The sequence below is a fragment of the Mycolicibacterium holsaticum DSM 44478 = JCM 12374 genome (assembly GCF_019645835.1).
GTDB classification, from domain to species: domain Bacteria; phylum Actinomycetota; class Actinomycetes; order Mycobacteriales; family Mycobacteriaceae; genus Mycobacterium; species Mycobacterium holsaticum.
In genome coordinates this window covers 3,647,328-3,761,545 of sequence record NZ_CP080998.1, presented here as the reverse complement: position 1 = coordinate 3,761,545, position 114,218 = coordinate 3,647,328, and the positions used below count along the sequence as shown (strand labels likewise).

The 114,218-nt window shown below is 66.5% G+C and carries 106 protein-coding genes and 1 tRNA gene (2 of these 107 cut by a window edge); 55 read left to right on the top strand and 52 right to left on the bottom strand.

Annotated elements, in window-relative coordinates:
* Nucleotides 1-1,013, top strand: the 3' portion of a protein-coding gene (locus K3U96_RS18265) for a metallophosphoesterase (protein ID WP_220690652.1). The gene continues 157 nt to the left of window position 1, outside the view; only the last 1,013 of its 1,170 coding nucleotides appear in the window; the start codon falls outside the window, past its left edge; the stop codon is at nt 1,011-1,013.
* 6 nt (nt 1,014-1,019) lie between these two features.
* On the opposite strand, the gene K3U96_RS18260 is transcribed toward K3U96_RS18265, so the two are convergent.
* The gene (locus K3U96_RS18260; RefSeq protein WP_220693577.1) at nt 1,020-2,213 is read right to left on the bottom strand and encodes a thiolase family protein; all 1,194 of its coding nucleotides are present in this window, start codon (nt 2,211-2,213) and stop codon (nt 1,020-1,022) included.
* A gap of 65 nt (nt 2,214-2,278) precedes the next feature.
* Between K3U96_RS18260 and K3U96_RS18255 the strand changes: the two genes are divergently transcribed.
* Nucleotides 2,279-2,737, top strand: a complete 459-nt coding sequence (locus K3U96_RS18255; RefSeq protein WP_220690651.1) for a Zn-ribbon domain-containing OB-fold protein — start codon at nt 2,279-2,281, stop codon at nt 2,735-2,737.
* Here K3U96_RS18255 and K3U96_RS18250 read toward each other — a convergent pair.
* Genes K3U96_RS18250 through K3U96_RS18240 form a run of 3 tightly spaced genes read right to left on the bottom strand, consistent with a single transcriptional unit; the run spans nt 2,706 to nt 5,497 of the window.
* Nucleotides 2,706-3,503 carry an SDR family NAD(P)-dependent oxidoreductase gene (locus tag K3U96_RS18250; RefSeq protein WP_069404878.1) on the bottom strand — a complete coding sequence of 266 codons (798 nt, stop codon included), beginning with the start codon at nt 3,501-3,503 and terminating at the stop codon, nt 2,706-2,708. The genes K3U96_RS18255 and K3U96_RS18250 overlap by 32 nt on opposite strands.
* On the bottom strand, nt 3,504-4,085 hold the full coding sequence (locus K3U96_RS18245; protein ID WP_268928486.1) for a TetR/AcrR family transcriptional regulator: 582 nt from the start codon (nt 4,083-4,085) through the stop codon (nt 3,504-3,506).
* 56 nt (nt 4,086-4,141) lie between these two features.
* On the bottom strand, nt 4,142-5,497 hold the full coding sequence (locus tag K3U96_RS18240) for an aromatic ring-hydroxylating oxygenase subunit alpha (protein WP_220690650.1): 1,356 nt from the start codon (nt 5,495-5,497) through the stop codon (nt 4,142-4,144).
* A 94-nt stretch (nt 5,498-5,591) separates the two neighbouring features.
* On the opposite strand from K3U96_RS18240, the gene K3U96_RS18235 reads away from it, so the two are divergent.
* From K3U96_RS18235 to K3U96_RS18220, 4 genes are all read left to right on the top strand, one after another.
* A complete protein-coding gene (locus K3U96_RS18235; protein ID WP_220690649.1) occupies nt 5,592-7,352 on the top strand; it encodes an N-acyl-D-amino-acid deacylase family protein in 1,761 nt (586 codons plus the stop codon).
* A 172-nt stretch (nt 7,353-7,524) separates the two neighbouring features.
* Nucleotides 7,525-9,099: a PucR family transcriptional regulator gene (locus tag K3U96_RS18230; RefSeq protein ID WP_220690648.1), complete on the top strand. Its 1,575-nt coding sequence runs from the start codon at nt 7,525-7,527 to the stop codon at nt 9,097-9,099.
* A 152-nt stretch (nt 9,100-9,251) separates the two neighbouring features.
* Nucleotides 9,252-10,514, top strand: coding sequence for an NAD(P)/FAD-dependent oxidoreductase (locus K3U96_RS18225; RefSeq protein WP_220690647.1), 1,263 nt, complete (start codon nt 9,252-9,254; stop codon nt 10,512-10,514).
* Nucleotides 10,515-10,637: 123 nt separating this feature from the next.
* Entirely contained in the window at nt 10,638-11,120 is a 483-nt protein-coding gene (locus tag K3U96_RS18220; RefSeq protein WP_220690646.1) for a GreA/GreB family elongation factor, read from the top strand.
* Between the two features lie 9 nt (nt 11,121-11,129).
* Here K3U96_RS18220 and ctaD read toward each other — a convergent pair whose 3' ends face one another.
* Complete coding sequence (ctaD, locus tag K3U96_RS18215; protein ID WP_220690645.1) at nt 11,130-12,881, bottom strand: aa3-type cytochrome oxidase subunit I; 1,752 nt, start codon at nt 12,879-12,881, stop codon at nt 11,130-11,132.
* Nucleotides 12,882-13,016: 135 nt separating this feature from the next.
* On the opposite strand from ctaD, the gene K3U96_RS18210 reads away from it, so the two are divergent.
* Complete coding sequence (locus K3U96_RS18210) at nt 13,017-13,595, top strand: TetR/AcrR family transcriptional regulator (RefSeq protein ID WP_372514940.1); 579 nt, start codon at nt 13,017-13,019, stop codon at nt 13,593-13,595.
* Here K3U96_RS18210 and K3U96_RS18205 read toward each other — a convergent pair.
* A complete protein-coding gene (locus K3U96_RS18205) occupies nt 13,521-14,528 on the bottom strand; it encodes an NAD-dependent epimerase/dehydratase family protein (protein ID WP_220690644.1) in 1,008 nt (335 codons plus the stop codon). The two genes, K3U96_RS18210 and K3U96_RS18205, sit on opposite strands and share 75 nt — an antisense overlap.
* A gap of 55 nt (nt 14,529-14,583) precedes the next feature.
* Nucleotides 14,584-15,501, bottom strand: a complete 918-nt coding sequence (locus K3U96_RS18200; protein ID WP_220690643.1) for a LysR family transcriptional regulator — start codon at nt 15,499-15,501, stop codon at nt 14,584-14,586.
* 87 nt (nt 15,502-15,588) lie between these two features.
* Here K3U96_RS18200 and K3U96_RS18195 point away from each other — a divergent pair, with 87 nt between their 5' ends.
* The 4 genes from K3U96_RS18195 to K3U96_RS18180 are packed head-to-tail and all read left to right on the top strand — an operon-like array spanning nt 15,589 to nt 18,668.
* The gene (locus K3U96_RS18195) at nt 15,589-16,887 is read left to right on the top strand and encodes an aromatic ring-hydroxylating oxygenase subunit alpha (protein ID WP_220690642.1); all 1,299 of its coding nucleotides are present in this window, start codon (nt 15,589-15,591) and stop codon (nt 16,885-16,887) included.
* The gene (locus tag K3U96_RS18190; protein WP_220690641.1) at nt 16,884-17,207 is read left to right on the top strand and encodes a hypothetical protein; all 324 of its coding nucleotides are present in this window, start codon (nt 16,884-16,886) and stop codon (nt 17,205-17,207) included. The genes K3U96_RS18195 and K3U96_RS18190 overlap by 4 nt, the downstream gene beginning before the upstream one ends.
* A gap of 5 nt (nt 17,208-17,212) precedes the next feature.
* Nucleotides 17,213-18,043, top strand: coding sequence for a TauD/TfdA dioxygenase family protein (locus K3U96_RS18185; protein WP_220690640.1), 831 nt, complete (start codon nt 17,213-17,215; stop codon nt 18,041-18,043).
* A 28-nt stretch (nt 18,044-18,071) separates the two neighbouring features.
* Complete coding sequence (locus K3U96_RS18180) at nt 18,072-18,668, top strand: carboxymuconolactone decarboxylase family protein (protein ID WP_220690639.1); 597 nt, start codon at nt 18,072-18,074, stop codon at nt 18,666-18,668.
* On the opposite strand, the gene K3U96_RS18175 is transcribed toward K3U96_RS18180, so the two are convergent.
* The 3 genes from K3U96_RS18175 to K3U96_RS18165 form a co-directional block, all read right to left on the bottom strand.
* Entirely contained in the window at nt 18,665-19,603 is a 939-nt protein-coding gene (locus tag K3U96_RS18175) for a R2-like ligand-binding oxidase (RefSeq protein ID WP_069408049.1), read from the bottom strand. The two genes, K3U96_RS18180 and K3U96_RS18175, sit on opposite strands and share 4 nt — an antisense overlap.
* A 74-nt stretch (nt 19,604-19,677) precedes the next feature.
* Nucleotides 19,678-20,403, bottom strand: a complete 726-nt coding sequence (locus K3U96_RS18170; protein WP_220690638.1) for a TVP38/TMEM64 family protein — start codon at nt 20,401-20,403, stop codon at nt 19,678-19,680.
* A gap of 45 nt (nt 20,404-20,448) precedes the next feature.
* Entirely contained in the window at nt 20,449-22,716 is a 2,268-nt protein-coding gene (locus K3U96_RS18165) for a DUF1214 domain-containing protein (protein ID WP_220690637.1), read from the bottom strand.
* A gap of 143 nt (nt 22,717-22,859) precedes the next feature.
* On the opposite strand from K3U96_RS18165, the gene K3U96_RS18160 reads away from it, so the two are divergent.
* Nucleotides 22,860-23,306 (top strand): SRPBCC family protein, encoded by a 447-nt coding sequence (locus K3U96_RS18160; RefSeq protein ID WP_069406689.1) that lies wholly within the window; start codon nt 22,860-22,862, stop codon nt 23,304-23,306.
* Nucleotides 23,290-23,841: a TetR family transcriptional regulator gene (locus K3U96_RS18155; RefSeq protein WP_220690636.1), complete on the top strand. Its 552-nt coding sequence runs from the start codon at nt 23,290-23,292 to the stop codon at nt 23,839-23,841. The genes K3U96_RS18160 and K3U96_RS18155 overlap by 17 nt, the downstream gene beginning before the upstream one ends.
* Here the strand turns inward: K3U96_RS18155 and K3U96_RS18150 are convergent.
* Both K3U96_RS18150 and K3U96_RS18145 read right to left on the bottom strand, forming a co-directional pair.
* Complete coding sequence (locus tag K3U96_RS18150; protein ID WP_220690635.1) at nt 23,828-24,349, bottom strand: YbaK/EbsC family protein; 522 nt, start codon at nt 24,347-24,349, stop codon at nt 23,828-23,830. The genes K3U96_RS18155 and K3U96_RS18150 overlap by 14 nt on opposite strands.
* 3 nt (nt 24,350-24,352) lie before the next feature.
* Nucleotides 24,353-24,547: a hypothetical protein gene (locus K3U96_RS18145; protein WP_069406677.1), complete on the bottom strand. Its 195-nt coding sequence runs from the start codon at nt 24,545-24,547 to the stop codon at nt 24,353-24,355.
* A gap of 18 nt (nt 24,548-24,565) precedes the next feature.
* Here K3U96_RS18145 and K3U96_RS18140 point away from each other — a divergent pair, with 18 nt between their 5' ends.
* Nucleotides 24,566-24,925 carry a DUF488 domain-containing protein gene (locus K3U96_RS18140; RefSeq protein ID WP_069406676.1) on the top strand — a complete coding sequence of 120 codons (360 nt, stop codon included), beginning with the start codon at nt 24,566-24,568 and terminating at the stop codon, nt 24,923-24,925.
* A gap of 132 nt (nt 24,926-25,057) precedes the next feature.
* A complete protein-coding gene (locus tag K3U96_RS18135) occupies nt 25,058-25,678 on the top strand; it encodes a GNAT family N-acetyltransferase (protein ID WP_220690634.1) in 621 nt (206 codons plus the stop codon).
* A 46-nt stretch (nt 25,679-25,724) separates the two neighbouring features.
* On the opposite strand, the gene K3U96_RS18130 is transcribed toward K3U96_RS18135, so the two are convergent.
* The 4 genes from K3U96_RS18130 to crcB (K3U96_RS18115) are packed head-to-tail and all read right to left on the bottom strand — an operon-like array spanning nt 25,725 to nt 27,899.
* Entirely contained in the window at nt 25,725-25,994 is a 270-nt protein-coding gene (locus K3U96_RS18130) for an acyl carrier protein (protein ID WP_220690633.1), read from the bottom strand.
* Nucleotides 25,995-26,047: 53 nt separating this feature from the next.
* Complete coding sequence (locus tag K3U96_RS18125) at nt 26,048-27,109, bottom strand: putative PII-like signaling protein (protein WP_220690632.1); 1,062 nt, start codon at nt 27,107-27,109, stop codon at nt 26,048-26,050.
* Nucleotides 27,106-27,474 (bottom strand): fluoride efflux transporter CrcB, encoded by a 369-nt coding sequence (gene crcB, locus K3U96_RS18120; RefSeq protein ID WP_220690631.1) that lies wholly within the window; start codon nt 27,472-27,474, stop codon nt 27,106-27,108. The genes K3U96_RS18125 and crcB (K3U96_RS18120) overlap by 4 nt, the downstream gene beginning before the upstream one ends.
* Complete coding sequence (gene crcB, locus K3U96_RS18115) at nt 27,471-27,899, bottom strand: fluoride efflux transporter CrcB (protein ID WP_069406687.1); 429 nt, start codon at nt 27,897-27,899, stop codon at nt 27,471-27,473. Before crcB (K3U96_RS18115) ends, crcB (K3U96_RS18120) begins: the two co-directional genes overlap by 4 nt.
* Nucleotides 27,900-27,929: 30 nt before the next feature.
* Between crcB (K3U96_RS18115) and pgm the strand changes: the two genes are divergently transcribed.
* The 3 genes from pgm to K3U96_RS18100 all read left to right on the top strand — a co-directional run bounded on the left by pgm (nt 27,930) and on the right by K3U96_RS18100 (nt 30,955).
* Complete coding sequence (pgm, locus tag K3U96_RS18110; RefSeq protein WP_220690630.1) at nt 27,930-29,564, top strand: phosphoglucomutase (alpha-D-glucose-1,6-bisphosphate-dependent); 1,635 nt, start codon at nt 27,930-27,932, stop codon at nt 29,562-29,564.
* Nucleotides 29,565-29,574: 10 nt separating this feature from the next.
* Nucleotides 29,575-30,828, top strand: a complete 1,254-nt coding sequence (locus tag K3U96_RS18105; protein ID WP_220690629.1) for an MFS transporter — start codon at nt 29,575-29,577, stop codon at nt 30,826-30,828.
* 54 nt (nt 30,829-30,882) lie between these two features.
* A tRNA-Ala gene (locus tag K3U96_RS18100) sits at nt 30,883-30,955 on the top strand.
* Between the two features lie 130 nt (nt 30,956-31,085).
* Here K3U96_RS18100 and K3U96_RS18095 read toward each other — a convergent pair.
* From K3U96_RS18095 to rnhA, 3 genes are all read right to left on the bottom strand, one after another.
* Nucleotides 31,086-32,636: an HNH endonuclease signature motif containing protein gene (locus tag K3U96_RS18095; RefSeq protein WP_220690628.1), complete on the bottom strand. Its 1,551-nt coding sequence runs from the start codon at nt 32,634-32,636 to the stop codon at nt 31,086-31,088.
* A gap of 247 nt (nt 32,637-32,883) precedes the next feature.
* The gene (locus tag K3U96_RS18090) at nt 32,884-33,885 is read right to left on the bottom strand and encodes a glycoside hydrolase family 6 protein (RefSeq protein ID WP_230982184.1); all 1,002 of its coding nucleotides are present in this window, start codon (nt 33,883-33,885) and stop codon (nt 32,884-32,886) included.
* 37 nt (nt 33,886-33,922) lie between these two features.
* On the bottom strand, nt 33,923-34,384 hold the full coding sequence (rnhA, locus tag K3U96_RS18085) for a ribonuclease HI (protein WP_220690626.1): 462 nt from the start codon (nt 34,382-34,384) through the stop codon (nt 33,923-33,925).
* Between the two features lie 129 nt (nt 34,385-34,513).
* Here rnhA and K3U96_RS18080 point away from each other — a divergent pair, with 129 nt between their 5' ends.
* A complete protein-coding gene (locus K3U96_RS18080) occupies nt 34,514-34,783 on the top strand; it encodes a YdeI/OmpD-associated family protein (RefSeq protein WP_069406931.1) in 270 nt (89 codons plus the stop codon).
* Here the strand turns inward: K3U96_RS18080 and K3U96_RS18075 are convergent.
* Nucleotides 34,780-35,997 (bottom strand): NAD(P)/FAD-dependent oxidoreductase, encoded by a 1,218-nt coding sequence (locus tag K3U96_RS18075; RefSeq protein ID WP_220690625.1) that lies wholly within the window; start codon nt 35,995-35,997, stop codon nt 34,780-34,782. The genes K3U96_RS18080 and K3U96_RS18075 overlap by 4 nt on opposite strands.
* 276 nt (nt 35,998-36,273) lie before the next feature.
* On the opposite strand from K3U96_RS18075, the gene K3U96_RS18070 reads away from it, so the two are divergent.
* On the top strand, nt 36,274-37,626 hold the full coding sequence (locus K3U96_RS18070) for a hypothetical protein (protein WP_220690624.1): 1,353 nt from the start codon (nt 36,274-36,276) through the stop codon (nt 37,624-37,626).
* Between the two features lie 13 nt (nt 37,627-37,639).
* Here K3U96_RS18070 and K3U96_RS18065 read toward each other — a convergent pair whose 3' ends face one another.
* Nucleotides 37,640-38,560 carry an NAD(P)H-dependent flavin oxidoreductase gene (locus tag K3U96_RS18065; RefSeq protein WP_220690623.1) on the bottom strand — a complete coding sequence of 307 codons (921 nt, stop codon included), beginning with the start codon at nt 38,558-38,560 and terminating at the stop codon, nt 37,640-37,642.
* A 107-nt stretch (nt 38,561-38,667) separates the two neighbouring features.
* Here K3U96_RS18065 and K3U96_RS18060 point away from each other — a divergent pair, with 107 nt between their 5' ends.
* The 3 genes from K3U96_RS18060 to K3U96_RS18050 are packed head-to-tail and all read left to right on the top strand — an operon-like array spanning nt 38,668 to nt 41,439.
* Nucleotides 38,668-39,684 (top strand): Rieske 2Fe-2S domain-containing protein, encoded by a 1,017-nt coding sequence (locus K3U96_RS18060; RefSeq protein WP_220690622.1) that lies wholly within the window; start codon nt 38,668-38,670, stop codon nt 39,682-39,684.
* Between the two features lie 16 nt (nt 39,685-39,700).
* Nucleotides 39,701-40,783, top strand: a complete 1,083-nt coding sequence (locus K3U96_RS18055; protein WP_220690621.1) for an NAD(P)H-dependent amine dehydrogenase family protein — start codon at nt 39,701-39,703, stop codon at nt 40,781-40,783.
* A gap of 29 nt (nt 40,784-40,812) precedes the next feature.
* Entirely contained in the window at nt 40,813-41,439 is a 627-nt protein-coding gene (locus K3U96_RS18050; RefSeq protein ID WP_220690620.1) for a TetR/AcrR family transcriptional regulator, read from the top strand.
* A gap of 82 nt (nt 41,440-41,521) precedes the next feature.
* On the opposite strand, the gene K3U96_RS18045 is transcribed toward K3U96_RS18050, so the two are convergent.
* Nucleotides 41,522-42,646 (bottom strand): acyl-CoA dehydrogenase family protein, encoded by a 1,125-nt coding sequence (locus K3U96_RS18045; RefSeq protein WP_220690619.1) that lies wholly within the window; start codon nt 42,644-42,646, stop codon nt 41,522-41,524.
* Between the two features lie 13 nt (nt 42,647-42,659).
* Entirely contained in the window at nt 42,660-43,898 is a 1,239-nt protein-coding gene (locus K3U96_RS18040) for an acyl-CoA dehydrogenase family protein (protein ID WP_220690618.1), read from the bottom strand.
* Between the two features lie 164 nt (nt 43,899-44,062).
* Here K3U96_RS18040 and K3U96_RS18035 point away from each other — a divergent pair, with 164 nt between their 5' ends.
* Complete coding sequence (locus K3U96_RS18035) at nt 44,063-44,425, top strand: PAS domain S-box protein (protein WP_205871093.1); 363 nt, start codon at nt 44,063-44,065, stop codon at nt 44,423-44,425.
* Between the two features lie 3 nt (nt 44,426-44,428).
* Here K3U96_RS18035 and K3U96_RS18030 read toward each other — a convergent pair whose 3' ends face one another.
* Entirely contained in the window at nt 44,429-45,079 is a 651-nt protein-coding gene (locus tag K3U96_RS18030; RefSeq protein ID WP_220690617.1) for a ScbR family autoregulator-binding transcription factor, read from the bottom strand.
* 63 nt (nt 45,080-45,142) lie between these two features.
* A complete protein-coding gene (locus K3U96_RS18025; protein ID WP_220690616.1) occupies nt 45,143-45,811 on the bottom strand; it encodes a TetR family transcriptional regulator in 669 nt (222 codons plus the stop codon).
* 521 nt (nt 45,812-46,332) lie between these two features.
* Between K3U96_RS18025 and K3U96_RS18020 the strand changes: the two genes are divergently transcribed.
* Nucleotides 46,333-47,253, top strand: a complete 921-nt coding sequence (locus K3U96_RS18020) for an FAD-binding protein (RefSeq protein ID WP_220690615.1) — start codon at nt 46,333-46,335, stop codon at nt 47,251-47,253.
* Here the strand turns inward: K3U96_RS18020 and K3U96_RS18015 are convergent.
* From K3U96_RS18015 to K3U96_RS18005, 3 genes are read right to left on the bottom strand one after another with little or no spacing between them, the layout of a single operon-like run.
* Nucleotides 47,200-48,999, bottom strand: coding sequence for a putative bifunctional diguanylate cyclase/phosphodiesterase (locus K3U96_RS18015; RefSeq protein ID WP_069407867.1), 1,800 nt, complete (start codon nt 48,997-48,999; stop codon nt 47,200-47,202). The genes K3U96_RS18020 and K3U96_RS18015 overlap by 54 nt on opposite strands.
* A 47-nt stretch (nt 49,000-49,046) precedes the next feature.
* Entirely contained in the window at nt 49,047-51,173 is a 2,127-nt protein-coding gene (locus K3U96_RS18010; RefSeq protein ID WP_220690614.1) for an Rv1355c family protein, read from the bottom strand.
* Nucleotides 51,170-51,919: a hypothetical protein gene (locus tag K3U96_RS18005; protein ID WP_069407869.1), complete on the bottom strand. Its 750-nt coding sequence runs from the start codon at nt 51,917-51,919 to the stop codon at nt 51,170-51,172. The genes K3U96_RS18010 and K3U96_RS18005 overlap by 4 nt, the downstream gene beginning before the upstream one ends.
* A gap of 536 nt (nt 51,920-52,455) precedes the next feature.
* Here K3U96_RS18005 and K3U96_RS18000 point away from each other — a divergent pair.
* Nucleotides 52,456-52,908 carry a MaoC family dehydratase gene (locus K3U96_RS18000; RefSeq protein ID WP_069407870.1) on the top strand — a complete coding sequence of 151 codons (453 nt, stop codon included), beginning with the start codon at nt 52,456-52,458 and terminating at the stop codon, nt 52,906-52,908.
* Nucleotides 52,909-52,916: 8 nt separating this feature from the next.
* Here K3U96_RS18000 and K3U96_RS17995 read toward each other — a convergent pair whose 3' ends face one another.
* Complete coding sequence (locus tag K3U96_RS17995; RefSeq protein WP_220690613.1) at nt 52,917-53,738, bottom strand: mycofactocin-coupled SDR family oxidoreductase; 822 nt, start codon at nt 53,736-53,738, stop codon at nt 52,917-52,919.
* Nucleotides 53,735-54,907, bottom strand: a complete 1,173-nt coding sequence (locus K3U96_RS17990) for an acyl-CoA dehydrogenase family protein (RefSeq protein ID WP_220690612.1) — start codon at nt 54,905-54,907, stop codon at nt 53,735-53,737. Before K3U96_RS17990 ends, K3U96_RS17995 begins: the two co-directional genes overlap by 4 nt.
* Before the next feature lie 244 nt (nt 54,908-55,151).
* On the opposite strand from K3U96_RS17990, the gene fabG reads away from it, so the two are divergent.
* The 4 genes from fabG to K3U96_RS17970 all read left to right on the top strand — a co-directional run bounded on the left by fabG (nt 55,152) and on the right by K3U96_RS17970 (nt 59,046).
* Complete coding sequence (gene fabG, locus K3U96_RS17985; protein WP_220690611.1) at nt 55,152-55,892, top strand: 3-oxoacyl-ACP reductase FabG; 741 nt, start codon at nt 55,152-55,154, stop codon at nt 55,890-55,892.
* A gap of 78 nt (nt 55,893-55,970) precedes the next feature.
* Nucleotides 55,971-57,185: an acetyl-CoA C-acetyltransferase gene (locus K3U96_RS17980; RefSeq protein WP_220690610.1), complete on the top strand. Its 1,215-nt coding sequence runs from the start codon at nt 55,971-55,973 to the stop codon at nt 57,183-57,185.
* Entirely contained in the window at nt 57,182-58,375 is a 1,194-nt protein-coding gene (locus K3U96_RS17975) for an acyl-CoA dehydrogenase family protein (RefSeq protein WP_220690609.1), read from the top strand. The genes K3U96_RS17980 and K3U96_RS17975 overlap by 4 nt, the downstream gene beginning before the upstream one ends.
* Before the next feature lie 2 nt (nt 58,376-58,377).
* On the top strand, nt 58,378-59,046 hold the full coding sequence (locus K3U96_RS17970; protein ID WP_220690608.1) for a GntR family transcriptional regulator: 669 nt from the start codon (nt 58,378-58,380) through the stop codon (nt 59,044-59,046).
* Nucleotides 59,047-59,128: 82 nt separating this feature from the next.
* Here the strand turns inward: K3U96_RS17970 and K3U96_RS17965 are convergent, their stop codons facing one another.
* Genes K3U96_RS17965 through K3U96_RS17940 form a run of 6 tightly spaced genes read right to left on the bottom strand, consistent with a single transcriptional unit; the run spans nt 59,129 to nt 65,998 of the window.
* Entirely contained in the window at nt 59,129-60,616 is a 1,488-nt protein-coding gene (locus K3U96_RS17965; RefSeq protein ID WP_220690607.1) for a class I adenylate-forming enzyme family protein, read from the bottom strand.
* A complete protein-coding gene (locus K3U96_RS17960) occupies nt 60,609-62,126 on the bottom strand; it encodes a class I adenylate-forming enzyme family protein (RefSeq protein ID WP_220690606.1) in 1,518 nt (505 codons plus the stop codon). Before K3U96_RS17960 ends, K3U96_RS17965 begins: the two co-directional genes overlap by 8 nt.
* Nucleotides 62,119-63,585 (bottom strand): AMP-binding protein, encoded by a 1,467-nt coding sequence (locus K3U96_RS17955; protein ID WP_220690605.1) that lies wholly within the window; start codon nt 63,583-63,585, stop codon nt 62,119-62,121. Before K3U96_RS17955 ends, K3U96_RS17960 begins: the two co-directional genes overlap by 8 nt.
* The gene (locus K3U96_RS17950) at nt 63,582-64,376 is read right to left on the bottom strand and encodes an enoyl-CoA hydratase/isomerase family protein (protein WP_220690604.1); all 795 of its coding nucleotides are present in this window, start codon (nt 64,374-64,376) and stop codon (nt 63,582-63,584) included. Before K3U96_RS17950 ends, K3U96_RS17955 begins: the two co-directional genes overlap by 4 nt.
* A complete protein-coding gene (locus tag K3U96_RS17945; RefSeq protein ID WP_220690603.1) occupies nt 64,367-65,176 on the bottom strand; it encodes an enoyl-CoA hydratase/isomerase family protein in 810 nt (269 codons plus the stop codon). Before K3U96_RS17945 ends, K3U96_RS17950 begins: the two co-directional genes overlap by 10 nt.
* 18 nt (nt 65,177-65,194) lie before the next feature.
* A complete protein-coding gene (locus K3U96_RS17940) occupies nt 65,195-65,998 on the bottom strand; it encodes an enoyl-CoA hydratase/isomerase family protein (RefSeq protein WP_220690602.1) in 804 nt (267 codons plus the stop codon).
* A gap of 96 nt (nt 65,999-66,094) precedes the next feature.
* Between K3U96_RS17940 and K3U96_RS17935 the strand changes: the two genes are divergently transcribed.
* From K3U96_RS17935 to K3U96_RS17920, 4 genes are all read left to right on the top strand, one after another.
* Nucleotides 66,095-66,751 carry a hotdog family protein gene (locus K3U96_RS17935; RefSeq protein WP_220690601.1) on the top strand — a complete coding sequence of 219 codons (657 nt, stop codon included), beginning with the start codon at nt 66,095-66,097 and terminating at the stop codon, nt 66,749-66,751.
* Nucleotides 66,748-67,527, top strand: coding sequence for a FadR/GntR family transcriptional regulator (locus K3U96_RS17930; protein WP_069407917.1), 780 nt, complete (start codon nt 66,748-66,750; stop codon nt 67,525-67,527). The genes K3U96_RS17935 and K3U96_RS17930 overlap by 4 nt, the downstream gene beginning before the upstream one ends.
* Nucleotides 67,528-67,537: 10 nt before the next feature.
* Complete coding sequence (locus tag K3U96_RS17925; protein WP_220690600.1) at nt 67,538-68,431, top strand: enoyl-CoA hydratase/isomerase family protein; 894 nt, start codon at nt 67,538-67,540, stop codon at nt 68,429-68,431.
* A 78-nt stretch (nt 68,432-68,509) separates the two neighbouring features.
* Nucleotides 68,510-69,685, top strand: a complete 1,176-nt coding sequence (locus tag K3U96_RS17920; protein ID WP_220690599.1) for a thiolase family protein — start codon at nt 68,510-68,512, stop codon at nt 69,683-69,685.
* A gap of 65 nt (nt 69,686-69,750) precedes the next feature.
* On the opposite strand, the gene K3U96_RS17915 is transcribed toward K3U96_RS17920, so the two are convergent.
* Nucleotides 69,751-70,479 (bottom strand): TetR/AcrR family transcriptional regulator, encoded by a 729-nt coding sequence (locus tag K3U96_RS17915; protein WP_220690598.1) that lies wholly within the window; start codon nt 70,477-70,479, stop codon nt 69,751-69,753.
* A gap of 237 nt (nt 70,480-70,716) precedes the next feature.
* Here K3U96_RS17915 and K3U96_RS17910 point away from each other — a divergent pair, with 237 nt between their 5' ends.
* The 11 genes from K3U96_RS17910 to K3U96_RS17860 all read left to right on the top strand — a co-directional run bounded on the left by K3U96_RS17910 (nt 70,717) and on the right by K3U96_RS17860 (nt 81,703).
* Nucleotides 70,717-71,478, top strand: a complete 762-nt coding sequence (locus K3U96_RS17910; RefSeq protein WP_069407671.1) for a crotonase/enoyl-CoA hydratase family protein — start codon at nt 70,717-70,719, stop codon at nt 71,476-71,478.
* A 7-nt stretch (nt 71,479-71,485) separates the two neighbouring features.
* Nucleotides 71,486-72,283 (top strand): SDR family NAD(P)-dependent oxidoreductase, encoded by a 798-nt coding sequence (locus K3U96_RS17905; RefSeq protein WP_220690597.1) that lies wholly within the window; start codon nt 71,486-71,488, stop codon nt 72,281-72,283.
* 10 nt (nt 72,284-72,293) lie between these two features.
* Complete coding sequence (locus K3U96_RS17900) at nt 72,294-73,301, top strand: dihydrodipicolinate synthase family protein (protein WP_069407669.1); 1,008 nt, start codon at nt 72,294-72,296, stop codon at nt 73,299-73,301.
* A gap of 85 nt (nt 73,302-73,386) precedes the next feature.
* A complete protein-coding gene (locus tag K3U96_RS17895; protein ID WP_220690596.1) occupies nt 73,387-74,235 on the top strand; it encodes an enoyl-CoA hydratase in 849 nt (282 codons plus the stop codon).
* Nucleotides 74,232-75,440, top strand: coding sequence for an amidohydrolase family protein (locus tag K3U96_RS17890; RefSeq protein ID WP_220690595.1), 1,209 nt, complete (start codon nt 74,232-74,234; stop codon nt 75,438-75,440). The genes K3U96_RS17895 and K3U96_RS17890 overlap by 4 nt, the downstream gene beginning before the upstream one ends.
* 3 nt (nt 75,441-75,443) lie before the next feature.
* Nucleotides 75,444-77,048, top strand: a complete 1,605-nt coding sequence (locus K3U96_RS17885; protein ID WP_220690594.1) for an acyl-CoA synthetase — start codon at nt 75,444-75,446, stop codon at nt 77,046-77,048.
* A complete protein-coding gene (locus K3U96_RS17880; RefSeq protein ID WP_069407665.1) occupies nt 77,045-77,875 on the top strand; it encodes an amidohydrolase family protein in 831 nt (276 codons plus the stop codon). Before K3U96_RS17885 ends, K3U96_RS17880 begins: the two co-directional genes overlap by 4 nt.
* Before the next feature lie 2 nt (nt 77,876-77,877).
* Complete coding sequence (locus K3U96_RS17875) at nt 77,878-78,924, top strand: acyl-CoA dehydrogenase family protein (protein ID WP_220690593.1); 1,047 nt, start codon at nt 77,878-77,880, stop codon at nt 78,922-78,924.
* Nucleotides 78,924-80,105 (top strand): acyl-CoA dehydrogenase family protein, encoded by a 1,182-nt coding sequence (locus K3U96_RS17870; RefSeq protein WP_220690592.1) that lies wholly within the window; start codon nt 78,924-78,926, stop codon nt 80,103-80,105. The genes K3U96_RS17875 and K3U96_RS17870 overlap by 1 nt, the downstream gene beginning before the upstream one ends.
* 96 nt (nt 80,106-80,201) lie before the next feature.
* A complete protein-coding gene (locus K3U96_RS17865) occupies nt 80,202-81,218 on the top strand; it encodes an NAD-dependent epimerase/dehydratase family protein (protein ID WP_069408206.1) in 1,017 nt (338 codons plus the stop codon).
* On the top strand, nt 81,215-81,703 hold the full coding sequence (locus tag K3U96_RS17860; protein ID WP_220690591.1) for a nuclear transport factor 2 family protein: 489 nt from the start codon (nt 81,215-81,217) through the stop codon (nt 81,701-81,703). The genes K3U96_RS17865 and K3U96_RS17860 overlap by 4 nt, the downstream gene beginning before the upstream one ends.
* 11 nt (nt 81,704-81,714) lie before the next feature.
* Here K3U96_RS17860 and K3U96_RS17855 read toward each other — a convergent pair whose 3' ends face one another.
* The 4 genes from K3U96_RS17855 to K3U96_RS17840 form a co-directional block, all read right to left on the bottom strand.
* Nucleotides 81,715-82,539: an alpha/beta fold hydrolase gene (locus K3U96_RS17855; RefSeq protein ID WP_220690590.1), complete on the bottom strand. Its 825-nt coding sequence runs from the start codon at nt 82,537-82,539 to the stop codon at nt 81,715-81,717.
* A 97-nt stretch (nt 82,540-82,636) separates the two neighbouring features.
* Nucleotides 82,637-83,785: a thiolase family protein gene (locus K3U96_RS17850; RefSeq protein WP_220690589.1), complete on the bottom strand. Its 1,149-nt coding sequence runs from the start codon at nt 83,783-83,785 to the stop codon at nt 82,637-82,639.
* Between the two features lie 76 nt (nt 83,786-83,861).
* Nucleotides 83,862-85,118 carry a formamidase gene (gene fmdA / locus K3U96_RS17845; protein ID WP_069406695.1) on the bottom strand — a complete coding sequence of 419 codons (1,257 nt, stop codon included), beginning with the start codon at nt 85,116-85,118 and terminating at the stop codon, nt 83,862-83,864.
* 10 nt (nt 85,119-85,128) lie between these two features.
* Nucleotides 85,129-85,353 carry a zinc ribbon domain-containing protein gene (locus K3U96_RS17840; protein ID WP_350355534.1) on the bottom strand — a complete coding sequence of 75 codons (225 nt, stop codon included), beginning with the start codon at nt 85,351-85,353 and terminating at the stop codon, nt 85,129-85,131.
* 218 nt (nt 85,354-85,571) lie between these two features.
* Here K3U96_RS17840 and K3U96_RS17835 point away from each other — a divergent pair, with 218 nt between their 5' ends.
* Nucleotides 85,572-87,755 carry a molybdopterin-containing oxidoreductase family protein gene (locus K3U96_RS17835; RefSeq protein ID WP_220690587.1) on the top strand — a complete coding sequence of 728 codons (2,184 nt, stop codon included), beginning with the start codon at nt 85,572-85,574 and terminating at the stop codon, nt 87,753-87,755.
* Here the strand turns inward: K3U96_RS17835 and K3U96_RS17830 are convergent.
* The 3 genes from K3U96_RS17830 to K3U96_RS17820 form a co-directional block, all read right to left on the bottom strand.
* The gene (locus K3U96_RS17830; RefSeq protein WP_069406693.1) at nt 87,752-88,987 is read right to left on the bottom strand and encodes a glycosyltransferase; all 1,236 of its coding nucleotides are present in this window, start codon (nt 88,985-88,987) and stop codon (nt 87,752-87,754) included. The genes K3U96_RS17835 and K3U96_RS17830 overlap by 4 nt on opposite strands.
* A 2-nt stretch (nt 88,988-88,989) precedes the next feature.
* Entirely contained in the window at nt 88,990-92,184 is a 3,195-nt protein-coding gene (locus K3U96_RS17825) for an adenylate/guanylate cyclase domain-containing protein (RefSeq protein ID WP_220693574.1), read from the bottom strand.
* A gap of 126 nt (nt 92,185-92,310) precedes the next feature.
* Nucleotides 92,311-93,525: a CaiB/BaiF CoA transferase family protein gene (locus tag K3U96_RS17820; protein ID WP_220690586.1), complete on the bottom strand. Its 1,215-nt coding sequence runs from the start codon at nt 93,523-93,525 to the stop codon at nt 92,311-92,313.
* 182 nt (nt 93,526-93,707) lie between these two features.
* On the opposite strand from K3U96_RS17820, the gene K3U96_RS17815 reads away from it, so the two are divergent.
* A complete protein-coding gene (locus tag K3U96_RS17815) occupies nt 93,708-95,171 on the top strand; it encodes an aldehyde dehydrogenase family protein (RefSeq protein ID WP_220693573.1) in 1,464 nt (487 codons plus the stop codon).
* Nucleotides 95,172-95,223: 52 nt separating this feature from the next.
* On the opposite strand, the gene K3U96_RS17810 is transcribed toward K3U96_RS17815, so the two are convergent.
* The 5 genes from K3U96_RS17810 to K3U96_RS17790 form a co-directional block, all read right to left on the bottom strand.
* The gene (locus K3U96_RS17810) at nt 95,224-95,865 is read right to left on the bottom strand and encodes a TetR/AcrR family transcriptional regulator (RefSeq protein WP_220690585.1); all 642 of its coding nucleotides are present in this window, start codon (nt 95,863-95,865) and stop codon (nt 95,224-95,226) included.
* Nucleotides 95,866-95,869: 4 nt separating this feature from the next.
* Nucleotides 95,870-97,078: a cytochrome P450 gene (locus tag K3U96_RS17805; RefSeq protein ID WP_220690584.1), complete on the bottom strand. Its 1,209-nt coding sequence runs from the start codon at nt 97,076-97,078 to the stop codon at nt 95,870-95,872.
* Between the two features lie 125 nt (nt 97,079-97,203).
* Nucleotides 97,204-98,886: a medium-chain acyl-CoA ligase Mig gene (locus tag K3U96_RS17800; RefSeq protein ID WP_220690583.1), complete on the bottom strand. Its 1,683-nt coding sequence runs from the start codon at nt 98,884-98,886 to the stop codon at nt 97,204-97,206.
* An 8-nt stretch (nt 98,887-98,894) separates the two neighbouring features.
* Entirely contained in the window at nt 98,895-99,344 is a 450-nt protein-coding gene (locus tag K3U96_RS17795; protein ID WP_372515058.1) for a PaaI family thioesterase, read from the bottom strand.
* Nucleotides 99,341-100,339, bottom strand: coding sequence for an aromatic ring-hydroxylating oxygenase subunit alpha (locus tag K3U96_RS17790; protein ID WP_220690582.1), 999 nt, complete (start codon nt 100,337-100,339; stop codon nt 99,341-99,343). The genes K3U96_RS17795 and K3U96_RS17790 overlap by 4 nt, the downstream gene beginning before the upstream one ends.
* A gap of 171 nt (nt 100,340-100,510) precedes the next feature.
* Between K3U96_RS17790 and K3U96_RS17785 the strand changes: the two genes are divergently transcribed.
* The 5 genes from K3U96_RS17785 to K3U96_RS17765 are packed head-to-tail and all read left to right on the top strand — an operon-like array spanning nt 100,511 to nt 105,699.
* Complete coding sequence (locus K3U96_RS17785; protein WP_220690581.1) at nt 100,511-102,136, top strand: flavin-containing monooxygenase; 1,626 nt, start codon at nt 100,511-100,513, stop codon at nt 102,134-102,136.
* Nucleotides 102,133-103,239 (top strand): alpha/beta hydrolase, encoded by a 1,107-nt coding sequence (locus K3U96_RS17780; RefSeq protein ID WP_220690580.1) that lies wholly within the window; start codon nt 102,133-102,135, stop codon nt 103,237-103,239. Before K3U96_RS17785 ends, K3U96_RS17780 begins: the two co-directional genes overlap by 4 nt.
* Nucleotides 103,236-104,285 (top strand): phosphotransferase, encoded by a 1,050-nt coding sequence (locus tag K3U96_RS17775; protein ID WP_220690579.1) that lies wholly within the window; start codon nt 103,236-103,238, stop codon nt 104,283-104,285. The genes K3U96_RS17780 and K3U96_RS17775 overlap by 4 nt, the downstream gene beginning before the upstream one ends.
* Complete coding sequence (locus K3U96_RS17770) at nt 104,282-104,656, top strand: nuclear transport factor 2 family protein (protein ID WP_220690578.1); 375 nt, start codon at nt 104,282-104,284, stop codon at nt 104,654-104,656. Before K3U96_RS17775 ends, K3U96_RS17770 begins: the two co-directional genes overlap by 4 nt.
* Nucleotides 104,653-105,699, top strand: coding sequence for a TIGR03857 family LLM class F420-dependent oxidoreductase (locus K3U96_RS17765; RefSeq protein WP_069406112.1), 1,047 nt, complete (start codon nt 104,653-104,655; stop codon nt 105,697-105,699). The genes K3U96_RS17770 and K3U96_RS17765 overlap by 4 nt, the downstream gene beginning before the upstream one ends.
* Before the next feature lie 56 nt (nt 105,700-105,755).
* Here K3U96_RS17765 and K3U96_RS17760 read toward each other — a convergent pair whose 3' ends face one another.
* Complete coding sequence (locus tag K3U96_RS17760) at nt 105,756-107,252, bottom strand: acyl-CoA carboxylase subunit beta (RefSeq protein ID WP_220690577.1); 1,497 nt, start codon at nt 107,250-107,252, stop codon at nt 105,756-105,758.
* 86 nt (nt 107,253-107,338) lie between these two features.
* On the opposite strand from K3U96_RS17760, the gene K3U96_RS17755 reads away from it, so the two are divergent.
* From K3U96_RS17755 to K3U96_RS17745, 3 genes are all read left to right on the top strand, one after another.
* On the top strand, nt 107,339-108,376 hold the full coding sequence (locus K3U96_RS17755) for an LLM class F420-dependent oxidoreductase (RefSeq protein WP_220690576.1): 1,038 nt from the start codon (nt 107,339-107,341) through the stop codon (nt 108,374-108,376).
* A 10-nt stretch (nt 108,377-108,386) separates the two neighbouring features.
* Nucleotides 108,387-109,622 (top strand): cytochrome P450, encoded by a 1,236-nt coding sequence (locus tag K3U96_RS17750; RefSeq protein WP_220690575.1) that lies wholly within the window; start codon nt 108,387-108,389, stop codon nt 109,620-109,622.
* 97 nt (nt 109,623-109,719) lie between these two features.
* Nucleotides 109,720-111,105 carry an MFS transporter gene (locus tag K3U96_RS17745; RefSeq protein WP_220690574.1) on the top strand — a complete coding sequence of 462 codons (1,386 nt, stop codon included), beginning with the start codon at nt 109,720-109,722 and terminating at the stop codon, nt 111,103-111,105.
* A 14-nt stretch (nt 111,106-111,119) separates the two neighbouring features.
* Here the strand turns inward: K3U96_RS17745 and K3U96_RS17740 are convergent, their stop codons facing one another.
* Together K3U96_RS17740 and K3U96_RS17735 are read right to left on the bottom strand one after the other, a co-directional pair.
* Entirely contained in the window at nt 111,120-112,691 is a 1,572-nt protein-coding gene (locus K3U96_RS17740; RefSeq protein WP_220690573.1) for an ATP-dependent DNA ligase, read from the bottom strand.
* Between the two features lie 130 nt (nt 112,692-112,821).
* A protein-coding gene (locus K3U96_RS17735; RefSeq protein WP_220690572.1) for a molybdopterin-dependent oxidoreductase crosses the window boundary here: on the bottom strand, nt 112,822-114,218 show its 3' portion. 139 nt of this gene lie beyond the right edge of the window; only the last 1,397 of its 1,536 coding nucleotides appear in the window; its start codon lies off the right edge, out of view; the stop codon is at nt 112,822-112,824.

Below are 114,218 nucleotides of genomic sequence, written 5' to 3'. Positions count from 1 at the left end.
CGCGCGCCGTCGGCGTTTCCGGTTCCGGATGGTATGCCTGGCCCGGGTACATCTGGTTCGGCCTGGCGACCTATCTCTTCCTGACGCTGTTGGTGACCGAGCCCGTCCGGGTCTTGCTGCGTGGCTGGGCCAAACGCGGTACGCCCGAGCCACCGACCGGCCAAGAGCCCGCGATGAACCGGCGGGTGTTTCTGGCCCGGTCCAGCGCCGTAGCCGCCGGCGCGGTATCGGTCGGCGTGGTCGGCTTCGGCGTGTCCCGCGCGCTCGGACCACCGGAATTGTTGCAGCTGCCGATGCGGCTGCGCCGGCTCGACCCGGCCTTCAACGGATTCCGGATCGCGGTCGTCTCCGACATCCACCTCGGCCCCCTGGCCGGACGCGCACACACCGAGCGGATAGTCGAGATGATCAACGGGGCCCAGCCCGATCTCGTCGCGATCGTCGGCGACCTGGTGGACGGCACCGTAGCCGAGCTCGGTCCAGCAGCAGAACCGTTGCGAGACTTGAACTCCGGTGCGGGTACGTTCTTCGTCACCGGCAACCACGAGTATTACGTCGCCGACCCCGAGTCGTGGCTGCGTGAACTCGACCGGCTCGACGTGCACGTGCTGCGCAACGAGAACACCGTGATCCGTCGGGGCAGTGCGACGTTCGGGCTGGCCGGCGTCAACGACGTCGCGGGCGGCCAACGGTCCGATCCGCCGGACCTGGAGCGGGCGTTGGCCGGGCTCGACGAGTCCGGCCCGACGATTTTGCTTGCCCACCAACCGGTCCTGGTGACCGAGGCGGCCGCCAGCGGAGTGGACCTGCAGTTATCCGGGCACACCCACGGCGGCCAGATGTGGCCCTTTCACTACCTCGTGCGCGCCGACCAACCCTCCCTCGCCGGGCTGTCCACCGTTGCCGACACCCAGTTGTACGTCACCCGAGGCGCCGGGTTCTGGGGCCCGCCGGTGCGCGTCGGCGCACCGCCGGACATCACGGTGCTCTCGCTTGAAGCCGGCGAGAAGTGAGCATCATCAACAGGTCAGCAGCATGCAGCCCGCGATCGGTCCGCCTCCTGCGGCAGCGACGGCCACCTCGGGTCGGCGAGGCAGCTGGCGTGCACCGGCCTGACCACGCAACTGCAGACAGGCCTCGTGCAGCAGCCAGTAGCCGTGCATGCGTCCCGCCGACAGCTGGCCGCCGTAGGTATTCAGCGGCAGCGTCCCGTCGAGGGCGATGCGGGTCGCCCCAGCCACGAACGGGCCGCCTTCGCCGTCGGCGCAGAACCCCAGCGCCTCGAGCCACGCGATGGTGAGAAACGTGAAACCGTCGTAGAGTTCGGCAACGTCGACATCCGACGCGGTCAGATCTGTGCGCGACCACATCTGAGCGGCCGCCTCGACCGAGGCCATCTTCGGGAAGTCGTCGCGATGAAACCACCCGCCCGAACCGTACGAGCCGCCGACGGCCTCCACGCCGACGGCAGGGTTGGGACAATCGGCCGCATAGTCGGCATGCGACACGACCACGGCGATCGACCCGTCGACCGGTACGTCGCAGTCGAACAGCCCGAACGGCGTCGACACCGGACGCGCCGCCAGGTAGTCGTCCATCGTCATCGGCTCGCGGTAGGCCGCTTGCGGGTTGAGCGCGGCGTTGCGCCTGCTGTTGACCGCCAACCAACCCAGCTGTTCCTTGGTCGTTCCGTAGAGCTCCATGTGCCGCCGGCAGTGCATCGCCAACCAGTTGGCCGCCGAGTAGGCATGGGCGGCCAGCAGCTCGTCGATGTCCTCGAACGGCTTGAGTTTCCTTCGCGTTCCGGGCGTGTGCGTCTCGCCCGGCGGGTTGGCCAGCGGGTTGGGACCCGACGACGACGGTGATTGGGTCATCGTGCCGCCGAGCATCAGGACCGTGCGGTACACGAGCACATGCCGGGCGCACTTCTCGGCGACCGCGCGGCACGCCGACATCACCGGGGTGAGCAGACCGCCGGTGTCGAACCCGGATGTGTGGTCGGGCACGTCGACGCCAAGTGCGGTGGTGACGTCGGCCAGCGGGGTATCGCCCAGCGAGGCGATGCCGTCGATGTCGCTCGCCGTCAGGCCCGCATCGGCGATGGCCGCACGGGCGGCATCAAGCGTCAGCTCCAGCCCGGGGATGCCGGTGCGCCGACCGACCCGCGAGATGCCCAGACCGCTGATGATCGCGTCCTTTTCGAAGTGGCCCATCCGGTCCGTCCGTTTCATCCGGCTATTTTTGTGATGACAGCTGCCCGGAATGTACTTTGCTTGTCATGCCCGACGACGCCCCACCCGCCGTTCCGGCGCGGATCCTGCCCGTACTGACCGAGCACAATCGGGCGTTCTGGACCGGCGGCGCCGACGGTCGGCTGCTCATCGGTCGGTGCACTGGATGTGCGCGGTGGGTGCATCCTCCGGCTGCCGACTGCCCCGAGTGCGACGGTGCGCTTGCCGTGCAAGCGGTGTCGGGTAAGGCCACGGTGTTCAGCTACACCGTGAACCACCAACCGTTCAACCCCGCGGTGCCGGTTCCGTACGTGGTCGCGATCGTCGAGCTCGTCGAGCAGGCAGACCTGCGCATCGCGACAAACATCGTCGACTGCGACCCGGATTCGGTGCGCGTCGGTTTGCCTGTCGAGGTGCGCTTCGAACGCCACGACGTCGGCGAGGACGCCGTCTACGTCCCGCTGTTCGCCCCCGTTAGTTCTCGCCAAGGCCCATCAGCTCGGTGACGTGGTGATCGCGTCCAGCGGTGTAGCCGCCGTCCACGGCGATCGTCTGTCCGCTGACGAAACTGGCGTCCGGGGACAACAGGAAGGCCGCAACGGCGGCGACTTCCTCGGCGCGGCCGAACCGGCGTAACTTGTGCTCGTGGCGCAGCGCCTCGCGCGGCGTCTCCATGCCGGGCATCCCGACGACCGCGTCGAACATCGGGGTCTCGATGAAGCCCGGACAGATGGCGTTGACCCGAATTCCGCTGGGCCCGTAGTCGATTGCGGCGTTTTTGGTGAGAAGGTTGACGCCGCCCTTTGAGGCGTTGTACGCACTGCCGCCTGCGGTGCCCTCCAGACCTTCGATGCTCGCCAGGTTGACGACCGCGCCCCGCTCGCCGCCGACCCGGCTCTGCTGCACCATCTGGCTCAGCGCGGCCCGCAGAACGACGAACGTCCCCTTGAGGTTGACGTTCACCACGCGATCCCACTCTTCGTCGGGCAGCAGGTGTATCGGGCCGCCGCCGGCGACACCCGCGCAGTGCACCACTCCGTCGAGTCGGCCGGCGGCGGTGACCACGGCCGCCACCGCGGCCGCGACCGCGTCGGCGTCGAGTACGTCGGTGCACCGGTAACTGAACCTGTCCGCGTCGACATCTGCAGCATCGGGCGCCGCATCGATACCCACCACAACGGCCTGCTCGGTCAGCAGTCGCTCAACGGTCGCCTTTCCGATGCCCGAGGCCGCACCGGTGACGAGCACGCCTTTGCCCTCAAACCTGGTCATTCATCTCCTTTTTCGCAGCGGCGCCAGTAGCGCGTCGAGCCCGTATTCGAAGACCGCGTCATAGTCGGTGGGGGATCGCAGTGCCTCCACCAGTTCGCGATCGGGCCAATCGTCGCCCCACAGCGTGGGATCTTCTTCCTCGTGCTTGGCTCCTCGCACAGCGGTGAATTGCATTACCGCCGAGGAGATGACGTGCACCTGAACCGCGCGAAGGAAGAGCGCCGCGTCGGTGCCTGTCACCCCGAGCTCGGCCAGCTGGACGGCGAGGGTCTGCTGAATCGGCAGGAACAGCAGCGGGGTGCGGTCGCGGTCGTGGGCAACGGCAAGCAGATGCTGCCGCTCGATCAGGGCGCGCCGCTGCGCCCGGGCCAGCGAGGCGATGCGCTCGACGGGTGTGGCGCCGTCGGCGGGCAGCTGGGCCATCTGGCTCAGCAACCGGTCAACCAGGCTGTCCAGCAGCTTGTCTCGTCCGCCGACATGCCAGTAGATCGAGGTGACCGCCACCCCGATCTGCTCGGCGAGGCGGCGCATCGTCAAGGCCTCCACGCCGTCGAGTTCGATGAGGTGTGCCGCCGTCTCCAGAATCGCTTCGGCGCTGACGTGGTCCTGGCCGCGTCCGCCGTCGGCCTTGCCGCCGGTCAGGGTGTCTCACCTCCGGTGATCCGTTCCGATTCTGGAAGGTCGAGGTAGCGTTCGAGGTTGCGGTGCATGTTGATCACCCGCCGTTCCTCGTTGGACAGCGTCAGGTGGGTGAAACCCGGCTGATGCAGGCCACGTTGAATGCCCGCCAGCACTGTGATGTCCTGGGTCAGCACCACCCCGGGATCGGCTTGCCCGGCGGGCATCCGGACATCGGCCGGCGTCATTCGCGGCGAACCGGGTGGCATTCGCGCCCACAACATCATCACCAGTTCACCGTGGTCGGGATCGGGGCCGGGCAGCGACGTCATCACCGTCAGATGGTCGGCGTTGGTCAGCAGCGTCATGTTCGGAAAGACGTTGTACTGGTGCAGCCGCAGCAGCTGATCGGTGCTCGCCCAACTCAATTCGACGCTGCGCGCCACCGCGAACGCACGGATTTGCTCGGCGATCACCTCTGCCACCGTCTCACCCGGTGCGGGCCGGCCCTCGGGCAGCGGGGTGCCTTCCCCGGCGCCCATCAACGCACCCTGGGTATAGACGTAGGCGTCCCAGACCTCGCGGCTCGACACGGGTTCTTTGAGCTGCGGGCTGGGCACGCCGTAGAGCTGTTCGGACTTGCCCGTGTGGCCCCAGATCGCCTGCGGCGCATGGACGTCGTCCGTGCAGCGGCGAAGCTCCGGGTGCAACGTCTGAATGTGGTATGTCTCGCTGTAGCCGTCGGCGATGGTTTTCCAGTTCGCATCAACTTCGATCGTCATCGTGGCGTAGCAGCGGAAGTCGCCCAGCGTGTTCCACGCGATGTCTGATGGAACCTCTTCCAGAAACTCCGAAAGCGGCATCGCATCGACGTCGAGGTTGACGAATACCAGCCGCTCCCAGGTGTCCACCCTGGCCGCGTGCAGGGGCAGTTCCGACATGTGCAGTGCACCGAAGCCTTTGCGGTTGGGCACGCGTTTGAGCGTCCCGGACAGATCCCATGTCCAGCCGTGGTAGCCGCATTTCAGCTCGCGCAGCCCAGAACCCGTTCCCGCGCAGAGCGTGTTGCCGCGATGGCGGCATACGTTCTGGAACGCGCGAAGGGCGCCGTCCTCACCGCGGACAATGAGCACCGAGTACGGCCCGCACCGGTATTCGAAGTAGTCGCCGGGTTCGGCGACGTGGTCGACCGAGCAGGCCACCTGCCACACCTTGGGCCACAGCCGCTGGGTTTCCAGCGCGGCGAACGCCGGCGAGTAGTAGCGCTCGGCCGGTACCAGGGTGGGGCGCTGCGGCGGTGCGCCGATCGCGTCAGCATCGGCGGTGCGGGGCGCTTGGCCGGCGTTATCTTGTGCGCGTGTGGTCTGGGTCGTCATCGAAGCGTCCTGCCTGTCTGAAGTCGACGACATCGGCCTGTAACGGTGTTACATTGCCACTGTAGCGGCCGGTAGGGGACTCGAGGAGTGAATCGTGTTCGATCTCAAAATCACTGGCGGAACGGTCGTTGACGGAACGGGCGCCGACCGGTTCCAGGCCGACGTCGCCGTCAAGGACGGCAAGATCGTCGAAGTGCGCCGCCGCGGGCCGCACGATCCTGCGCTGGAGGGCGAAGCGCGGGAAACGTTGGATGCCACCGGAAACATCGTGGCGCCCGGGTTCGTCGACATCCACACCCACTACGACGGCCAGGTCAGCTGGGACGACCTGCTCGAGCCGTCCAGTAACCACGGCGTGACCACCGTCGTCATGGGCAACTGCGGCGTCGGTTTCGCACCGGTGCGGCCCGGCCGCGAGGAATGGCTCATCGAGTTGATGGAGGGCGTCGAAGACATTCCGGGTGCCGCGCTGTCCGAAGGCATCAGCTGGGGCTGGGAGAGTTACGCGGAGTACCTCGATGTGATCGGCAAACGTGAGCTGGCGGTGGACGTCGGCAGCCAGATCGCGCACGGAACCGTCCGCGCGTATGCGATGGGGGAGCGCGGCGCGCGTAACGAACCTGCGACGCCGGAGGACATCGCGATGATGAGCCGGCTCGTGCAGGAGGCGGCGGAGGCGGGCGCGCTGGGCTTCTCGTCCTCGCGCACCCTTGCGCACCGGGCCATGGACGGCGAACCGGTGCCGGGTACGTTCGCTGCCGAAGACGAACTGTTCGCGCTCGGGCGTGCGATGGCCGCAGGCGGTGCCGCGGTGTTCGAGCTCGCGCCGCAAGGTGCGGCGGGCGAGGACATCGTCGCGCCCAAGAAGGAGCTGGAGTGGATGCGCCGGCTGGGTGCCGAAATCGACTGCGCCTTGAGCTTCGCGCTGATTCAGGTCGACGCAGACCCCAACCTGTGGCGTGAACAGCTCGAGATCAGCGCGGCCGCCCACGACGCGGGCAGCCGGCTGTACCCGCAGATCGCGGCGCGCCCGTTCGGCATGCTGTTGGGCTTTCCGGGCCACCACGCGTTCACCCACCGGCCCACCTATCGGCGGCTGAAGGCCGAATGCACCCGCGAAGAGCTCGCCGCGCGTCTCGCCGAACCTGCCGTCAAGGCGGCGATCCTCGCCGAGGACGACCTGCCCATCGACCCGAACCTGCTGTTCGACGGGATGTTCGCGTTCGCGCAGCATTCGGTGGACCGGCTCTACGCGCTCGGGGAGCCGCCCGACTACGAACCCACGCCCGATCGCACGGTCGCGGCGATCGCCCGCGACCGCGGCGAAGACCCGCTGAAAACGATGTATGACCTGATGCTCGAATCCGACGCGGGCGCAATGCTGTTGCTGCCGCTGTACAACTACGCCGACGGCAACCACGACGCGATCCGGGAGATGCTCACCCACCCCGCAGGAGTTCTGGGACTGTCCGACGGGGGTGCGCACTGCAGCATGATCTGTGACGCCTCATATCCCACGTTCCTGCTGACCCATTGGGCGCGCGACCGGCACCGTGGCAAGCAACTGCCCCTGGAATACGTCATCCGCAAGCAAGCCCGCGACACCGCTGAGCTGTTCGGGCTCTCCGACCGGGGCACGATCACCGTCGGCAAGAAGGCCGACATCAACGTGATCGACATGAACACCTTGACCCTGCACGCGCCACGGATGGCATACGACCTGCCCGCCGGAGGTAACCGGCTGGTGCAGGGTGCGTCCGGCTATCGCGCCACGATCGTCAACGGAATGGTGACCCGCCGTGACGGCGCCGACACCGGTGCGCGGCCCGGCCGGTTGGTGCGCGGAGCGCGCTGAGCGCATCGGTTTCGGTGGTCTGCGCCCGCGCAACCGGTGACTAATCGGATGCGCGGGCCAGCGCACGTGGCCCTTCGCATGCCTACCGGATAGTAGGGTTGACGTTGGAACCGCAGGAGGGTCTCTGCCGTCAATAGTTTCTCTTTAGACCGGCTGGGCGTAAGGAGAACGGGTGGTCACGCTAGACCGGCTGGTGAATGTGCTGGGCAGCTACGGAGTTCGCTTGCGCTTCTGTCCGGTGCCGCGGTCCACGGAGTTGGGCAGCGTGGTGATGCACGAGATCGCCGGCGGCCGCACCGTCGTGGGGGATGTGCTGCTGGCCATCGGTGCGCGCTCGGTGAAAGAAGCTGTGCGGTGGGCGGTTTCGGCAAGGGCAGTGGTGGTGCTGCTGCGCAGTGGCGACGACGATGCCACGTTCTCGGGAATGGCCGAGGGTGTCGGGGTCATGGTGGTCGACCCGACGGTGTCCTGGAGCGAGTTGGCGGCGGTGGTCTATGGACTGGTGTTGGAGGGCCGGGAAACCGAATCAGGGCGCGGGCCAACGGATCTGTTCGCACTGGCCGACAGCCTCGCGGAGACCACCGGCGGCGCGGTGGTCATCGAGGATCAGCTGTCGCGGGTACTGGCCTACTCCAGAAAGCAGCAGAACGCCGACCCCGCGCGGACCGCGACCATCATGGACCGGCAAGCGCCGGACGGGCTGAGTGAATTCTTCAGGGCCCACGGCGTTTACACCCATCTGGCGGCCTCCGACGAACCGTTGTACATCGGGGCGCACCCAGAGCATGGTTTGACCGGCCGCATGGTGGTGGCGGTGCGGTCGGGGCGAGAACTTCTCGGTTCGGTCTGGGTCGCCTGTCCGGCACCGCTGAAAGGTCAGGCACGCGCGGCTCTGGTCGACGGTGCCCGCACGGTGGCCTTGCATCTGCTGCGGTCGCGAGCCAGCGCCGACCTCGAACGGCAGGTCGAGTCCGAACTGGTGATCCGGCTGCTCGAGGGCGGCGCCGACACCACGTCGTCGGTCAGCAGGCTGGGACTCTCACCGGGCCCGCTGCGGGTGATCGCGATCCAGGCGACGATCGGCGCCGATCGAGACGCCGCGCTGCTGCTGGCGTTCGACCGCGCCACCACCGGGTTCGGCTGGTCCCGCCCGGGCCGCAGCGCACTGGCGGGCAACACCGTCTACACCATCCTGCCCGGCGAGGATCTCGAAACCGCCCGGCGCTGGATCGCCGGTCTGCGTGCGGCGTTGCCCGAACGGGTCACGCTGTCGGCGGGCATCAGCAAGCCCGCGCAACTGGCCGAGTTGCCCGCGGCGCGCCAAGAGGCCGACGAGTGTCTGGCCCTGCACCAGACCTGCGCGGCCGACTCGGCGCCGCCGGCCTACGACGAATCGTGGGACGAGATCCTGCTGCAGCGGCTACGCACGGCGGCCAGCGCGGGACGTTCCCCCGACCGCGGCCCCGTCGCCGAACTGCGCAGGCACGACGAGGCGCACGCCACCGGATATGTGGCGACGTTGCGGGCCTGGTTGGAGGGCCTTGGTGATCCCGTCGAAGCCGGTCGTCGACTGGGGGTGCACGAGAACACCGTGCGATACCGGCTGCGCAAGATGGGCGAGATCACCGATCTGCAACTCGACGACGCAGGCAAGCGGCTGGCGATGATGATCGAACTCGCCGCCACCGACGTGCACCAGCGAAACCTGCCGCTCAGCGCGGACCCCGACCGGCTCGGCGACGAGTAAGGACGCGATCTGCCCTGGTGAGGCGAACAGGCAGTCGTTGTCGGATCACCACAACCTGTCAGCGCCGCGTTGTTCGTTCCGGGCAACGGCCTGCTCACCGCCGACGGGACCATGGAAACTGCGAGCGAGTTTTCTCGGCAGTGGAGGTAATGATGGGCGGCGTCGACCGGTTTGACGGCGGGCCCCGGTCGGCGATCGTCGTCGGTGCGGGCATCGTCGGGCTGTCGACTGCGTGGTTCCTCCAGGAGCGTGGTGTCGAGGTCACCGTCGTGGACCGCAGCGGTGTCGCCGCGGGTGCCTCCTGGGGCAACGCCGGATGGGTCGCTCCCGCGTTGACGCTGCCGCTGAACTCGCCGTCGGTGCTGCGCTATGGACTGCGGTCGCTGCTGGACAAGGCGGCCCCGCTGCACATCCCGCTGAAGGCCGACCGTGAACTCGCGGCATTCTTGTTACAGTTCGCCGCAAGCTGTCGCAGATCGACCTGGCGGCGCGCGGTGCGCGCGAACGTCCCCCTCAACGAGGAGGCCATCGAGGCGTTCGACGTGCTGGTGGCCAACGGGGTCGACGCCCCGGTGACCGATGCGCCGATCACCGCGGTGTTCCGCAGCACTGACGCCGCAGAACACATGCTCGCGGAAATGCGCGAGCTTGAAAAGGCCGGGCAGGAACTAAACGTCACCGGCCTGTCGGGGGAGGCGCTGCGCGAGCAGGTGCCGCTGGTATCCCCGGTGATCACTGCCGGGCTGAGCATCAACCATCAGCGTTTCGTCGACCCGGGCAGGTTTGTCCACGCACTCGGTCGCGCCGTCGTGGAGCGGGGCGCCGCGATACACACGAATGATGTTGTCGACGTTGACAGTTCGGCGGGCGGCGTCAAGGTGGCCACAGCCGGCGGCGACGTGCTCACTGCCGATGCGGCGGTGAGCGCCACGGGCGCCTGGATGTCGCGGCTCGTGAGGCGGTTGCGCGTGCCCGTCCAGGCCGGCCGTGGCTACTCGTTCACCGTGCCTGTCGACCGGCCGCTGGTCGGGCCGATCTACCTGCCGGATGCGCGGGTGGCATGCACGCCCTACCAGGGCGCGCTGCGCGTCTCGGGCACGATGGAGTTCCGTGATCCACAGGACGCGGTGGTCGACGAGCGAGTCGATGCGATCGTCGCCTCGGCGAGCCCTTTGCTGGAGGGTGTGCGCTGGGCCGAACGCAGCGACGTCTGGGTCGGGCCGCGTCCGGTGACTCCCGACGGCAGACCGCTGATCGGTGAGGTGTCGCGCGGCGTGTACGTTGCGGGTGGCCACGGGATGTGGGGTCTGGCGCACGGCCCGGTAACCGGCCGACTGCTCGCCGAACACATCACGACCGGCAAGCAACCCGAAGCCCTACGCGAGTTCGATCCGCTGCGTCGAACCGGCAGGTAGCCGGGCGCAATCCGACGACCTTCGTCCATCACGGACGGTCATGTCGTCACGGAACCGGCGGACAGCGCCGACTCCGACCTTGACGACAACCCATCAATCTCTACCACTGTTGAAAGGACGAAAATGACATCTTCCCAAACGGTTTGGATCACCCCTAAGGCACACGAACGGCTTCAGGAGGAGTTGGCGACCCTGCAGGAGCTGTGCGACGAAGTCGCCGACGAGGAGGGTAGCGACGAGAACACCGCCGCGGTCCAGCGCGCGCGCCGCGCGCGGATCCAGCAGATCCATGACTTGCTGGTCAACGCCGTGGTCGGTGAGGATCCGCCCAACGACGGGATCGCAGAACCCGGGATGGTCGTGACGGTGCGTTTCGACGATGACGAGGACACCGAGACCTTCCTGCTCGGTGTGCGCGGCGCCGAGCACGCCGAAATCGAGGTCTACTCGGTGCAATCGCCGCTGGGTTCGGCCATCATCGGTGCACGCCCGGGTGAGCAGCGGACCTACACCCTGCCCAGCGGAGCCACCGCCACCGTCACGTTGCTCAAGGCGGTGCCGTACGGCATGCACGCCGCGACGGAACTGACGGCCGACGCGACGTAGCCGAGACGGTCAGCTGCTGCGGTCGGCTTCAGCGTGCGCGCTGGAGCCGCCCGCCGAATCGTCGGCGGTGGCATGTCTGCCGACGTGCGATTCGGCGCGCATCCGGGCGACCATGTGCGGGTAGTGCAGCTCGAACGCCGGGCGTTCCGAACGGATCCGGGGCAGCTCGGTGAAGTTGTGCCGCGGGGGCGGGCAGGAGGTGGCCCACTCCAGCGAGTTGCCGTAGCCCCACGGATCGTCCACGAGCACCGGTTCGCCGTAGCGCCAGCTCTTGAACACGTTCCAGGTGAACGGAATTACCGACACACCCAGGATGAACGCGCCGATCGACGACACCACGTTGAGCGTGGTGAACCCGTCGGTGGGCAGGTAGTCGGCGTAGCGGCGCGGCATGCCCTCGTCGCCGAGCCAGTGCTGCACCAGGAACGTGGTGTGGAAGCCGATGAACGTCAACCAGAAGTGCAGCTTGCCAAGTCGTTCGTCGAGCATTCGTCCGGTCATCTTGGGGAACCAGAAGTAGATGCCGGCGTAGGTGGCGAACACGATGGTGCCGAACAGCACGTAGTGGAAGTGCGCCACCACGAAATACGAGTCGTGAACATGGAAGTCCATCGGCGGGCTGGCCAGGATCACGCCCGTGACACCGCCGAGCACGAAGGTCAGCAGGAAGCCGATCGAGAACAGCATCGGCGTCTCAAACGTCAACTGGCCGCGCCACATCGTGCCGATCCAGTTGACGAACTTGATGCCGGTCGGGACCGCGATGAGATACGTGGTGAACGCAAAGAAAGGTAGAAGTACGGCACCCGTCGCGAACATGTGGTGCGCCCACACCACCATCGACAGTGCGGCGATACCGATCGTCGCGTACACGAAGGTGGTGTACGCGAACACCGGTTTGCGGCTGAAGACCGGCACGATCTCGGTGACGATGCCGAAGAACGGCAACGCCACGATGTACACCTCGGGGTGGCCGAAATACCAGAACAGGTGCTGCCAGAGCAGCACACCCCCGTTGGCGGGGTCATAGATGTGCGCGCCGAGTTGGCGATCGGCGGCCAGGCCGAACAGCGCAGCGGTCAGAATCGGGAACACCAGCAGCACCAGGATCGACGTGACCATGATGTTCCAGGTAAAGATCGGCATCCGGAACATGGTCATGCCCGGGGCGCGCATGCACACCACCGTGGTGATCATGTTGACCCCGCCCAGGATGGTGCCCAGACCGGCCACCGCGAGGCCCAGGATCCACAGGTCACCGCCGGCGCCCGGCGAGTGGATGGCGTCGCTCAAGGGCGCATAGCCGGTCCAGCCGAAGTCGGCGGCACCGCCGGGGGTGATGAACCCCGAAAGCGTGATCATCCCGCCGAACAGGAACAGCCAGAACGAGAAGGCGTTGAGCCGCGGGAACGCCACGTCGGGCGCGCCGATCTGCAGCGGCAGCACCAGGTTGGCGAAGCCGAACACGACCGGGGTCGCATAGAACAGCAGCATCACCGTGCCGTGCATGGTGAACAACTGGTTGTACTGCTCGTTGGACAGGAACTGCAGACCAGTGGCCGTGAGCTCAGCGCGCATCAGCAGCGCCATCAGCCCGCCGATGAAGAAGAAGGCGAAGCAGGTGACGACATACATGATGCCGATCAGCTTGTGGTCGGTGGTCGTGATCAGCTTGTAGATCAGGTTGCCTCTGGGCCCCATCCGCGCCGGAAACGGGCGTCGGGCCTCGAGTTGTCCAACTGCGGGCGCTTCGGCGGTCAAAAGGACCTCCTTAGACAAGGGTGCGAGGAGTCGCGATTGCCATGCTAGTGAGTCCAGGACCCGGCCAAAAGCCTATTTGCGAATGTCGGACGGCGCGTCGGCGGCGGTTTGTGCTGGTGGGGTTCAATTGCTGACGTGACGAGGCCAGCAGGACGTCCGCGCGACGCGTCGATCGAGCAGCGGGTCTTCGCCGTCACCCGCGACCTGCTGGTGGAAAGCGGATGGGACGACCTGAGCCTGCGCCAGATCGCCGCACGCACCGGGGTCAGCCGATCCAGCCTGGACCGCCGCTGGTCGTCGAAGGCTGAACTGGTGTTGCACGCGATCCTGGGGGCGACGCCGGACTTGGCGCCCTTCGCAGGAACCGACCGGCTGGGCTGGGTCGACTGGGTGGTACGCGGCAGCCGTGAGCTGTTCGCCCGGCCCGAGGTGAGGGCCGCGGCGCCCGGCCTGTTGCTCGCGATGTCGCAGAACGAGGACTTGCGCAGGCAGTTGTGGGAGAACTTCAGCGGACCGGCCGTCGCCCTGTTCACCGACGGCGACCGTCAGGACGAACGCGACGCTCGTGCGGTGATGGCGATGGCCGCCGGCGCGGCCCTTTTCCTCACCACCGTCGCCGTCGAGGACGACACCGACGAACTACACGCCCGTATTGCGGGCATCCTCACCGACGCGGTGTCGGCCGAACGACGCGATCATCGCCTCGACGGGTGAACGCCACGTCAGACCGAAATCGCGGATCGTGGCCGAGTCGTCGGTCGGCGTCGCGGCGGTGAGCAGCAGCGCGGCTTCGTAGCTCAAGCCGTCACCCATCGGAACGATCCCCGACATCGCCTCGGCGATCCGGCTTCCTGCGCGAAACATCCCGCCGCTCAACGGTATACGGGTGATCCGCCGACCGGCGCCCTGCTCGAGCGCAGTGATCATGTCGTTGAACGGGACGAGGATCCCGCCGCAGACATAGCGCCGAGGTCCGCGGCCGGGCGCCATGATCGCCGCGTGCACGTCGGCGACGTCGCGAACATCGATCATCTGCATGCCCCCGCGCAACTTGGGCGCGACGCCGAACCGGGTGATCGGTGCCCACCCGCGCTCGGTGACACCCGGTGCGGTGTGAAACGCCGGGCCGACCACGCTCGAGGGGTAGGTGACCACGACAGGTGCGCCCTGGTCCTGCAGTCGTCGTGCTACACGGTCGGCGTAGCCCTTGGTGCGGGCGTAGTCGCTGCGCCCGGGCGTGGTCGGGGTATCCGGACCGATGATGCCGTCGGGCGGGGGGAACAGCGCGCTGTAGCTGCTGATCGACACCACCGGATCGAGGCCGGCGTCGACCGCGCGGGTCAGCACCGCTTCGGTGGCGTAGGCGTTGACCTCCCACATCAACGCGCTACGACGGCTGTCCGTGCCCACCACACCGGCGCCGTGCAGCACCGCATCGCAGCCGTCGAGCAAGGCGTCGATCGTGCGCGGATCCCGGACGTCGCCGGTGAGCAGTTCGAGCTCACGCAGTTCGGCGAACCGCGCAAGCACCGGTGCGCCTTCGTCGTGAGGGGCGACCAGCAGGCGCACCCGGTGGCCGTCGGCGAGCAGGGTGCGTACGCAGTGGGCGCCCACGTATCCGGTTCCGCCGGTGACGCTGATAAACATCGTGCAATATTACGGTGCCGCTGGCATCGGAATGCGGCGGGCCCCGGCGGGATGGCTACGCGCGCGCAATGTTCTCGGTGATGATCTCGCAGGCGGCCTCGTAGAACGCACTGATCAGCGCGGAGAACGACAGCTCGAACGGGTAGATCATGTGCACGTCCAGCGGTTGCGGTGTCCACTGCGGCAGGACGGGCACGAGGGCGCCCTCGCGCAGTTCGTCGGTACAGATGATCTGCGTGGGCATGGCGCCGATCCCCAGTCCCTCCAGGATGTACTGCTTGCACACCTGAAAGTTGTTGGCGCGCGCCCGCACCGGCGGGGTCAGTTCGTGCCGACGCTTGTTTCTGGCCACCGTCAGTTTGCGCTGACCGGCAAAGCCGAAGTCGATGAACGGCAAGTCGTTCAGCTGGACGGGCTCGGTGACCGGCTCGGCAAGCCGGCGTAGGAAATCCGGTGATGCGCACAGAAACAGCTCGAGGCTGAACACCTTTCGCGCGATGAGCGTCGAATCCTGCAGCGGGCCGGTGCCGAAAACCACGTCGAAGCCGTCGCGGACGGGGTCGACCATGTTGTCCACCAACCGGATGTCCAACCGCGAGTGAGGATGGCGGCGCAGAAACGTCGCCCCCACCCGCGAGGCGTAGTCGATGCCGACGAAGACCGGTATCGCGACCTTCAACTCGCCCTGCGGTTGCTGCTTGCTGCCCTCCACCAATGCGCGAACGTGGTTGGCTTCGCTGAGGATGTTCACCGCGTGGGCGTAGATCTGTTCGCCGAGGTCGGTGACGGTGAGTTGGCGGGTGTTCTTACGCAGCAGCTTGATGCCGAGGTCGGATTCGAGCTTGGCGAGCTTGCGGCTGACGGTGGACTTGGGCATGCCGAGCAGCGCGGCGGCCTTCGAAAGGCTTTTACTCTCGACCACCTTGCCGAACACCAGCAAGGCATCGAGGTCGAAGGGCAGGTTCTGTTCCATCTGTTCCAAATATGCAACAAGCTGTTGCGTTTCTGCATCTATTTGGGCGGATTCACCGGCTGTTAGCGTCGGCGTTGAGGAGGCCTGATGAGTTCCGACAGCCTGGTGACCAGACCCGCAACCGGACATTGGACCGACGCATACCCCGACCTCGGCCGCGGACCGGTGTCGCTCGAGGACTGCGTCTCCGAAGATTTTTACGACAAGGAACGCGAGCACATCTTTCGAAAGACCTGGCTCTATGTCGGCCGGGTCGAGCGAGTCCCGAAGTCGGGCAGCTACTTCACCCGCGAGCTGAGGTTCCTGAACACCTCGATCATCGTCGTACGGGGCAAGGACTCCGACGATCAACCTGTGATCCGCGCCTTTCACAACATCTGCCCGCACCGCGGCAACAAGATGCTGTGGGAGGACGACCCATTTAAGGAAGTCGAAGGCCGAGCGCCGTTGCTGTACTGTCGATTTCACGGCTGGCGCTACAAGCTGGACGGTTCACTGCACGCGGCGACGCGCAAGGACCTGCTCCTGGACTTCGACGCTGACAGTTGCCGGGTGCCCTCGGTGCAGTGCGAGGTATGGGAAGGCTTCATCTTCGTCAACCTCAACCCGCACAACACCGAGCCGCTGCGTGACTTCCTCGGTGAGTTGGCGCACGGTATCGAGGGCTATCCGTTCGAAGGTCCGCACCAGGTGTACAAGTTCACCGCCGAATTGCAGTGCAACTGGAAGATTTTCCTGGACGGCTTCGCGGAGAGCTACCACGGACCGTATCTGCACGCGTCGTCGTTCGGCACGTTAACCGCCGAGGCCAAAGAGGCACTGGACAAGCCGAATCCGTTCACCGATGCCTTGGCCTACCAACTCAGCGGACCGCACCGGATGTTCTCGTTCTCCGGTGAGCCCTCCCAGAAAACGCCCTACTCCAAACCCACCGAGTGTGTCTTCGAAGCCAGTGCGGCGGGTCCGTGGAACAAACGGAGCGACCGCGGTCCGATGCCGCCGGGAATGAACCCCACCCGTTCGGAGAAGTACGGCTTCGACTCGTTCCAGTTCTTCCCCAACTTCGTGTTGATCTTCGGGGCGTCGGGCTTTACGGTGCACACGCACTGGCCGACCGGGCCGCACTCGCACCTCTTCGAAACCGAGATGTATTACCAGCCACCGAGGACTCACAAAGAGCGACTCGGGCAGGAGTTGACGGTGACGTTCCTCAACGACATCATCCTGGAAGACGCCAGCCCGTCGGAGGGCCTGCAGGCGATGCTCAACAGCGGTGTGCTCACGCATTTCACGATGAACGACGAAGAGATCCTGCTCCGCCACTTCCACAACGTCGTCCAAGACTACGTGCGGGCGGGCGAAGCTCAGAAGGCCGGCAGCCGATGAGCGCCCTGCTACCGCCGGAGTTTTCGCAATTGGAACATCTGGTGGCCGAGTGGGCCATCGAGGACGGCCACGAGCGCTATGTGAAGCGCGTGAACAGCTCCATGGAGGAGATCCAGGCGTTCTACGACGAGGTGTTTCCGTGCGCCGAGGAAGCGGTCGCCTACATCGACAAGTTCGATTACGCCGAGCCGCTGCCCGAGGACGTCGCCAACCTGCGCAACCTGCTGTACTCGCTGATCACGGTGTCGCTGGCCGTCGAGCTTTGGAAGCAGCCACGTGTAAAACATTCGGCGAACACGATTCTCACGCGGGTGAGTTGATCGAAATGGACGTTACCTCGACACAACTTGACGTCGTCGACCTCACCCCGAGAATCGGCAGTGAGATCACAACCGATGTCGACATGCTGCTGGGCGGCCGGGAAGCCGCCACCATCCGCGCCGTTTTGGAACAGCGCGGTGTGGTGTTCTTCCGTGGCCTGGACATCAGCGACCAACAACAGGTCGCCATCGCCAAAACCCTGGGTAGCGTCGTGGCCAACGAGGGCGACGACGGCATCTACAAGATCTCGCTGGACAAGAACGTCAATCAGCGCGCCCAGTATCTGAAGGGCTCGCTGTTCTGGCACTTCGACGGTTCCCTGCAGCCCTATCCGAACCTCGCGACGCTGCTGCGGGCGGTGAAACTTTCCGACACCGGCGGCGACACCGAATTCTGCAATACCTATGCGGCGTACGACGATCTGCCGCAGTCGGACAAGGAGGCCATCGCCGACATTCAGGTGGTGCACAGCGCCGAGCGGTCGCAGTACTACGTCACCCCGGAGATGAGCTACGAAGAGGTCACGTTCTGGCAGAAGTCGCCGACCAAAGTATGTCCGTTGGTGTGGACCCACCAGTCCGGTCGCAAATCGCTACTACTCGGCGCCACTGCGGATTACGTCGTCGGCATGCCGGTCGAGGAAAGCCGCGCATTGCTTGCGCGCCTGCGCGATTGGGCCACCCAACCGCAATACGTGTACCGGCACCGGTGGCAGCTCGGTGATCTGCTCATCTGGGACAACACCGGCACCATGCACCGGGCGCTACCGTACGCGGAGGACAGCGGCCGGCTGATGCACCGCACCATCCTGGCCGGAGAAGAGCCCCTGCTTTGACGCGGCTCGATGGCACCGAAGGGCGACCATGACCGAGGACACCGATGCACCCCTGCTGAGCCCGTTGACGGCCGACCAGTGGGGGGACGACGAGTACGACGCGCTCGGCGCACTGATGGGCATCCCCGGCGACCAGGTGCCGCGGGCAGGTTCGGGCCACCCGAGGGATCCGCTGAACTTCGACATCATCGGCGTGCTGGCACAGCACCCCAAGATGGCGCGGGTGTTCTTGAGCTACAACGCCTTCCTGCTGCAACGCGGTGAACTTCCGGTGCGGCTGCGCGAGCTCGCGGTGCTGAGACTGGCGCATGCTCGCCGCTCGGCCTTCTTCTGGGGTGAACATGTCCGCGTCGCCACCGCAGGTGGTCTACCGGAGGAAGACATCGCCCGCGTGGCCCGAGGCAACGACGGCTTCGACGGTCTGGACCGGTTGGTGCTGGAGGCCACCGACCAGATGCTCGCCGACGGGCAGGTCGATGCACCGACGTGGCACCGTCTGGTCGACGAGATCGGCACCCATCAGGCGATGGAGCTCATCTTCGTCGTCGGCACGTACGCGATGTTGGCGACGGCATGTGCCACCTGGCGGCTCGCCCCGCCGCCGGGCAGCGCTGAACTACCCTAGGCAGACGTCGCCAGCGCCGCCCGGTCTTCCTCGGCGAAGGCGTCCTCGAGTTGAACCGGCGAATAGTCGACGTCGATGTCGGCCAGCGGCCGGCCCCGCGCGCTGCCGATCGTGCCGAGCCGGCGCATGCCCTTGTCGGCGGCATACGCCTGGAACTCGTCCATCGTCAGGCCGAACGGAACCTCGTCGTAGAGGGCGAACGCGTCTTCGGTGTTGCTGAGCGCCAAGGGGATCAGTTCGTTCATCCGCGTCTCGAACACCGCCCAGTTGCCGTCGTCGGCCGCGACGTGGCGGCGGCAGGTGAACGTCCCCCAAGCCATGTGGCGACGCTCGTCATCACCGATGCGCCGAACCAGCTCCTGCATGCCGGGCAGGATGCCGCGATCCACGCAAATCCGGTGCCACGCATAGTATCCCGTCAACGCCATCATGCCCTCGATGACGTGGTTGTATGTCGCTGATGCCCGGACTTGAGCGGCCGGCGACGGATCTGCGGCCAGGGTATCGAGCGATTGCGGTAGCTCCTCGTAGAACATCTGGCGGTAGGACGGAAGGTCATCGAGGTAGTGCTGCAGGTCGCCGGTCATCCCGACGGCGTCCAGCCACATCCTGAACACCTGCGTGTGTTTGGCCTCCTCGAACGCGAACTGCGTCAGGTACATTTCGTCGCCGAGTCGGCCTTCGGCGCGCATGGCCGCCATGAACGGCTGGATGTCCTGGGTGACCGCTTCCTCGCCTGCGATGAACTGTGCGCACAACCGGGTGGCCCAATCGCGTTCCAGTTCCGACAACGCCTCCCAGTCCGCCCGGTCGCGGGAGAAGTCGATGTCGGCGGGATCCCAGAACTTGGCGTTGCCTCCCGCGAACAGCTTCAACGGCAGACTGTCCCAGTTCAGGCCGCCGGAGGCGAGTGAGTGTGAAAATTTTCGTGTCATGGGCTGACCTCCCGCGGCCCATCCTAATGTGAGTCAGCTCACAATCAAGGGCAGCCCATATCGCCGAACGTTCCTTACCGCTCCAGATCTGGCGCAGAACTCGGGTGGTGAGGAACGTTCGCCCGCGTGCGCCAGGTCCGGTAGCCCCGATGGGTGGCGAACGCGCCGGCGACGGCGGTGATGCACCAGACGGCGACCGCCGCGTAGGCCAGCGGCGACGACAAATCGGAGATCGACGCGCCCAGCGCCGTGTATACGAACGCGCGCGGCGCCGACCCGATGAACGCGCCGACGGCCATCTGCCACAACGGAACTCCGAACGCGCCGAATGCGTAGGACGCCAATGCATCCGAGACACCGGGGATGAACCGCTGACCCACGACCGCCCACAGCCCGCCGCGCTCGATGAGCCGGTCAAGCGTGTCGGCGCGTTGGGCGCCCAGCACGGCCCGGGCGCTGTTCCTGCCTGCTCGACGCCCGATCAGGCTGGCGATGGTCGCCGTCCCGACCGTCGCCCCGAGTGTCACGAACACCCCGAGCACCGGTCCGAACAGCAACCCGCTGCCCGCGGCCAGGATCGGGCCGGGCACGAACAGCGCGCCGAGTACCGCGGAGACCACCACGTAGGCCAGCGGTGCCGCAGGTCCGGTGGCCGCGACGGCGTTTCGCACAGCTTCCACGTCGATGACCCGGGCCACCGCGACCAGATAGAACAGTCCCAACAGGAACGCCGCGACCGCGACGAGACGCAGCACGTGGCGACGACGCGACCTGGGCGCCGGGTCTTCGATTTCGGTCATCTCAGATGCAATTGTTCCGCACCCGATGAAACCCCCGCACCGCGGTCAGGGCTGAGGGTAGGGCGCCCACCGCCTGTCATAGCCGGCCTTGCGCAAGGCGAGTTGTTCAGCGCGCTGCTGCTCGGTGATGAAGTCCTCCGGCGGCAGATAGTCGCGTAGCTCCTCGTGTGTCATGACGCGCTGATCGACGATGAGCGGCGGGTTCTCGTCGGGATTCGGGCCGAGGCCCTGGAACCGGATCGAGATCGCTCCCTGGTGCAAACCGCCGGTCGAGACCCAGTTCGCCGCACCGGGATCGGTCGGGGAGATGACGACGGTGTAGGTGCCGTCCTCGTTGGCGATGGCCTGCTCGTTGTTGAGGCTGGTTTGTTGGTTCCAGTAGTCGTCGGTGATGGTCCAGATGTTGTACGTCGGGACGATGAAGTACTCCGCGCTGCCGGGATCGATGGTGAGCACCAGCACTTGGTCGTCGGCGAGTTGATAGTGGCCGGTGCTCTGTAGCTGGTTGGCAAGGAACTCGGCGTTGCTGGACGGCTGGGCAAGCACGTTGGCCTCGCGTGGCTGCCCCGTTTCGGGATCGGTGCTCGCCAGCGCCATGTACTTGGCTTGTTCGTTGACGCCGCGCACCAGCAGGATCACCCCGGTGAACACCCCGCGGATGATCGGCGGCATGTACGGCAGCGGCGGCACCAGCGACACCAACGTCGTCAGAAACCGGTTGGTGCTGACCTGCGGGCCGAGGAAGACGAAACCGCCGATCTGAGCGAACAGGCTGTTGGGCGGGCCGGAGACCCGTTCGATGGACAGGCTCATCGGGGTCTCTTCGTTCCAGTTGCCCAGCGTGTCGCGCGCCGCGATGATCGTGGAGCCAGGCGTGAGCTGCAGATGGTTCTTGCGCCCGTTGGCAGGTTCGGTGCTGACCGTGATGACGAACGTGCCGTCTTCGTTGATCTCGAGGTCGTCGGCGGTCAGGATCGTCGAGGTGGTGCCCGCCAGCCCTTCCAGCACGCTGAACGTGGTGTCGGCCGGCAGACCGTTCTCGCTGAGGTCGTGGAAGCGGCCGGTGATCACGTACTTCGACGATGCGCTGACCGCCATGAACCGGTAGATGGTGTCGGGGTTGTCGTAGAGGATTCGCGACCCGGCGGCATTCTGCCCGTACCAGATGTGCGGCGGGGCGACCTGAGTGACCACCGTCGGGGTCAGCGGGTTGAGCAGTTGCTGCTGATACGCGGCGGCCATGGCGTATTCGTTGACGGCCTGGTTCAGCGACGCCAGGCTGCCCTGGTCGATTCCGCCGGGGTACTGGCGGTGCGCGGCGAACAGAAAGCCCAGCCGCAGTACGACTTTCATCATCGCGACGGGCAGCGAGTTGGCGGTCTGTCGGGCAATCCGTTCGGCGGCCAGCTGTTGCGGGGTGCCCAGCGGGCTGACGGTGGTGGCCGCGAGGGTCTGCGACGTCGTCACGGTTTGGGCGGCTGGGTTGACCGACGGCGTGCTGGTGATGCCGATCTCCCGTCGCGCCCACGCCAGCATCGCCCACATGGCGACGGGTTGCTGGGGAACCGTCGTGCCGTTGGCGGCCTGTGGGCCAAAACCCAAAGCGGACAAGACCGATGAGACGACCGTGGCGACGCCGGTGGGGGTCGGCGCGCTGAGGGGAGCCGGCTCGGTGGTGGCGGTGCCGGTGTCGGTGACCGCGGTCGCGACGGTGTCCGTCGGCTCCGGGTCCGTGTTGGTGGTTGCGTCGGACACGGTGGCCGTCGACGGTTCCTGCTCGTCGAACTGCTCAACGGTGCGCGCCGACATCTCGACGACCGGCGTCTCGACCTGCAGGGCATCGAGATCGGTGTCGTCGTCGGCCAGGCGATCGCTGCCGGAATTTGACTGGTAATCGTCGATCTCACCATCACCATCGCCGTCGCCGTCCCCAGCCGCAGGCTCCTGCGGCGTCGCGGTCGGTGGCGTCTGCTCGGTTTCGTCGACGGGATCGTCCTCGTCAACGGTTGCGTCCTCGTCAACGGTTGTGTCCTCGTCGTCGACGGATGCGTTGTCCTCCTCGACGGTTGCGTTCTCCTCGCCGTCGACGGATGCGTTGTCCTCAACAGATGCGTCGTCCTCGGACGGCGTCGTGTCGAAACCGCCGGGAGAGTCGGACACCGACGCGCTGGTGGTGTCGGCGTTGTCGGCTGTGCCGTCCTCGGCGACGGCGATGCCGGGACTGTTGGTGATGGCCACCCCGATTCCCAGCGCGACGGCCAAGGCGCCGACCCGGCCGATGAATCGTCCGTAGGTGTTCGCAGTCGTGGTCAACGAAGGCGTCCTTTCGTCAATCCTGCAGCGAGGGCCAATGGACTGACGGTATGGGCGGTCGACCGGTTCTGCACGCACTTTCGCCGGTTCTGTTTGCTGCGGGGATCTTCCACCGCCGCAGCCATGGATGTACCATTTGGTACATGATTACCCAGTGTGCCATCGAGATCGACGCGCCGGCCGGCGTGGTCTGGGATGTGTTCAGCGACGTCGAACGCTGGCCGGAATGGACGGCCTCCGTCACCCGGCTCGTCGCGCTGGACGGGCCGGAGCTGGCCCTCGGCAGGCGGTTCGAGCTCAACCAACCACGCATGCCCAAGTTGGTGTGGGAGGTGACCGAGATATCGCCCGGCAGGAGTTGGAGCTGGCAGCAACGCTCGCCCGGCGGGCTGACGGTGGCCCGCCACGACGTCACACCCATATCCGACGGTCGCACCCAGGTGCGTCAGCAGATCGACCAGCGCGGTCCGGCCGGAATTGCGGTCGGGCTGCTCATGCGCCGGATGACCAAGCGCTACCTGGATCTGGAGGCCGCCGGGTTGAAGGCGCGCAGCGAGCAGCTCTACCGCCTCGATGGCCCGGCCTCCTGACGTCGAGCGGCGCCGCGAGCTGCTCGACGCACTGGTCGGTGAGTTTGCGAGGGCCGGCATCGGTGACCGTTCGCTTCGTGAGATCGCCGATGCCGTGGGTACCAGCCACCGCATGCTGCTGCACCACTTCGGCTCCCGCGAAGACCTGCTGCTGGCGATCGTCGAGGAAGTCGAGCGGCGCCAGATGTCGCTGCTGGATGACCTACCGGCGGAGCCGGATCAAGCGATCGCTGCGATGTGGTCGAACCTACGGCGCCCGGAACTCCGGCCGTTCGAGCGGCTCTTCTTCGAGTGCTACGCCCGCGGCACCCACGGTGAGCAGCCGTTCGCCAGGATGCTGCCCGGCGCGGTCGACGCGTGGCTGACCCGCGCCGCGAGCCGGGGAACCGCGCTGGATCCCGCGCTGATCCGCCTCGGGCTGGCGGTGGTGCGGGGGCTGCTGCTTGATCTGGTGGCCACCGACGACACCGATGGTGTGGATGCGGCGGCCGACGCCTTCGCCGGCCTCGTGCGCGCCCGGACTACTCGGTCTTGACGATCGACAACACCTCGCTGTTCGGCAGCCCGGCCAGCACATCGGTGCCCGCCAACAGTTTTGAGGCACGGATACCGCTGCCGATGATGACCCGGTCCTTGCCGATCACGTTGTCGTCGATCAGGATCGGCCAGTCCGGCGGTAGACCGACGGGCGTGATCCCGCCGTATTCCATACCCGTCAGCGACACCGCGGTGTCCATGGCGGCGAACGAAATCTTCCGGGCACCAAGGTGTTTGCGCACCACGCCGTTGACATCGGCGCGGGTGTCGGCCAGCACCAGACATGCGGCGTGCCACGTTCGGTCCGCTCGGCGGGCCTCCACCACGACGCAGTTCGCCGACATGTCGAGGCCCACCCCGTAGTGGTCGCAGAACGCCGCCGTGTCGGCGAGGTCGGGATCGATCGCGCTGACCCACAAGCCGTCGCGCAGATGCCCGCGGACCGGCGCGGCGACGAGTTCGGCCGCGTCAGCGGCGGGCACGAAGGTGAGGCGGCCGACTTGCACGGGTCACTCCTGGCTGCTGCGGCGGTCACCGATGAAATCCAGCAGGCGCGGATCGTCGGAGGTGAACCGGTCGGCCTCCTCGCCGCCGTCGCAGCGCAACAACGCCACCGTGATCGCGCCGGCGCGCCGGGATATGACCTCCCACACCGCGCCCGCATCCTGCCAACGCTGAAGTTCCGCGACCCGATCGATGTCCATCGTCCTACCATCCCACGCATGAGTGGGCGCCGAAGTATCCAGCTCGCCCGGGTGTACGACGACCCGGCTCCCGACGAGGGTGCCCGGGTCCTGGTCGACCGGTTGTGGCCGCGCGGCATGCGCAAGGATGACCCAAGGGTCGGCCACTGGCTCCCGCAGGTGGCCCCCTCCACAGAGTTGCGGCGCTGGTATTCGCACAAGGTTGAGCGGTTCGACGAGTTCGCCACCCGCTACGCCAAGGAACTCGAATCCGGCGACGCCGCTGCGGCGCTGAACGAGCTGCGCGCGTTGACGCGCAAAGGACCGGTCGTGCTGGTGACCGCGTCCCGCGATCTCGATATCAGCCAGGCGGCCGTATTGCGGAAGCTGCTGTCCTAAGGTGATTGTCGTGCAGGCGGCACCCAGATCGGGTCGAAGATCGTTGCGACGGTATCGCCGCTGGCTACCGCCCGAGCAGGGGCTTTACATAGGTAAACCTTGCCTAACTTGTTGCGGTAGGGTCGGAGATCGATGACCGAGATTGAAGAGGCGCCGAGCCGCGTCTTGCCACGCGAGCTGATCGACATCTCCGACGAGGTACGCGAGGTGGCTGCGCCGGCTGTTCCGGTCGTGGCCGAGCCCTACGCCGCGCGCCTCGTCGACCCCGACGGGGACGCGGAGATGATCTCGGAGTGGATGAACCGCCCCCATCTGGTCGAGGCATGGGAGTACGGCTGGCCGCCGGCGCGCTGGCGCCGGTACCTGATCGCGCAACTCGACGGCCAGTACTCACGCCCGGTGCTCGGCTATTTCCGCGGTAAGCCCTTCGGCTATCTCGAGATCTACCGGGCGGCAAAGGATTCCATCGCTACCCGGTACGCCGCCGATCCGTACGATATCGGTCTGCACGCCGCCATCGCTGACGCCAGGTTCGTCAACCGGGGGATCGGTCCCATTGTGCTGCCGCGCATCGTCACCAGCATCTTCGAGTTGGAACCACGGTGCCGTCGCGTCATGTTCGACCCCGACCATCGCAACACCGGCGCGCGGCGCCTGTGCGAGCACGCCGGATGTGTGTTTCTCGGCGAGCACGATATGCCCAACCGGCGGATGGCCCTCTATGCGTTGCCGCGCAATCCGGACACAGACTGACCCCGACTCGCACGATCCGTGGTCGTCGGAGTGTCGACGGTGACGGTCACGAGTTCGTCTGTGCGACAGGTGCCTTCGCGAGGATCGCGGCTTCCAGATCGCCGACCGTGTTACAGCTGAGCAGATCTTCTTCTTCGATCGCCACCCCGAGACGGTCTTCGATCGCCACCATCCCGACCGCGAACGCGACGGAGTCGAGGCCGACGTCGTCGATCAGCCGGGATTCCCGGGTTATCCGACTGACGTCGACGTTCATATCGTCGCGCAAGATCTCCGTGAGCGCGGCATTCACTGCTTCTGGCGTAGACGGCTTCACGGCGAGTGAGGGTACACCGTCGAGGCAGGTGAGGCTAGGCGTATCTCTGCCGGTCAGAAGTGGTGCCGGGCCAGCCGCGTGCCGCCGAGCCGCTCGCCGCCGTCGATGGACACCATCGCGGGCACCAGCTCGCTGGTGACCAGGCCGTGTTCGGCGGTCACCTCGTCGACGACGTCGAAGCAGGCCGCGATCCGCTCAGGGGTGTCAACGATCACGGTGCTGACCGGGACCTGCCGGGCAAGCTGAATCAGCCTGTCGCCGTGCGGTTTATGGCCACCGTGGAAACCCCACACACCGCGCAGCGCGGTTGCGCCGCTCACCGCCGCGGACTCGTACAGGCGCCGCACGAGCGCCCGGTGGATCGGCACACCGTCGTGCAGGGTTGCCTCGGAGGTCCGGATCGTCAGCTTCTGCCACAGCGGTGCGCCGTCGCCGTCGGCGGGCGGCAACACCGGCGGGCGCTCCACGAGCTGCCCGTCGCGCTTGCACAGGTGCGCGCGTTCCACCGTCATGACCGGGTCGTCGACGACGGCGCGCAACGCCGACATCGCGTCATCGACCTGCGCGGCACCGCCGACCGAGGTGATCATCACCGGAACGTGCCGGTTGCCGCCGAAGAACCGGGCTTGTTGCCGCTGTCCGCCCCGGGTGCCGTCGACACCGAGAAACGCAGTGGCACCGGCAAATCCATGCTCGTAGAGGATGTCGCACACGACGCGGTGGGTCGGCTGCCTGGCCACGCGGTCGTAGCGGCCGACGTATACGGTCAGCATCGCGACCTCGGGTGTCGTCGCGTCCTGCCGGTCCACGGGCCGGATGCGCTCGAGGGTGACCAGCCCCTGCGTCGTCATCGCGGCGGCCTGCTCGGCGAGGCCGGCCATTTTCTGCGCGGTGTCGACCGCGGTGACCACAACGGGCGGATCCTCAGACAGGCTCAGGGACTGGTCGGTGCGCAACACATGGCGGGGACCGAAGCTGGCGACACCGCGGAGCAGGACGCTGACTTCGACGGCGGCGTCGGCGTAGAGGTTGGCGAGCGCCTCGGCCAGAAACCGGCTGCCGGCGCGGTGACGTTCACCGAAGTAGCAGGTGAGCTTGAGGTAGTCGGCGGTCACAGGCGCGTCCCCAGCCACAGGCCGCACGCCGCCGCGGCAAGACCCAGCACCAGGCTGACGCCGATGTTGGCGACCGCCGGACCCAGCTGGCGCTCTTCGCCGAGCCGGTGGGTCTCTAGCATCCACGTCGAGAACGTCGTATAGGAGCCGACGAACGCGGTGCCCGCCAACAACGCCAGATGGGTGGGCAGCGCAAGGCCCGCCACAAACCCGAGCAGCAACGCGCCGCTGATGTTGACCACCAACGTGCCGTAGGGGAAGGCGGCGCCGGTTCGTTTCGACACCGTGCGGTCGACGACGAAACGCAGCACCGCTCCGAGACCGCCGATGAACGGCACAGCGGCCCAGACCGCGGCGGTCGTCATCCGCGCACTCGGACGCGCCGCACCAGCGCGGTGGCGATGTAGAGGGCAAGTAGGCCGGCCGCGATGCTGGCGGTGGTGTAACCGACGGCCAGCCCGTAGTGGCGGAACTCGAGCATCTTGAGGGTTTCGACCTGCATGGTGGAGAACGTGGTCAGCCCGCCGCACAGGCCGGTGCCCAGCAATGGGCGGCGGTAACTCGAGACCGGCAACCGCTCGAGCAGGCGGGTGGTGAAGTAGCCCAACAGAAATGCGCCGACAATGTTGGCGACAAACGTCGGCCATGGCCACCGCCCCGGGTCAGGTGCGGCCAGCGTCTCGAGCGCTGCGCGGGCAACCGTGCCGAGCGCACCGCCGACGAACACCGCGATGAGCTCACGGCCGTCGTAACCGAACACAACGCAAAGTATGGCGGTACCGCCGCGCATCACGCGTCGGTGTGGAGCACAATCGGGTTCATGGCGGCCAATCCGCGTGCCGGTCAGCCGGCGCAACCCGAAGACCTCATCGACGTCGCTGCGGTGGTCACCGCGTACTACACGACCGAACCGGACCCGGCCGATCCCGATCAACAGGTGGTGTTCGGCACGTCCGGGCACCGCGGGTCGAGCCTGGACGCGTCGTTCAACGAGGCGCACATTCTGGCCACCACGCAGGCGATCGTGGAATACCGCGCCGCGCAGGGCACCACCGGTCCGCTGTTCATCGGGCGTGACACCCATGCGCTCTCCGAACCGGCGTGGGAGTCGGCGCTGGAGGTGCTGGCCGCCAACGACGTTGTGACGATGATCGATTCAGCCGACCGCTACACGCCGACACCGGCGATCAGCCACGCGATCCTGACCTACAACCGCGGCCGCAGCGACGGCCTGGCCGACGGCATCGTCGTCACCCCGTCACACAACCCGCCGCGCGACGGCGGCTTCAAGTACAACCCGCCCAACGGTGGCCCCGCCGACACCGACGCCACCGGTGCCATCGCCAAACGCGCCAACGAACTGCTGGCCGGCGGGCTCAAGGACGTGCGGCAGATCCCGCTGTCGCAGGCGATGAGCCGGGTGAAGCGACACGACTACCTCAACGCCTACGTCGACGACCTGTCCAACGTCGTCGACATGCACGCGATCAGCGCCGAGGGTATCCGCATCGGCGCCGACCCGCTCGGCGGTGCCAGCGTCGACTACTGGGGCGCGATCGCCGAGCGGCACAAGCTCGATCTCACGGTGGTGCATCCGTACGTGGATCCGACGTGGGCGTTCATGACGTTGGACACTGACGGCAAGATCCGGATGGACTGCAGCTCACCCCATGCGATGGCGCCGTTGGTGGCCAACCGCGATGTGTATCAGATCGCGACCGGCAACGACCCCGACGCCGACCGGCACGGCATCGTCACACCCGACGCCGGACTGCTCAACCCGAACCATTACCTGGCGGTGGCGATCGACTACCTCTACAACCACCGGGCGGACTGGCCGCCTGCCACGGCGGTGGGCAAGACCACGGTCAGTTCGTCGATCATCGACCGGGTGGCCGCCGGGCTGGGACGCAAACTGGTCGAGGTGCCGGTCGGTTTCAAGTGGTTCGTCGACGGATTGCTCAGCGGCACCATCGGTTTCGGTGGCGAGGAGAGCGCAGGCGCGTCGTTTCTGCGGCGCGACGGGACGGTGTGGACCACCGACAAGGACGGCATCATCTTGGCGCTGTTGGCATCGGAGATGCTCGCGGTCACCGGTTCGACGCCGTCGCAGCGCTACGAGGCGCTCGCCGAGACGTACGGCGCCCCGACCTATGCCCGCATCCAGGCGCCTGCTGATCGCGAGCAGAAGGCGCGGCTGGCCAAGCTGTCGCCCGAGCAGGTGACGGCCACCGAGCTGGCCGGCGAACCGATCACCGCCAAGCTGACATCCGCGCCGGGCAACGGGGCGCCGCTCGGCGGTTTGAAGGTGACGACCGAGAACGCGTGGTTCGCCGCGCGCCCGTCAGGCACCGAGGACGTCTACAAGATCTACGCCGAATCGTTTCGCGGGCCCGAGCATCTGGCACAGGTGCAGGACGCGGCCAAGGAAGTGGTCAATAAGGTCGTCAAATAGGGTCGCCGGTGTGAGTTCGTCCGCGGCGGGTGCACGCACCAAGGAGCGGTTGCCCCCCGAAGTCTGGGTGCTGATCGCCTCGAATGCCGTGATCGCGCTGGGCTACGGGGTGGTGTCGCCGGTGTTGCCCGAGTACGCCCGCCATTTCGGCGTGGGTATCGGCGCGGCGACGTTTGTCATCACGGCCTTCGCGGTGATGCGGCTGTTGTTCGCTCCGGCAGCTGGTCAGCTCGTGCAGCGCCTGGGGGAGCGGCGCATCTATGTCAGCGGGTTGCTGATCGTCGCGCTGTCCACCGGGGTGTGCGCGTTCGCCCAGACGTACTGGCAGCTGTTGTTGTTCCGGTCGATCGGCGGGATCGGCTCGACCATGTTCTTCATCTCGGCGCTGGGGTTGATGATCCGGATCAGCCCGCCCGACGCCCGCGGCCGGGTGGCAGGCATGTTCTCCTCGGCGTTCCTGGTCGGTTCGGTGGGCGGGCCGGTGTTGGGCAGCCTGACCGCCGGTTTCGGGTTGTCCGCACCGTTCCTGATCTACGGTGGTGCACTCGCGATCGCGGCCGCAGTGGTGTTCATCAGCCTGCGGCACTCCTCGCTGGCCGCCCCGGCGCCGGATGTCCAGATCAAGGTCACCTTCGCCGAGGCGTTCCGCAACGGGGCGTATCGGGCCGCGCTGTTGTCGAACTTCGCCACCGGGTGGTCGGCGTTCGGTCTGCGCATCGCGCTGGTGCCGCTGTTCGTCGTCGAGGTTCTCGACCGCGGCGTCGGCACGGCCGGCCTGGCGCTGGCGACGTTCGCAATCGGCAACGTGGTCGCCGTCATCCCCAGCGGGCACCTGTCGGACCGGGTCGGGCGCCGGATCCTGCTCATCATCGGGCTGACGGCGGCGGGCGCGGCCACAATCGCGGTCGGGTTCAGCGACGACCTGACAGTGTTCTTGGTCACGGCGTTCTTGGCGGGTGCGGCGACGGGGATGTTCAGCTCGCCGCAGCAGGCCGCCGTCGCCGACGTCATCGGCAACAAGGCGCGCGGCGGCACCGCCTTGGCCGGGTTTCAGATGATGGCCGATCTGGGTTCGATCGTGGGTTCGCTGCTGGTCGGGCAGATCGCTCAGCACCTGTCGTTCGCGTGGTCGTTCGTGATCAGCGGTGTGATTCTGCTGGCCGCCGCTGTCGGGTGGTGCTTCGCGCCCGAAACCCGCCTTCCGTCGGCCGAACATACTCCGGCGCGCCCGCTCGGACCCGAAGCCGCCGGGGAGCTGCCGTGACCAGCGATTTTGAACGGTAACCTGGCAGTGGTGTAACTTCGATGGGCACGACACGGGGCTATGGCGCAGCTGGTAGCGCACCACACTGGCAGTGTGGGGGTCAGGGGTTCGAGTCCCCTTAGCTCCACTCCATCGGAAGCCCGCTTCGGCAATAGGCCGAGGCGGGCTTCGTCGTTCCATAGCGCCCCATCAGGCCAGCCATGCTGATGCCGGCGCCGTCGAATTATTCGAGGCGCCACGATCTCTCGCGCCGGCGGTCAGGCCGCCCGGTCTCCTGGGGGCGCCGGACCGCCGGGCTCGCTGGCTCCGGGGAATGACCGCGCGGCAGCCGATTCGCCTTCGACGACCTGGTTGTCGTCGGCGGGCGCGGCATCCGACTGCGGGCCTGCAACCGGGATGTTGGTGGGTTCGGTTGACGGTTGGTCTTCGGGCTCGTCGTCGGGCCGCAGGAGGCGTTCGGGTCGGTGGTAGAAGTTGAGTCGGGCTTGGCCGGTGTCCAGGTTGGATGGTGGTAGCCATTCGACTTCGCAGCGGTCGTTCATCCGGGTGGTCCAGCCGCCGTCGGTGTCGACGCTGCGGTTGTGCGGTCCGCAGGCCAGCCCGAGTTCGTCGACGTTGGTGTTGCCGCCGTCGGTCCAATCCGCCACCACATGATGGGCTTGACAACCGTATGCGCCGACCGTGCAGCACGGTTTGGTGCATCCGCCGTCGCGGGCGATCAACATGATCCGCTGCGTCGGCGAGGCGGTGCGCCTGGCGCGGTACAGATCCATCGCTGATCCGGTTGCTTTGTCGAACACCGCCAGATAGTGGTTGGCGTGCGCGGCCAGCCGGACCACATCGGCGATCGGCATGACGGTGCCGCCGCCTGTGGTGCCGACCCCGGCGCGAGACTCCAAGTCCTGCAACGTGGTTCGGATGATGACCGACACCGGCAGCCCGTTGAGCCGGCCGAGTTCACCGCTCATCAACGCGATGCGCCCGACGGCGACCAGCGCATCGTGCTGACGTTGGGCCAGGGTGCGGTGGTCGTTGTCGATCTGGGCCTGCGTCGGCGTGCCCGACGTGCACGGTTCGGGATCGTCGGGGTTACACATGCCAGGTGCGGCGTACTTGGCGAAAATCGCCTCCCACACCGCCCACGCCTCCGGGGTCAGCATTGCGCGCAGTTCCACCATCCCGTCGGCGCCCTGTGGGGACTTCCTGACCCCACGCTTGCGGGCCCGGTCGACGTCGGTGGGCTCCGGTCCGTCCTGATCCAGCAGAAACAACGTCAGGTCAGCGGTGTCGGTGAGTTCTTTGGGCCCGACTTTGACCGCCGTACGCACCAGGTCGACCTCGAACTGGTCGCGGGTGGCCGCATCCATCCATCCCGGCAACTTGGCCACCGATTTGCGGATGACCTCGACGTGTTCGGCGTTGATCAGCCCGTGCGCTTGAGCGGCGGCGGTGGCGGGTAACGCCGGCGGCAGCGACGGACCCGTCACCGACTGGCGCGGCGCCAACAGTTCGGCTTCCGTCAACCGCCGGTTCGCCTCTTTCGTCGAGATCCGGTAGCGAACCCGCAGCACTTCTTTCCACGAGTGGGCGCCCATCTCCGCCGGCGTCGTCTCGCACCGCAGACGCGCCAGCAAGCGGTGGCTCATCGTCGGCAGCTGACACGACAACGTTTCCACCTCATCGAGAGCGGCCACCAGTTCAGGGCGGGTCAACAGGTCCAGATCGCACGCCGCCACCTCTTCATAGGCGGCGCGCAACCCGGCTATCGCCGCCTGCAGCCCGTTTCCCGCCATAGTTCGAACATACATTCGACGTCCGACAAATCCGGCCCGGTCGCGGTTCCTTCAGGCGTGACCGCCAAAAGGGGGTGCACGTTATTGGCCAGCTGTAGTCGCGCGATCGGCGGTTAGCGTCCGCCTGAAGTTGGCCAGATTCGAGATATCGACGTAATCCACTGCGGTGGCGGACATTACTTCGACCTCACCGACTTGTTATGCACCGACGACCGACAACCGGTGACAACGCGCGGGTGCATCGCACCCGCCCAAAACGCTCCTACCAGCCGGCGTTGCGGGCCAAATCGATGGCGTACTGGTTCACGAAACGTCCCGCGGGCGGTGCGCCGTTGCGGCACGCCCCGTCGGATTCACCGGGACGCTTGACCCACAGGTAAGCGTCGACCTGTGGGTTGCCGGTCTGGGTCGTCGGCCGCGCACCGAGCGCCCGGCCCTGCGGGTTGCACCAGTACAACTCCTCGTCGGTCGGTCCGGCGCCGTTGCGCGACGTGTCGATGACGAAGTGGGCGCCGTTGGTGAGCCCGGAAATCGCCGCGCCGTATCCGATCGACTCCTCGGTGGTGAAGAAATTCGCGGTGTTGAGGCTGAAGCCGCGCGCCTTGGCCACCCCCACCTCGTTGAGGCGGGCGGCCATGTTCTCCACACTCACCCAGCGCGGGTGGCCGGCATCCACGTACACGGCCGTGGCCGGATTACGGGTCAGCGTGTCGATCGCGTAGCGCATCAGGTCGACGCGTTCCTGACGCTGGTCTGCCGACAGACAGTCGGCCATGGCGAGCGCGTCGGGTTCGAGGATGACAGCCGCCGGGCCCGAGCCGATGGCGGCTGCGACGCCGTCGATCCATCCGCGATAGGCGCCGGCCGACCCGAACCCGCCGGCGGCGAAGCTGCCGCAGTCGCGATTGGGAATTCCGTACAGCGCCAGGATCGGCATGGCGCCGGCCGCCTGCGCCGCGGCGATGTACTTCGCGTCCACCGCGGGTGTCGATAAGTGGTCCATCCAGTACGCGGTCGGCGTATCCGCGATGGCGTTCAGCTCGGGGCTCGGTGGGTTGGCCCCGTCCGCGGCGACCCTGGCCTTCGATTGCGGGTTGACGTAGAACGGCATGCCGGCCAACGGGTTGGCCTCTGCGGCGAGTCGGACGTGCGGGGCGGGCTCCACCTTCACCGGGTCGGCGACCAGAGCCATGCCGGCAATCGCGGTAACTGAGAGGAAGGGGACGGTCCAGCGGACGACTGCGGAGACAGCTGAGGACTTCACCCCGAGAAAATAGAGCCTCGGCGCGACAAAGCGCCAATCAGCCGGTGCCCAGTGGCGCCGCGAGTGCTTCGTGCAGCCCGCGGGTGGCCAGTTCGTCGGCCAGTTCGTTGTCGGCGACACCCGCGTGCCCCTTCACCCAGAACCACTCGACGCGGTGCCGCGCACACGCCGCCTGCAACCGCTGCCACAGGTCGACGTTCTTGACCGGCTGCTTGGCCGCTGTCCGCCACCCGTTGCGCTCCCAGCCGAGAACCCACTTCGTGATGCCGTTTCGGACATAGGTGCTGTCGGTGTGCAGATGCACCACCACCGGTCGGGTGAGCGCCTCCAACGCCATGATCGGCGCCGTCAGCTCCATTCGGTTGTTACTGGTGAGGCTCGTTTCGCCGCCGTACATCTCGCGCACGTGTCGGCGGTGCCGCAGCACCGCGCCCCAGCCGCCGGGACCGGGGTTGGGCCGACAGCCACCGTCGGTGTGGATGACCACAACATCCTCCATGCGCCGAGAATAGGCACCGCGCTGAGCAATTGGCGCCGCGACACACATCTCGCCGGAAGTGAACCTGGGCAGGTGACGCCGGCGCATCTTCGATTTCGCCGTCACAACCGCAGACGTATCGTGGCCGCTGTGAGTAATCAGCGAGTACCCGGCGGGGTCGTGCACAAGCTGCCCGCGGATCTACGGACGGCGTTGATCGCCAACGACACGGCGCTGACCGCGTGGAAGGACATCACGCCGCTGGCGCGCAACGAGTTCATCTGCTGGGTCGAGGATGCCAAGCAAGCGGCAACTCGCGAACGGCGCATCCGGCGCACCCAGGAAGAACTGGAAGAGGGCATGCGCCGGCCGTGCTGCTGGCCGGGATGCAAACACCGCGAGCGCAACGGCAAGCCCTAATGCCCGTATGCCGGCGCGGCCTGTATCTGCGGGGCCGCCGCGGCGAGCAGGGCGGCACGGTCACCGGTGAGCGGGGGATAGATGCGCTCGCGGTTGATCGTCTTCTTGGTGGCCTTGGCCTCTGCGCCGGTGCTGACGACCCGACGCTCCCAGCCTTCGGTGTAGACCGCTCCGGCGCGACCGAGGTCGAGAACCGTGACATACCAAGGGATTCGCAGCGCCAGTAGGGGAGCGCCCAGCAGGTCACCGATGACGTTGTAGCCGGCGTAGCGGCCCATCGGCCTGCCGTGCTGACACGACATCACCGAGACGTGTTCGTCGTCCATCCTGGCCGCGGCCACATCCCCGGCGGCGAACACTCCGGCAACACCTTGGACGCGTAGATAATCGTCGACGGGCAGCCGGCCCAGGCTGTCACGGGGCACACCGAGGTGCGCGGTCAACGGATTCGCGCGCATCCCGGCGCACCACACCACGGTGGCCGCATGCACCACCTCGCCCGACGACAGCGTCACGCCGTTTCCGTCGACGGCGTTGACGCCGACACCGGTGAAGGCCTCGACGCCGTTGCGCGCCAAGGCGTCCTCGATGACCGGCCGAGCCGACTCGCCCATGTCGGAGCCGACACGCGGGTTGCGGTCGACGAGGAACACCCGGGGCGTGACCGACGGGCCGAGTACATCGGTCAGCATGGACGGCAACTCGCTGGCGATCTCGATGCCGGTGAGGCCGGCGCCGACGACCACCGCCGTGGCGGTCGCGGGACCGGGTGCATGTCGGGCCAGATCCTGCAGGTGGGTGTGAAGTTTCGTCGCGCCGTCGTATGTGTCGACGTCGAAACCGAATTCACTCAGCCCGGGCAGGTCCGGTTTGACCACCCTGCTGCCCAGCGCCAGCACGAGGCGGTCGTAGCCGAGCGTTGCGCCGTCGGCCGTGCGCACGGTCGCCGACGAGGCGTCAATGCCGGTCACCTCTGCCGCAATATGGCCGACGCCGGCCGTCGCGAGGAGGGGCTGCAGCGGAATCCGGCACGGGCTCAGATCGGCCTCGTAGTTGCGGACCCGAATGTCGTGAAACGGCTGCGTGCTGACGACGGTGACGTCGACGGCACCGTCGGGCACCTCGAGTTCGTCGAGGCGCCGCGCGGCTCCCAGCGCCGCCCACAAACCGGCGAATCCGGCTCCCAAAACCAGCACGCGCTGTGTTCGCGGCACGGTCACATCGTTGCGTCGCGCGACGGCTCAGAACAAGTGTCGGCGTCGAGCATTTCTGCACCGGGCTGTGCCTGGGACGGATCTGAGTCCCTGATGCAGAAGTGGCGGACGGGTCGAATCGTGCCTCCGAGCAGCGGCGCGTCGACGGGCGGATTCGCAGCGGATTGGTGCAGTTGCCCGTCACTCTGTGCGACAATGGCGACCGACTATTCGCGGGCGGGGGCTTGCTGGACGGAGGCGATCATCCCTACGTCAGTTTTGCGCATCTCAGCGGGCGTGTGCACGCTCGCATTAGGCCTGTTCATCGGCAGTGCCGGCGCGGTCGCCGCGGCGGACACCGACTCGGGCGGTTCGTCGACTTCCGGTCAAGGTACGGCTAGTACCAGCCAGAGTTCCGCGTCGGCGGGCGGGCTGTCCGACGACGCGGACACCAGTTCAACGAAGGGCACGACGGGCGCGGCGACGGTGCAAGCCGGCGTTGACGACGATTCGGACGTCACTCGTCCCTTTGGACAGGCCAGGCAGCGAATCACGTCGTTCTTCAACGGCCTCACCGGCGCGGCGGACGTCGACGCCGACGACGATGACTCGGCCGCCCTGACCCCGGACCCGGAGGACGTCGCGGCCGAGGAGGAAGAGGAGTCCGCGGCGGACACCGCCCCCGCTGATGACCTGGCCGTCACCACGCCGGCGACCACTACCCCGGCTGCCGCCTCGACCACGCCCACCGCATCGTCGTCGACGGCGTCGAGTTGGCGCGACGCCGTGCAGTCGGCGCTGACCCGCACGCCCACACCGGGGCAGGGCATGCAGGACAGGTTCTCGCCTTACTACTCCGCCCAGTTCCTGAAGGCCATCGAGCCGATCACCAATGCGTTCACCACGGTGGTGCAGGTGATGGAGACAGTGCCGCGCACCCTAGCGGCGCTGCCGACCTCGAAGACCCCGATCACCGACGTCATCACCTCGATGCAGTACATGCTCACCACGGTTGCCGGTGCGATCGTCCCGATCGTGTACGTCCCGTCGAACTTGTACGCGCTGATGGTCACCATGCCGCCGACCACGCTGCCGGTGTTCCCCGGAGTGGTTCCTTCGGAGCGCCCCACGCCGGCGCCCAGCACAGCGGCCCCGCTTTTCGGCCCGCAAGTGTCGCCGGCGCTGTACGTCGCGCCCGCCGGTGCGTCGTTGTTCGGCGCGAAGACGCCCCGCGCCGGGCTCGGAACCATCGTCAGCAACGGACTGAACCAGCCGCTGTCGGTTTCCGGGACGGTGGCGTCAGCTCCCGAAACTGTCAACTCACCGGCCGCGAAGTCGTTCCTGGACCACGTCGTCAGCGCAGTGCTGGTGCCCGCTTCGTTGACCGCGCTGGCCGCGCTTGCGCTGCCGGGTGTCGCGGGCCTGCTGATCATCGTCGCCGCAGGTATCCGCCTCGGATACCGCCAGGCCAAGGCCGCGTTCGCGGTGCGGGCAAGCGGTATCGCACGCTTCGCCGGGCCCGGACCGCTCGGCGTCGTGCGGTCTGGCACGCTGATCACGCTGCGTCAGCGCGCCCGAGGCCCGCGGACCGCACGGGCGGTTTGCCCGCAGGCCGCACGCACCGTGCGCACGCTGGAGGAAGTCGCCTAGTACCCCGGCGTCGTCACGCACCCGTCCGGGAGTGCGCCCCGGCCAGCGCCGTCTGGATTTCCTTCCATGTCCGTTGCACGATCTCGGACACCGGTAGCACGTCGGCGATGCGCGACGAAACCTGCCCGGTATTGGCGACGCTGGCGTCCATGTCACCGTCGAAGTAGAGCTGGGTGATCTTGCCGAGGAGTTCGGCTTCGGGATCGTTGGCCGCCACCCGGGCGGCCAACCCGGTGCGCAGCACCCGCATCGTCGGGTTGCCGGGAACGGCGAGAAGCACCGTGCCCGAGTCGTCGGCCGCCACGATTGCGTCCTTGAAATTGGCGTGCACTGCGGACTCCAGGCTGGCCAGCATCCGCGTGCCCATCTGAACCCCCTCGGCGCCCAACACCAACGCGGCCGCGGCCGACCGGGCATCGCACATGCCGCCGGCCGCGATGATCGGCAACTCGACGTGATCGGCGACCAGTGGCAGAAGCACGACCGTCGACGCGCCCAGCAGCGACTTGAACCCGCCGCCCTCGACACCCTCGACCACCAACGCGTCCACGCCCGCGTCGGCGGCCTTCAGCGCACCCTTCAGCGATCCGACGACGTGGACGACCGTCATGCCGGCGTCGTGCAACCGGGCGGTGAACAGACCCGGATCACCCGCGGAGGTGAAGACGTGCCGAACTCCGGCCGCGGCCAGCGTGTCGACGATGGACGGGTCGGTTTTCCAGCCCTGGATCATCAGGTTCGCCGCGACCGGCTTGTCGGTGAGCTCACGCACCCGCAACAGGTCTGCGCGGCCCTGCGGGGTGAGCGTTTCGATCATGCCGAGCCCGCCGGCGTCGGAGACCGCCGCGGCGAGTTCAGCGCGGGCGATGTAGGTCATCGGTGCCTGGACGACGGGGTAGTCGACGCCGAGCAGGGTCTGTATGCGGTTGGCCACGCGATCATTGTGTCCGGCCTGGTCGTCGCGCGGGCCAACCACTGGCGTTTTTAACATTGAGTGCTCTATCATTTTGCCGTCCGGCCCGGGTCGAAGAGAGGACGTCGATGGCCAAGCCGCCGTTGTCGATGAAGCCCACCGGATGGTTTCAGGTCGCATGGTCGGCCGAGATTTCACCGGGCGAGGTCCGGCGGATGAAGTACTTCGACCGCGAGATGATCGGCTGGCGCACCGCGTCCGGTGAGGCCGTGGTGATGGACGCCTACTGCGAGCATCTCGGCGCCCACCTCGGTTACGGGGGCCAGGTGGAGGGCGAGGTCATCCAGTGCCCGTTCCACGGTTGGCAGTGGAACAAGGAGGGACGCAACGTGTGCATCCCTTACGAGAGCCGCCCCAACCGGGGCAGGCGCATCCGCAGCTACCCAGTCACCGAGCGCAACGAGTCGATCTACATCTGGCACGACATCGACGAGCGACCACCGTATTTCGAGGCACCCGACGTGTTCGCGAGCTTCGCCGACGACAGCAGCGCGGATGATTACTACCCGCAGATGACGCTGTTTCGCGAATCGCTGGAACTGCATCCGCAATACGTCCTCGAAAACGGGGTTGACTTCGCGCATTTCAAGTATGTGCACAAGACGCCGATCGTGCCGGTGTTCACCCGCCACGATTTTGCGCAGCCGGTGTCGTTCGTCGACTTCACCATCACCTTCGAGGGGGACGAAAGCCAGTCGATCGACGACGTCAAGAGCGGCGTCGAGGCGATCAACGGCGGGTTGGGCATCGCTGTCACCAAGAGTTGGGGCATGGTGGACAACCGGACCATCTCGGCGGTCACCCCCGTCGACGAGCGCACCTCCGACGTGCGCTTCATGGTCTACATCGGCCGCCCCAGAACCGCTGTCAAGGACCCCGCGCGCGCCGAGGCGAAGGCTCGACAGTTCGGTGAGGAAGTCGTCCGACAGTTCACCCAGGACATTCACATCTGGTCGCACCAACGCTATTCGGATCCCCCCGCACTGGCCGGTTCTGAGTACGAGGGCTTCACCGCGATCCGCAAGTGGGCCACCCAGTTCTATCCCGACGGGCCCGGCGGCACGGCCGCCGCGCGTACACCCTGAGAAAGGTCGACCCCGTATGAGCGCACGCCCCATCCGTGTCTTCCAAGTAGCGACCGGCAACCTCGGCACCGAGATGATCAAGCGGATCGGCGGGTATCCCGATCTGCAGCTGGTTGGATTGCATTGCTACACAGCAGAAAAGATCGGCCGCGACGCCGGCGAGATCGTCGGTATCGATCCGGTCGGTGTGACGGCGACCGGCACCGTGGAGGAAATCGTGGCGGCCAAGCCCGACGTGCTGACCTTCCACGGGGTGTTCCCCGACGAGGATCTGTACGTCAAGGTCCTCGAGGCGGGCATCAACATCGTCACGACCGCGGACTGGATCACCGGCTGGCACCGCGACACCAACCACCCGCACCCGTCGGGCAAGCCGGTGTCGCAGCTGTTGGCGGCGGCGTGTGAGAAGGGCGGTTCGACGTTCTACGGCACCGGGATGAATCCCGGCCTGAACCAGATCCTTGGTGTGGTGTGTTCGGCCGACGTCGCCGAGATCGAGAACGTCACCACGGTCGAATCCGTCGACGTGTCCTGCCATCACTCCAAGGACACCTGGATCGAGGTCGGCTACGGCAGGCCCGTCGACGATCCGGAGATCCCGGGCATGCTCGAGAAGTACACCCGCGTCTTCGCTGACAGCGTGCTGATGATGGCCGACTGCTTCGGCCTGGAACTCGACGAAGTGAAGTTCTCCTACGAATTGGGTGCCTGCACAAAGGATGTCGACCTCGGGTGGTATCAGCTGCCGAAGGGATCGCTGGGTGGCAACTACATCAAGTACCAGGGCATGGTGGACGGCGTGCCGCGCGTCGAGACCCACCTGGAGTGGCAGATGACCCCGCACACCGACCCGCACTGGGACATCCAGGGCTGCTATATCACCCAGATCAAGGGCGATCCGTGCATCTACAACAAGCACATGATCTTCCCGAAACCCGGTGTGGACCTGTCGGATCCGTCGAACTTCGCGTCGATCGGTATGACGGTCACCGGTATGCCCGCCCTGCACGCGATCCGGTCGGTCGTCGACGCGCCGCCGGGAATTCTCACCAGCGCCGACGTACCCCTGCGCGGTTTTGCCGGGCGGTTCAAGAAATAGCAGTCGATGCCTACCCGTCGCGCTCGGCCATGACCCGCAACGTCGCCCCGCGCCGTCCCATGAACGGCAAGCAGGAACGTGCGGACAGAACCCGAGCGATGGTCATCGACGAGACCGTCCGCTGCGTGCTCGACGAGGGGTTCGGCGCGGCGAGCGCCAAGCACATCACCGAGCGCGCGGGCGTGACGTGGGGGGTGATCCAGTACCACTTCGGCGACCGCGACGGATTGCTGATGGCCGTCGTCGACGAAGGCTTCGCGCAACTGCAGGCCTGTCTGGGTGAGCTTGAACCCCGGCTGGGCGAACGCTTCGGCCGTCAGCGCGCCGAACTGGTGATCAACGCGGTGGCCGACGCCTTCTTGAGCCCGACATCGGTTGCCGCCCTTGAGATCCTGATCGCAACCCGCACCGGCCGCACCGGCGCGCAGCAGCGTCATCTCGCCGAGCTGTTCACCACACTGACCCGGCTCGGGCGTTACGTCGCCGAGGGTCTGGACGCCGAGCACGCCGACGCCGTCGGCAACCTGATCTGGACCACGCTGATGGGTGCGATGGTGGCCAAGATGACGGTGTCAGAACCCATCGACGTCGGTCGCGAGTTGCGGGCCCTGACCGACGTCGTCACCGCCTACATCGACCAGCGGCTGCACGCCTGAACGCGCCCTGCGGCGCCGAGACCGTCGCTTTGGCGGGGACTTTCTCGCCCCTTTGTCCCTTTTGGGCGGAGAAGCGAGGTACTCAGGCGCGGGTCAGTTTGGCGTACCGGGTCACATGGTGGTCGGTCGAACCGAACTCGTACTGCAGCGCGGTCAGCCGTTTGAAGTAGTGACCGATCGCGAGCTCTTCGGTCATGCCCATCCCGCCGTGCAACTGCACGGCCTGCTGGCCGACGAACCGCGCGGCCCGGCCGATCGTGGCCTTGGCCGCCGACACCGCGCGCGCCCGCACCGCCGGTTCGGCGTCCAGGTTCAGGATCGCCAGATAGGCCGCGGCCACCGACTGCTCGACCTCCGTGTGCATGTCGACCATCCGGTGCTGTAGCGCCTGGAAGCTGCCGATCGGCTGCCCGAACTGCTGACGCTGCTTGGCATATTCGACGGTGTCGGCCAACACCTTTCGCATGCACCCCACGGCTTCGGCGCACACCGCGGCCGCCCCCTCGTCGCGGGCCTGCTCCAACGACGGGCCTGCCGCACCCTCTTCGCCGAGCAGCGCATCACCCGGTAGCCGCAGGCCGTCGAAGACCAGATCAGACGCGCGGCGATCGTCGACGGTCCGGTAGTGGTGAGCCTTGAGGCCTTCACCGGCATCCGCGAGGTCGACGGCGAAGAGCGAGACCCCGCCGGCCGTGCGTGCGGTGACGAGGAGATGAGACGCCAACGGCGCGCTGGCCACCACGATTTTCGTGCCGCGCACCACCCAGCCGTCGCCGTCGGGTTCGGCAACCGTGGCCACGTCAAGCCAGTTGCCACCCGACTCGGCTTCGGTGGCGGCCAGGGCCACCACCGCCGTTCCCGCGACGACGCGCTCCAGCAGCGAGGTCGCCACCGCGCCACCGGCGCGGCGCAGCAGCCCACCGGCTACCACGACAGTGTCGACGTACGGTTCCACCACCAGCGCCTGTCCCAGCGCCTCGGCGATAACCATCATCTCGACCGGTCCGCCGCCGATGCCGCCGACCTCCTCGGGCAACGCCGCCCCCAGGATGCCCAGCTCGTCGGCGAATCCCGCCCAGACGTCCGGCTGCCACCCGGGGCCCGTCTTGGCCGCGGTCCGGCTCGTCTCGAGGTCGTACCGCGTCGACAGGAACTTGACCAGGCCGTCGCGCAGCAGTTCCTGTTCCTTGCTCAGCTTGAAGTCCATCGCAAGCCCTCCGTCACAGTCCGAGAGCCGCTTTGGCCAGGATGTTTCGCTGAATTTCGTTGCTGCCGGCGTATATCGAGCCGGCACGATCGTTGAAGTAGCGCAGCGGTGCGACGGCCTGCCACGGTTCACCGCTGAGGTAGCCATCCGGCGGCGGCTCGAACTGCGCCACCGGTCCGCCCGGACACGTGCCATGGGGTTGGTAGGCCCGCCCGCGGGGACCGGCCGCCTCCATCGCGAGTTCGGTGATGGCCTGACTCAGTTCGGTGGCAAGCACTTTCAGCATCGACGACGCGACGCCGGGGTTCTTACCTTCGGCCACTGTCGCCAGCACCCGATATTCGAGGATTTCCAGCACTTCGGTGCGGATGCGCGCATCGGCGAGCCTGCGGGCGAAGGCGGGGTCGTCGATCAGCTTTCCGCCGTCGGGCGCCGGCTGCTCGGCGGCGACGGCGGCGATCTCGTCGGCCATCACCTGCAGCGCGGGGGAGGAGGCGCCGCCGCCGCGTTCGAACTCCAGCAGGTACTTGGCCACCGTCCAGCCGTCGTCGACCTCGCCCAGCACGTTCTTCGTGGGCACCCGGACCTCGTCGAAGAAGACCTGGTTTTGCACCTCTTCGCCGGAGGTCATCACCAGCGGGCGGATCTGGATGCCCGGCGAGGTCATGTCGATGAGCACGAACGTGATGCCTTGCTGCTTCTTCTGGGTTCTGGACGTCCGCACCAACGCGAACATCCAGTTCGCTTCGCGGGCGTGGGTGGTCCAGATCTTGCTGCCCGTACAGATGAGGTCCCCGGTCGATTCATCGACGACGGCCGCCATCGACAAGGCGGCCAGATCCGAGCCCGCTTCCGGTTCGGAGTAGCCCTGGCAGAAGAACACCTCACCGGTCAGGATCCGGGGCAGAAAATAGTCTTTCTGCTCGTCGGTGCCGAACGCGATCAACGCGTGGGCCACCATCCGGATGCCCATCGGGGACAGCGACGGCGCGCCGGCGAGTGTGGATTCCCGGCTGAAGATGTAGTGCTGGGTGAGGCTCCAGTCGCAGCCGCCGTATTCGACCGGCCATGCCGGGGCGGCCCAGCCGCGCTCGTGCAGGATCCGCTGCCACTCCATGCTCGCGTCGTGGTCGGCGTAGACACTGGTCATCAACCGGCCGGCGCGGCGTAGCTCAGGCGTCAGCTTGTCTTCCAGAAATGCCCGCACCTCATCGCGAAAGGCGATATCGGCATCTGACCACCTGAGGTCCATCGTCGATCCCCTGTCTGCAGAGCGGCCCTCACAGGGTAAACCTAGTTAGTTAAGTCGCGGAATTGTGGGGTGCCGTAAACCGATCATGGATGACGGCGTACGCGACAACCGTAATAATCGGGGTTATGGAGCGGCGGCGAGGCGGTCAGGACGGAAAATCACCGATGGCGTTGTTGCGGGAGTTGCCCGCGCTCGTGGTGCTCGAACGGCTACCGGTGCCTGTGCTTGCCATCGCCGAAGACGGTGAGATCCTATTCGCCAACGCGGCGTTCGGCGACATGGTGGGTCATACCCCCGAAGCCGTCACGAAGCTGAAGTTTCCTGAGGTCTTTCACACCATGCCGACCGACGAGTCGGCCGTATCGTTGGTGCGGGCCCACGCCAACCTGGTCGTCGAACTGCTGCATCAGGACGGCTCGGTGGTGCGGGCGAGGATGAGCAAGTCGGCATTGTTGCGAGGTGACGATCCGGTGGCCCTTGCCACGTTCCAGGACCTCACCGAACGGCTGTGGGACCGGGAACTGTAGCCGCTAATCGGAGGCCGAGCGCCGCATCGACTCCCTGGCCAGGAACGCGCGGAAGTAGGGCAGCGATTCGTCGGTAACGATCCCGGGTAGCAGCAGCTCCCACATCCAAGCTGAGCGCTCCAGCACGTCAGGCCCGGAAGCAATTGCACTGGAAAGCAATTCGATGCCCAACATCGCGCTGATGATCGACTCGCTGGCCCTGCGCGTATCGAGATCGGGCCGCAGATCACCCTCCTCGATCCCCTCGCGCACACCCAAAGTCACGGCGTGGATCCAGGCCTCGTACTGGCGCGTTGCGACCTCGTTGAACCCCCCGAGGGCCTGAAGAAGATGAAGCCCGCTGCGTGCCACCAGATCCGTGCGCAGCAGCTCACCGACGACGAACACACCGTGAATGATGCGTTCCAGTGCGGGCGCCGACGACTGCCCGATGTCCCTGAACGCACCAAGCAGGATGGCGTTGCCCTCCTCGATGATCGCGCTGGCCAGCGATTGCTTGGAGTCGAAGTGGTAATACAACGCACCCTTGGTCATCTCGGCGTGCTCGAGGATGTCGCCCAACCCGGTGGCGTCGTAACCGATCTCGTTGAACAGGTGAACCGCCGAGTTGATGATCCGCTGCCGCGTCGCCTCAGACCGGGCTTGGCGCGCCATGGTGGCTACCTCCGCGAGTCGGTCGGCCCACCGGTTGGCGGTTGCCTGGAGGCAAATATTAGATCACCGGGGCAGGGGCTTGGCCTTCCTGATCGCGATAACGGTCCGTCTCTTAATGAATTCCGTGACGTAGGCCCTGCGATCGTCGGTGACGAACCCCGGTAGCACCAGCGTCCACGCCGCCCGGAAATCGTGCAGGAAACGTTCGGGTTCGGCCAGGTCGCTCGTCTGGCGAAGGCCCTGGTACAACGACACCAGCAGCCGCGCGACGCTCCTCGGCTCGACGTCGTCACGGACGTCGCCCTCGCTCGCGGCCTTCTCGAGGATCCGGGTGAACGCGTCGATCCACTCGGTGAGCACGCGGGTCTGCAGGTCGTCGGCCCGGCCGACCGACTCGAGCAGGTTCAATCCGGCCCGAGACAGTTCGTCACCGATGTCTTCGGTGGCGATGAGGAAACAGATGTCGATGAGCGTCTCCAGGCCGGAGAGGCGACGCGCCAGCAGTTCATCGACCGACGCCCTGGCTTCCGCGGACCGTTGGTCGACGATCGCCGAAGCCAACGCGTGCTTGGAGCGGAAGTGGAAGTACATCGCGCCCTTGGTCACCGATGCATCGGCGAGGATGTCATCGAGGCTGACCCGGCTGTAGGGCCGCTCTGCGAAGAGCTTGGCCGCCGCGCGCACGATCTGCAGCCGCGCGCCGTCCGAGCGTCGGTCGACTTGTTCGGTCACTGTCGGTAGCGCCGTCCGATCGTTAATATTCTTTGCCGTAAATTACTGAACCGAGTAATTCTTTCATCCGCGGGACGTGAGGGACAGGGGCACCCGGACGAATCTGCTGCATATCGCCGCGCCGCCGAACTCTCGCCGGGACGGGCCTGCCGGGGCCCCGTGGCGCCGGCAGATTGCTAAATACTCTAAGTCATGTTGTTACGGGCATAACAGCCGAAAAGTATGTAAAGTGCAGCCTGTGATGACTTGCGGTTCGCGCCGACCTGCACATTGGCGTGCAGTTCGCGGCCGGGCCGGATTTCGGTCGTCACGACCGACCCAATGCACGTCGCATCAACCTTCGAAGACACGTTCGGCGATAGCCGTGCTCGACGCCGGCAAACCTCTTCGATTTCAGCGGTCGGATGGGGCGGCTTCACGTGGCCCCGCAATCTATGTCTGTTTTGTTCGCCCAACGGCTACGGCCGTTGCTGGTGTCGAGGTCAACGCCAGCTCCTACAGCAATACTGAGGTAGTTAACGGTGAATTGGGATGAAGAAGTTGACCTGGTATGTGCCGGCGATGGAACCGCGGGCCTGGCCACCGCCATCGCGGTGGCCGATGTAGGTGGTGACGTCTACATCGCCGGTTCCGCTGCCGCACCGACCCCTGGCGAGAGGGCGAACCGGATCTCGCCGTGGTTAGGCCTCGACAGCTTCGACGAGGAGACCAACGACTACCTCGCGGCGCTATCGTCCGACCTCGGCCCACTGCCGCTGCGTTCGGCCAGCGACCTCGATGTACCGATCCGGGTGGTGTCCGAGCCCTCGTCGACGCAGTCCGGCCGCACCGTGGCCCCGTTCGTCGGCGCACGGCTCGGGGACTGGGCCGCGCGCTGCCTGGCTTCGCCCTACGGATATCTGCACTCCCGGGTGTCGGATTGGCACTCGAGCACCGTGCAGGCCAGCGACGGCGACATGATCGCCGTCGCGGATATCGGATCGATCGCACCCGCCCCAGGTGATCCGAGCGCATCGGTGCACGATTGGCTGCTGGCGCAGGCACGTGACCGGCGCATCGAAGCGCACGCCGGCAGCGTGCTGCAACGCATCGTCTTCGAGGAAGGCGCCGTGGTCGGCGCGGTGTTCACCACGCCCGAGGGTCCGCTGGCCGTGCGTGCCCGACACGGCGTCACGGTCGCCGCAGGCGGTGCCCACGTCGGATCGGCCAGTTCGGCTCGGCTACCGGCCGGCGATTCCGCGCTGCGGGTCTGCTTGGTCAGCAAGCACGCCAGCCGGTTCGGGCGCGTCGAGCTGCTCACCTCGGAATCCCTCGGTCAGCCGGTCCCACCTACCTGCCGACCGGTTAACCGCCGGTTGCACCTGAACCTGCACGCCACGCACGACCGCTCACCCCAGTGGCGTTGCGGAAAAGTGCACGGGCATACGTCCTTTGGCCAGTAGCGCCACCATCTCCTCGCTTGGGATCGGACGCGATAGCAAGAATCCCTGAGCGCGGTGACATCCGTGCTGCAGCAACGTCATTGCCGCGGCGTCGGTTTCGACACCCTCGGCGACCAACTCCAGGCCGAACGCCTCGGCGAGCGCGATGATCGCGCGCACGATCGCGAGGTCGCCCGCGTTGACCCCCAGGTCACGTACGAAGCTTCTGTCGATCTTGAGCGTGTCGACAGGCAGCGACTTCAGGTGCGACAGCACGCTGTAACCGGTGCCGAAGTCGTCGATGGCGAGCTTCACCCCGACATCTTTCAGCGCCGCCAGCGTGATACGGGTGGTCTCGATGTCTTGCACCACAACGCTTTCAGTGATCTCCAGACATACCGATGTGCCGTCGAGCCCGAACTCGTCGAGGATGTCGGCGACCGATTCGGCGAACCCGCCGGTGACCAACTGCACCGGTGAGACGTTGATCCGCAGCAGTGCATCGTGTCCCACGCCGCGCGCCCGCCAGCTGGCGAACTCGGCGCAGGCAGCGCGCATGACCCAGCGGCCTAGTTCACCCGCGAGGTTGATCGACTCGGCGACACCGATGAACGCATCGGGTGAGAGCAAACCACGGGTCGGATGCTGCCAGCGGACCAACGCCTCCGCGGCCAGGATCTCGCCGGTGCGCATGTCGATCTCGGGAAGGTAGTGCAGAACCAGCGCACCGCCTTCGATCTGACTTTGCAGGTGAAGTTCGATGTCATTGCGAAATTCGCTGTCCAGCACCATTTCGTCGGAGAACACCGCCACCTGGTTACCGCCCGAACTCTTGGCGTTGAGCACCGCTTGGTCGGCGCGTCCGAGCAGGTCCGAGGTGGAATCTCGGCCCGGAATGCCAACTGCCACACCGACACTGACTGTGCGGGTGAGCATCTCACCGTCGACGGCGACGCGTTCGTGCAGCGTTGATTTCAGTTGATGGGCCAAAGCCTCCGCCTCGGCGCACTCCATCGGTCTGGCGGGTACCACCACGAACTCGTCACCGCCGAGTCGCGCGATCATATTCGGGCCCTCTGCGTACTCCGTGAGCCGCTCTGCCAGGGTTCGGATGAACCAGTCGCCCGCAGTGTGGCCGAGATAGTCGTTGATCGCCTTGAGCCGGTCCAGGTCGAAGAACAACACCGCAACCGGACCGGGTTGGCCCGCCTGCAGTCGGGCGTCCAGGCGCGTCAACAGCGCGCGGCGGTTGAACAGCCCGGTCAGGTCGTCGTGTTCGGCCAGGTAGCGCAGTTGGTCCTCGGCGTCGATACGGGCCTGCACCTGGGCGAACAGCGAGGCGATCGCCTTGAGCGCGTTCAGCTCGGCCGGTGTCCAGTCGCGGTCGCCGAACTTGACGAAGCCGAGCACCCCGGAGGTGATGTCACCGGAGAGCAGCGGTACGCACGCCATCGAGGTGGCGGGCACCTGCCGGCCTTCGTTGATCGTGTGCTGGTATTCGTCGGTCGCCGGTTCGGGGCGGAAAACGATCGGCTCCTTTTGGTGCTCGGCGAGCGCGAATACCGGGTCGGCGTCGTTGAAATACACCACCGCCAGCGGGTCCGGGTCAGGGATCCCGGGGCGCACCGGCCACTCGGCCACCAACACCGAAGCCCGTATCTCGTGATCGTTGCGGCGCAGGAAACTGACGTCCACCCCGAAGTACTCCACAAGATCGGCCAGCACGCGCTGGCTGACCTCCACCTCGCTGGCCGCGTTCACACCCATCAACTCGGTAGCGACCGATGTGACGAGGACTTCCAGGCTTCTGGGCACTAATCCTCCGTAACAGGACGAAACACACTGCGGCGGCGGCTTTGCACCGACGGGCTCGGCACATCAGCGAACCGGAGTATCAAGGCCTGCGATTCCGTGGGCTCGGTGTTGGCGAGCTCACGGAAAGTGTATTGCAGCTCGGCAAGCTCCTCGACAAATGCAGCAGACAGGGCCCGCAGGTCCTCGGCGTCGACGGCGTAGAGGAAGACCGGTGAAACCGGTTGGACACCAAGCCCTTGCTGTTGGGCGGTCACCCACACCGACTCGACCGCCGAACCCGCGCGCGCATAGTCGACCAGACGGTGGCCTTGTACGGAGACCACGCCGAGCGCCGAGCATGCGGTGACCCGGTCGTAGGTGTCGTCACCGAGCGCGGTTCCGCCGTCCCAAGCGGCGAGCTGGGCCATCACCTCCGGGCGTCGCAGGATGTCCAGCATCACCAGGTCGCCCTGCGGCAACTCGAGGCTGCGGATGTCGATACCGGTGTCAGGTGAGGGGTCACCGGGCCAGCGAAGCTCGCTGATCATCTCGGCGTGTAGCCGCGGCGTCAGGTAGCGGATGCGGTCAGCGGCGGCGAGAATTCGCGCGGCGGCGTCGAGCTGTTCTGCCGTGCTGAGAATTTCGAGTCGGGCACCCTCCCGCTGTGCGGCCGCGCGCAGAAGCTCCCGGGTGTGCGGGGCGATGGGGTCGTGCTTGGCCGGCCGGCGGTTGGTCTCTCGGCGCAGCACCGCGTCGTAGAGCGTGGCGAGCGCCGGATCGTCACCTGCCGCCAGATCCACCGTCGCAACCAGGGGAGAGCGTTCACCGCCGGATTCGAGCCTTACTTCGGCGACCATCTTGTGGGCTGCGGCGGCAACGCGTGCGTTGAAGGCGGCCGCACCCACTGCTACGGCACTGGCCCGGCAGCCGACGTCCATCGTCGTCGCGCGTTCGGGGTCCAGCGCGATACTCACCGAATCGCCGAGGGCCTGGATGCGCCACGGCTGCGCGTTTCCGCCGGAGGGTGCGCGGTTGGCCGCGGCTACGACGGCCTGGATCGCGTCAGCTGCCGTCGCCGGTGATTCGGGGCGGTCATCAACCCATTGTTCGGCCGCGGCGAGGACCGGTTCTTCGATGCGGTCGAGCCCCGCGGCGAGGTCGATTCGCACCCTGCCGGAGGCAAGTGGTTCCCCGAGGCCGATCCGCCGGACCGCCTCGGCGACCGCCGCGGAGTTGAGCGCCACCTCCGAGGCGATCTGCGGCCATGTCGACAGCGTCTTGCCGACCTCGATCAGCGATGCCGCCATGCGCGGGGACACCTGTGTGGCATCGACCAACCGCAGCGAGTGCGGAACTTTCTCACGGGCGTCCAGGTTCCTGAGTTGCGCGGCGTCCACATCACCGATCAGACCGTGCAATATCGGCCGGCTCGGTTCGAGGTCGAACCTTTCGACGTCGAGCAGGCAACGGTCGGAGGTGGCCATCAACACCGGCAGCCGCCTTGCCCGCGCCGCCTCGCGGACAAGTACCTTCGCGTCCAGCGAGTCACACTCTTCGAGCACGATGTCGACGTTGTCCATGAACTCGTCGACGGAATCCTCTGTGATACCCGACGTTTGCACCACCAACCGCAGATAGGGGTCGAGTTCGGCGATCCGTCTCGCGCATACCACCGCTTTGTTCACACCCAGGTCGAAAACGGTGGCGGGCACTCGGTTCAGATTGGACAGTTCGAGGTCGTCGAAGTCGGCGAGTCGCAGTTCACCGCAGAAGCCTTGCGCGGCAAGGGTGTATGCGATGGCGTGTCCCACGCTGAGGCCGACGACACCGATACGCAGCCGGCTGAGCCGGTCGAGTTCGGCGCCGGTGACCAGGTTGCGGTTGCGGTCCAGCCGCAACCGCCTGAAGCCGCGCGGGCCCAGCACACTGACTACCTTTGCCCGCCACGGGTAGTGGACCCATCGGGCCGGCTCGCCGGTCACCTCAGCGCCTACCGGCGGCCGCAAACCCTCCAGGGCTGCGCGCTGCGCGCTGGCCGCGTCGATGAACTCGACATGTGGGTCAGCCCGCAACTCCTGGAGGAGCGGATCGTCAGTATTGAGGACTATTGCGTTGCACTGCTCTGCACCAGGGGTGCCTGCTGTCATTGCGCGATTCCGGCAGCCATCAGGTCGTCAGCTGAATGCAGCCATGGCGCCATCTGCCGCTGTTCTGCGTAGAATAGCGAAAGCTGCTGCGGATCAGCATAATTGGCGAAGGTGCGCCGATCCCACCAGGCCAGCCTGGTCTGGTAGCGGTGATCGGGGTAGGGCGTCGCGGGGATTTTGGTCGCCAGCTGGCCGCCCGAGGACAACCAGCGCTTGAGAACGTAGGAGGCCGCCGTCGCCACGATGAACTGAATGTCGAGCAGGTTCATCGCGTGCAGGGGGGTACGTGAGATTGCGCTGGTCAACTGCCGGCTGCGGTCGGGGTCATCGGTCACCCAGGCGGTCTTCATCTCGACGACGCCGAACGGCAAACGGTCGGCGACCATTTTGCGCACCGCGGCATAGCCTGGCTGGCCGCTCCACTCCTGCAGCGCATGGCACTCCTCGGCCGACTGGTAGGGCCCCTTTGCGCGCAGTCCGCCGACCACCCGGCCTGCGTCGTCGACGCAGGCCGCGAACAGGATCGTGTCCCGGCCCGACGGCAGAGCGTCCATGTCAAGCGCCCGCTCGACCCCATGATTGCTGTAGCTTTTGCACGCTCCGCGGACGAAGTCCTGCCACAGGTCCCGCTCGACTTTCGGATCGGCGAACACGACCGTGCACTCGGTCTGGGGATCCCAACAGCTCGGGCTGTCCTGCAGGCTGGTGACAATGGGGTCGGTGATGTCGACGGGGGAAATCGTCATGGTCGTCCATTCTTTAGGCGGCCGACCAACCATTGGTCGGCTTTGATTTCTTGGATAGTGAAGTGCGCATGCAATCTTGAGTATCTCGCTGTCGGCCGCTGGAAAACCAGCTAGCGACGAAATCTTGTCCCGTGTCGAAAGAATACCCAGGAGTAGCTTCGCGGACACCACAGCTGTCGAGCGCTTTATGGCTATCTATATAGCAATTATACCCGCAGGTCATTGAAGTAAGTAATCGTCCGTGGCGAACTCAATCCGCGCAGCGTCCTGGTTCCAGGCCCGGATTGCCAAAATTTTGCTCTGCAAGCGCGTAGCGAGACGAATTCTCGGTATGCGCGGCGGTGGGTAATCGATTACAACCGGCAAATCCCGCCTCCTGGCCATTGTCAGGAACTGCCGAGTTTGCGCCGGTGCACCGGATCCGGGGTTCCGCGGCACCGACGGGGAGTGCTTGTTCTGTCGCGCGCGGTGCTATGGCACTGTGAGGACCGCATCGTCTGATGCGGGTGGTCTTCTGACGGGACGAAGGAGTAGCAGTGAGAACGTTCAAGGACCTCGATGAGCTCGTCGCGGCTGAAGGCAGCGAACTGGGTCCCACGGAGTGGCTGGAAATCAGCCAGGAGCGGGTCAACCTGTTCGCCGACGCCACCGACGATCACCAATGGATTCACGTTGACCCGAAGCGTGCGGCGGACGGCCCGTTCGGTGGCACGATTGCGCACGGGCTGCTGACGCTGTCGCTGCTGCCGCACTTCATGCACCAGCTCTACACCGTCGGCAACGTCACGATGGCGATCAACTACGGCTACAACAAGGTTCGCTTCATCACGCCGGTCAAGGTAGGCGCGAAAGTACGTGCCCGCGCGGAGATCTCAAAAGTCGATCAGCTCGACGGCGCGGTGCAGTCGACCATGACCACCACGGTGGAGATAGCGGGCTCGGAGAAGCCGGCCGCGGTCGCGGAGTCGATCGTGCGCTACATCCGCTGACGATCCGTTCAGTACTGGGTTGACCCCTGGTCGACGGGGATCGCCGTCGCGGTCAGGTATCTCGACTCGTCGCAGGCAAGCCAGTAGACCACGTCGGCGACATCCTCTGGCTCGAGAATCCACGTCGGCAGGAACGGCGTCATCATGTTCTGCAGCGCCGGGTTGGTCTCCATCACCTTGCCGATCGCCGTGATCATGTCGCCGGAACCCATCGCGGTGTTGACCGGACCGGGGTGCACGCTGTTGACCCGGATGGAGTGCTTGCCCAGTTCGGCGGCGAACGCGCGCGCCATCCCGGTGACGGCGTGCTTGCTGGCCGTGTAGTGGATCATGAACGGTTGCAGCTTGAGTCCCGCCGCCGAGCTGATCAGGATGATGGATCCGCCGCGGCCACCGTCGATGATCTTCTGGGCGCCGGCCATCACCGTGTTCCAGGTGCCGGTGACGTTGATGTCCATGACGTCTCGAAAGTCGTCGACGGTGATCTCATCCCACACCTGGGGCGGGGAGATGCCCGCGTTGGCGACGATGATGTCGAGGCGGCCGAAGGCGGCGACGCCCTCGGCCACCGCCTGGTTCAACCCCTCGGTGTCGCGGACGTCGACTTCGGAGGCGAGGATGCGGCGGCCCGTTGCCTCGACGAGGCGGGTGGTCTCGGCGAGGTCTTCAGGAGTCGCGTGGTCGTATGGCACGCAGACGGGCAGCTTGCCGGCGATGTCGATCGCGATGATGTCCGCGCCCTCGCGGGCCATCCGGACGGCGTGAGCCCGGCCCTGGCCGCGGGCGGCTCCGGTGATGAAGGCCACCTTGCCGGTCAGCCGTCCGCTCATGCGCGCTCCTTCTGTGCCGTTTTGACCAGGTTCGACCCGATGATGAGCCGCTGGATTTCGCTGGTGCCCTCGTACAACCGCAGTAGCCGCACGTCCCGGTAGATCCGCTCGACGGTGACCTCGCGCATGTAACCGCTGCCGCCGTGGATCTGCACCGCGAGATCGGCGACCTTGCCTGCCATTTCGGTGCAGTACAGCTTCGCCGCCGACGGGGCGATACGGCGATCTTCGTTGTCGACCCACTTGCGTGCCGCGTCGCGGACCAACGCCTGCCCGGCCAGCACCCCGGTCTGCTGGTCGGCGAGCATCGCCTGCACCAACTGGAAGTTCCCGATCGGGGTCCCGCCCTGTGTGGCGGTGGCGGCGTAGGTCACCGACTCGTCGAGCGCACGCTGTGCGGTGCCGACCGCGATCGCCGCGATGTGCACGCGCCCCCGCGCCAAAGAGATCATCGCGGCGCGGTAGCCGATGTCCTCGCTGCCGCCGACGAGCGCCGCCGCGGGCACCCGCACGTCGTCGAAGCTGACGTCGGCCGTCCATGCGCCTTCCTGGCCCATCTTGGCGTCCTTGGCGCCGACCTGGACGCCGGGCGTATCGGCGGGCACCAGAAAGACCGCGATGCCCGCCCCGGCGTCATCGGCCGGACGGGTGCGGGCGAAGACCACGAACAGGTTTGCCGTCGGCGCGTTGGTGATGAACCGCTTCTGGCCGGTGATGACCCAATCATCGCCGTCGGCAACGGCTTTCGTACGCAACCCCGACGGGTTGGAACCGGCGCCCGGCTCGGTGAGGGCGAAGGATGCGACGACGTCGCCGCTCGCGATGGGTTCCAGCCAGCGGGCCTTCTGCTCGTCGGTGCCGAAGCCGACCAGCACCTGCCCGGCGATGCCGTTGTTGGTGCCGAACATCGACCGCAAAGCCAGCGATGTGTAGCCCAGTTCCATCGCCAACTCGACGTCCTGCACCAGGTCGAGGCCCAGCCCGCCCCACTGCTGGGGGATGGCGTAGCCGAACAGGCCCATCCGCTTGGCCTGCTCGCGCAGATCGTCGGGAACGCGGTCCTCGCGCAGGATCTCCTGTTCGCGCGGCACCACCGCGGTACGCACGAAGTGCCGGGTCTGGGCCAGGATCTCCCGGAAATCGTCGTGGTTGACGTCGGATGCGGTCATCGGCACATGCTTCCCTTCGGCATCGGAGCGGCGCGAGCATTTCCGCGAGTACGTCCAGCGAGTTCGTCCAGCGCGTTCGTTCCGCGAGCAGACGCGGAATCGCACGATACCGCCGCGGAACGCGCGACTCTGCGTCTGCTCGCGTGGCCTGCGCCGGCCCGTAACTCGGGCGATCATATATGAAATATGATGTGCGATTGATCCGGCCCTCAGGGGGCTGATCCCGACGAGGAGGGTGAGCTAGGTGTCGTTGTTGACCGGACAGACGGCCGTCGTCACGGGCGGTGCACAGGGCCTCGGCCTGGCGATCGCGGAGCGGTTCATCGCCGAGGGGGCGCGCGTGGTGCTCGGCGATCTTGATCTCGTCGCGACGCAGGCGGCGGTGAAACAGCTCGGCGGAGATGACGTCGCGTCGGCGGTGCGCTGCGACGTCACCGATGCAGCCGAGGTCGACGCGCTCGTCAGCGCCGCGCTCGAGCGCTTCGGCGGGTTGGACATCATGGTCAACAACGCCGGCATCACCCGCGACGCGACCATGCGCAAGATGACCGAAGAGCAGTTCGACCAGGTCATCGCCGTGCACCTGAAGGGGACCTGGAACGGCACCAAGGCGGCCGCGGCGATCATGCGCGAGAACAAGCGCGGCGCGATCGTGAACATGTCGTCGATCTCGGGCAAGGTCGGCCTGGTCGGCCAGACGAACTATTCGGCGGCCAAGGCCGGCATCGTCGGTTTGACGAAGGCAGCCGCCAAGGAGCTCGCCCATCTCGGTGTGCGGGTCAACGCCATTCAGCCAGGGCTGATCCGGTCGGCGATGACAGAAGCCATGCCGCAACGGATTTGGGATCAGAAGCTCGCGGAGGTGCCGATGGGGCGCGCCGGTGAGCCCGCCGAGGTGGCCAAGGTGGCATTGTTTCTGGCCAGCGATCTGTCGTCGTACATGACCGGAACGGTGCTCGAGGTGACCGGCGGCCGATACGTATGAGCCGAACTCGACGAAATGGCGGGATCTACTCGCACTTTCCCGCCGGTTTGTCCCGTTGGGCGAGAAAAGAGGGGTGCCATGCGTGACGCGGTGATCTGCGAACCGGTACGCACACCGATCGGCCGCTACGGCGGCATGTTCAAATCGCTGACCGCCGTCGACCTCGGCGTCACCGCGCTCAAGGGCCTGCTCGACAGGACCGGGATCGACCCCGGCGCAGTGCAGGACGTCATCCTCGGCCACTGCTATCCCAACAGTGAGGCACCCGCGATCGGCCGCGTGGTGGCGCTCGACGCGGGTCTGCCGGTCACCGTGCCTGGTATGCAGGTCGATCGTCGCTGCGGTTCGGGTCTGCAGGCCGTCATCCAGGCCTGTCTGCAGGTGGCCGGTGGCGACAACGACGTCGTGGTCGCAGGCGGCGCCGAAAGCATGAGCAACGTCGTGTTCTACTCGACCGACATGCGCTGGGGCGGGGCTCGATCCGGTGTGCGCGTGCACGACGGGCTGGCCCGCGGCCGCACCACCGCGGGCGGACAGCACTATCCGGTGCCTGGCGGCATGCTCGAGACCGCCGAGAACCTGCGCCGCCAGTACGGCATCTCCCGACAGGAACAGGACGAGCTGGCGGTGACGTCACACCGGCGGGCGGTGGCCGCGCAGAAGAACGGCGTCCTCGCCGAGGAGATCGTGCCCGTCACCGTGCGCACCCGCGCCGGCGATGAGCTGGTCGACACCGACGAGCACCCGCGCGCCGACACCTCCGTCGAGGCATTGAGCAAGCTCAAACCTGTTCTGGGCAAGGAAGATCCGGAGGCCACCGTCACCGCGGGCAACTCCAGCGGGCAGAACGACGCCGCGTCCATGTGTATCGTCACCACACCCGAGCGGGCCGACGAACTCGGCCTCACCCCGTTGGTGCGGCTGGTGTCCTGGGGAGCGGCCGGGGTGGCGCCAAACGTGATGGGTATCGGTCCGGTGCCGGCCACCGACGCCGCGCTGGCCAAAGCCGGGTTGACGCTGGCGGATATCGACCTCATCGAGCTCAACGAGGCGTTCGCCGCCCAGGCGCTGGCGGCGATGCGCGAGTGGAAGTTCACCGCCGCCGACCACGAGCGCACCAACGTGCATGGCTCCGGCATCTCGCTTGGCCACCCGGTCGGCGCGACCGGAGGACGCATGCTGGCCACGCTGGCTCGCGAGATGAACCGCCGCGACGCTCGCTACGGCCTGGAAACCATGTGCATCGGCGGCGGGCAGGGACTGGCAGCCGTTTTCGAAAGGATCGGCGCGTGACCAAACTCGCCCAGACTCTCGGGCTGACCGAGGTGCAGACCGAAATCCTCGCCACCGTTCGCCAGTTCGTGGAGAAAGAGGTCATCCCGAACGCGCCGGATCTCGAGAAGACCGACACCTACCCGCAGGCCATCGTCGACCAGATGAAGGACATGGGTCTGTTCGGGCTGATGATCCCCGAGGAGTACGGCGGTTTAGGTGAATCGCTGCTGACCTATGCGCTGTGCGTCGAGGAACTCGCGCGCGGCTGGATGAGCGTATCCGGCGTGCTCAACACCCATTTCATCGTCGCCTACATGCTGCGTCAGCACGGCACCGATGCACAGAAGCAGCGTTATCTGCCCCGGATGGCGGCCGGCGAGACGCGCGGCGCGTTTTCGATGTCCGAACCCGAGTTGGGTTCTGACGTCGCGGCGATCCGTACCCGCGCCACCCGCACCGCCGACGGCAACTATACGATCGACGGCCAGAAGATGTGGCTGACCAACGGCGCAAGCTCGACGCTGGTCGCGGTGCTGGTGCGCACCGACGAAGGCGCCGACAAGCCGCACCGCAACCTGACCGCGTTCCTGGTCGAAAAGCCGGTCGGCTTCGGCGAAGTCGTGCCCGGCCTGAGCATTCCCGGCAAGATCGACAAGCTCGGCTACAAGGGCATCGACACCACCGAGATGATCTTCGACGGGTATGTGGCACATGCGGACGACATCCTCGGCGAAGCACCCGGTCAGGGTTTCGTCCAGATGATGGACGGTATCGAGGTGGGCCGCGTCAACGTTTCGGCACGGGCGTGCGGCGTCGGGATCCGCGCGTTCGAGCTCGCGGTGCGGTACGCCCAGCAGCGGCAGACGTTCGGTAAGCCGATCGCCGAGCATCAGGCGGTGGCCTTCCAATTGGCCGAAATGGCAACCAAAGTCGAGGCTGCCCATCTGATGATGGTCAACGCTGCCCGGCTCAAGGACTCCGGCGAACGCAATGACGTCGCCGCGGGCATGGCCAAGTACCTGGCCAGTGAGTTCTGTTCGGAGGTCACCGAACAGAGCTTCCGCATCCACGGGGGATACGGGTACTCCAAGGAGTACGAGATCGAACGGCTGATGCGCGACGCCCCGTTCCTGCTCATCGGTGAGGGCACCAGCGAGATCCAGAAGAACATCATCAGCAAGCGGCTGCTCGCGGACTACCGGATCTGACCGTGTCGGCCCCGGATTTCGCCACCCGCCCGCAGTTGGCTGAGGATGTCGCGCGCTTCGTGCGCGGGCGCATCTTCGACGGCACGTATGCGGCGGGAAACTATGTGCGGCTAGATCAACTCGCGGCAGAACTGGGGGTGAGCGTCACCCCGGTGCGCGAGGCGCTGTTCGAGCTGAAGGCCGAAGGCCTGCTCGCACAACAACCGCGGCGCGGTTTTGTGGTGCTGCCCGTGACGGGTCGTGACCTGACCGATGTGTCCAACGTGCAGGCCTACATCGGCGGCGAACTGGCGGCGCGGGCCGCGGCCAACATCACCGACGAGCAGTGGCGTGGGGTGGAAAAGATCCAGACCGAGCTGGAGTCGGCGTATGCCGGCGACGACGTCGAGCTCGTCGTCCGCCTCAACCACGAATTCCACCGGGCGATCAACGTGGCCGCCGACTCACCCAAGCTGGCCCAGTTGATGTCGCAGATCACCCGCTACGCACCGGAGTCGGTGTATCCGACGATCGCGGGGTGGCCGGAGAAGTCCAACCAACACCATCGACGGCTGTTGGCCGCGCTCGAACACCGCGACGAGCACCTGGCCCGCACGGCGATGTCGGAGCATCTCGCTGCGGGCGCCGAGCCGCTGATCGACCACCTCACCGAACGCGGCGTGGTCACCTAGCTTTCACGCCCAAAGGGACAATTGGGCGGGAAAGTGCGGGTAAAAGTCGCCAAGACGTCGATCGCGGCGCGTGGCCGCCCGGTCAGCTTTCGGCGAGCAACGCGCGCATCTTGGCGACGTCGACCTTGCCCGAGGCCTTGCGCGGAATGTCGTCGTCGGAGTCGACCAGCAGCCAGACCGTGGGAACCTTGAACGCACTCAACCGCGTGCGCGCCGCGGCGCGGATCTGCGCAACGGAGATGTCCCCGACGACGAGGGCGCCGACGGCGCCGGAAACGTCGGTGACGCACGCATTGTGGACACCGTCGATGGTCCGTAACGCTTGTTCGACCTCGCTGGGATAGACCGTCGCACCGCTGACCTTGAACATGTCATCGGAGCGGCCGTGGAAGAACAGGAACCCGTCGTCGTCGAGATGGCCGAGGTCGCCGGTGGGGTAGTAGTCGTCGGGGGTGAACAGCTCTTCGCGGCCGCGCCGGCACATTCCGCGCATCACATGCGGCCCGCGGATCTGGATCACCCCGGTGACGCCCGCCGGTACCGGCTGGCCGGTTTTGGCGTCCACGATCCGGACTTGCATGCCGTCGAACGGCTTTCCGCAGCTGCCCCAGGCAGAGCGGGGCATATCGGTGTCGGCACGAAACCCGCAGTAGGGTCCGAACGACTCAGTCATGCCGAGCAGCTTCGCCCGCGCGCCCGGCGCACCACGGTGCTCGGCGGGCAGCAGCGCCTCGAGGCTGCCGGGACGCAGCGCCGACAGATCGGCGTCGACCGACCCGGATTGCCGCGCCAGCGCCTCGGCCTGGTCGGGCCAGCCCCGAAACAACGTGACCCGTTCACGCTCCAACAACCGCAGGGTCGTCTCCGGCTGCGGAATCTGTTCGGTGACCAGCGTCGCGCCCGCCGCCAGCGCGGTCATGATGCCGCTGCCGAACCCACCGACCCAGAAGAACGGCATCGGCAGATACAACCGGGTGTCGACGTCGATACAGCGCGCGTCAAGGCCGGAGCGCACGGCGCGCAACGCGTTGCCGTGCGAGTGGATGACCCCTTTGGGTGGGCCGCTGCTGCCGGAGGTGAACATGATCGCCAGCGTGTCGCTGGGGGTGACGGCCGCGGTGACGGCGTCGATCGGCCCGGCGTCGCCGGTCGACGGTAGCTGGTCGGCGCGCCACACCTGATGTAGCGCAGGCAGATCGGCCCGTACGCTGGACAGATCGTCGAGATAGCGGTGCCCGCGGAACTCCTCGACGGTGATCAGGATCTGCACCGAAGCGACGCGCAGCTGCGCGGCCAGTTCCGGAGCGGTCAGCAGCGTGCTCAACGGCACCAGCACGGCGCCGATGCGGGTCAGCGCCATCGCGATCCGCACCCATTCGACGCTGTTGGGCATGATCAGCCCGACGCGGGTGCCCTTGCCGACGCCGGCGGCGAACAACGCCGCGGCCAGCTCGCGAGTGCCGGCGTCGAGCTCGGCGTAGGTCATCCGGTGGTCCTGGTCGATCACCATCAGTGTGGACCCGTGGTTGGCGGCGTGCAGCCGGATCAGCGCGTCGATCGTGTCAGGCATCGAATACCTTTGTCAGCCGGGGAATGTCGATCTTGCCGCTGGACAGCACCGGTATCTGCGAACTCGGCATGACGACGAACCGACGGGGAATCTTGTATGCGGACAGTTCACCCTTCAGCGCTTCACGAAGCGCCGACGCGTCGAACGCCTGCGTGTCGTCGTCCAGCGCGATGACGGCGGCGACCAGTTGTCCGCGCTCGGAATCGGGGATGCCGACGACGTGTGCCACCGTTCCGCCGGTCACCCCGGCGATCGCCCGTTCGACCTCCGCGGGCGCGACGTTGGCTCCCGCGGTCTTGATCATCGCACCGTGCCTGCCGACGAAGTAGACGTATCCGTCTTGATCGACGCGCACGAGATCACCGGTGTGAAACCAGCCGTCGGCATCGAAGCACTCTTCGCGGCTGCGCTTGTAGTACCTCTGCATCAGGTACGGGCCGCGGATGCAGAGTTCCCCGATTTCGCCGACGGCGACGGCGGCGTCGGTGTCGGGATCGATGACCTTGGTGTCGAAGCCGGGCAGCGGTTTGCCGAAGGATCCGCGCCGGTGCTCTGGCTGGTCGGAATCGTCGGCGCTGATCGTGATGACGCTGCCGGATTCGGTCATTCCCAGCATCGAGTGCCGCAACTCAGGATCGGCCGGGCGCAGCTGCGGGGCCATGATCGGGTACAGGTTGCCGCGACGCAGCGACGACAGATCCCGCTGCGGCAGGCTCGGATGGCGGGCAAGGTTGGCGATGCCGGCCACGAAACCGTTGGTCATGGTCGGCTTTTCGGCCTCGATCAGATCGAGCGTGTCGCCCGCGTCGACAGCGTTGGAGCAGACCAGCGTCGCACCTTCCAACAGCACGGCCAGGATCGCGAACGCGAACCCGCCGATCCAGAAGAACGGGGAATTGCAGAACAACTTGTCCTGGGCGGTCAGACCACGGAACGTGTTGAGCGCGCGCTGGTGTTCGAGCAGCGACGCGTGGGTGTGCAGCGCGCCTTTCGCCGCGCTGGTGGACCCCGAGGTGTACACGATCGCCAGCGGATCACAGGCGTCGACGTCGCTTTCCAACGCGCCCAGCAGCGCCTCGTCCACCCTGCCGTCGGGCCCGGCGTCGATCAGCACGTGGCGCAACAGCGGAAGCGAGTCCACGATCCCGTCGAGCCGCTGCCGGTAGTCGTGGGTCCGGTACGACGCGGTGGCGAGCAGGATTTCGACGTCGGCGTGGGCCAGTTGCTCACGTAGCTCCGGTGCGGTGGCGAAGGTGGAGAACGGGATGACAACGGCGCCGATTCGCGCTGCGGCCATCATCGCGACCACGAACGCTGAGCCGTTCGGGTACAGCACGCCGACATGGGTGCCTTTACCCGCGCCGAGCGTGATCAGGCCGCGGGCCAAGCGCGCGGATCGTTTGTCGGCGTCGGCGTAGGTGAGCCGGTCGGCGTCGCAGATCAGAAAGGGGTGGGCGCCGCGACGTTCGGCCTGCCCCCGCAGCACCGCGCCGACCGTGGTTTCAGGCATGCTCGACGGAGGTGGTGAAGAATTCTCGGATCGCGTTCAAATCGGGCTTGCCCGACGGCGTGCGGGGGATCTCGGCGACGACGGTGATGTCGGTGGGGATCTCGTAGCGCGCCAGCCGGGTTCGCAGGTGATCCATCAGCGCGGCCGTCTCGACGTGTTCGCGCAGTTCCACCATGGCCACCGGCGTCTCGCCGAGCCGCTCGTCGGGGCGGCCGACGACCGCGGCGCCGTGCACGGCGGGGTGGCTCTCCAGTGCGGCACGCACCTCGTCGGGCATCACCTTGAAGCCGCCCCGGATGATCGCCTGGTCGGCGCGGCCGAGGATCCACAGAAAACCGTCGGCGTCGATGCGGGCCATGTCGGTGGTGCGCAGCCAGTCCGCGGACGGCCCGAGCTGACCCGGTTTGACCTCCAGCAGCCCGGGCTGGTCGGCCGCCAACGGTGTGCCTGCGTCATCCACCACCCGCAACTGCGCGCCGAGCGTGGCCCGTCCGACGCTGCCCCGCTTGGCTTTCCAGTACCGTTGATAGTCCGCGAATGACCAGCCGGCCACGCCGCCGCCGAATTCGGTTGCGGCATAGGATGTCAGCACCGGTATGCCGAATTTGGCGGTGAACGCATCGGCGTCCTCGGCCGACAGCGGCGCGGTACCGGAGGTGACCGCGCGGATGCCGGCCAGATCGTCGCGGGTCAGATCAGAGTGCAGGACGGTGCGTAATGCGGCGGGCACCAGCGACACCGCGCGCGGGCGATGGCGGCGCACCGCATCGGCCCACGGGTGCAGTTCGAAGCGGTCCAGGAGCGCGAACGAGCGGGCCTCACAGACACACTGCAGGACGCGGTACACACCGCCGATGTGCACCAGCGGCGCGTTGACGATCGCCACACCCCGTCGCAGTTCCTTCGGTGCCGTTGCGTTGGCGTAGTCGGTGCCGATCACGCTGCACGCCAACATGTCGTAGGTGAGGTCGACGCGCTTGGGTGGCCCCGTCGTTCCGCTGGTCAGCATCCGTACGGCGACATCGGCCCGCCCGGTGTCGGGGCCGGCCCCGTTCGCGGCCACCACATGCGGTGGGTCGGTGATACCGGCGATCGCCACCGTGGTGGTGTTTGCGGACGGTTGCACCAGCGTCTCGAGGTCGGCGTCGGTTCCGATGATCAGCGGGAGCCGGAGTCCCTCGATGTCGTCCTTGATCCGGTCATCGCCGCGCGAGGGGTTGATGACGACGACGGTGCCGCCGCCCACCAGCACGCCGAGCAGGGCGGCCACGTGGGACGGGTTGTTGCGCAACAGGATTCCGACTTGGCTGTCTTCGACGCCGACGGCCGCGACCTGGTGCGCGAGGCCGGCGACCTGTCCCCACGTGAGCCACTGCCCGTCGTACTCGATGGCGTTTGCGCCCGGCTGCAGGCGCAGCACGGCGGCGATGCGTCGGCGCAGCGGATGATCGGTGGTCATCGGATCCTCGGGGTGGTCCTGTCGCCGCCGCGGGCGGCGAGTTCGGCCGTTCCGAGCGGATTGCCCAGCCTGGTGTAGATCAGGTTCTGTTCGAGCGCCGCACGGTACGGCTTCTCCAGCGACTCCCAGATCGCCTTCACGGTGCCCTGGGTGGCCGACGGCGGTTTGGCCGCGATGCCGGTCGCGATCTCATGAGCGCGCGCCCACAACGTCTCGGCGGTAACCACCTCCGTCACCAACCCGATCCGCAGCGCGGTGTCCGCGCCGACCCGTTCGTCGTTGCCCATCAACGCGATCCGCAGCGTGTCGCCGAGTCCGACGCGGCGCATCAGCCCGATCGGCTCCAGCGCGCACACCAGACCGCCGCTGACGTGGGAATCGAAGAAGGTCGCATCCTGCGAGCAGATCACCACGTCGGATTCGTTGAGGAAGTAGAACGCGCCCGCCGTGCACATGCCCTGCACCGCGCACACCACGGGTTTCCACATCTTCTGCCACTTCGGGCTGAGTTTCTCGCCGGGATCCTCGTGATTCCACACGTTGTCGGGTTGGCCGTACGACGACTTGATGTCCAGGCCCGCGCTGAACGCCTTGTCGCCTGCGGCACGCAACACGACCGCGTTGACCGAGTCGTCGAACTTGACGATCCGCCAGGCCTCGGCCATCTCGTCACACATCGTGCGGTTGAACGCGTTCAGTGAACCCGGCCGGTTCAGGGTGATCGTCGCGACGTGATCCGCGGGGTCAAGGTCGAGCAGGATCGTCTCGAAACCGTCTGCGGTCATCGGCATTTCCAGTTCGGTGCGCGCTTTTCCATGAACGCCTTCGGTCCCTCGAGTGCATCCTCGGTGCGGACCACCCGTTCGCGGAACGTCTCGGCGAGGATCTCGCCGTCGTGCATCGGCAGGTCCAGCGTCTTGTGGATGGCCAACCGGGTACCACGAACGGCGAGCGGCGCGTTGGAGTTGACGATGTCGGCGATCTCGTTGGCCCGGTCCAGCAACCGGTCGTGTTGCACGACCTCGCTTATCATCCCCAGCTCGTAGGCCCGCTGCGCGCTCATCCGTTCGTGCTTGCCCATCAGCGCCATCCGCAGCGCGACGTTGCGCGGCAACACCCGCGCCAGCCGGACCATCTCCCGGGCCGCCACCAGCCCGATGCTCACGTGCGGGTCGAAAAACGTCGCCTTGTCTGAAGCGATCGCGATGTCGCCGGTGGTGATCCAGTCCAGCCCGGCACCGCAGCACAACCCGTTGACGGCGGTCAGGACGGGTTTGGCCATCCGCCGAAACGGTGGCGTGCCTTCCTGCGGCGCCTCCCACTGGTCGTAGGTGGACAGATACGGGCGTTCATAGACCACCCGGCCGTCCTCGGGGATTTCACCGACGTCGGCGCCTGTGCAGAACGCGCGCCCGGTGCCTGTCACGATGACGATCCAGACGTTGTCGTCGTTCTCGGCCTCGTCGTAGGCGCTGCGCAGCTCGCTGACGGTGTGCGGGCTCAGCGCGTTGAGCGCGTCGGGCCGGTTCAGCGTGACCGTGGCTTTGTGTCCGTCGACCTCGTACTTGATGTCGGTGAAAGTTGACGACATGTTCGAACTCCCTATCCGTCAGCGCCCCTGGAAATCCGGCGGCCGCTTATCGCGGAAGGCCGCCAGGCCTTCTTTGAAATCAGTTGTCCGGCAGGACAGTTCCACGTTGTACAGTTCCTGGTTCATCGACTGGGTCAGCGTCGCATCCTGCCCGTAGAAGATCGCCTGCTTGGCCAGTCCGATCGCGACCGTGGGCCCGGACGCCAACCGGGACAGCAGTTCCTCGCTGACCGCGCCCAGTTCGGGGTCGGGAACGGCGCGGTGGATCAGCCCCCAGTCGGCGGCTTGGGCGGCGTCGACCTTTTCTCCGAGCAGCAGCATCTGCTTGGCGCGGGTGAGGCCGACCAGCCGGGGCAGTAGCCAGGTGGACCCGGAGTCCGGGCTGAACCCGCGGTCCACGAACGGCTCCCAGAACACCGCGTCGTCGGTGGCCACCGTGAAGTCGGCGGCCAGTGCGAGGTTGCAGCCCAGTCCGACCGCCCAGCCTCGCACGCTGCACACCACCGGCAGCGCGATCGTGTGGATCAGCTCGATCACCCGGTTGCCGGTGTGGGGGAGGCGGCGCACGAGGTGACCTGTGCGCGGCCGCTGGCCGGCGGAGTTCGTGGCGACCCAGTCCATCCCGCTGCAGAAGTCGGTGCCCGCGCCGCGGATGTGGATCGCGCGCAGCGAATCGTCGGTGGCGGCGTCGGTCAGTGCGGCGACGAACGTGTCGATCATCGGATGGCTCAACGAGTTCCGCCGCGACGGGCGGTCGAGCGTGATGCGCAGGATAGCGCCGTCACGCACCGCGCTGACCACCCCGTCGGCCGCTTCGTCCACGGTTGAATCCGCCCATCCTGAGCTATACGGTTAGACATACAGTATTGCTATCTTGTACAAGTTAGCAAGGAAAGCGCGGCCGGCGGAAGGGGACCGATGGCACCGGACAGGCCCCGGTTCGGCGAAGAGCCGCTGCCGCAGACCGTCGCCGCCGCCGGCGCCATCCGCCGGCTCAGCGGCCTGCTCCTCTCTCTGGAACACGAGCACCCCACCGTGGACGCCATGCTCGCCCAGATCGCCGAGTGGGAGACCGAGCTGGCCGCGGCCGTGCCGCCCGACCCGACCCCCCGGATGGGGGGCGACGGCAGCGAAACCCGGCGGGTCTACCTCGACCACGCCTTCGACATCGGTGCCTACAACCCGTGCTTTCCCGAATACACCTTCGATCATCTCGACGACGAAAACGCGTCGGGCCGCGTTACTTTCCCCGTCGTCTTCGAGGGCCCGCCGGGTTTGGTGCACGGCGGTCACCTGGCCGTGTTCTTCGATTGCGTCACCCAACATCAGAGTTGCGCTGCGCGGCGCACTGGCAAGACGCGCTCGCTGACGGTGACCTTCCAGCGGCCGACACCGATCCTGACCGAGCTGCGTTTCGACGTGGTCCGCGCCGAATCCGACGGCCGGGTAACCTCGACCGCGCGGTTGCTGCGCGAGGACGACGTGTTGTGCACCGGCGAGTTCAGCACCGTGGCCACCTCACCGGATCGGCTGTCGGTGGTGCAGTTCGGCAAGCGGCGGGCGCCGAGCCCGTGACCAGCGTGCAGCGCATCCGTCAGCCTCGGGTCGCCGAGATCGTGGCGTCGCGGTTGCGCGACGACATCTTGTCGGGCCGCATCAAGGAAGGCGACGTGCTGCCCTCGCAGGACAGCCTGCTCGCCGAGTTCGGTGTCAGCCCACCGGCCCTGCGTGAAGCGATCCACCTGCTGGAGACCGACGGGCTGATTTCGGTGCGCCGCGGAAACGTCGGCGGGGCGGTCGTACATCTGCCGTCGGCCGAGCGCACCGCCCACATGATCAGCATGGTGCTGCAGACCCGCTCGGCGACACCCGCAGATGTCAGCGGCGCGTTGCTGCATCTGGAACCGATATGCGCGGGTATGTGCGCGGCCCGCGAAGACCGCGAAACCGAAGTGGTGCCCTACCTGGAAGCCGCGATCCGCACGCAGAGCGAAGAATTCGACAACCTGTCGCGGTATGTGCCCAACGCCAGGCGGTTTCACGAGGCCGTCGTGTCGCGCTGCGGCAACGAGCCGATGATCCTGGTCATCGGCTCGCTGGAGTTGATCTGGTCGGCGCACGAATCGTCGGTGTGGAGCGACGAGGCCAGCCCGGCCGATCCGATGAACTACAACACCATGCGGGCCGCGCTGCGGGACCACCAGCGCCTGCTGGATGCCATCCGCGACGGGAACGAGACGCGCGCGGTGCGGCTGGCCCAAGCTCACCTGGCCGCCGCCCGGCGCAACACGCTGGCCGTCGGAACTGACAAAACCATTGAAGCCAAACTGATTTCACACCCCGAGCAGTGAGGGAACCACGATGACGACCACCGGCGACGACCGCGTCCTGTTCGACGTCGAATACGACAAGCGGATCGCGACGATCACGTTGAACAACCCGTCACAGCGCAACTCCTATGACGCGGCGATGCGCGAGACGGTCGGGCGCTGCCTGGAGCTGGTGGCCGAGGACGACGACATCGTCGTCGTGGTGCTACGCGGTGCCGATGGCGTGTTCTCGACCGGGGCGGATATGAACAACGCCTACGGCTGGTACGGCAAGGCTGACGGCTCCGCCAAAGACCCCGCCAACGCGCAGGCCAAGAGCAGGCCCAGCCAGCGCCGGCGATTGGCGGTGGACCGCAAATCCTTTGGCTTCTACCACAACCTGATGGGCTTTCCGAAGGTGACGGTGGCCGAGATCAGCGGCTACGCCCTCGGCGGCGGCTTCGAGATGGCGCTGATGGCCGACATCGCCGTCATCGCCACCGACACCAAGATCGGCATGCCCGCGACCCGGTTCCTCGGGCCTGCGCTGGGCAGCCTGCACATGTTCTTTCACCGGTTGGGCCCCGTGCTGGCCCGCCGGTTGCTGCTGACCGGCGACATCATCGAGGCGGGCACGATCGAACATCTCGGCGTCTTCACCGACACCTGCGAACCGGCGGCGGTGAGCGCACGGGCGCGATACTGGGCGGAGAAAGTCGCCAAGATGCCCGCCGACGGCGTCGTCATCGCCAAGGAAGCGTTCCGCCTCGTCGAGCAAAGCCAGGCCTACCAGGGCGAGGAGGTCGCCAGCTATCTCTTCCACGCCTACGGGACGAACCTGCAGTTCGCGCCCGGTGAGTTCAACTTCGTCAAGACCCGCGCCCAGCACGGCACCAAGGAGGCCTTCCGGCTGCGCGACGAGCACTTCCACGTCCCGGAACCCTGAACAGGCCCGCCACTTCCGCCGACGATACATAAGCTGCTATTTTTGTAAAGTCGATAACATCCAGCGCGAGGATCTAACATGCCCACACCCGTCATCGTCGGTGCCACCAGGACAGCGATCGGTCGCTCGTTCAAGGGAACCCTGGTCAACACCACGCCCGAGACGCTGATCACCACCGTGCTGCCCGAGGTGGTCCGTCGCTCAGGGCTTGACCCCAGCGCGATCGACGACATCATCTTCGCCGAATCACACTACGGCGGAGGCGATCTCGCTCGCTACGCGGCCACTGCGACGGGTATGGAGCACGTTCCCGGGCAGTCGGTGAACCGGCACTGCGCGGGCAGCCTCACCGCGATCGGCAACGCCGCCGCCCAGATCGGCTCCGGGATGGAGCGCGCGCTGATCGCCGGTGGCGTGCAGTCGCTGTCGATGACGCCGCTGACCAACCAGCGCATCCCCGGTCCCGAGCTGAAGTTCGAGGAGCGGTGGATGCCGCCCACGCACGTCGAAACGCCCGACGCGCCGTGCAAGGACATGTCGATCACGGTGGGCTGGAACACCGCGCAGTCCGCCGGCATCACCCGCGAGGAGATGGACGCCTGGGCCGCACGCTCGCACCAGCGCGCCGTCGCGGCGATCGACGCCGGCAAGTTCGTCGACGAGATCGTGCCGCTGAAGGTGCAGCAGTTCGACGGATCGGTGATCGAGTTCAGCGTCGACGAGCACCCCCGTCGCGACACCACCGTCGAAAAGCTGGCCGGGCTGAAGGTGCTGCACCCCGAGATCGAGGGCTTCTCGATCACCGCGGGCAACAGCAGCGGCACCAACGACGCCGCCGCCGCGGTGGCCCTGGTCGACAGCGCCTACGCCGACGCCGAGAAGCTGACCAAGATGGCGGCCGTGAAGGCGTGGGCGTCAGCGGGTGTCGCGCCGCGCGACTGCGGGCTGGGCGCGGTCAAGGTGATCGGCAAGGTTCTCGACCGGGCCGGGCTCAAGCCGTCCGACGTCACGCTGTGGGAGATCAACGAGGCGTTTGCCTCGGTGCCGATCGCGGCATGCCGCGAGTACGGCATCGACGAGGAGCTGGTGAACTTCTCCGGAAGTGGTTGCAGCCTCGGCCATCCCATCGCCGCCTCGGGTGCGCGGATGGTGACCACGCTCATCTACGAACTGCAGCGACGCGGTGGCGGCATCGGCGTGGCCGCGATGTGCGCGGGCGGTGGCCAGGGCGGCGCGGTCGTCATCGAGGTCTAACGCGTGTGATTTCGGTGTAGTTGGTCACGGTAGGCGTGACGAACTACACCGAAATCGCCTCGTGGTTAGCGCTTCTTCTTCGCGGGCTTGGCCTTGTTCGCCTCGATCAGCCGCTCGGCGTGGTCGAGGATGCATTCGAGACCGAACTCGAAGTTCTTCTCGTCGGCCGCACCGATGTGATGGCCCTTCTCGGTGACCAGGGCCAGCAGCGGTGTGCTCTCCGCGTCGATCGACATGGTGTCCTCGATGTCGCTGGGCCCCTCGTTGGCCGCGCGGTTCTTGTCCCGCAGCCGCTGCAACACCACCGACCCGCGCACGTGAACCGACACCGCGGAGTAGGTGTCGAAGGCGTCCTCCGGCGACAGCCCAGCCTCGACCAGGCTGGCGATCGCCTTCTCGACCTCTTGGACGCCCAACTTCGCCGCCCGCGGGCTCAGCGCAGACCGGATGAGGATCAGGTCGCACAGAATGGGGTTGCCCATGAACGTCTTTCGCATGGTGCGCGCATGGTTGCGCAAGGTCTCGCGCCAGTCCTTGGCCTCGACATAGGGCGTCGCGAAGACGTACTGGCGCAACGCGCGGTCGGTCATCGCGTTGAGCAGTTCGTCTTTCTTGCGGAAGTACCAGTAGATGCTCGTGACGCCGACGCCGAGGTGCTTGCCCAGCAGCGGCATGGACAGGTTGTCGATGCCGACTTGTTCGGCGAGCTCGAAGGCGCCGTTGATGATGTCGTCGGGATTGATGGACCCGCGCTCACGCCGCTGACGTTTCTCGGCGGTTGCCTGCCTTGCCACGAAGGGCACCTCCATCGGAATCAGCCGCGCGCGCAGCCCCCCGAACCGGGGTGGTGGACCTGAATGTACCGGCAGCCGTGCTCTGATCTGCGTCTTTGCAAGTGTGTCGCCGCTCGGCCGTTACCGTCAACCTTACCGGGAGCCATCCGGTCGACGGCTCCCACGGCCGTTTCGCTGTTCTACTGTAAGACCTATAGTAAGCTTTTCTAGCTAGTCTGGTGAACCGAAAGGCCGAGAGTGTCGGACGAAATTCTCACGGAGCGCCGAGGGCGTGTTCTCGTCATCACGATCAACCGACCGGATTCGCGCAACGCGGTGAACCTCGCGGTCAGCCAGGGTTTGGCCGACGCGGTCGACGAACTCGACGCCGATAAGGACCTCTCGGTCGGGGTGCTGACGGGTGCGGGAGGCAACTTCTGCGCAGGCATGGACCTCAAGGCTTTCGCCGCCGGCGAGCAGGTCGCAATCGCCGGCCGCGGCATCGGCTTCACCGAACGGCCACCGCGTAAGCCGCTGATTTCCGCCGTCGAGGGCTATGCGCTGGCCGGTGGCACCGAGGTCGTGCTCGCGACGGATCTGGTGGTGGCCTCGCGCGAAGCGAAGTTCGGCATCCCCGAGGTCAAGCGCGGGCTGGTGGCCGCAGGTGGCGGGCTGCTGCGGCTGCCGCGGCGCATCCCGTATCAGAAGGCGCTGGAACTGGCGTTGACCGGCGACAGCTTCACCGCCGAGCAGGGCGCGGCGTGGGGGTTCGTCAACGTGGTGACCGAACCGGGCGGCGCGCTGGACGGAGCGATCGAACTCGCCGAGCGCATCACGGCAAACGGGCCGCTGGCGGTGGCCACCACGAAGGAAATCCTCGTCAAGTCCGCAGAGTGGAGCGAGGACGAGATGTGGCAGAAGCAACTCGAGCACATCATTCCGGTCTTCACGTCCAACGACGCCAAGGAAGGCGCGCTCGCGTTCGCCGAGAAGCGCCAGCCGAACTGGACCGGAACCTGACCGCGACATGGATCTCGGTCTGAAGGACGCGGCCGCCGTTGTGGTCGGTGGCGGCCGCGGGATGGGGCTGGCGGCGGCGCGTTGTCTGGCCGAGGACGGCGCGCGCGTTGCGGTCGTCGGCCGCACCCAGGCCGCGCTCGACGAAGCCGCCCAGGCCCTGACCCGGTGCGGGAGTCCCGACACGGTGGGGTTGGTCGCAGACACCACGGACGCCGACGCCGTGCAGCGGGTGTTCGACGAAGTCGCTCGCCGGTGGAACGGTGAGCTCAACGTGCTGATCAACGCCGTCGGCCCCGACGCGGTCGGCACGTTCGAGGAGCTGACCGACGAGCAGTGGCGCACCGCGTTCGACGGCGGTGTGATGGGCATGGTGCACTGCGTGCGCTCGGCTCTTCCGCTGCTGCGCAGCGCGGAATGGGCTCGGATAGTGAACTTTTCCGCTCACTCCACGCAGCGCCAAAGCGTGATCCTGCCCGCCTACACCGCCGCGAAGGCGGCGTTGACAAGCGTTTCGAAGAACCTGTCCCTGCTGCTGGCCTCCGACGAGATCATGGTCAACGTGGTGTCGCCGGGCAGCATCGCGTCCGAGGCGTTGGTGGGCTGGGCGGCATCGGTCGGCGTCGACGGGAAAGACCCGTATGCGTTGATGGCCGCCATCGACGAGCACTTCGGACATCCGGCCCATCTGCCCCGGGCGGGCTTACCGGACGAGATCGGCCCCGTCGTCGCGTTTCTCGCGTCGCGGCGAAATTCCTACATGACCGGCGCCAACGTCAACGTCGACGGAGGATCCGACTTCACCTGAGGAGGTCATCGTGGCGACTGCATCAGATGCGCGTGACTGGGCGCGTAATACGCTGCGCGGCATAGGCAATTCGCTCTACACTCCGTTCTGCGGCGCCGACGGCGACGATATCGACTGGGATGCCTACCGAACGTTGGTGCGCTACTGCGTCGGCGAACTTCGTCATCCGATGTTGTGGTGCACCAGCGGGATCGCCGAGTTCTGGTCGTTGACGATCGACGAGCGAAAACGCCTGCTGGAGGTGGCGATCGAGGAGGGCCGCGCCGTCAATCCCGACGTCGTCGTGCAGGCGTGCACCGCCGCGATGTCGGCCAAGGACTGTCTGGAGTTGACGCTGCACGCACAGCATGCCGGTGCCGACATCGTCTACATCCAGACCCCGATGATGGAGGCACACGGCGGGGAAGGGGTGCTGCGGTTCTTCCGCTACATCGCCGAGCGCACCGACATCGCGCTGGGCATGTTCAACTCGCCGTCGTCGGGTTACGTTCTCACCCCTGTCGAGTCGGCCCGCATCTATGCCGAGATACCCGCCGTCTGCGCGACCAAGGAAGGCGCGTTTCGGCCGGCTTCCAGCCGGATGCTGCACGAGTTGGCGCCCGGCCTGGCGGTATGGGAGTGCGACAAGATGGTCTACCGCGCCGGGTGGTTGCGGGAGGGGATCGTCGTCCCGGCCCAACTCGGCACGGCCGGCTACCTGTTCGAGACCCCGCAGCACCGCCCGTTCTCCGAATACTGGGATCTGATCGTCAACGGGAAACTGATCGAGGCGATGGACTACGCGCGCGAGTCCGGTTTGGACCGGTTCGAGAGCGACGTGAGTTCCTGGTTCACCTGCTATCCCGGTCGTCCCGACTACTTCACGCACTGGGGCGCGGCGTTCAAGTACGCGGCCTCGGTGCTGGGCCTGCCCATTGGTGCGTATCCGCATTCGCGGCCGCCCCAGGCGGAGTTGCCCGCCGCGGCCAAGGACCAGATCGACGCAGCGTATCGGCGGTTCGGAGTGGTCGACACGTAACCCCGGCCAGCCTGCGGAAGGTACTACCGATAGATGTACAGTAAGTCCCTACACCAAGCTCGAGCGGCTTGAGGAGGAGTGCCGGGTGAGCGTTGAAGACCACGTCGCGCAGCCCGTCGCGGCCGAACCGGTGCGCTACGAGGTGCGCGACACCGGTGTCGCGGTGTTGACGCTCAACCGGCCCGAGCGGATGAACGGTTGGGGCGGCGGTCTGGCCACCACGTTCTACTCCCGGATCGACGACGCGGAGGCCGACCCCGACGTGCGCGCGATCGTCGTCACCGGCAGCGGCCGGGCGTTCTGCGCGGGAGCCGACATGGGCGATCTGACCGCGATCAGCGCCGCAACCGTCGACGCCGCAGCTGACACCGACGTCGCGAAGCTCGTCGGCGCGCGCCATCCGCACTTCCTGATGACGATGCGCAAGCCCGTCGTCGCGGCCATCAACGGTGCGTGCGCGGGAATGGGGCTGACGCTGGCGTTGGCATGCGACGTGCGGTTCGCCGCCGACGGCGCCAAGTTCACCACCTCGTTCGCCCGGCGCGGCCTGATCGCCGAATACGGGATCTCCTGGATACTTCCGCGCATCGTCGGCACCGGCGTGGCGATGGACCTGCTGCTGTCGGGACGGGTGTTGTTCGCCGACGAAGCCGCACGCCTCGGGCTCGTCAACGAGGTCGTACCCGTCGAGGACCTCTTGGCGCGCGCGGTCGGCTACGCGGAGGACATTGCCGCCAACTGCGCCCCGAGTTCGCTGGCGGTGATCAAACAACAGGTGTACGCAGACACTATGCGCACCGTCTTCGAGGCAAGCGACCACGCGGAAACCCTGATGCACGAGTCGATGCAGCGGCCCGATTTCATCGAAGGCATCACGAGCTTCTTCGAGAAACGCCCACCCAACTTTCCGCCACTGAAGGGAGAGGGACAATGACCCTGGACTATCGGGCGATCGACGTCGACAACCACTACTACGAACCGTTGGACTCGTTCACCCGGCATCTGCCCAAGGAGTTCAAACGCCGTGGGGTGCAGATGCTTAAAGAAGGCAAGCGCACCTTCGCAGTGATCGGCGACCGGGTCAACCACTTCATCCCGAACCCGACGTTTGATCCGATCATCGAGCCGGGCTGTCTGGACTTGCTGTTCCGGGGGGAGATCCCCGAGGGCGTGGACCCCGCGTCGCTGATGAAGGTGGACAGGCTGGAGGACCATCCCGAGTACCAGAACCGCGACGCCAGGGCGAAGATCCTCGACAAGCAGAACCTGGAGACGGTGTTCATGCTCCCGACGTTCGCGTGCGGTGTCGAGGAGGCGCTCAAACACGATATCGAGGCGACGATGGCTTCGGTGCACGCGTTCAACCTCTGGCTCGACGAGGACTGGGGGTTCGACCGGCCCGACGGCCGGTTCCTGTCGGCGCCGATCATCTCGCTGGCCGACCCCGAAAAGGCCGTCGAAGAGGTCGAGTTCGTGCTGGAGCGTGGCGCCAAGATCGTGTGCGTGCGACCGGCGCCGGTGCCCGGTGTGGTCAAGCCGCGGTCACTGGGCGATCCGGTGCACGACCCGGTGTGGGCGCGGTTGGCCGAAGCCGGTGTTCCGGTGGTCTTTCACCTGTCCGACAGCGGATACCTCGCGATCGCCGCGTTGTGGGGCGGCAAGGCGACGTTCGAAGGCTTCGGAAAGAAAGATCCGCTGGATCAGGTCCTGCTCGACGACCGTGCGATCCACGACTCGATGGCGTCGATGATCGTGCATCAGGTATTCACCCGGCATCCCAAGCTGAAGGTCGCCAGCATCGAAAACGGTTCCTACTTCGTCTACCGCTTGATCAAGCGGCTGAAGAAGGCGGCCAACACCGCGCCGTACCACTTCAAGGAAGACCCGGTCGAGCAGCTGCGCAACAACGTCTGGATCGCGCCGTACTACGAGGACGACGTGAAACTACTCGCCGAGACCATCGGAGTGGACAAGATCCTGTTCGGATCGGACTGGCCGCACGGTGAGGGGCTGGCCGATCCCATGGCGTTCACCGCCGACATCCCGCAGTTCCCGGAATTCAGCGCCGAAGACACCCGAAAGGTGATGCGCGACAACGCACTCGAACTGCTCGGCGCGAACGTCCGGGCCGGCGTCTAGAACATGGCGGAGTGGACGATCGGCGCGGTGCTCGACGCCATCGCCGAGACCGTACCCGACCGGGTGATGACGGTCTGCGGTGCTCGCCGCAGCACGTTCGCAGAGTCCGCGCAGCGCACCCGTCGGCTCGCGAACTACCTTGCCGGACAAGGGCTCGGTGCCCACCGCGAGCGCGACGAACTGCAGAACTGGGAATGCGGACAGGACCGTGTCGCGCTGCTGATGCACAACGACCTGTATCCCGACATGGTGATCGGTTGCCTCAAGGCGCGCACGGTGCCGGTGAACGTCAACTACAACTACGCTGCGCGCGAGGTCGCCGAACTCCTCGACTACCTTCGCCCGAGCGCGGTCATCTACCACCAGTCCCTCGGGCCGAAGTTCGCCGACGTGCTACCGCCGGACTCGGCGAGACTGCTGATCGCGATCGATGACGGCGGCAACGCCGCGCCGTTGCTCGGTGCGGTGCGGCTGGAAGATGCGCTGGCGCAAGGAGATAGCGATCGGCCGATCGCACCGTCGCCGGACGACGTGTTGATGGTGTGTACCGGCGGCACCACCGGCAGGCCAAAGGGGGTGATGTGGCGGCAGAGCGACACCTATGTCATCTCGATGAACGGCGCCGACCACCAGTCCGTCGACGAGATACACGACAAGGTCCGCCACGGCGGGCAACCCTGGTTCGCGGTGTCGCCGCTGATGCACGCCGCAGGCATGTGGACCGCCTTCGCGGGCCTACTCAGCGGGCTGCCGGTCGTGCTGTACGACCGGACGAAGTTCGACCCTCGCGCGGTGTTGGAGACCGCCGAGCGCGAGAAGGTCGGCATGATGACGATGGTCGGCGACGCCTACGCCGGCCCGCTGGTGGAAGAACTTCGGCGGGGCTCCTACGATCTGGCATCGATGTTCGCCATCGGAACCGGGGGAGCGGCGACCAACCCCAAACATCAACGGGCGCTGCTGGATCTGCTGCCTCAGATCACGCTGATCAACGGCTACGGCTCCTCGGAGACCGGCAACGTGGGTTTCGGCCGCAGCCAGCGCGGCGAGCACAAGGACACGTTCGAACTCCGCGAAGGAGCGTTGGTCCTCGCCGAGGATTACCGCCGGTTTCTGCAGGCCGGTGACGAAGAGGTCGGGTTCGTCGCTCGCGGTGGGCGGATCCCACTGGGCTACTTCGACGACGAGGAGGCCACCCGCAGAACCTTTCCCGTCGTCGACGGAAAACGGGTGGTGATCTCCGGGGACCGGGGCTCGCTGGCCGACGACGGCACCCTCGAGCTGTTCGGCCGCGATTCGCTGGTCGTCAACACCGGCGGGGAAAAGGTATTCGTCGAAGAGGTCGAGGAAGTCCTGCGTGCGCACGCCTGCGTCGCCGACGCGCTGGTGGTGGGGCGCCCGAGTGAACGGTGGGGCGAAGAAGTCGTGGCGCTGATCGCACTGCACGATGACGCCGAGGCCACCGCACTTCACGACCACTGCACCTCGCAACTCGCACGGTTCAAAGCGCCGAAGGAGTTCATCTTTGTCGAGCAGGTCCGACGTCTTGGCAACGGCAAGCCGGACTACCGGTGGGCGAAAGCCACGGCACAGCAGGTGAAGGCATGAGCCGCAAAGCGATCGACTGCCTTGTCAACGTGCACTTCGGGGAGACCCAGCAGCAGCCGACCTGGATGCTCAAAGTGCGCGACGACTACTTCAAGGGGCCGGCGTCGATGTTCGCCCCCGTCGAATTGTCGGAGCTGATCGACGAGATGGACGAGCAGGGCGTGCAAAAGGCGATCCTGATGGACAGCCTGGCCAAGCCGTCGACCACGGCGCGCAAGTTCGTTGAGGCCCAACCCGACCGGTTCGCGCTGGCGATGGGCGGGGTCAACCTGCTGCGGCCGATCCCGTCGCTGAAAGAGCTCACGGCGGTGGTCAAGGATCTGCCCGTCGCCTACACCGCTGTGGGACCGAGCTTTTGGGGTGACGGCCAGTATCCGCCCAGCGATGCGGTCTACTACCCGCTGTACACCAAATGCGCCGAGCTCGAGCTGCCGTTGTGCATCAACACCGGTATTCCCGGCCCGCCCATCCCGGGTGAGGTGCAGAACCCCATCCACCTCGACCGGGTGTGCGTGCGGTTTCCGGAACTGAAACTGTGCATGATCCACGGCGCCGACCCGTGGTGGGACATCGCGATCCGGTTGTTGATCAAGTACCAGAACCTGCGGCTGATGACCTCGGCGTGGTCACCCAAGCGGCTGCCCGACAGCCTTCTGCACTACATGCGGACCCGCGGTCCCGACAAGGTGATCTACGCGTCGGACTGGCCGGTGCTCAAGATGCGCCGCCTGGTCCCCGAGGCGTTGGCGCTCGACCTGCCCGCCGAGGTGCTCGACAAGTACCTCTATCACAATGCTCAGGAATTCTTCTTCGGACAGGAGAGCTGACGATGGACCGCTATGAACTACGCAGGCTCGATTACAGCCTCTCCGAGGACCACCAGGCTTTGCAGGCGGCGTACCGGGACTTCTTCAAGACCCACTGCTCGATCGAAACGGTCTGGGCCGCTGAGGTGTCCGGGTTCGACAAAAGCCTGTGGGAACGGTTGTGCGCCATGGGGGCGACCACGATGGCGCTGCCGGAGACATCGGGCGGGGACGGCGCGACGCTGGTCGACTTGACGCTGGTGGCCGAGGAGATCGGCCGCTCGCTGGCGCCGGTGCCGTGGATCGACCACGTGTGCGCGGCCCGGTTGCTCGGTCGGCTGGATGCGCTGGAGCCCGACATCCTCAACGGCACCCAGGTGGTTGGGCTGGATACCCAGCACGACAGCACGTCCGGGACGCGGCTGGTGCCAAGCGGTTCGGTCGCCGACCACGTCATCGTGCGGGACGGAAGCGACATCGTCCGGCTCACCTTCGCCACCCGACCGGCCAAGGTCGACAACATCGGCCGGCTCCCGATGGCCTGGGTCGATTCCGCGGCCGCCGATGACCGTGCGGTTCTGGCCAGCGGCGCCGACGCGCTGGCGGCCTACCAGCGCGCCCTCGATGAATGGCGGCTGCTGTCCGGTGCCGCGCTGGTGGGCCTCGTCGAGGAGACGATGACCATCGCGGCGGAGTTCGCCAAGACCCGGTACACGCTGGGCGTGCCGATCTCCACCCTGCAGGCCATCTCGCATCCGCTGGCCAACATCGCGATCACCGTCCAGGGCGGGCGCAACCTGGCCCGCCGGGCAGCCTGGTTCCTCGACAACGAACCACACGAGCGCCCGGAGTTGGCGCCGTCGGTGTTCGTGTTCATGGCCGAGGAGGCCGCCAAGGCGGCCACCATGGCGGTGCATGTCCAAGGCGGGCTGGGGGTTTCGGCCGAGGCGGCCGCAACGGCGTATCTGGTCCGGGCCCGCGGCTGGTCGCTGGCGGGCGGTGACCCCGGCGTCACCGCCAAATACATCGCCGAAATCGTCGCGGCGCGCGAGAGCAGGGAGGCCAATTAATGGATTTCTCTCGGGTTCAGCTGACCGATGACGAGCAGGCATTCCGCGACGAGGCGCGCGCCTTCCTCAAGGAGATCGTCACCGAGGACGTCATCCGGCGTGACCGCGAAACCGGCGACAACTTCGACGAGGGCGTGCACCTGGCGCTGGGTGCCGCGGGTTATCTTGCCCGCGAATGGAAGCCGGAGTCCGAAGGCGGCTTCGACCGGGTCCGGCGGCGTATCTGGGAGCTGGAGAAGCGGCGGGCCCATGTGCCGTGGGTGACGTCGGGCACGACGTCGATGATCGCGCGGTCGGTGGAGAAGTTCGGGTCACCCGAACTGAAAGCCGAGGTGATGCCGGGGGTGTTCAGCGGGCATGTGCGGCTGTGCCTGGGCTACACCGAACCCGAGGGCGGCTCGGACGTCGCGACCTGCAAAACCCGCGCGGTGCGCGACGGCGAGGGCTGGATCATCAATGGGTCCAAAATGTTCACCACCGGCGCCCACAACTGTCAGTACGTCTTCCTGATCACCAACACCGACCCCGACGCGCCGAAACACAAGAGCCTCACCATGTTCCTGGTACCGCTCGATTCGCCGGGAATCGAGATCCAGGGCATCCGCACCGTCGACGGCGACCGAACGAACATCGTCTACTACAGCGATGTGCGTGTCGACGACAAGTACCGCCTCGGCGAGGTGAACGGTGGTTGGACGGTGGTGCGCGAGCCGCTCAACGTCGAGCACGGAGCTGTGGAAGCCGCGGCCGATGGCCTTCAGGATGTGTCGATCATGATGCACCAAGCCGGGTTCATGGCCGCCGCCGTCGACGAGGCGGCCGCCAAGGTGGCCGAGGAGGATCCCAACGGCCGCCGTCTGCTCGACGACGGATCAGTGGCCTATCGGCTGGGCCGCAGCATCGCGCGGATGGAGGCGTCGCTGTCGGCGCCGAGCATCTTCGGCCGGGTGGCACTCGCCCAGACGATGCGGGACATCTCACCGGATCTGATGGACATCCTCGGGACCGCGGCAGCTCTGCCCCTCGGCACCGACGGCGCCGCCGACGACGGTGCAGCCGAGTACGTCTACCGGTTCGCGCCGTTGGTCGGCATCTACGGCGGCACGCTGGAGGTGTTCCGCAACATGATCGCGCAGTACGTGCTTGGGCTCGGAAAACCCGTGTACGCTGCGGCCAAATAGCCACTCCTTTGCGCGAGCGTGCGTGTCAGCGGGCGACACGCCGAGAAATATCGCGACTTTGCGCACGCTCGCCGGACGCCTCGGGGAAAGGGACGTATGAAGAATTCACCGGGAGGCACCAGCCGTCGGGCGCTGGTGATGGGCGCCAGCGGCTTTGTCGGATCGCACGTCGTGCGCAAGCTCGTCGAGCGTGGCGACGACGTACGGGTGTTCCTGCGCAAGACCAGCTCGACGGTGGCCATCGACGACCTCGACGTCGAACGCTGCTACGGCGACCTCTATGACGAGGCGGCGCTGCGCGCGGCGATGGCCGACCGCGACGTGGTGTATTACTGCATCGTCGACACCCGCTTCTACCTGCGTGACCCCGCACCGCTGTTCGAGACCAACGTCACGAGCCTGCAACGCGTGCTCGATGTCGCCTCAGACGCCGATCTGCATCGGTTCGTCTTCTGCAGCACCATCGGAACCATCGCGCTCGGCAACCCCGCCACCGAGGACGATCCGTTCAACTGGCACGGCAAGGGCGGGGCCTACATCGAATCCCGGCGGACGGCCGAAGACATGGTGTTGCAGTACGCCACCGACGGCAAGGTGCCCGCGGTCGCGATGTGTGTTTCCAACCCGTACGGGCCGCGCGACTGGCAGCCCAGCCAGGGCATGATGGTGAAATACGCTGCGCTGGGCAAGATCCCGATGTACGTCAACGGGGTGTCGACCGAAGTGGTCGGTATCGAGGACGTCGCCGACGCATTCCTGCTCGCGGGGGAGCGCGGACGAATCGGCGAGCGCTACATCATCTCGCAGACATACATGTCGATGCGGGAGCTGCTCCATACCGCGGCGACGGCGGTGGGAGCCAAACCACCGAGGTTCGGCGTCCCACTTCTGGCGATGTACACCGTGGGGTTCATCGCCGGTGTCATGTCCAGACTGCTGCGGCGTGACCTGCCGATGAACGTGACCGGGGTGCGCCTGCTCCACACCACCTCGCCCGCCGACCACAGCAAGGCGAGACGCGAGTTGGGCTGGCAGCCGCGGCCGGCCACCGAGTCGATTCGGCGGGCAGCGCAGTTCCATATCGAACGCGAAAACGGAACGTACGCCGCATGAGCGCCGAAGCGCTGCTCGACATCGAAGCGATCAAGCAGCTGAAGGCGCGCTACTGCCGGCATCTGGACACAAAGGACTGGGCGGCGTGGCGTGGCCTGTTCGCCGACGACTTCATCAGCGACACCTCCGCGGCCGGTGGCAAGGTAATCGAGGGCGCCGACGAGTTCGTCACGTTCACCCGCAAGAGCCTGCGCAACCAGGCCACCGTCCACCAGGTGCACGCACCGGAGATCGAGTTGGTCACAGCGACGACGGCGCGCGGGGTGTGGGCGTTGGAGGATGTGGTCCGGTTGGGTCCCGGCGTGAACCTGCGTGGGTATGGGCACTACCACGAAACGTACGAGAAGGTCGACGGGCAGTGGCATTTCAAGACGTCCACTTTGACCCGGCTTCGCGAGGACGTGTTCAACGGCCTTGTCTCGGTGTACATCTCCGATCGGATGCGCCGGGCCATCGGCAAGGTGGCGCGCCGCGCGCTGAAATGATCAGCGGCGCCTCAAGACCGGATGAACTCGAGTAGGTCGGCGTTGATCGTGTCGGCGTGGGTGACGAACGCGCCGTGCGGGTAGCCCGGGTAGGTCTTCAGCGTTCCGTTGGGCAGCAGCTCTGCCGACAACGGCCCGGAGTTCGCATAGGGCACGATCTGGTCGTCCTCGCCGTGCATCACCAAGACGGGGATAGTGATCTGCTTGAGATCCTCGGTGAAGTCGGTCTGCGAGAACGCCACGATGCCGTCATAATGCGCCTTGGCGCCGCCCATCATGCCCTGGCGCCACCAGTTCTCGACGATGGCCTCGGACGGCTCCACGCCGGGGCGGTTGTATCCGTAGAACGGCCCGGACGGTAACGCGCGGTAGAACTCCGAGCGGTTCGCCGCCAATTGGGCCTGCAGGTCGTCGAACACAGACTTCGGCAGCCCGCCCGGGTTGGCCTCGGTCTGCACCATCAGTGGTGGCACCGAGCTGATGAGCACCGCCTTGGCGGCGCGTTCTTGGCCGTGCCGGGCGAGGTAGCGGGTCACCTCGCCGCCGCCGGTGGAGTGCCCGATGTGCACCGCGTCGTGCAGGTCGAGGTGTTCGACCACGGCCGCGAGATCGTCGGCGTAATGGTCCATGTCGTGTCCGTCGTCGACCTGAGCCGAGCGGCCGTGCCCGCGGCGGTCGTGGGCGACGACGCGGTAGCCGTGCTGCAGAAAGAACAGCATCTGGATATCCCAGTCGTCAGCCGACAACGGCCAACCGTGGCTGAACACGATCGGCTGACCCGAACCCCAGTCCTTGTAGAAGATCTCGACGCCGTCGCTCGTGGTGATGGTCGGCATGTGTGCGCCCTTCCTCAGGTGGTCCGGGCAGAAGTCTGCCACGCCACGGACCGCGGCGCGCGAGAACGTCTCGTGGCGCGCGACGAAACGCGAGCGATCAGGTCGTGAGGATTGTGGCCGCCGCGGTACCGGGCGCGCCATAAAGCTGAGCGAACCCGACCTTCGGCTCGCCGGGCACCTGGCGCTCACCGGCCTCACCGCGTAGTTGGCGCACCAACTCGTGGATCTGGCGCAGGCCCGACGCCCCGATCGGCTCACCGTTGGCGATCAGCCCGCCGTCGGTGTTGATCGGCATCGCGCCGCCGATCTCGGTGGCCCCCTCGGCCAGCAGCTTTTCCTGCTCACCGTCGGCGCAGAAGCCGCACTCGGCCATGTGGATGATCTCCGCGCCGGCGTCGGTGTCCTGCAGTTGGATGACGTCGACGTCGCGCGGTGCGACACCGGCTTTCTCAAACGCGGCGCGCGCTGCGTACACGGTCGGTGCGACGTCCTCGTCGACCGGTGCGAACGTGGTGTTGACCTCGTAGGCGCCGTAGCGGCGGGTTCGCACCTCGACGGCGCGCAGGTACACCGGTTTGGACGTGTACCGCTCGGCGATGTCGGCGCGGCACATGACGACGGCTGCCGCTCCTTCGTCGGGCGCGCAGAACATGTACTGGGTCAGGGGATAGTTCAACATCGCCGAGTTGAGAATCTGGTCTTCGGGTATCGGCTTGCGGCGGAACGCGTTCGGGTTGCGTTCGCCGTTGCGAAAGTTCTTGGCGGCCACCTTGGCCAGCGTCGCCTGGCTGATGTTGTGGTCGTGCAGATACTTGTTGGCTTTCATGCCGAAGAACTGGGTGGTGAGGTATTGGCCGTTCTCGGCGTACCAGCTCGGCATACCGACGAGGGCGGGATCCTCGGTGAACGCCCCGCGCGGATGCTTGTCCAAACCGATCGCGATCCCGAGGTCGTAGTCGCCCAAGCGGATTCCGTCGGCACACGCCTTGGCGGCACTGGCGGCCGTCGCGCACGCGTTGAACACGTTGGTGAATGGAATGCCCGACAGCCCCACCATGCCGACGATCGCGTCGGGGTTGGCCACCGTCCAGCTGCCGCCCGTGGCGAACTGGATGTCCTTCCATTGCACGCCCGCATCATCGACGGCGGCGAAGATCGCATCGACACCCATCTCCATGGCGGACTTGCCCTCGAACCGGCCGAACGGGTGTAGGCCCACCCCGATGATCGCGACATCGTTGGACATGTGGGGTTCCTCCGTTGGTCCGCGGCTGGCAGGTCATACCAACGGTAAAGATTACAGTATCCCCAGTGGTTCGGTGTCAGCCCGACGCCGCGTGCGGGGCGCCGATACCCGGGTCGATCCGCACCGGTCCTGCCGCGGTCGGCACGATCGGGAAGTCGAAGATCGCGGTGGGCAGGTACACCGTGGCGCACGAGTTCGGGATGTCGACCACACCCGAGAAGCGGCCCTCGATGGGGGCCGCGCCCAGCAACAGGAACGCTTGTTCGGGGCTGTAGCCGAACTTGGTGAGGTAGTTGATCGCGTGCAGGCATGCGCGTTGGTAGGCCAGCTGCGAATCGAGATAGCGCTGTTCGCCCTGGAGCGTCACCGAGGTGCCGGAGAACGACAACCATTCTGAGTACTGGGGCGGGGTGTTGCCCGGCATGAAGATCGGATGCTCGCTGACCCCGTACGTCTCCATCCCGCCGGGGATCACATCGACGCGCAGGTCGAGGAAGCCGCCCATCTCGATGGCGCCGCAGAACGTGATCTCGCCGTCGCCCTGTGAGAAGTGCAGATCGCCGACCGAGAGATGGCCGCCGTCGACGAACACCGGGAAGAAGACACGGCTGCCCCTGGTGAGGTTCTTGATGTCCATGTTGCCGCCGTTCTCTCGCGGCGGCGCGGTGCGCGCGGCTTCGGCGGCGACTCGGTCGAACGCGTCGCCGGTGAGGGTGCCGAGCACCGCATTGGTGGGTTCCGGCGGAAGGGCCAACGGCGGCAACCGGTCTGGGTCGGTGGCGATCAGCGCGGCCTCACGGGTGTTCCACTTTCCGAGCAGTTCCGGTGACGGTGCCGTACCCATCAGGCCGGGGTGGGTGATGCCGGTGAACTCGACTCCCGGCACGTGGCGTGAGGTCGCCTTTTCGCCGGAGAAGTCCCACACCGCCTTGTAGGCGTCCGGGAACTGATCGACGAGGAAGCTGCCGCCGTTGGTCCTGGCGAAGATACCGGTGTATCCCCAGCCCTGGCCGGCCAACGGTCCGGAGTCTTCCTGCGGAATGGGGCCGACGTCGAGGATGTCGACGATGAGCAGGTCTCCGGCTTTCACGCCTTCGACGGCGATCGGGCCTGCCAACGGATGCACTTTGCTCATCGGTGCGTTGAGGATGTCCTCGGCGGAGTCGTCATTCTTGATATCTCCGTCGAACCACTCGCGGCAGTGCACGCGAAACTCGTCGCCTTTCTTCACCGTCACCGCCGCGGGGATGTCGGGATGCCACCGATTGTGGCCGGTTACCTGCTGGTCGGTGAACTTCTTGGTCGAGTCGAGGGGGAACACCAGTTCGGGCATGAGAGGTCCTTCAGGGTCGTGGGAGCTTGCGGTGAAGTGGGTTGGTGGTGATCTTTTGCCGTCGCGGCGCCGGCGGCGGGGCGGTGACCACCGCCGGCTGGTCAGCCGTAGCGCGGGTGGCGTCGTGCAGTGCCATCGCGGTGCTGCCGGCGCGCCCGAGGCGGGGGGACGCGATTGTTCTTCGCGCCTCACCCATGCATTGCGGACATTCGACGACGTCGGGTCGGGACAGCATCGAATGCATCTTTTCGACGGTGCCGCAACAAGATTCGCACCGGTAAACGTAGAGAACCATCCAACTCCTCACCCTGGATCGACACGGCGCCGGACGAAGACGCGACGGTGCCGTCCCTGATGGTGGTTCCCGGGTAGCGGCGGACTAAACCCCTGGCCAGCAGGATCCACCGCCGAAAGCGGAGTGGGACTGTAACTCTTACAGTAACGTCATTAGCCGTGTCGCCGCTGATTGAGCACAAGCCGACGTTCTGCCGCATCTGTGAACCGTTGTGCGGGATGATCGCGACGGTCGAAGACGGCCGCCTGACGGCGCTGCGCCCGGATAAAGACCACCCGCTGTCGGCCGGGTTCGCCTGCCAGAAGGGCATCGCGTTCACCGAGGTCGTCAACGATCCGGATCGGGTGACCAGGCCGCTGCGCCGCGGGCCGACCGGCTTCGAAGCGGTCACCTGGGACGAGGCGATGAACGACATCGCGAACCGATTGTCATCGATCCTGCGTCGACGCGGGTCGGGTGCGGTCGGCTGGTACATGGGCAACCCCGGGGCGTTCAGCTATGCGCACACCTTCGCGGCGCTGCTTTTCACCAAGGGCCTCGGCCGCCACGCCCACTACTTCACGGCGTCGTCGCAGGACACCAACAGCAGGCTCATCGCGAGCCAGTTGCTTTATGGCGTGCCGACCTCCGTGCCGATCCCGGATCTGACGAGAACCGACCTGCTTGTCATGATGGGCGCCAATCCGCTTGTGTCCCACGGCAGTTTCCTGACCGCGCCACGGATCAAGGACCGCATGCATGACATCGTCAAACGCGGTGGGCGCGTGGTGATCGTCGACCCGCGGCGCAGCGAGACCGCGGCCGCATTCGAATGGCTCGGCATCGTCCCCGATACCGACGCGTTGTTGCTGCTGTCGTTGCTGCACGTGATGTTCGGCGACGGCCTTGTCGACATCACCGCGGTCAAACGGCAGGCCGACGGGGTGGACTGGCTGCAGGAGATGTGTCGGCCCTTCACCCCGGAATCCACGGCGAGCCAGACCGGTATCGCCGCGGACAGCGTGCGCGCGTTGGCGCGCGACCTGGTGAACACGCGACGTGCTGCCGTCTACGGCAGGCTCGGCACCTGTGTAGGCACACACGGCACGCTGACCACCTTTCTGATCGACGCGGTGAACCTGGTGGCAGGCAACCTGGATGTGCCGGGCGGATCGGTGTTCAGCTCGATGCACACGGTCGGGCAGAGGTGGCAGAACGTCGCGATGGGTGCCATCATGCGGCGGTCCTATCGGACCAAGCGATCGCGGATCAGCGGGACGCCGAACGCGATCGGCTCCGAGCCCGCGGCGCTGATCGCCAAGGAGATCACGACGCCGGGTGACCGCCAGATCCGGGCGATGTTCGTATCGGCCGGTAATCCCGTGCTGTCGGTTCCCAACGGCGAGGAACTCGAGGCGGCCTTCGGTGAACTGGAGTTGTCAGTCGCGCTCGACTTCTATCTCACCGAGACCAGCGCGCACTGCGACTACATCCTGCCCGTGCCGACGATGTACGAACGCGACGACTTTCCGTATACCTTCCAAGCGTTTCAGGCCACGCCGTTTCGTCAGGCGACGGCGGCCGTGCTGGCGCCGGTGGGGGAGGCCCGTGGGGAGTGGGACATCGCCGAGGAACTCGCGCGGCGGCTGAGCCGTCGGGTGCCCGCCTTCGCGGTGTTCACCGGTGTGCAGAAGATGCTGCGCCGGCTGGGTTTCGAGGGGTTGCCGCGGACGATCGTCGACGGGCTTGTGCGCATGTCGGAGGGCGGGGATTGGTTCGGGCTGCGCCGCGGCGGGCTGACGATGCGACGGCTGATCGAGGACCATCCGCACGGTGTCGTGCTCTCACCCCACGTGCGCACGGGTGTGCTGCGCACGGCCGTCGGTTATCTGTCGCGCCGGGTGCGGTTGCCCCACCCCGGGATCGCAGCCGAGGTGGCCAAGTTGCCGCACCGCGCAGTCCCTGATGGTTATCCGCTGCGGATGATCGGTTTGCGCGAGCCCCGTTCGGAGAACTCGTGGATGCACAACTCACCGCTGTTGATGCGTGGTGACCGTCGCCAGCACGCGCTGATGCACGTCGATGACGCGGCCGAGCAGGACATCTCGGACGGCGACGAGGTGCGGATCAGCTCGCCCTACGGCGATATCACCGTGCCGGTGCTGACAACGAAGGATCTCATCGCCGGGGTGGTCGCGGTACCCCACGGCTGGGGGCACAAGGGAACCGGGGGCTGGCGGCTGGCCAACGGTGCCGGAGGGGCCAACGTCAACCAGCTGACGTCGAGTGACCCCGACGATGTGGAGTCGCTGTCGGGTATGGCGTGGCTGACCGGTGTGCCGGTGCGGGTACAGGCTGTTTAGGCGACAGCCAGCACACATTGCTCGAACAGGGCGGCACCCCGCGGAGGTCCGCCGGTCGCAGCGAAACCCTCTGCAACGAGTCTGGCGCCCTCGGTCATGGTCATCGCTTCACGAACTTTCGCCGACAACCGCAGCACTGACAACTTCTTGGCCGGCAATTGCGTGCCGCATCGAGCGACTTCCACCCGCCGAGCGACCTCGAACTGATCTCGTCCATACGGCACGACGCACACCGGGACCCCATGGTTGAGGGCCTTCTGCGTCACTCCCATTCCCCCATGGGTCACCGCGCACACCACCGATCTGCCGAGTACCAAGCTATGAGGGATGTACCGACACAGAGTTGCGTTCGCTGGTGCGTCCAAACCGGCTGGCTCACCGGCGGGAATAGTCGCCACCACGTGAACTGGCTGGTCGGCAAGTGCGGCCATCGCGGTCGAGATGAGGTCGGCATCGTCTTGCTTCTCTGAAGAGGTCGAGACGAGCACAATCGGTCGCTCGATAGTCGACAGCCATTCGGGAACGACATCGGCGCCGGGGTCGACGATGCACGGCCCGATCATGTGCACCGTTGGCCCCCAGTCGGTTTGGCGGTACTGGAACGGTTTTCCGCTGGCGATCAGTATCATCGGTGCTCCGCGCAGAAACTCGTCCATCGATCTGACTGGTGCCAAGCCCACTCTTGCTCGCACTGCGTTCAGCGGTGCTCGCCCAACCCGTTCGAGGGGAGCCAGCAGTGCCGCCGTCGCCGCGGCATCCCGAGCCCGGCCGAGCGCTCCCGGCAACGGTCGAAGGCCCAGGCCGAACGGCGGCACCCCGGGTGAGCGAAGCAGCGGGGTGTACGGACAGAAGGTCGCCCAAGGCGTGTCGCCCGCCTCGGCGGCGCAGAGGGCACCCCAGCAGTTCACATCGAGGAGCAAAGCGTCCGGCCTTACCCGAGATTGCGCGGCGGCGAGATCATCGATCTCGCGTTCGGCGCGTCTGCCGAAAACGGATGCAGAGATCCTCAGTGCGGCGATCGGGTTTGATCCCTGCCAATCATCTTGGGTGATCGCTTCGATTCCGGGATCGATCGCTTCTGTCGCGAACCCCAGCGACCGCCCTGCTTCGACGCCGGCCGAGAGTGTGCGCAGGTGGATTGTGTGCCCGCGGCTGGCAAGCTCGGACAGGACCGCGCTCATCGGAAAAAGGTGGCCGAGGGCAGGTGAGGTGTACGCGAGAATCGTTGCCACCGTTACTCCTGGTGTTCGGGCCAGCGCCGAGTGGCCATCTGCCGCGCCTCGTCGATCCGACCGCGGGCGTTGAGCCTTTCGCATAGCGCAAGGTACTGGTCGGCAATTTCGCTGTACCCTGCGTGGTCGCCCTCCGCCTCGGCCAACAGCGCCCGCGACCGCAGCCACCACAGATCCATCGCCGGTATATCGGGATGGCGGGCGAGGGGATTGACGATGATGCGTTGTGCCTCAGCGAGGTCGTCTGACCCGGACCTCTCGACGAGTAGTTCGACGAGGGCCTCGCCCGCGCGACTGGCGAGAAGACGAATACCCCGCGTCGTATGCACTCTGAAGCAGTCACGCAACTCGATGATGGCCTCATCTCGGCGCCCTTTGGATGCGGCGTCCACGGCGAGATCCGCCGCGACGGCTGGCAGCGCGGCAGCGAACAGACTGTACTTACACATTTTTTCGCGAGCGCTTTGCAGCTGTCCGATGGCTTCGGCGCGGTCGGAAGCGTCGGTGCGCAGCAAGGCGACACCCGTAGACCACTGTGCGGCGACGATGCAGAATCGGTCACCAAATGACTCAGCGCGCGTCACGTTTTCACGCATATCGCCGATAATTTCGGTCGGTCTCAACATTCCGACTGCTGCCAACACACCCCAGTACGCCCACACAATTGCCTGGCTGGCGGGCGGTAGGTTCTTCGCCTTCTCGTAGCTTTCCAGCATGTGGCGGCGGCCGTTCTCATGGTCTCCGGTCAAATACTCGATTACACCGCGGAGCGCAGAACTCAAGGAAAGCTCCATGGTCGCCACATGCTCAAGGACAGACGTGATCTGGTCGATCGTCTCCAGCGCCGCATCGAAATCGCAATTTGCCATCCGCGCGTACGCAATCGCGAACAGGATGACGCCGGCCGTCTCGGTATCGCAGTCGAGCTGGTGGACGATCCCATTCAATTCCTCTGCGAGCTCCGCCGCTTCGGGCACACGAATGTCGTTGTTGGTCAGCGAGATGACCCGGCCGGCTATCGCAACCGCAAGCGACGTCATATCGCCGGCCTGTGACGCCATAGCTCGGAACTCTTGGAACTGCTCGTCGGCATCGGCGTCGTGGCCGACGAAAACCGCCTTCGAGATGAGCATCGTCCGCGGCGCGATTCGCATCGCGGCGATGTCGTCATGGTCGTCGGGCAGCTGATCGGCGATGCGTCGGGCGCTTTCCCAACGGGTGCGAGCTGCTTGAAGGTCGCGCAGCGCAAGCCATTCAGCTGCGCGCATATGCCAGTGGTATGCGTCGACCAGGTCACCCGCGGCCTCGTAATGTGTGGCGATGAGTTCCGCGTTCTCGTCGGCGGTTGCTGGGTCATGTCCCCTGGCAGCAGCGGCCAGTCGTCGGTGCGCCTGCGCGCGGGTAGCGGCCAACTGTGATTCATAGGCCACAGTGCGAACCAGCGGATGACGGAAGCAATATCGCTGGCTCGGAACGAATTCCGTCTGATCTATGAGCTCGGCCGACACCAGGTCGGCTAGCCGCGATGGCTGCGTGTCGGGCAGCAGGGTGCTCAATGCTTCCAAGTCGAACCCGGTACCGATCACCGCGGCCGCGTTCAGAATCGACTTCGCCTCGGCAGGCAGCCGATCGATGCGGGCGGCGAGAACAGCTTGAACGGTAGCCGGCACGCTGATTTCGCTGACGTCGTGAGCCAGCCGATAGTCGCCACGGCTTCCGGTCAGCACCCCGCTGCCCGCCAGATCGCGCACAATCTCCTCTGCGAAGAACGGGTTACCCAGCGCTGCCACCGCCACGCGGTCGGCGAGCGACTTGAGGGACGGGTCATCGCCGAGCAACTGCTCGACGAGGGACGCCGTCGTCGAACCCGTCAGTGGCGCAAGGGTGATTGCATGGCGTGCACTCTGGTGCAGCCCACCGTGGAACTCCGGTCGATGGGTGACGACGAACGTCGACGTCGTTACGTTGAGGGTGGCGACGAATTGAGAAAGCACTTCGTCACTTGGTGCATCTATCCAGTGGGCATCCTCGAGGATGAAGACTGTGCGCGTTGACCGTGTGAGCGCAGCCTGCGCCATCACTTCGACCAGTCTCCTGCGCCTGCCGTCAATCGTGGCTGGAAGCGGCTCGGCATCTGATTCGGCGATGCCCATCGCCTCGAACAGCATCTGAGCATCGGGCGATTGCGGCGGCAGAAGGCCGTCGTACTGCGCGGCCGTGACGTCTCTGGCGTCAGCGTCGCTGAGTCCTTCGACCGCGAACATTGCCCGTAGCATCCGCGAAAGCGCGTGAAAGGCCAGTGTTTTAGTGTGTGCTTCGCAACGGGCGGTAACGACGTCGACGCGTTCACCGGCTGCGATTGCTGCGAACTCGTCGACCAGCCGGCTTTTGCCGACCCCAGGATCACCGACGACCGCAACCAGGCCGCCCGTACTAGCGTTGAGAAACTTGCGCAGCCAGTCCAACTCGGCATCACGGCCCAACATCGCGCCTTCGTTGCGGCCCACGACCTTCTTAACGGACTCCACTGCTAGGAGCCGACGAGCCGGCGTCGGGCTGGCTTCGCCCTTGACCACGACCTCCTCGACCGGACCGAGGGTTGCGACGCTTTCGACGAGCGCAGCGGTGGCCTGCGAGCACAGCACCCCGCCTGCGGGCGCGGCGGCTTCCATGCGTTGTGCCATGCCGACGGGGTGACCCACAGCGGTATACCTGCCGGGGCCGGCCCCGATCTCACCCGCGATCACCTCACCCGAGTTCAGGCCGACGCGAAGCTGAAGGTCGATTCCGTCGCTGCGGCGGACCTCGTCGGCCAGGCAGTTGGTGTCCTGCTGTATCTCCAGCGCTGCGATGCAGGCGCGCAGCGCGTGATCCTCGAGCGCGAGGGGCGCACCGAAAAGGGCCATCAGGCCGTCTCCGGTGAACTTGTCGACTGTGCCCTGGTATCGCTGAATTATGGCGGCGGCCCGGTTGACCAACTCGTTCATGAGTTCTTGGAGCCGTTCCGGATCGAGGACCGAAGCAAGCTTCATCGACCCGACGACGTCAATGACCAGGACGGTGATTTGCTTACGCTCCCCGGGGGAAGCCGTCGGCGATATACGTGCGCCGCATTCATCGCAGAAGCGAGCGTTGATCCTGAGCTCGTTCCCGCATGTCCCACACCGATCGGTGGCCTCGGCCACCGGACCGACCATCACCCGGTTTCCTTCCCCGCCTGTGACCACCATGATTACTCAAGGCGGCATGTGCGGGTCGCGTTTTCCGCAGATAATGACCGCAGGTCATCGGCCCAATCCGACAGGTCCGGTCGCGGTAGCCAGTCAGGCGATGGCGCCGGCGTCCTTGAACTTGTCGATGCGATCCCAGTCCATGCCGATCTCCATCAGCACGGTCTCGGTGTGCTCGGAGGCCTGCGGTGCCCGGGTCGTTTCGAGGGGTTCGTGGTTGAACTGCACCGGACCGCGGACCACCTTGAACGGCTCACCGCCGTCGCCGGCCTCCACCTCGACGACCATGTCGTTGGCGACCGCCTGCTCGTCGCCGGCGAGGTCGATCAGGCTCTGGAACGGCGCCCACTGCCCCTTCATGGTCTTGAGGTGCTCGCGCCAGTAGTCGAACGGCTTGCTGCGGATCGAATCGGCGATGAGTTCGACTGCGGCGGCGGCGTTCTCGATCAACGGCATCACGTCGCTGAAGCGGGGATCGTCGGCCAGTTCGGGCAACCCGAGATGCTCGAACGCGTCGCGGATGTATCCGGTCGGGCTGACGATGCACAGGTTGATGGTGCCGCCGTCGGAGGTCAGATAGTTGCCCAGGAACGGGTTCACCGTCGGGGCGACCGAGTCGGGCATCAGCGACCGCATGGTCTCGCCGGTCTCCATGCCCTGTGTGACGCTGGCCCCGGCCGCCCACCACGCGGTGCTCAGCAGCGAAACGTCGAGTTCGACGGCCTCGCCGGTGCGTTCGCGGTGAAACAGCGCAGCCGAGATCCCGCCTGCGATGTTCATCCCGCCGATTGAGTCGCCGAACGCCGGAATCCCTTGCGACAGCGCGCCCCCGATCTCCTCAGGCGTCAACGCGTGTCCGACGCCGCTTCGGGTCCAGAAGGCCGTGCCGTCGAAACCGCCGACGTCACGTTCGGGTCCCTTGTCACCGTAGGCGCTGCCGCGCGCGTAGATGATGTTCGGGTTCACCGCACGGATGTGCTCGATGTCGAACTTGCGTTTCTGGCGCTGCGCGGGCAGGTAATTGGTCAGGAAGACATCGGCTGTCTTCGCGATCTCGTAGAGGACCTCCTGGCCCTCGGGCTTGGACACATCGATGCCCACACTGCGCTTGCCGCGGTTGGGATGCTCGATCAGTGGATGGCGGTTCGGATCCATCTGGAAGCCGCCCATGTTGATAAAGCCCCGCTGGGTGTCACCGCGCACCGGGTGCTCCACCTTGATGACGTCGGCGCCCCAGTCGGCGAGGATCGCGCCCGCCGCCGGAACGAACGTGAACTGTGCGACCTCGAGGACGCGAACGCCCTCCATCACCTTGATCAAATCGGCCCTCTCCGTACCCCAACAGCGGTTTTGAATTATCCTACTGTAATGTTTACCGTTGAGCGTCCCGCAGGCTGCGATTGTATGGGGTGCAGGTGAGCGACGCTGCCGAACCGGCCGACACCAGCGTCGACATCGGCCGCCGGGCAGCCGGTCGCGCCGAGAGTCGCATGCTCATCGACGGCGAACTGGTTGCGGCGGTATCCGGCGCGCAGTTCGAGAACATCAGTCCCGCAACCGGTTCGCTGCTCGGTTACACCGCCAGCGCGGATTCGCAGGATATGGAACGCGCGATCGGAGCCGCGCGACGGGCCTTCGACGACACCGACTGGTCGACCAACCGCGGATTGCGCAAGCGCTGCCTCGAGCAACTGCAGGCGGCGATCGAGGCCGAGAGAGACGACCTTGGCGAGGAATTGATCGCGGAGGTCGGCTGCCCGGTGGTGACGACGCAGTCCGCGCAGCTGGACTGGCCGTTGGCCGGGGCGCTGCGCTATCCCGCGGGGCTGATCGACACGTTCGAATGGGAGCGCCGGCTCGACGGCGGCGGGCTGTTCGGCGAGCGCAACGTGCGCACTGTCGTCAAGGAGCCGGTCGGGGTCGTCGGCGCGATCACCCCGTCGAACTTCCCGATCGAGGTCATCCTCAACAAACTCGGTCCCGCGCTGGCGACCGGAAACACCGTCGTGCTCAAACCCGATCCGAACACGCCGTGGAACGCCACCCGGCTCGGCCGGATCGTCGCCGAACGCACTGACATTCCCGCCGGCGTGCTCAACGTGGTACCGACCGTCTCCAACGACGTCGCCGGGTTGCTGGGCACCGACCCCCGTGTCGACATGATCTCGTTCACCGGGTCGACCGCGGTCGGGAAGCTGTTGATGCGCCAGGGCGCCGACACCATGAAGCGCATGTTCTTGGAACTCGGTGGAAAATCGGTCGCGATCGTGCTCGAGGACGCGAACCCCGCCGCGGTGGTCGGCGCGGCCGTGGGCGTGTGCGTGCACGCCGGGCAGGCCTGCGCGGCCACCACCCGCATGCTGGTGCACAAGTCGCTGTTCGACGACGCGGTCGCCAACATCACCGCGGCCTACCAAGCCGTCCCGGTCGGCGACCCGGTGCAGCCGGAAACCCTTGTGGGACCGGTGATCAGCGCCGCGCAGAAGGGCCGGGTGCTGGCCGCGATCGCCGGTGCGCGCAGCGAGGGCGCCGAGATCACCACCGGAGGCGGCGCGGTCGACGGGCTGCCGGAGCATCTCACCGGCGGCCACTACGTGTCCCCCACCGTGGTCGTCGGGGTCGACAACAGCGCCGCGATCGCTCAACAGGAGGTGTTCGGCCCGGTGCTGATCGTGCTGCCCTTCGAGAACGACGACGATGCGGTGCGTATCGCCAACGACAGTGCCTATGGCCTTGCCGGAGCGGTGATTTCACGCTCACACGAACGCGGGATGGATGTCGCTCGGAGGATTCGCACCGGGTCTTTCGGCGTCAACGGCGGCATGTTCTACGGCGCCGACGCCCCGTTCGGCGGGTACAAGAACAGCGGGGTGGGCCGCCAGTGCGGCATCGAGGGTTTCCAGCAGTACCTGGAGACCAAGACGATCGCGTACCGCACACCCCGCAACCGGTGATTTCGGAGCGGATACGGACGCTGAGCGGGCGTCAGCGCGCCGAAATCGCGGCTCAGGCGGCGGCGATGAGCGCCTCGGCCTGGTCCAGGATGCTGTCGAGGATGTAGTCGAAGTCGATATCGTCGGCGAAACCGATGTAGCGGTCGCCGGCGGGCCGCTGAGCGGGAAAGCCCTCGGTCTTCTCCTGCAACCGCTCGAGCACCACCGAACCCCGGGTGTGCACCGAGATCGCCCCGTAGATCTCGACGGCCTGCGCAGGGGTGAGGCCGGCCTGCACCAGCGCGGCGATCGGTTGTTCGATCTTCTGCAGCGCACCGTGCACCGCACGGGCGCCGAACTGTCCGCGGATCAAAACGAGGTCGCACATGATGGGGTCGCCGCGAAACCGGCGTCGCATCGTGCGGGCGTGTTGACGCAGCGACGCGCGCCAATTGGACGCGTCGATCGACGGCGCGGTGAACTCGAATCGCTCCAAGGCGCGGTCGGTCATCGCGTCGAGCAGCTCGTCTTTACGCCGGAAGTACCAGTAGATGCTGGTCACGCCCACGCCCAGGTGTTTGGCCAACTGCGGCATGCTCAAATTGTCGATCGAGACCTGCGCGGCGATTTCGAAGGCGCCGTTGATGATTTCGTCGGCGCTGATCGAACCGCGGTCCCGTCGCTTCCTGCTCGGCGTTGCTGGGGTTTTGACCACGGGATCATTCCGCGGCGTCGAACGTCACCGGGATCGCTGTCGGGGAGCGGAAGGGTTGTCCCCAGATGTGCGGGTTGTCATCGGTGACGAGTTCGACGTTGGTGAGTCGATCCAGCAGACATTCCAGGGCGACGCGGGTTTCCATCCTCGCCAGATGCAGACCCATGCAGGTGTGCTCGCCTGCGGCGAACGAGATGTGCGGCGTCCAGTCTCGGAAGATGTCGAACTCTTCGGAGCGTTCCCAACGGTTTTCGTCACGGTTCGCCGATCCGATACACACGTCGATGACCGATCCTTGCGGGATGTCGACGCCCTCGAGTTCGGTCTGCTCGGCGGCGTAGCGCTGCACGGTGGTCAGCGGTGTCTCGAAGCGCAGCCCTTCCTCGATGGCCGCCCCGATCAGTTCCCGGTCTTGCTGCACGGCGGTGAACTGCTCGGGGTGCGACAGCAACAGGTACAGCAGGTTTCCCGAGGATCGGTATGTGGTTTCCAGCCCCGCGGGCAGCAATAACCGCAGGAAGGAGATGATCGCCTCGTCGGTGAGCTTTTCGCCGTCGATCTCGGCGGTGACCAGATCGCCGATGATGTCTTCGGTCGGTTGAGATCTGCGTTGGTCGATCTGGGTGAGGAAGTAGTCCTTCAGCGCGGCGGATGCCTCGAATGCGCGCTGGTACTTGACGTGGTAGCTGATCAGTTCGACGGCTCGTTTGCGGAACCATGGAAGGTCATCCTCGGGCAGCCCCAACAGCTTCGAGATGACCCGGGTCGGAAACTCGAACGTGAAGTCTCGCACCAGGTCGGCGTGCCCGTCGTCGATGAACTCGTCGATCAGCGCCGTGACGACCGGCCGGACGATCTCGGGTTCCCAGCGTGCCAACGACTTCGATTTGAATGCCGAGGACACCAGGTTGCGGTGGTCCCAGTGTTTTTTGCCTTCCATCGCCAGAATCGTCGGGCCGATGAACAGGCCGATGGTGTTGTCGTAGATGTGTGAGTTGAACACCTTGCCGTCCCGAAAGACGCGGTTGACTGCATCGAAAGACACTGCGGCATAAAGGTTTTCCGGCATGGCCTCGGGTGCCTTGGACCAGTCCATGACGCTGCCGCGGAACACGCCGCTGGTTTCCCGCCGCTTCTGCGCGAAGAACGGATACGGGTCGCGAAGCAGGTCGAAGGTTTCGTCGACCGTGACGTCCTGTACGGGGCTATCCACGGCTGATCTCCCTCGTTCGATCGGGACAGGTAACCTGCCACAGGTACTGTAAAGCTTACAGTATAGGGCTTCGCCGTCACCCGTGAAACAGTCATCGGCGCGAGCGGACGACCTTCCCGATCAGCTCAGGCTTCGCTGACCGCCTGTTCGCGGGCCCAGCGGTAGTCAGCCTTGCCGGCGGGGCTGCGCTCGATCGCCGGCCGGAAGACGACGGCCTTGGGCAGCTTGTAACGGGCGATCGAATTGGCTGCGTGTTCGATGAGTTCCTGCGCGTCGGCGCTGGCGCCTGCGACGAGCGCGACCACCGCGACCACCTCCTGGCCCCACCGCTCGCTGGGCCGGCCCGAGACGACGACGTCGGCCACCGCCGGATGCGACAGCAGCGCGGTCTCGACCTCTTCGACGAAGATCTTTTCGCCGCCGGAGTTGATCGTCACCGAATCGCGGCCGAGCAGTTCGATCCCGCCGTCGGCCAGATGTCGGGCGCGGTCGCCGGGTATCGAATAGCGCACGCCGTCGATCACCGGGAACGTCTTGGCTGTCTTCTCCGCGTCACCCTTGTAACCCATTGGGACATAACCGCGTTGGGCAAGCCAACCGATGCCCTCATGGCCCGGTTCCAGGATCGTGCTGAGATCCTCCGCCGCGACGAAGGTGTCCGGGCCCGCGTTGAACTTGCCGGTCGACACCGCACCGGGCGCCGACATGTGGTTCATCTGGATGCCCGTCTCCGAGGATCCGACGCCGTCCATGACGATCAGGCCGGGTTTGACGTCGATGAGGCGCTGTTTGCCGGTGGGGGTGAGCAGCGCACCGCCGTTGGCCACCACCGCCATCGAGGACAGGTCGGCCGAACTGCGTTCGATCGCGTCGGCAAGGGGTCGGGCCATGGCATCGCCGACGACCTGTACCGCGAGCACCTTCTCCTGCTCGATGGTGCGCACGACCTCGTCGGCGTCGAACCGGGCCGGATTCTCGGCGAACACCACCGCCTGCCCCGTGGTCAAAGCTGTCATCACGGCCCACTGCGCGGCGCCGTGCATCAGCGGCGGCAGGGTGAAGATCTTGGTGCCCGGATTCTCCGCGACACGCTTGGCGATCTCGTCATAGGAGGTGGTCAGCTCGCCGGTGGCCATGTTGCGTCCGCCGAACGACGTCATGAAGATGTCGTGCTGGCGCCACAGGACTCCCTTCGGCATGCCCGTGGTACCGCCGGTGTAGAGCACGTAGAGATCGTCAGGTGACGGCTCGACCGGGGGTGGCTGCGCGGAGCCGGATGACACGATCGACTCGTAGTCGACGGCGCCGTGCACGAGGTCGTTGCCGGAGGCGTCGGCGATCTGGATGAGCACCCGCAGCTTCGGCAGCTTCGGAAGCACCTCGGCGACCCGGGGCGCGAACGACGCGTGGTAGATCAGCGCCGTCGCCCCGGAATCGGCCAGCAGGTAGTGCAGCTCGTTCTTGACGTAGCGGTAGTTGACGTTGAACGGCGCGACCCGCGCGCGCCAGGAGCCCAGCATCGCCTCGACGTACTCGGGCCCGTTGTAGGCGTAGATGCCCAGCAGGTCCTGGCCCACCTCGTGCCCCTGCAGAGCCGAACGTTCGGTGTGGCAGCCCAGGCCGCGGGCGTGCAGGTAGGCGGCGAGGCGATTGGCCCGATCCACCACCTGTGCGTAGGTATAACGCCGGTTGCCCTGGATGATGAACTCGCGATCGCCGATCGACGCCACGACGGCCTCGGCGGCGGCGGGGACGGTGAACTGGGTTGCGGAGCCGGACTCCGCGGACTCAACGAGCGAATCAGACATCGTGCCTCTCAGGGCTGGTGGGCGAGCAGCTTGATCATCAGACCATTGGCCTCGGATAGTACGTTGCCATCGGAGTCCGACATCGTCGCCCTGAGGAACAGCTTCCGCCCGTCGACGGAGTCGATCCAGGCCCGCGCCGTCAGCGGCTCGTCGATGGGGGTGACCCTGCGGTAGTCGACGTGCAGGTACGCGGTGCGGCTGTCGGGCCGGCCCGCGGGGGCGACGCCGGCGGGCGCCCGGTGCTCCTCGAGGTGGGTGCAGACGTCCTCGAGCAGTGTGGCGGTGTCGTTCCACACCGAGGGCTCGGGGTTCGTCGCCACCACGATGTCCTGCAATCGGCGCATCGCGCTCAGGAACCTCGCCAGCTCGGGCCCCGCGACGGTCGGTTTGATCCTGGCGAACTCCCGGATGTGTTCGGCGGTGCCGGTCAGCTGCTCTGGTTCCAGGTGTGGACTCATACCGAGGCGGGCACGTCGTAAAATTGTGCCGCCCATTTCCGCAACGCCATATAGGGTTTGGCGTCGACTGCCGACAGGGCAGGCCGTTCGACGTACTCCTGGTAGCGCCAGATGTTCAGGTCGTCCCACACCGTCCCGAGAAATTGGCGCTCGACCTGTTCGCGCACGTTGTCGGGCGGCACGTCGGAGGTGTCACCCGGCAGCCGCGGCCACCAGATCGAATAGAACATGTTCGAGCGCTCCTCCTCGACCGGCGTGCAGGCGAAGATCAGGCGGTGGTTCGACGAACCCTCGAACGCACTGATGGCGAACCCGAGCCCGGAGAAGTGGCTGTGGATGTACAGCGCCATCTTGTCCGGGTCGTCGCTGCGGGCGTCGGGCCAGCCGGTGAGGAACCGCCACTCCTCGTCGACGGCCTCCCAGTGAAGGCACACCGGGGTGACCGTTGCACCGTGCACATAGTGGAAATGCGCGCTGTCCGGGCCGTTCTCGGCCACGATCTGGGGATGCACCGGCTCGTTCTCGGCGCGGCGGGAGAACTCCGGATACGGCCGGTAGTACGCGTCGGGGTCGGTGTCGAACTGAGGGAACTTGTGAAAGAGGTCGGGCAGCGGCCACTGCGGGTCCTTGCCGTCGGGCTGATGCCACATGAAGACACAGCCGTACTGTTCGCGGACGGGAAAAACGCGCAGCCGCAACGCCTTGTTGGGCCGCTCGGGCTGGTAGGGGATGTAGCGGTTGGTGCCGTCGGGTCCCCAGCGCCAGCCGTGGAAGGGGCACTCCACGCAGTCGCCGACCACCTTGCCGCCGTGACCGATGTGGGCACCGAGGTGGCGGCAGTGTGCCGACAGCAGGTGCAGCTCACCAGATTCATCGCGGTAGGCGACGAGGTCCTCGCCGAAGTAGCGCAGCGGGCGGACCTCGCCCTGGGGAAACTCGGCCGACCAGCCGATCATGAACCAGCCGGTGACCTTCCAGGTGAACGGAACCTTCACGCGAGCTGCCTCCTGTCCCGCAGAGTTAGTGGAGGAGCTTACTGTATATATTTCGGCAATCGCCGGGGGCGCGTGTCGTCCGGCATCGGAGTTTTGCCGACCACGCCGCGGACTCAGTGCTAATACTGTAATAGTTACAGTAACTCCGCTGCGCTACGTGAGGTGCATCCCGTGACCACATCCAGTTCGGTCGACTTCGACGCGATCGTCATCGGCGCGGGCTTCTCGGGCCTCTACGCAATGCACCGGCTGCGCGAGCTGGGCGTGCGTGCCGTGGTGCTGGAGAAGGCCGAGAACGTCGGCGGCACTTGGCTGTTCAACCGGTATCCGGGCGCGCGGTGCGACATCGAGAGCATCGAGTACTCCTACAGCTTCTCCGATGAGATCCAGCAGGAGTGGGTGTGGACGGAGACGATGCCCGCCCAGCCCGAGATCGAGGCGTATCTGAACTTCGTCGCCGACCGCCTCGACCTTCGTTCGGACATCCGGTTCAACACCAAGGTCGTCGCCATGCGGTTCGACGAGGACGCCGCCGCATGGTGCGTGGAGACGCAAACCGGCCAGACGCTCCTCGCCCGATACGTCGTCGCCGCGTCCGGCATCCTGTCCGTGCCGCTGGACCCGAACTTCCCGGGCATGGACTCGTTCAGCGGAGCGTCACTTTTCACCGGCCGCTGGCCCAAAGAAGACGTCGACCTGACCGGCAGGCGGGTCGGCGTGATCGGAACGGGATCGACCGGCGTGCAACTGATTCCGGTGGTGGCCCAGCAGGTCGATCAGCTGTGCGTGTTCCAACGCTCGCCTGCCTATACGCTGCCGTGGACCTTCAGGGCGTTCGAGCCGGGCGAACTCGAGGACATGAAGGCCAACTACGGCGACATCCGCGCGGCCCAGCGCGAACACCCCGTTGGGGCCGCGCGCCTGTCTGCGTTCTCGGTGATGTTCGAGATGATGACCAAACCGCCGATCACCTCGGCCTCGCGCGAGGAGAAACGCCGCGCCGTCGAAGAACACGGCGTCCTGGGGGCGCTGAGCTGGGGTGACGTGTTCTTCGACATCAAGGCCAACCAGATGGCCGCCGAACTCTACGGTGAGGCCATCGCGCGCATCGTGACCGATCCGCAGACCGCCGCGGCGTTGACGCCCAGCCACCCGTTCGGATGTAAACGGCCGATCATCGACCAGGGCTACTACGAGACGTTCAACCGCGACAACGTGACGCTGGTCGATTTGCGCAAGAACCCCATCGTCGAGATCACACCGACGGGCATCCGCACCGAAAACGCCCACCACGAACTCGACGTCATCGTCTACGCCACCGGCTTCGACGCGATGACCGGTGCGCTCACCCGCATCGACATCCGCGGCCGCGACGGCATGTCGCTGGCAGAGTTCTGGGCCTCCGAAGGGCCGTTCACCTACCTCGGGCTGGCCGTCGCCGGCTTTCCCAACTTGTTCATCGTGCAGGCACCGGGAAGTCCCGCGCCGGCCACCAACTTCGTCGCGGCGCTGGAACAACACGTGGAATGGATCGGCGACTGCATCGCCCATCTGCGCGACCACGGCTACCGCACGATCGAGGCGCTGCCCGAGGCGCAACGCGAATGGATCGAGCACACCAGTGAACTCGTCGCCCCGACGGTGCTGGTCCACCCGACGTGCAACTCGTGGTACAACGGCGCCAACGTGGCAGGCAAGAAGCGGATGTACATGGGATACACGGCGGGCATTCCGGAGTACCGGCGGCGCTGCGACGAGATCGCAGCCGCCGGCTACACCGGGTTCAAGCTCACATGAAGGCCACTGAACGCGCCTGGCGAATCGGCAGCGATTTCGCGGGTGTGCTGCCGCGGGCCTACCGGGCGGTCGCCGGCTCAGGAGGCCGGGAGCGCGACGTCGGCCGGCTGGGGGAGGTGCTGCTCGACGAGCTCGCGTTGACCGGTATGACGCTGACAGCGCCACCACCGAAGCTCGAGCGCTTGACGGAGTCGTGCCGGGCCGCCGCAGACGAGTTGTCGGGCCTGGGGGTGAGGGGCGCCCACCGTGATCCGAACCCGCTGCGCGTCAGCTCACTTCGGCGTCGCCGCTTCGGCCGGCTGTGCTACGACCAGATGACGTTTCGACACGATCCGCAGCTACCGCAGACACTGGCCGCCGAGGGGCTGGGCGGTCCGGCCACCGCCGTGGTGCACCTGTGCCGGCAGGGCGACGACACCCGGCCGTGGCTGGTGTGGGTGCACGGCGCCGGGCAAGGCCAACCTCTGGATCTGTTGTTCTCCCGGGCCCGGCGCATCCGCGACGAGCTCGGGTTCAACATCGCGCTGCCGGTCCAGCCCGGCCACGGTGCGCGACGCAGCACCTGGCCGCCGTATCCCAACATGGATCCGCTGGCCAACGTCGCGGGCATGATGCGCGTGGTGTCCGAAGTCCGCGCGCTGGTGCGTTGGCTACAACCACAGGCGAGCGCGGTTGCGGTGTCGGGTGTTTCGATGGGCAGCCCGGTCGCCGCGCTGGTCGGCCACCTCGAGGACATCGATGCGGTCGCGGTGTACACCCCGATCTTCGGGCTCAACGCGATGATCGCCGGGCACCTGGGCCGGTGGGGTCCGTCAGTGCGGGACACCGTCGAGCTGCTGCAGTCTGACGTCGTGGCGAAGCTGACGTCGGCGGTGGATTACCACACCGTGTCACCCTCCCCGCCACCGCAGCGCCGGCTGATCGTTGGTGCGTGGCATGACCAGATGGCAGGGCGCGAACCGGCGCTCGCGCTGCACGAACGCTGGGGCGGCCAGCTCTACTGGCACCCGGGAAGCCATGTGGGACATCTGTTCGCGCGTGGTGTGCAGTCGGCGTCGGAACGCTTCCTCAGTGCGCTCGTCGAGTCCGCGGGCCGAGTATGAGCTCAGGTGTTGACGTGCCGTCGGACATCGACGGTGTGACAGCGCAGTGGCTGACGGCCGCGATCGACGGCGCGACGGTCACCGATGTGCGCGCCGAGCAGATCGCCCAGGACACCGGGTTCTCCTCGCTGCTGTACCGGGTGCGCCTGACCGGTGACGGCCTGCCGCCGAGCGTCATCGTCAAGCTGCCCGCGCAGTCCGAGGCACGCAGCGCCATGGAGATGCTGGGCGGCTATCGGCGCGAGGTCGCGTTCTACCGGCGGGTCGCCGGCCGCGCACCGACGGGCACCCCGCACGTCTACGCGGCGCGCATGGCCGACGCCGACTTCGTCCTGGTGCTGGAGGATCTTTGCGACTGGGACAACGCCGATCACCTCGCGGGTCTGTCGTTGGACCGGACCCGGCTGTGTATTTCCGAGCTGGCCGCGCTGCACGCGTGGTCGGCGGAGCCTGCCAATAATGCTGTGCTCGAGGAGTTTCCGAGCCTCGACACGCCGGTCGCGCGGGAGTTGTTGATTCCGGCCTTCGGGCCCGGCTGGCAGGTGTACCTCGACAAGTCGGCCGTGCCCGTCCCGTCGGCCGTGGCGCAGTACGCCGACCGGTTCGCCGAACTCGCACCGGCCGCGCTGGCTGCGTTGACCGAGCGACCGATGTTGCTGCACGGCGACATCCGCGCGGACAACATGTTCTTCGCCGGTCAGGAAATCAAAATCGTCGACTTTCAGATGACCGCCCGCGGGGTCGGTGCCGCCGACATCGCATACCTGGTCAGCCAGGGCCTGCCCACCGAGGTGCGCCGCGGCCATGACGAGGAACTGGTTCGGGAGTATCTCGCGCACCTGGCTCGGCACGGCGTCACCGACTACACGTTCGACGAGGCGTGGCGGCACTACCGGTTCGCGGTTGCATACCTCATGCTGTTGCCGGTGATCATCCTGATCGGCTGGGACTCGCTGCCCGAGCGGTCACAGCAGTTGTGCAGAACGCTTGTCGACCGTGCCGTGGCGACAATCGACGACATCGATGCGCTGGAGGTGTTCGGATGACCCGCACTGCACGCGAGGTGGTGGAGCTGTACAACCTGGTGGCCTGGAACAAGGCGGATTTCGCGCTGGCCGAAGAACTGCTGGGCGAGACGGTGATTCGCCACGAGGTCGGTGAGGCCAAGGTGCTGACCCAAGCGCAGGCCGTGGCGCGGGTCGTCGACATGTGGGAGATGTGCGAAGAGATCCGATTCGATCTGAACCTCGTGGTCGCGGGCGACGACGGGGAGCATGTGGCGATCGTGTACCAGTCCCCGATCAAGCTCAAGGACGGCACCGAGACCGCGGTGGGCAGTATGGAGATCTTCCGGGTGGTCGACGGCCGGATCACCGAAGTATGGAATTGCGGCTATCAACAAGGAGTTTGGGCATGACGCAACGAGTGCTGGACGAGCTGGGCTACTACCTACTTGCGGGTGCGGGTGGAGAGGGTCCGGCCACGCTGATGGACGAGGCTCGCCGCGGTGAGGAACTCGGCTTCGGCACGGCGTTCATCTCCGAACGGTGGAATGTCAAGGAGGCGTCCTCGCTCGTCGGCGCCGCGTGTGCCGTCACCAACCGGATGCAGATCGCCACGGCGGCAACCAACCACAACACCCGCCATCCATTGATCACCGGTTCGTGGGCGACGACGATGCACCGACTGTCCGGCGGCCGGTTCACCCTGGGCATCGGCCGTGGCGTGGCGGCGATGTACGGCGCGTTCGGGATACCGGGGGTGACCACCGCGCAGATGGAGGACTTCGCGCAGGTGATGCGTCGGCTCTGGCAGGGGGAGTTGATCTTCAACCACGACGGGCCGATCGGGCAGTACCCGGTGCTGTTCCTCGACCCCGATTTCCGCGAGGACATCCGCCTGGCCATCGTCGCGTTCGGCCCGAAGACGCTGGCGTTGGGCGGCCGCGCGTTCGACGACGTCGTCCTGCACACCTACTTCACCCCCGAGACGCTGCAGCGTGCGGTGAAGACCGTGAAGGACGCCGCCGAGCAGGCCGGTCGCGACCCGGACACCGTGCGGGTCTGGTCGTGCTTCGCGACGGTCGGCGATCACCTTCCCGAGGAACTGCGGCTGAAGAAGACGGTGGCCCGGCTGGCGACCTATCTGCAGGGTTACGGCGATCTGCTGGTGTCCACCAACGGCTGGGATCGTGCGGTGCTGCAACGTTTCCGCGACGATTCGGTGGTGCAGTCGATTCCCGGCGGGATCGACCACAAGGCCACCGCCGAACAGATCGAGCACATCGCCACGCTCATCCCCGACGAATGGCTGGAGCCGGCCGCCACCGGTTCGGCACAGCAGTGTGTGGACCGTATCCGCAAGGAGTTCGACTATGGCGCCGACGCGTTGATCATGCACGGCGCCACCCCCGACGAACTCGAACCGATCGTCGCGGCCTATCGCGCCGCAACCGGATGATTTCGGTGTAGATCGTCACGCTGAGCGTGACCAACTACGCCGAAATCGCCCTGGGGCTAGGGGGTGATCGCCGTGCGGGACACCGGCTCCGGGGCGGCCTGACGGCTGTAGACACCCCGCTGCAGCGCCGCGAGCAGCGCGTTGCGGGTCTCCTCGGGGTGGATCAGATCGTCGAACCCCAGGTGGCTCGCCGACCGGAACGAGGCCTCGACCTCCATCTGGCGCAGCCGGGCCTCGACGTCTTCGTCGGCGTGTGACGCCTTGCTCAACGCGGCGGCGCTCATCGCCCCCATGGTGGCGCCGGGATAGGCGAACGTCGCGCTCTGGTTGTCAAATCCCAACAGCGACATCACCATCGAACCGAACCCGTAGGCCTTGCGCAACGTGACGTGCAGCTTGATCGTCGTCGCGGCGGTCTGCGCGGCGAACATCCGCGCGCCGCTGCGCAGCACACCGCTCTTCTCCGAGCGGCTGCCCGGCAGCATTCCCGGGTTGTCGGCGAGAAAGACGATGGGCAGGTGGAAGGAGTCGGCCACCGTGATGAAATGTGCTGCCTTGTCGGCCGCGTCGGCATCGATGGAGCCGGCCAGCACCTGTGGTTGGTTCGCCACCACCGCGACGGGGTGACCGCCCAGATGCGCCAGCGCGCAGATGATGGCACGCCCGAACTTCGGTTGCACCTCGAACCAGTCCGGGCGATCGAACACCACGTCGAGAACGCGGCGGATGTCATAGACCCGACGGTTACCGCGGGGCACGATGTCGAGCAGCTCGGGTGTGGTGCGCGCCTCGGTGGTCTCGTCGGCGGGCAGCGCCGCCGGATACGACCACGCGCTGGCGGGGAAGTACGACAGGTAGCGGCGGATGTCGTCGAGCACCGCCTGGTCGTCGCCGGCAAGGTTGTGGATCACGCCGCTGGCCAGCGCGACGGCGGGGCCGCCCAGATCTTCCTTCGAAATGTCCTCGCCCGTCGACTCTTTGACGACGGGAGGGCCTGCGGTGAAGATCGCGCCCTGCTGGCTCATGATCGTCCAGTCGCACACCGGGGCGACGAGTGCGCCGTGACCGGCTGACGGGCCCAGCAGCCCGGCGATGGTCGGCACCTTGCCCGAACACTGGGCCTGCGCGAGCAGATCGGTGGGGGTGCGGCCGTAGTGCTCACCGGAGGGCCGGAAGCCGGCGCCCTCCAAGAGCATCACCAGCGGGATCTTGTCGCGCAATGCCAACTCCGCCAGCCGAAACCGCTTCGCGTTGCCGCCCGGGCCGATACTGCCGGCCAGGGTGGTGAAGTCTTCGGCGCCCACCATCACCGGCTTGCCGTCGATGAGGCCGGAGCCGGCGACGATGCCGTCGGCTGCGATGTCACCACCGACCAGCGTGCCGAACTCGCGGAAGGTTCCCTTGTCGAGCAGATGCTCGAGTCGGGCGCGGGCGTCGAGCTTGCCCTTGCCGTGGTGCTTGGCCAGCCGTTCGGTGCCGCCCATCTGGTGTGCGTGCTGACGTCGCCGGGAGAGTTCGCCGAGCGTGTCTTCCCAGTCCTCCGCCTTGGTCATGCAACAACTCCTGTCGTCCACGGCGATCGTCGCACCGGCATGTTCACGTTGAACATACTGAATCGCTTACTGTAGCGTCTACGACCATGGGTGATGGCGCCGACCTCAAGGTCGACGGGGCCATTTCCAGCCAGCTGACCGACGTCGCGCGTGCGGCCGGTGAGCTCGAGCGGCGGGGCTACGACTGCTGCTGGACAGCCGAAGTCAACCATGATCCGTTCCTTCCGCTGGTGCTGGCGGCCGAGCACACCACCCGGATCGAACTCGGCACGAGCATCGCCGTGGCCTTCGCGCGTAATCCGATGACCGTGGCCAACGTCGGCTGGGATCTACAGGACTACTCCAAGGGCCGGTTCGTCCTCGGGCTCGGCTCGCAGGTGCAGGCGCACATCGAGAAGCGGTTCAGCATGCCGTGGAGCCGGCCGGTGGCACGCATGAGGGAGTTCGTGCTGGCGCTGCACGCGATCTGGGAGTGCTGGCGCGACGGCACCAGGCTGCAGTTCGAGGGCGACTTCTATACCCACAAGCTGATGACGCCGATGTTCACCCCCGAGCCCCAGTCATATCCCTTCCCAAAGGTTTTCGTCGCGGCCGTGGGTGAGGCGATGACCGAGATGTGCGGTGAGGTTGCCGACGGTGTGCTGGCCCACGCGTTCACCACCAAGCGCTATTTCGAAGAGGTGACCATACCGGCGCTGCAGCGCGGGATGGCGCGCTCCGGCCGCAACCGACGCGACTTCCAAGTGAGCGCACCGGTTTTCGTCGTCACCGGCCAAGACGAGGCTGAGGTGGCCGCCAACGCGGTGGGCACCTGCAAGCAGATCGCATTCTACGGGTCGACGCCGGCCTACCGCAAGGTGCTCGAGCTGCACGGCTGGGGTGACCTGCACACCGAACTGCACCGGCTGAGCTTGCAGGGACAGTGGGACGCGATGGGCACACTGATCGACGACGAAGTGCTCGACACATTCGCGGTCGTCGCTCCCATCGGCGAAGTGGCGACGGCGATCCGGGACCGCTGCGACGGTGTGATCGACCGGGTGCTGATCGGGTTTCCGCGCACCATCGGAGAAGACACCGTCAGCGCGGTCCTGCGGGAGTTACGTGGCCAGCCAGGCAATTGAGGAGCCTGCCATGAATGCGCATGTCGCCGACGAAGCCGCCAGGGTGTTCGCCACCCCGACGGCCTACACCGACGAGGCGAAACTTCATGAGGCCCTCGCCCGTCTGCGCTCCGATGCGCCGGTGTCGCGGGTCGACGTGCCGAACTACCGCCCGTTCTGGGCGATCACCAAGCACGCCGACATCATGGACATCGAGCGGGCCAACGAGCTGTTCACCAACTCGCCGCGCCCGGTGCTGGTGACGATGGATGGCGATGAACAGCAGGCGGCGATCGGTGTGCGTACGCTGATCCACCTCGACGACCCCGAGCACCGGGTGATGCGGGCTATCGGCGCGGACTGGTTTCGGCCGAAGGCCATGCGGGCGTTGAAGGTTCGCGTGGACGAACTCGCCAGGATTCATGTCGACAACATGGTGGCGCTCGGCCCCGAGTGCGACTTCGTCCAGCAGGTCGCGGTCAACTTTCCGCTCTACGTCATCATGTCGCTGCTGGGCGTGCCCGAGTCGGACTTCCCGCTCATGCTCAAACTCACCCAGGAACTATTCGGCAGCGACGACGACGAGTTCAAGCGGGGGACCGAGCAGGCCGAGCAGATGTCGGCGCTGCTGGAGATGTTCGAGTACTTCACCGCGCTGACCGCGTCGCGTCGCGAGCATCCCACCGAGGATCTGGCCTCCGCGATCGCCAACGCCACGATCGACGGCGAACCGCTCTCCGACATCGACACCATGTCCTATTACGCGATCGTGGCCGCCGCCGGCCACGACACCACCAGCGCCACCATTTCAGGCGGCATGCTCGCGCTCATCGACAACCGCGATCAGCACGCCAAGCTGCGAGCCGATTTGAGCCTCATGCCGCTGGCGACCGAAGAGATGATCCGCTGGGTCACCCCGGTCAAGGCGTTCATGCGCACCGCAGCTGAGGACACCACGGTGCGGGGTGTGCCGATCGCCGCCGGCGAGTCGGTGCTGCTGTCCTACGTTTCGGGCAACCGCGATGAGGACGTGTTCGACGATCCGTTCCGCTTCGACGTGACGCGCGACCCCAACAAGCACGTCGCGTTCGGGTACGGTGTGCACTTCTGCCTGGGCGCGGCGCTGGCGCGCATGGAAGTGAACAGCTTTTTCACCGAACTGCTGCCGCGGCTGCAGTCAGTCGAACTCGCCGGCGCTGCGGAATACGTTGCGACGACGTTCGTCGGCGGGCTCAAGCACCTGCCGCTTCGCTACACGACGGCCTAGTGCCAGTCCGGCCTCGAAGCCCCGAGCAGCGGGGTCGCTATCATGTCTCCTTGCCAGATCTAGGCAGATCTAGGCCAGATCAGCCAGGGGGATGGGAATGAGCGAGGACGCCGCCAACGCCGATCTGGTCGGCGGTATCCCGCGTCGTCGCATCGTGATCGCGTCGATGGTGGGCACCACCATCGAGTTCTACGACTTCTACATCTACGCCACCGCGGCGGTCTCGGTGTTCCCGCACCTGTTCTTCCCGAAAGGCGATTCGACGACCGCGCTGCTGGCGTCGCTGGCCACGTTCGGACTGGCCTTCGTAGCCCGTCCGGTCGGCTCGATCCTGTTCGGTCACTTCGGTGATCGGGTGGGGCGCAAGGTCACCCTGGTCGCCTCCCTGTTGGTGATGGGGATCGCGACGTTCGTGATCGGGTTGTTGCCGACCTACCACCAGGTGGGCCTCCTCGCGCCCGCGTTGTTGGCAGCCATGCGTTTCGCGCAGGGCTTGGCGCTGGGCGGAGAATGGAGCGGAGCCGCGCTGCTGGCAACCGAGACCGCCAAACCCGGCAAGCGAGCCTGGGCCGCGATGTGGCCACAACTCGGGGCACCGTTCGGCTTTCTGCTGGCCAACGGAGTCTTCGTGCTGCTGCTGCTGTGGATCGGACACAGCAACACCACGCCCGACCTCGACGGAGCGTTCTTGACCTGGGGCTGGCGTATCCCGTTCCTGCTGAGCGCGGTGATGGTGGCCATCGGCCTCTACGTGCGGTTGCGCCTTGTGGAGACGCCGGTGTTCACCCGCGCAGTGGCTCGTGGCGAGAAGGTGAAAGTCCCACTGGCCGAGGTGTTCCGAACCAGCTGGCGTCCGCTGATCATCGGCACCTTCGTGATGTTGGCGACCTACACGATGTTCTACCTCATGACGACATGGGCGCTGAGCTACGGGACGGGCAAGCGACCACCAGACGGCAGCGGCCTCGGCTTCGCCTATGTCGACTTTCTGGAACTACAGCTGATCGCGGTGTTGTTCTTCGCCGGAACGCTGCCGCTGTCGGGGGTGCTCTCCGACCGCTTCGGCCGCCGCGGGCCCCTGCTGGTCGTCACCGCGGGCATCATGGTGTTCAGCGCGCTGTTCGTCCCGATGCTCGGGTCTAGCCAGACCTCGGCCGGCATGATGCTGCTTTTCCTGGTGGTCGGAATGACGTTGATGGGCTTCACCTTCGGGCCGATGAGCGCGGTGCTGCCCGAACTGTTCCCGACAAACGTGCGCTACACCGGTTCAGGGGTTTCCTACAACGTGGCCAGCATCCTGGGTGCTGCGGTGGCGCCGTTCATCGCGACCTGGTTGGTCACGCAGTACGGCGTCGGCTGGGTCGGCCTGTATCTGTTCGTCGCGGCGTCGCTGAGCTTCATCGCGATCCTGGTCATGCGGGAAACCAAGGACACCTCCTTGGACGGCGTCGACACGCTGACTCCGGACCGCTTGATCGGCTGAGGTGTGAACCACCGTCATTCGCTGCGCTGGTGGAGCGCGCGAACCGTGTCGACGGTGTCCGCCTCGGCGGGGCTCTTGTCGTCGCGGTAGCGCAGCACCCGCGCGAACCGCAGCGCCATCCCGGCCGGATACCGCGATGACGTCTGCACCCCGTCGAAGGCGATCTCGACGACCTGCTCGGGACGCACCTTGACGACATAACCGTCCGGCGGGCTTGGTTCTGATGTCGCCCCCTGCGCGGCTCCGTCGGCCAGTTCGAGAAACCGGGCGGTCTGCCATTCCAGCATCGCGTCGGTCATGCCCTTGAAAGTCTTTCCGAGCATGACGAACCCGCCGGTCTCGGGGTCTCTGGCGCCGAGATGGATGTTGGAGAGCTTGCCGGTGCGCCGGCCCGAACCCCATTCCACGGCGAGCACCACCAGGTCGAGGGTGTGCACGGGTTTGACCTTGAGCCAGCCCGCGCCGCGGCGGCCGGCCTCATACGGTGCCGTCGGCGACTTCGCCATGACGCCTTCGTGACCGGCGGCCAGCGTCGCGTCGAGGAACTCCTGGGCGGCATCGACGTCGTCGGTGACCAGCCGGTCGACTCGCTGATCGTCGGGAATTATGGTGTCCAGCGCCGCGATGCGCTCGCTGGTCGGTCGGTCCAGCAGGTCGACGCCGTCGAGGTGCAGCACGTCGAAGACGAACACCGACAAGGGCTGTGCCGTGCGGGCGGCCGCGATGTCGACCGACCTGCCGAACCGGGATGCGGTGACCTGAAACCGGTGCGGACGGTTGTCCGGGCGCAGCGCGATCGCCTCGGCGTCGGCGATCAGCTCGGTCACCGGCCACGCCAGCGCGGCGTCGACGACCTCGGGTAGCCGAGCGGTGACGTCGTCGAGGCTGCGAGTGTAAATCGTCACCGCGTCGCCGGCCCGGTGGATCTGAACGCGGGCGCCGTCGAGCTTGGCCTCGAAAAGTGCTGCACCGCTGAGGCGTTCGAGCGCTTGGGCGACCCCGGTGGCGGTCTGGGCCAGCATCGGCCCGACCGGCCTGCCGACCTCGAGGGTGAACTGCTGCAGGCCCGCCTCGCCGTCGGTCAGCGCGGCGGCCGCAACGGCGGGCAGCGCGCCGCCGAGCATCGCGGCGCGACGCACCGCGGCCGCAGGGACGTCGGCAGCCTTGGCCACGGCGTCGGCCATCACCCCGACCAGTGCACCCTGACGCAGTTCACCGCTGAGCAGCCGACGCAGGAAAGTCTGCTCGGCCTCGGTGGCGCGGCCGAACACATCGGCCAGCAAGCCGGCCCGTCGCGCTTGTGACCCTTTACCCGCCACGGCCCCGATCTCACTGAACCGCGTGTCGACCTCCAGCACCGTCAGCGACGGTTCGGCCGCAGGTGCGGGCACCGAACGCAGCGCGGCCCAGCCCACCCCGATCTGGCGTTGCGGCAACTCGCCCGACAACCACGACACCGTCACCGCGACCAGTCGTGCGTCGGCGCTGGCGAGCCGCAGCAGCTCGGCGATCCAGGCGATCTTGGCCAGCCGTGACGACGAGGCGCCCACCTCGGCCGACGCGGCGGCGACGTCAGACAGCAGCACCAGACCAGCCTGTCACGGCCCGCACCGCCGCGCGAGCGTGCGTGAACTCTCGGAAGTTGGCGGCGTGTCGGCCACTGGGCCCACCGCGAAGCGCGGGGAACACGCACGCTGGCCGGAAAACTCGGGGCGGTCATGTCACGGTGAACGACACCGTGTGCCAGCCGGAGGCGCCATCGGGCACCGGGTCGGCCACCGTTTCGGTCTGCACTGCGCCGGTGTTGTCGATGGCGCGCACGGTGATCGTGTACGAACCGGGTTCGGCTTGCCAGCCAAAGCTCCACAGCCGCCAGGTGTCGTTGGAGTAGCTCGCGGCGAGGTCGGCCGGGCGCCAATCGCCGGTTCCGCCGGGGCCGTCGATGCGGACTTCGACGCCGCGCACCCCGCGGGGCTGCGCCCACGCGACGCCGCCGAACGTCACCTGCCCGCGTGCGACGGTCTGGCCGCTGCGGGGGACGTCGATACGCGACTGGGTCTTGATGGGTCCGCGCGCTGACCAGCCCAGCTTCGTCCAGTACGCCTTGGCGCGGTCGAATCGGGTGACCTCCATGTCGACGACCCATTTGGTGGCCGACACGTAGCCGTACAGGCCGGGCACGACGAGGCGGGCGGGATATCCGTGCTCGGTGGGCAGCGGCTCACCGTTCATGCCGACGGCCAGCAACGCGTCGCGGCCGTCGGTCAGCGCCTCGACGGGCGTGCCAGCGGTGAACCCGTCGACCGACATCGACAGCACCATGTCCGCATCGGAATGAATTCCAGCCTGCGCCAACAGATCCCGCACTCGATATCCGGTCCACGCGGCGTTGCTGATGAGGTCGCCGCCGACCGGGTTGGACACACACGTCAGCGTCACGAGCTTGTCGACGGCCTCGAATCGCTCCAGGTCCGTGAAGCGGTAGGTGATTTCGCGGTCCACCATGCCGTGCACCCTGAGCTGCCAGTCGTCGCGGCTGAGCTGGGGCACGCTCAGCGCGGTGTCGATCCGGTAGAAATCGGCGTTGTCGGTGATAAACGCTGGCAGCGCAACCCCTTTGGGCTGCACGGCGGGTCCTACGGGCGGCGCGGCGACGTCGGCACGGGGCAGCGCGAAGGCGTCGCGATCGGCTGAGACCGACGACGTCAGACGCGACAGCACCACGCCGGCCACCCCGGTGACCGCGCCGCCGGCCAGTAGCCCGAGGGCTAGCAGCGACAACCGTCTACCCGGGTCGGTCCGGTCGTCGGAGGGCTGATCGGTGAAGCGTCCGGAGACGAGCAGACGCAGCACGGCGACCCCGCATGCGGTACCGACCAGCGTCGGCACGACGTCGGCGAGCGTCGCACCCGCGCGCGACAGCACCGCCGCACATCCGGCCGCCCCGGCCAGCACGATCGCGGCGCTTCCGACCGGAACCCGCCGCGTCTCCAGCGCGGCGGTCAGCGCGGCGAGGAGCGCGATGACCCCCAGCACCAGGACGGAAAGGAAGAGTTTGTCGGCCGTGCCGAACGTCGCGATGGCCCATTCCTTGACCGGGCCCGGCGTCAGGT

What these genes read in the sequence shown, in the direction of transcription:
- K3U96_RS17770 (WP_220690578.1), top strand. Translation starts at nt 104,282, where the DNA reads ATGACCCGCACTGCACGCGAGGTGGTGGAGCTGTACAACCTGGTGGCC.
- K3U96_RS18045 (WP_220690619.1), bottom strand. Translation starts at nt 42,646, where the DNA reads ATGGACTTCAAGCTGAGCAAGGAACAGGAACTGCTGCGCGACGGCCTG.
- K3U96_RS17815 (WP_220693573.1), top strand. Translation starts at nt 93,708, where the DNA reads ATGCTCATCGACGGCGAACTGGTTGCGGCGGTATCCGGCGCGCAGTTC.
- K3U96_RS18050 (WP_220690620.1), top strand. Translation starts at nt 40,813, where the DNA reads ATGACCCGCAACGTCGCCCCGCGCCGTCCCATGAACGGCAAGCAGGAA.
- K3U96_RS18010 (WP_220690614.1), bottom strand. Translation starts at nt 51,173, where the DNA reads ATGACAGCAGGCACCCCTGGTGCAGAGCAGTGCAACGCAATAGTCCTC.
- K3U96_RS17820 (WP_220690586.1), bottom strand. Translation starts at nt 93,525, where the DNA reads ATGGAGGGCGTTCGCGTCCTCGAGGTCGCACAGTTCACGTTCGTTCCG.
- K3U96_RS18195 (WP_220690642.1), top strand. Translation starts at nt 15,589, where the DNA reads ATGAGTTCCGACAGCCTGGTGACCAGACCCGCAACCGGACATTGGACC.
- K3U96_RS18155 (WP_220690636.1), top strand. Translation starts at nt 23,290, where the DNA reads ATGGCCCGGCCTCCTGACGTCGAGCGGCGCCGCGAGCTGCTCGACGCA.
- K3U96_RS18135 (WP_220690634.1), top strand. Translation starts at nt 25,058, where the DNA reads ATGACCGAGATTGAAGAGGCGCCGAGCCGCGTCTTGCCACGCGAGCTG.
- K3U96_RS17795 (WP_372515058.1), bottom strand. Translation starts at nt 99,344, where the DNA reads ATGAGTCCACACCTGGAACCAGAGCAGCTGACCGGCACCGCCGAACAC.
- K3U96_RS17945 (WP_220690603.1), bottom strand. Translation starts at nt 65,176, where the DNA reads ATGTCGTCAACTTTCACCGACATCAAGTACGAGGTCGACGGACACAAA.
- K3U96_RS17800 (WP_220690583.1), bottom strand. Translation starts at nt 98,886, where the DNA reads ATGTCTGATTCGCTCGTTGAGTCCGCGGAGTCCGGCTCCGCAACCCAG.
- K3U96_RS18180 (WP_220690639.1), top strand. Translation starts at nt 18,072, where the DNA reads ATGACCGAGGACACCGATGCACCCCTGCTGAGCCCGTTGACGGCCGAC.
- K3U96_RS17765 (WP_069406112.1), top strand. Translation starts at nt 104,653, where the DNA reads ATGACGCAACGAGTGCTGGACGAGCTGGGCTACTACCTACTTGCGGGT.
- K3U96_RS18200 (WP_220690643.1), bottom strand. Translation starts at nt 15,501, where the DNA reads ATGGAACAGAACCTGCCCTTCGACCTCGATGCCTTGCTGGTGTTCGGC.
- K3U96_RS18035 (WP_205871093.1), top strand. Translation starts at nt 44,063, where the DNA reads ATGGCGTTGTTGCGGGAGTTGCCCGCGCTCGTGGTGCTCGAACGGCTA.
- K3U96_RS17860 (WP_220690591.1), top strand. Translation starts at nt 81,215, where the DNA reads ATGAGCGCCGAAGCGCTGCTCGACATCGAAGCGATCAAGCAGCTGAAG.
- rnhA (WP_220690626.1), bottom strand. Translation starts at nt 34,384, where the DNA reads ATGGAGGATGTTGTGGTCATCCACACCGACGGTGGCTGTCGGCCCAAC.
- fmdA (WP_069406695.1), bottom strand. Translation starts at nt 85,118, where the DNA reads ATGCCCGAACTGGTGTTCCCCCTCGACTCGACCAAGAAGTTCACCGAC.
- K3U96_RS18095 (WP_220690628.1), bottom strand. Translation starts at nt 32,636, where the DNA reads ATGTATGTTCGAACTATGGCGGGAAACGGGCTGCAGGCGGCGATAGCC.
- K3U96_RS18055 (WP_220690621.1), top strand. Translation starts at nt 39,701, where the DNA reads ATGAGCGCACGCCCCATCCGTGTCTTCCAAGTAGCGACCGGCAACCTC.
- K3U96_RS17880 (WP_069407665.1), top strand. Translation starts at nt 77,045, where the DNA reads ATGAGCCGCAAAGCGATCGACTGCCTTGTCAACGTGCACTTCGGGGAG.
- K3U96_RS17965 (WP_220690607.1), bottom strand. Translation starts at nt 60,616, where the DNA reads ATGCCTGACACGATCGACGCGCTGATCCGGCTGCACGCCGCCAACCAC.
- K3U96_RS18250 (WP_069404878.1), bottom strand. Translation starts at nt 3,503, where the DNA reads ATGACCAGGTTTGAGGGCAAAGGCGTGCTCGTCACCGGTGCGGCCTCG.
- K3U96_RS17905 (WP_220690597.1), top strand. Translation starts at nt 71,486, where the DNA reads ATGGATCTCGGTCTGAAGGACGCGGCCGCCGTTGTGGTCGGTGGCGGC.
- K3U96_RS17865 (WP_069408206.1), top strand. Translation starts at nt 80,202, where the DNA reads ATGAAGAATTCACCGGGAGGCACCAGCCGTCGGGCGCTGGTGATGGGC.
- K3U96_RS17890 (WP_220690595.1), top strand. Translation starts at nt 74,232, where the DNA reads ATGACCCTGGACTATCGGGCGATCGACGTCGACAACCACTACTACGAA.
- K3U96_RS17960 (WP_220690606.1), bottom strand. Translation starts at nt 62,126, where the DNA reads ATGCCTGAAACCACGGTCGGCGCGGTGCTGCGGGGGCAGGCCGAACGT.
- crcB (WP_220690631.1), bottom strand. Translation starts at nt 27,474, where the DNA reads ATGACGACCGCCGCGGTCTGGGCCGCTGTGCCGTTCATCGGCGGTCTC.
- K3U96_RS17980 (WP_220690610.1), top strand. Translation starts at nt 55,971, where the DNA reads ATGCGTGACGCGGTGATCTGCGAACCGGTACGCACACCGATCGGCCGC.
- K3U96_RS17855 (WP_220690590.1), bottom strand. Translation starts at nt 82,539, where the DNA reads ATGCCGACCATCACCACGAGCGACGGCGTCGAGATCTTCTACAAGGAC.
- K3U96_RS18255 (WP_220690651.1), top strand. Translation starts at nt 2,279, where the DNA reads ATGCCCGACGACGCCCCACCCGCCGTTCCGGCGCGGATCCTGCCCGTA.
- K3U96_RS17850 (WP_220690589.1), bottom strand. Translation starts at nt 83,785, where the DNA reads ATGTCCAACGATGTCGCGATCATCGGGGTGGGCCTACACCCGTTCGGC.
- K3U96_RS18220 (WP_220690646.1), top strand. Translation starts at nt 10,638, where the DNA reads ATGACATCTTCCCAAACGGTTTGGATCACCCCTAAGGCACACGAACGG.
- K3U96_RS17750 (WP_220690575.1), top strand. Translation starts at nt 108,387, where the DNA reads ATGAATGCGCATGTCGCCGACGAAGCCGCCAGGGTGTTCGCCACCCCG.
- K3U96_RS18160 (WP_069406689.1), top strand. Translation starts at nt 22,860, where the DNA reads ATGATTACCCAGTGTGCCATCGAGATCGACGCGCCGGCCGGCGTGGTC.
- K3U96_RS18185 (WP_220690640.1), top strand. Translation starts at nt 17,213, where the DNA reads ATGGACGTTACCTCGACACAACTTGACGTCGTCGACCTCACCCCGAGA.
- K3U96_RS17995 (WP_220690613.1), bottom strand. Translation starts at nt 53,738, where the DNA reads ATGAGCGGACGGCTGACCGGCAAGGTGGCCTTCATCACCGGAGCCGCC.
- K3U96_RS18140 (WP_069406676.1), top strand. Translation starts at nt 24,566, where the DNA reads ATGAGTGGGCGCCGAAGTATCCAGCTCGCCCGGGTGTACGACGACCCG.
- K3U96_RS18190 (WP_220690641.1), top strand. Translation starts at nt 16,884, where the DNA reads ATGAGCGCCCTGCTACCGCCGGAGTTTTCGCAATTGGAACATCTGGTG.
- K3U96_RS17920 (WP_220690599.1), top strand. Translation starts at nt 68,510, where the DNA reads ATGCCCACACCCGTCATCGTCGGTGCCACCAGGACAGCGATCGGTCGC.
- K3U96_RS17745 (WP_220690574.1), top strand. Translation starts at nt 109,720, where the DNA reads ATGAGCGAGGACGCCGCCAACGCCGATCTGGTCGGCGGTATCCCGCGT.
- K3U96_RS18260 (WP_220693577.1), bottom strand. Translation starts at nt 2,213, where the DNA reads ATGGGCCACTTCGAAAAGGACGCGATCATCAGCGGTCTGGGCATCTCG.
- K3U96_RS17875 (WP_220690593.1), top strand. Translation starts at nt 77,878, where the DNA reads ATGGACCGCTATGAACTACGCAGGCTCGATTACAGCCTCTCCGAGGAC.
- K3U96_RS17780 (WP_220690580.1), top strand. Translation starts at nt 102,133, where the DNA reads ATGAAGGCCACTGAACGCGCCTGGCGAATCGGCAGCGATTTCGCGGGT.
- K3U96_RS18030 (WP_220690617.1), bottom strand. Translation starts at nt 45,079, where the DNA reads ATGGCGCGCCAAGCCCGGTCTGAGGCGACGCGGCAGCGGATCATCAAC.
- K3U96_RS17950 (WP_220690604.1), bottom strand. Translation starts at nt 64,376, where the DNA reads ATGCCGATGACCGCAGACGGTTTCGAGACGATCCTGCTCGACCTTGAC.
- K3U96_RS17760 (WP_220690577.1), bottom strand. Translation starts at nt 107,252, where the DNA reads ATGACCAAGGCGGAGGACTGGGAAGACACGCTCGGCGAACTCTCCCGG.
- K3U96_RS17840 (WP_350355534.1), bottom strand. Translation starts at nt 85,353, where the DNA reads ATGCTGTCCCGACCCGACGTCGTCGAATGTCCGCAATGCATGGGTGAG.
- K3U96_RS18175 (WP_069408049.1), bottom strand. Translation starts at nt 19,603, where the DNA reads ATGACACGAAAATTTTCACACTCACTCGCCTCCGGCGGCCTGAACTGG.
- K3U96_RS17775 (WP_220690579.1), top strand. Translation starts at nt 103,236, where the DNA reads ATGAGCTCAGGTGTTGACGTGCCGTCGGACATCGACGGTGTGACAGCG.
- K3U96_RS17870 (WP_220690592.1), top strand. Translation starts at nt 78,924, where the DNA reads ATGGATTTCTCTCGGGTTCAGCTGACCGATGACGAGCAGGCATTCCGC.
- K3U96_RS17925 (WP_220690600.1), top strand. Translation starts at nt 67,538, where the DNA reads ATGACGACCACCGGCGACGACCGCGTCCTGTTCGACGTCGAATACGAC.
- K3U96_RS17755 (WP_220690576.1), top strand. Translation starts at nt 107,339, where the DNA reads ATGGGTGATGGCGCCGACCTCAAGGTCGACGGGGCCATTTCCAGCCAG.
- K3U96_RS17955 (WP_220690605.1), bottom strand. Translation starts at nt 63,585, where the DNA reads ATGACCACCGATCATCCGCTGCGCCGACGCATCGCCGCCGTGCTGCGC.
- K3U96_RS18060 (WP_220690622.1), top strand. Translation starts at nt 38,668, where the DNA reads ATGGCCAAGCCGCCGTTGTCGATGAAGCCCACCGGATGGTTTCAGGTC.
- K3U96_RS17825 (WP_220693574.1), bottom strand. Translation starts at nt 92,184, where the DNA reads ATGGTCGGTCCGGTGGCCGAGGCCACCGATCGGTGTGGGACATGCGGG.
- K3U96_RS17990 (WP_220690612.1), bottom strand. Translation starts at nt 54,907, where the DNA reads ATGACCGCATCCGACGTCAACCACGACGATTTCCGGGAGATCCTGGCC.
- pgm (WP_220690630.1), top strand. Translation starts at nt 27,930, where the DNA reads ATGGCGGCCAATCCGCGTGCCGGTCAGCCGGCGCAACCCGAAGACCTC.
- K3U96_RS18225 (WP_220690647.1), top strand. Translation starts at nt 9,252, where the DNA reads ATGGGCGGCGTCGACCGGTTTGACGGCGGGCCCCGGTCGGCGATCGTC.
- K3U96_RS18240 (WP_220690650.1), bottom strand. Translation starts at nt 5,497, where the DNA reads ATGACGACCCAGACCACACGCGCACAAGATAACGCCGGCCAAGCGCCC.
- crcB (WP_069406687.1), bottom strand. Translation starts at nt 27,899, where the DNA reads ATGCGCGGCGGTACCGCCATACTTTGCGTTGTGTTCGGTTACGACGGC.
- K3U96_RS18205 (WP_220690644.1), bottom strand. Translation starts at nt 14,528, where the DNA reads ATGTTTATCAGCGTCACCGGCGGAACCGGATACGTGGGCGCCCACTGC.
- K3U96_RS18005 (WP_069407869.1), bottom strand. Translation starts at nt 51,919, where the DNA reads ATGACGATTTCCCCCGTCGACATCACCGACCCCATTGTCACCAGCCTG.
- K3U96_RS18145 (WP_069406677.1), bottom strand. Translation starts at nt 24,547, where the DNA reads ATGGACATCGATCGGGTCGCGGAACTTCAGCGTTGGCAGGATGCGGGC.
- K3U96_RS17885 (WP_220690594.1), top strand. Translation starts at nt 75,444, where the DNA reads ATGGCGGAGTGGACGATCGGCGCGGTGCTCGACGCCATCGCCGAGACC.
- K3U96_RS17935 (WP_220690601.1), top strand. Translation starts at nt 66,095, where the DNA reads ATGGCACCGGACAGGCCCCGGTTCGGCGAAGAGCCGCTGCCGCAGACC.
- K3U96_RS18040 (WP_220690618.1), bottom strand. Translation starts at nt 43,898, where the DNA reads ATGGACCTCAGGTGGTCAGATGCCGATATCGCCTTTCGCGATGAGGTG.
- K3U96_RS18170 (WP_220690638.1), bottom strand. Translation starts at nt 20,403, where the DNA reads ATGACCGAAATCGAAGACCCGGCGCCCAGGTCGCGTCGTCGCCACGTG.
- K3U96_RS18015 (WP_069407867.1), bottom strand. Translation starts at nt 48,999, where the DNA reads ATGGGTGTGAACGCGGCCAGCGAGGTGGAGGTCAGCCAGCGCGTGCTG.